Genomic DNA, 115343 nt, shown 5'->3' on the forward strand with positions numbered 1-115343 from the left:
AACATCGCCTTCGATGCCTTTAAAGAATAATTCCAGACCAGCGAATATTCCGCATCCAGGACATGCGCCGTGACCTGAGGCAATTCGTTTCGGTTTCCCTGTAAGCGCACGGAGTGGCGGTATTTTCACCTTTAATTTATTCGTTTCTTCATCCATTTTCACATCAATTAAGCCAGTTTTGAATGCATCCCCATGTTGTGGTAAAATGACCGGCTTCAGAATTTTCTCCGGATCACCCGGAACATGGCCATAGTAATCAAACGGCTTTTCAGCTCTTCCTTTATCCATAGCGTCAATGACCATATCAAAGAAAGCTTGCGCATCAGTTGCATAAAAATCCTTACCGCCGAGACCAAAGACACGGCTTAAGACAATGGTTTGATTTTCTTTATCATCTTGAAGAGCCGACTTCACTTCATGGGTTAAGTTAGGACCATTTGCACCGTATGAATCAGCACGTTCCCCCACCAACAATGCTTTCACATTTTTTAGGGCCTCGCGGATTTCCTTTGCCGGAAATGGACGGATGATATTCGGACTGATTACGCCTGCTTTAATCCCTTTTGCACGAAGCTGGTCAACAACATCTTTAGCCGATTCGGCGGCAGAGTTTAATAAGAATAAAGCCACATCAGCATCTTCCATTTTATATAAATCAAGAACAGGATATTCTCGGCCGGAAAGCTTGGCGTATTCGGCAGCAACTTCTCTAAATACCTCACCGGCATTGTAGATTGCTTCTGACTGTTGGAAATGATTGTTGATGAAATCATCGCCGCTCATATGGGCACCAATCGTTACTGGTTTTTGCGGATCTCTGATAAAATTGTAATCAGTTGGGCACTCGCCAACAAATTGCTGTACCACTCTTCGGTCTTTAAAGTATTCCACCCGCCTTTTTTGGTGAGAGGTAAAGAAGCCATCGTAGGCCACAATAACTGGCAGTCTTACTTTAGAATGCTCGGCAATTTTCAATGCCATGATGTTCAGATCGTAAACGGCTTGCGGCGTCTTAGCTGTTAAAATAACCCATCCTGTATTCAAGGCATAATAAAGGTCGGAGTGATCTCCCCTAATATCAAGCGGTCCGCTGACAGAACGAGTTACAAGGTTCATGACCATTGGAAAACGAGTTCCCGATTGTACTGGCATCTGTTCTATCATATATAAGAACCCATTTGCACTTGTGGCATTAATCACCCGTGCCCCTGTCGCGGCGGCACCATAACAAATGCCTGCTGAACCATGTTCGCCGTCTGCCGGTATCAATTTAATATCGTGTTCCCCACGGGTTTTCATTTGATCTAAAAATTGGGCTACTTCTGTAGATGGAGTAATTGGGAAATAGCCCATAATATGATAATTGATTTGCGCAGCTGCCATTGCAGCCATTTCATTTCCTGACTCAAAGGTAGAAACTTGTTCAGCGATCCCTTGAGTTGTTAATTTATCTTCTAACATTGCCATTAGTAACTGCCTCCTGACACATAAGGAAAGTTTTGCTTCACGCGATTTTCGTCTGCATAACCGATCAGTTCACGAAGATTGCCAAGTGCATCGGCAGGACATGCTTCTATACATTTGAGGCAGCCTTTGCAAAATTGGTAATCAATTCCTTTAAGAAACATTTGTTTGCGTCCGCGCTTATCTTCTCTCTCTTCCCAAACAAAACAAAAATCCGGACAAACATTATCGCATGCTGCACAATGAATACATTTATCTTGTTGAAACTCTGGCAGGAATCCTTGGCGTGAACCACCTAAATCTTTAAAAATACTATTTGCCTGGGAAACAATAACCCCGCCAATTTCTTGCGTCATATAGCCAAGCTGTGGAAGTGCCCTAGTGAATTTTTTCCCTTCAGCACCTTCTGGCACGTCATATGTTTTAAATTGAACCTCATTATAACCGCGGTTAAAGGTCCGAATATTCGGTTCAACCAAGTGTGGATATTTCTTTGTAAAGGTCTTTCGAATCACATCTCTCATTGATTCCGGATCTAAGAAATCACAGATACGATATAAAGCGCCAAGCATGGCGGTATTTACTTTTGTTTTTTCTTCTACAGCAATGGTTAAGGCATCGACAATCGCAAGAGTGCCATATTCTAACTGTAAATCATGTCTAACATCATCAAAATCTCTTGCTGTATTTACCAAGACAATCCCATCAGCATTTAGGCCGCTGACAACATTAACTGTCTTATATAGTGCTTCATGGAAAACACCAACAATATGCGGCTGTTCAATTGGGCTATGATCCCTAATTTCCACATCTGGGTCACAAAAGCGGATGAAGCTTTTTACAGGAGATCCTTTTTTCTCGGATCCATAGGATGAAAAGTTAGACCCCTTTAAACCAAGACTGAAAACACCTGCTTCAGCCAACATTTTTCCAGCTAGGTTTGCTCCCAGTCCTCCGATTGATTCTAAGCGGATTTCAAAGAATCCCAATTCATTTTTTTTCGGTAAAATAGACATAGTGTCCCTCCCACTTTTTCGTTCAAGAGTTCATGCGAAAACAAAAAAAATTAACTTCCCCATAGCAATTGTAGGACTATAAATCTGTTTACGCTGTGACAAATGTTAAACAATACAAAAAAAATTCTATAACACATTATTTCCAGGCAGAAAAAACCCCAATTTAGATGGATTTTTAGCATTTATTCAATTATATAACAGCATTTAAGTTGTGGTATAACAGAATAAAAAGACCCGCCACAAGCGAAGCGCAGTGGCAGGTCTTTGTTTTTTTATTGAATTAAAGATCGTTTATGACAATATAGGCAGCTTTAACGGGACCGTGGACACCGACAACAAGATTTAATTCAATGTCAGCTGAATTACTTGGTCCGGTGATAAAATTGATGCAGGAGGCAACATGTCCTGTTTTCTGATGAATTTCCCGCATTTTCTGTGCTGCCTGGGTAATCCGAGGAACCAGGGTGCTTTTCGGGACAAGTGCAATAAAGGCTGCCGGTAAAAAACTAACCGTCCTTCCCTTGTGTTGATCGCTGAATAACACCACCGTACCCGATTCAGCAAGTGTTATTTCACTGATTGTTATGGCCACATTCGCCTTTTCAGCCTTAGCGATGTTTTCTGCTCCCTTGTTCGAATCCCATTCAAATAGGTCAATCCTTTGATCTGGCCAGTCTTGTTTGAACAGGGAATCAAGTCCCCATTGGGAGAACCGCTCATCCTTCCAGGTAACCACCGGTCCGCCGCCAAAGTTAGCAACTACTTCATTAATTGCAGCGCTTAAGTATTCCCTGTCTGTTACCGTTATGCTCGTATGAATGACTTTGCATTGCTCGATCAAAACTGCTAACAAATCATCTTGTGTTGCCCCCTTCAATACCTCTAATTGAGGCTGAAATTTCCAGCTTGGTCTTTCAACCGTTGTCGAATTTCGGGGACGGTCAAGGCGGTTAGCTAGTTGATTTAGAAACTTATCGCGATTTTGTATGGTTCCTGTCATCATTTTTGGTCTCCTTTTTCGCGGTTTTTAAACCAATCTCTAAATCTCTCTTTATTTGGTGCCGGAAACTCGCGAATATCCGTCCAGGCTTTTAATGGTCCCGGCCCCTTAGAAATTTTATCTCCCACCGTAAAGGGATTCATTGCCGCTGGTGCAATTTTAGAACCAATCTTATATAAGGTTGGAGAAGCTGCTCCTAATCCAAATGCCTTCATAGCTAATTTTTCAGAAATAGGTGCTTTCCCTTCTTTTTCAACAATGATTTCACGATGTTTATGCAGGAGATTGTGTAACGGGATTTTTACCGGACATACTTCAGTACAAGCTCCGCAGAGAGTGGAAGCATATGGAAGTTCTTTATACTCATCATACCCGCCAAGTAATGGAGAGAGAACAGCTCCAATTGGGCCGGAATAAATCGATCCATAGGAATGCCCGCCAACATGGCGGTAAACTGGGCAGACATTGATACATGCTGCACAGCGGATACACTGAAGGACTGATTGGAATTCTCCTCCTAGGATGTTCGAGCGGCCATTATCTATAATAACTAGATGAAATTCCTCGGGGCCGTCAACATCTAGTTCTTCTCTCGGACCTGTTAGAACCGTAATATAGCTTGTTAATTTTTGCCCAACGGCACTTCTTGTCAGCAGGCTTACCAGTACTTCCATTTCTTCAAATGTAGGTACTAGACGCTCCATTCCCATGACGGTAATTTGTGTTTTTGGCAGAGCCGTTACTAAGTCTGCGTTCCCTTCATTTGTTACCAAACAGAAGGATCCTGTTTCAGCAACAGCAAAATTGCAGCCAGTAATGCCGATGTCCGCCGACAGGTATTCCTTACGGAGCGTCTCACGTGCATGCCAGGCCAATTCTTCAGGCTTGGATGTCTTTTCATAGCCAAGCTTTTCAGCAAAGACGTCACGTATTTGCTCTTTATTTTTATGTAACGCAGGCACAACGATATGTGATGGCGGGTCATGATCATCAATTTGAAGAATATATTCGCCAAGGTCTGTTTCAATGACTTCACAGCCTTCCTGTTCTAAGACAGCATTTAGGCTGATTTCCTCCGTAACCATTGATTTTGATTTTACAATTTTCTTAGCATTTTTCTTTTGAACAATACCTCTGATATACTCGTTTGCCTCTTCCTTGGTTTGGGCGAAAAAGACATGCCCGCCCCGTTTTGCGACATTATCACTTAATTGTTCCAAATAGTAATCCAAGTTTTCTAGGACATGCTGGCGGATTTCTTCACCATTTGAACGCCAATCCTCCCAGTTGCCAAGCTCTTCTGTGGCAACACGTCTTTTTGTGCTCATACCATCCTGCGCCCCAGCCACAGCGCCGCGCATAAAGGAATCATGAATTCCTTTGTCAACACGTTCTTTAAAATGATCCGCACCAATCTTCATAGCCATAGGTCTCTCCGCCACCCTTAACTTAATAAAATATCTTTCCTGAAATAAAATTCCGTTAAAGCAAGAAATTGATTACAAGCTATTTAAAACTTCGGCAATATGCAAGACTTTAACCGGCTTACCCTTTCTCTCTATCCGTCCGCCGATATTCATTAGGCAGGCTGCATCTGCACCAATAAGGAATTCTGCTCCTGTTTCTTCCACGTGGCGAACTTTTTCGTCGACCATTTGCTCTGAAATTTGGGCCATCTTCACAGAAAAGGTCCCTCCAAAACCACAGCATTGTTCCTTTCCAGGTAATTCGGTGAGCGTAAGACCTTTTACATTATTCAACAGAATCATTGGGGCCTCTTTAACCCCTAGTAATCTTGTCATGTGGCAGGATGTATGATAGGTGACACTGCCTTCAAATCTTGCACCCACATCCTCCACTTTTAAAACATCCACAATAAATTGTGTAAGTTCAAACGTTTTCGCCGCCAATTGTTTAGCTTTCGGCTCCCAAATCGGATCTCCCTTAAAAATATGTGGATATTCGTGAAACATGTAAGCACATGACCCCGATGGTGAAACAACATATTCTGCATCACTAAAGGTATTAATCATTCGTTTCATGGCTTCTTTTGAATCTTTAACATAACCGCTATTGTATGCGGGCTGACAGCAGCATACTTGGGATTCAGGAACATCAATCTCACAACCGAGCCTCTCAAGGAGTTCAACTGTTGCCTTTCCAACATTACTTTGAAACATATCTACTAAACAAGTGGCAAAAAGTGCAACCTTCATCTTTCTTCCCCCCAAACCCTACTTAAAGTTCATATCTACATTATACACTGTTTGGCTTCTATCTTTTTAGACTAAAATAAGTTATAATTATTCATTGTTTATTTTTAAAAAGGAGTTTTTTTATGAATGTTATCTGTTCTACCTTGAACGCCAAATATATCCATACAAACCTTGCAATTCGTTATTTAAAGGCTTACGCCGCTCCGGATTTTGACATACAAATAAAAGAATACACCATTAAGGATCCAATCATGAACATCGTTTCCGACCTATATCAAGCGAAACCAACCGTGATTGGATTTAGCTGCTATATCTGGAATATCGAAGAAACTCTTAAAGTCGTAAATATGCTCAAAAAAATCGATCCTTCTATCTTGATTGTCTTAGGTGGCCCTGAAGTAACTTATGATACGGCTGAGTGGATGGAAAATCACCCATATATTGATTTTATTGTTATCGGCGAGGGTGAACAAACGTTTAAACAACTGCTCACCGAAATAGAAACGGGCAAAAATTATCAGAAGGTTCCTGGGATTGCTTATCGGGAAAAAGATCAAATCAAGAAAACATTACAAATGAATAAGCTCGATCTTAAAGAACTTCCGTCACCATACCGATTTCCTGAGGACAAAGGGAGTCTTGGGAAACGTGTAACTTATATCGAAACAAGCCGAGGCTGTCCGTTTAGCTGTCAATTTTGCCTCTCTTCGATAGAAGTCGGAGTTCGTTATTTTGATCGAGAAAATATTAAGGAAGATATTCGCTATTTGATGGCTAATGGAGCCAAGACAATTAAGTTTGTGGACAGGACATTTAATATCAGCCGAAGCTATGCAATGGAAATGTTCCGCTTTCTTATTGATGAACATCTTCCAGGCACCGTATTTCAATTTGAAATTACCGCTGATATCATGCGTCCAGAGGTAATTGAATTTCTTAATCAAGAGGCTCCAATAGGGCTCTTCCGCTTTGAAATAGGCGTTCAGTCAACCAATGATTATACAAATGAGCTCGTAATGCGCAAGCAAAATTTTTCAAAGTTGACTAGAACTGTCACAATGGTAAAAGAAGGAAGGAAAATTGATCAGCATCTTGATTTGATTGCTGGTCTTCCTGAAGAAGATTATTCATCATTTCGTAAAACTTTCAATGATGTGTTTGAAATGCGGCCTGAAGAATTGCAATTGGGGTTTTTGAAAATGCTCCGAGGAACAGGTCTACGCCTCCGAGCTGAGCAGCATCAATATGTCTTTATGGATCATTCCCCATATGAAATCTTGTCTAATAATGTTCTATCTTTCGATGATATTGTTAGAATTAAACAAGTGGAAGACGTGTTAGAAAAATATTGGAATGATCATAGAATGGATACTGCTGTTGAATACTTGGTAACGAGTATTTTTCCTTCCCCATTTGATTTTTTTCAGGAATTCGGTTCTTATTGGGACGTGCGAGGCTGGTCAAGAATTGGGCATCAGCTTGAAGACTTATTCCAGCGCTTAAATTCTTTCCTTGAACAGAAATCGGCAGGAAATCTGGAAGTCATTAACGGACTCATGAAGTATGATTATTTAAAAAATCATAAATACAAACCGAGGAAGCCTTGGTGGGGTCCAACACTCGATAAAGGTCAGCGCTCACAGCTTTATAAACAAATCCTTGAGAATCGACAACTTCTCGGGCAAGAATTCATCGAGCTTAAACTCGATGAAAAGGAATTATATAAGCATACAATGCTTGAAGAACTTTCCTTTGATTTAACAAAGTATTTAGCAACTGGAGAAATTGATCAGCAGCCTGCCTATTTATTAGCCTATTTTGACCCGGCAAACGATCGGACACTTATTTTTCCATTTAATGAATTGAAATAAGCCGGAAATTCCGGCTTTTTTTTTGGCTGTGTTAAAAGTGAATGTTGATTTCCGTTCCAGGCGCGAGCGGTTCGCGGGGCGGGCGGTGAGCCTCCTCGGCGAATTCCGCGCCTGCGGGGTCTCACCTGTCCCGCTGCTCCCGCAGGAGTCTCGCGCCTTCCACTCCAATCAACATTGTGCTCAAAATCAACAATGTTCTTTAACACAGCCACTTTTTAACTTCTTCCTTTTTTCCCTAATTTTGAATTGCGGTTTGCAAACCTAATGGCATTGTTATTATCGGTAAATTCTGCTGAGAATTCACTTTCCTGAATATTTTTGTGAGGTGTTTTCGTATATTTTTCCACTGCATCAAATTCAGCTTTCCTCTTCGCCATAAAGTAATCCTCCTAAAATGTAATCGTACATAGATAGTTTTAATCATATCGCCAACAATCATTCCTTTCCTTATTTTTCATAAATAAAATTACCCTTGACGTAGAAAATAAAGAAAAAAGAGGTGTGAGCAGCATGACTAAAATATCAAAGCAAGAGTCTTTCGAGCAGGTAACCATTGAGGAAACAATGCCACATCAAATGAATGCTCCAAGCTTTAAGGGTACCGAAATCAAAATGAAGGACCCGTTTGTCAATAAATATGGAGTAACTATCGGAGACAGTTTATATGCCTCTGACAATTCCCCCTTAGAAAACTGGACTGTGGATACCGACCCTGAGATTATGGCCGGCGATGATTGGGTTCATCCTACTAATGATATTGGCTGGAACACATCGGAAAACCGAGAGCTGCTTGAAAGCAAGCGGAAACCACAAGCATCCCCCTTTATGCACCCAACAAAAGATGCAGGTAAAGGGACAGATTGATATGAAGTATCCAATTCCGAAAAACATTACCACTTATAAAAAAAGGTCTGCAACTAAATAATATTAATACAGCAGTTTAAAACCGCTGTAATGATTATAAGGAGTGGAACATAATGGCTAATAGCAGCAACAAATTACTAGTACCAGGAATTGAACAATATTTAGATCAAGTAAAATACGAAATTGCCCAAGAATTTGGTGTTCATTTAGGTTCAGATACAGTCTCTAGAGCGAACGGATCTGTAGGCGGCGAAATTACCAAAAGACTCGTACAGCAAGCTCAAGCCCAAATGTCTGGACAATTTAACAAACAATAATTTAATATACATGGAAAAAAGTCCGGTGTTTGGCCGGACTTTTACTTATTTTTATGTTTTTCGTTATGTTTTTCTTTATTTTTTTCGTTGTTCCTGCCGTTATCTTTTTCTTTATTTTTTCCGTTGTGCTTGCCGTTATCTTTTTCTTTATTTTTTCCGTAGTGATTCCCGTTATCTTTTCCATAATTTTTGGATTCTTGATTCTCGTTGGATTTTTCCTTTTGGTAATATTGTTTTTTTTGCTGACCATTGTTTTGTTTTAATTGCTCTTCTTCCATTTTCTTTAGCTGCCCTGGGGCCATTGACTTTCCACCCGAACGATTCGTTTCTCCGTGCGATTTATTTTTTTCGTTTTGATGGACGCCGTTATCAGGTTCTACCTGTTTTTTTAATTGCCCTGGCGGAACTGTTTTACTAGGCTCGGATGAAAGAGCATTATTTTCCTGCCTTGTTTCAATGGATTTCTTTATCTCTTTCTTTTTGTTTTTCCCGTTATTAGCTGACTCAATTAATTTGCTTTCTTGATATCTTCCTGCAGTAATCCCTAGTTCATGTGCTTTATCTAAGTCTTTTTCTGTAGCTGTTACTACTGTCAGTTCTAAATGCTGATTGTTTACCGTCTCTTTAATCTTATCCATATTTTTTTGCAACTCTTTTTCTACATTTTCGTCTGGTTGTTTGGTCCTGACAGTAGAAATAATCACTTGTTTGTTATCGTTAATAAATCCTGCATTTTTCATTTCTGTTAAAATAGTCGCGGTTAATTCGGATACATCCTTATTTTTCCAATCAATTAATTGTGAAATGATCTTCTTACCGGATTGATTATACCCATTTAACTCGACCACCTGCATTTTTTTATTTACACCTAGCTCTATACTTGGGTTTACATCAATCGACATATAGGCATAGGCTTTATTACTTTGAGACATCGGAATATAAGAGCCAAGAAAAATCATAAGTGCAGCCATAACAGCCCAAACGGTTTTACGCTTAAAAATAGTTAAAAAACGGTTTGGTCGATAAGGATTTACGCTTTCAATCGGAAAAAAGTGAATTTCTTCACCGATTGCATAGAGGTGGTCTTGTTTGTTTGCACGCAAAAATTCACCTTCGGGGGTTAAAAGCGTTAGAAAAGCATCATCAATTTCCATTATTATTCCCTTTTTCACGTGTCTAGCACCCCCTTTATATAATCCTTCATATATACATAATCACTCGATAAAATAAGCGCAATTGCAATAATATATTTTCGGTTCCGTTCAATTGTCTTTCGACTGACACTTACCATTTTTTCTAATTGCTTAATGGGAAGTCGTTTTTTCTCAAATAATAATCTTTTCAACTCATCGTCTTCAACTAACATTTTTGCAGCTATAATGGCATTTTTCCGTGCATCAGCATGCTTAGGCGAATTCTCAATCAAGTCGCTAAAAGACAAATCAAAGGTTGTTAATAATGCTTGAAAGTGATAAATTTCATCTTTTCTTAATTGTTCGTCCCTTTTTTTCTGATAGTCATCAAGGGATAGTTCATTTACGATGACCGTACCAGCAGATTCTTCCTCAGGCGATGTATTGGTCAAATCAATACTAATATGTTGATTTTTAGTCTGTTTACGGATATAGTCGATTACTCTTCGTTTGATAATGACTTCAGCAAAGCTCAACAACGAACTTCCCCGCTCTGGAGAATATTTTTCAATCGCTTCATTAAATGCGATGAGACCAATGCTAAATTCATCATCAGTTTCATAAATGTACCGTTTGCATACGGATGACACAGTTTTTGCGATAAAAGGTTTATATGCCTCGATTATTTCATCAAGTAAATTGCGATCCCCTTCTTGAATTAACAGGACCGTTTCTTCCAATGTTCTTTTTTTTCGCTTAGCCATAAACAATAAACTCAGCATTTGCTCACCTCTATTCGACCAATTATACCATATGAATGATATTTTGGACTTTAAGAGGTTGTTACTTTTTCACTACATAGTTACGTTTACACTAAAACAATTTGTGGGGGTTAAGAAAAAATATTTTCCCAATAAGAATAGCTTCAAACCGGAATAACCAGAATTGAAGCTTTTTGGAGAATTATTCATTGTGAATTTTTCGTGACAATGTATATTTAATTAAAAAACCAATTAGTAACCCTGGAATTAAAAATAACATTGGCAAAAATACTGGACCAGGGTGAATCTGGAATATAGTAACTTTCGGAGATAGCATTAAACCGACTGTGACAAAATATGCACCAAAAACAAACGGCAAAAAGGAGTATTTTTCTTCTTTTGGCATCGCCATTCGATAACCATCCCACAAGGAAAAAAGATAAACACATGGATAAAACATGAGCCACTGATAGTTTAAAACCGCTTCAGCCTTTGCTATTTCGCCTAGGAAACTATACATGATTGCTTGGTTAAAATGGCTATTAACATTCATAAGGAACTCTAAGGCTACTAACAATACACCTTTGAGATAATGCCCTGTTAACAACTGACTGAAACCAGGAAAGGCAATATTCCATAGTACCGCTTCCAATCTGCTCATCTTTTTCATAATACTGTCCCGTTTCTATTTGGCAATTTTTTAACTATAGCTAAAGTCCTTCGCTATAGTTTATCCAGTTTTTTACCAAATTAACGAACTCTTCATCAATTATTTTCCCAACCTAATTTGCATAAAAAAACAGCGGGATTCATTCCCGCTGCTTTATTATTCATGCTGATCCATTGGATTATACAGTTTAACGTTTGGATTTTTTTCTTGGAACCATCTAAGGGCAAATTCGTTCTCAAACAAAAACACATAATGACCATAACGATCCTTTACGAGCAGGCTCCGGGAACTAGAAAGATTCTCGTCAATTGTATCTCCTTCAATCCAACGTGCGATCTTGGAACCCATCCGCTCCATTAATACCTCTGAATTATACTCATTTCTCATTCGATGCTCAAATACTTCAAATTGCAGCTGCCCAACGGCACCCAATAAATAATCCTCAGTTTTTATCGTTTTGTAAAGCTGAATTGCTCCTTCTTGAACAAGCTGCTGAATTCCTTTATAAAAAGATTTTTGTTTCATAACGTTTTTCGCGGAGACCCTGACATATAATTCCGGAGTAAACTGCGGCAATTTTTCAAATTGGAAATTATCTTTTCCTGTTGTCAGTGTATCACCTATTTGATAGGTGCCCGTATCATAAAGTCCAATTATGTCTCCACTGACGGCCTCATCCACCGTATTCCGCTCTTCAGCCATAAATGAGGTCGATTGTGAAAGCTTTATTTGTTTGGCCAGCCGTGGAACATTAACCGTCATTCCTCGTTCAAATTTCCCCGAACATATCCGTACAAAGGCAATCCTGTCACGGTGAGCCGGGTTCATATTTGCCTGAATTTTAAATACAAAACCTGAAAATTGATCACCTAATGGATCAATTTCTCCAATCGAAGAATTGCGTGCTATTGGTGCCGGTGCAAATTTCAGATAAGACTCAAGAAATGTCTGAACTCCAAAGTTTGTTAATGCACTTCCAAAGAAAACAGGAGTCAAGGAACCCGCTGCCACTTTTTCCACAGAAAACTCGTTCCCCGCTTCATTTAGGAGCAAAATTTCATCCAACGTTTGCTCATAAAGCCCAGAGGATGTTAACGGATGGTCATCTGGGATTTCGCCCTCATCTGATAGTGGTATAAAGCGATTTTCTTCGCTTACACGGAATTGTTCAACACGCTTATTAAAACGATCATAGATGCCAAGAAATTCTTTCCCCATCCCAATCGGCCAGTTCATTGGATACGATTCGATCCCCAAAACTTCTTCTAATTCAGCTAAAAGCTCAAGCGGTGATTTTCCTTGTCGGTCCAGCTTATTAATAAACGTAAAAATCGGTATACCGCGCATCCGGCACACTTTAAAAAGTTTGAGTGTTTGTTCCTCAATCCCTTTAGCCGAATCAATTATCATTACCGCACTATCTACAGCCATTAAGGTTCTGTACGTATCTTCACTGAAATCCTGATGTCCAGGAGTATCCAAAATATTAACCCGGAATCCATCATAATCAAACTGCATCACACTGGAAGTTACAGAGATTCCCCGTTGCTTTTCAATTTCCATCCAGTCACTCGTAGCAAATTTTCCTGTTTTTTTCGCTTTTACCGTACCAGCATCGCGAATTGCTCCGCCAAATAATAATAATTTTTCCGTTAGCGTGGTTTTCCCTGCATCCGGATGGGAAATTATTGCAAATGTACGACGTGATAATACTTCTTCTTTAAAATTCTTACCCATCATGTCTTCCTCTCTTTTTGACAACGATTAAATTTTTACCATACCTTCAATCTTATCAGAGCAAACAATAACATTGCAATATTTCAATTGATTAACAACAATTTATTCTTTTATCCCCTATGTTAAAATAATATAATGAAGGTATACAATACGCATCCCCTAGGAGGATATATGGAAATTAAGAATTTTGATCAACCCACACTTGCATTATTGCATAAAGCGTTCGAAATTGTCCTTAAACAAAATAACGTTACTTTTAATAAAATTGGGATTGCCGAAGAAGGAGAACAGCTATTATTTTTGTATGAAGATCGTGACGAAAAAATTCATGTTTTCAAATGGAGTAAAGCATCAAGTGTCGGAGTAAGTTTTGGTGTTCTGGCGCAAAGTGTCTTAATGCCAATCATCCCGCACCTTCGATTATTATCATAAATTTCCAACGGCACACCTGCCAGTGGAAAGGCTGGTGTGTCCTTTTGCCTACATCTTCGGTTTTCTTTCTTCCACCGATTCCCACATCCATTTTTCTGGAAATGTAAGTATAATAGATTATGACCTTATTTAAGGAGATGAACAGAATGAATCAAAGTAAAAAAATAGTTTCTAAGTTTATTCCGCTTTTTACAGCGATACTATTAGTTATTGCCGGTATCATTTGGATGATCCAAACTATGAATAATCAGATCGTTATCCCTTTTTCTTCTGTCGAAAAAACCATTCAAGAGCAAAATGGGAACCCAGTCAAACTTACGGAAGAAGCTGATGGCAGTATTTATCTAAAAGCAGGAAAATCAGAATTCATTTCTCATGTTCCACCAAACAGTCAAATGGTTGACAAACTTGTAGAAAAATATAATATCAACTATTCCTATTCCACCAGCAGCCGTTACGGTAAATGGATTATGGGAGGGGTGGTTCTGTTGCTCCTAGCTGCTGGATTTGTCCTCCAAAAAAAGAAAGGCGGATTCGGGCTTCCTAATTCGATGAAAAACAGCATTGCCAAGCCGCGCCCGCTGCCTTCCATCAGCTTAAAGGATGTGGGCGGACTCGGGGAAGAAATGAAAGAAGAAATCCTGCAGACACTCTCTACCTTAAAAGAACCGGAACGTGCGGCAAAATTAGGTATTAAACCGCCAAAAGGAATTCTGTTATTCGGACCTCCTGGAACAGGTAAAACTTTGTTAGCACAGGCAATCGCACGGGAATTAAATGCCACCTTTTTCTCTGCGAGCGGATCCGCATTTAATGAATTATTTGTGGGTGTTGGTGCAAGTCGTGTCCGTTCATTATTTCAAACAGCAAGAAAACAAGGTCCAGCGGTTATTTTCATCGATGAAGTCGACGCCTTAGCTGGAAAACGAAAGGCACATGGCGGCGAGGAAGCAGAAAAAACCCTGACTGAACTACTTGTCCAGCTTGATGGCGGTCATTCCAATGATGGAATTTTATTTATCGCTGCAACAAATAGAAAAGACATGCTTGATGAAGCCTTCCTCCGGCCAGGAAGAATCGACTTCTCCTTCCTTGTACCACTGCCTGATACGAAAGGAAGAAGAGAAATCATTGAGATTCATTCAAAAGGAAAGTCACTCGCCAAAGAAGTTTATGCTTCATTAGATGCGCTCGCTGAAAGCACATCAGGATTCTCAGGTGCCGAGCTTCATTCCTTGTTTGAAACAGCAAGCAGGCGTGCCGTTCAAAGCGGTCAGGACATGATCCAAAAGCATGACCTTGATTATGCCCTTGATCGAACAATCCTTGGAAGCACTTCCCGTTCCTTGCAGGATTATGACACAAAGCACAGGGTGGCTATTCATGAAGCCGGTCATGCGATTGTCGCATCACTAACCAAACCTGGTTCAGTTCGAAAGGCCACCATTATCCCACGGGGAGAAGCACTCGGCTATGTAGCTCCAATCCCAAAAGAACTCCATTTGTCGACTACCAGTGACCTATTAGACCGGGTCGCTATGGTGCTTGCCGGTGGTGTAGCGGAAAGAATGTTTCTCGGTGAACACAGTATTGGTGTTAGCGGCGACGTACAGCAGGCAAAGCACATTATTGAGCAAATGGTGGATACCGGAATGCTTCAAGATGGTTTTACGCTAACATTTAATAAACAAGATCAAGAAACGAAAATGCAGGAACTCTTTGCAAAAGGGATTGAGAAAGCAGAAGTTCTAATAAAAAGCCATCAATCTCAGTATCAACAATTAGTCAAGGCTTTATTAAAGAAAGAAACATTAGAAGGATCTGAAATCGAAGAAATTGTCTCGGAAAAATCCAATCTGACTGTCGATGATCTTGTCCTTGTGTAAATTGAAATCCAGGTGCCGCAATTGGCATCTGGATTTTTCGTATAAATTATTCAAAAATCTAATGGATTTTCGCCTTCGTGGCAAACTAATAAAAAGGAAGTGAGCAATTTGTTTAGGAAAAATATTATCTTTGAAAAAGAGCAGCGTAAATATGATGATGAAGCGATGGATTATCTTGGCAATCAGCAAAAAACGCAACAGCTGCTAAATAAAGCTGGGAAAAAAGCACAGCGAAAAAAGGGAAACTTAGGGGAAGCTTGGAATAAACTGCAATTATTTATTGATTTAGTAAAAGCATATTCAAAAGGTGAATATCGAAATGTCTCCACCAAGACCATTATTACCGTCACCTGTGCCCTTCTGTATTTCGTTTCACCACTCGATTTAATCCCTGACTTTATCGTCGGCATTGGTTTCATTGATGATGCAGCCGTGATTGGCTATGCTCTAAAAAAGATATCATCGGAACTTGACGCATTTAGTGATTGGAAAAAAGCCGGGAAAGTTTAACACAGAAAACCCGCTTGATGGAACAAGCGGGTTCATGGATTAAAATCTAAAGCAGACTGCACCTACAATAATTAGAAGAATAAACAACACTACGATTAAAGCAAATCCGCCGCCAAAGCCACAGCCGTACCCACAGCCTCCATAACCGTAGCCACCGCCTCCATAACCGCAGCCGCCAAAGCCACCATATCCATACATATTTATTTCCTCCTTATATCTATATTGGACTCACCAAACCCAAGCTGCCCCTATAATGATTAATAAAATAAACAAAACGACTAGTAGGGCAAATCCGCCGCCGTAGCCAGCTGCTACACCAGACATTTACATTACCTCCTTTTTCGGTTTCTTTATATCCTATTCACCTAGATAAAAATGTGCGATAAACACATATCCATATTGGGAAGTTTACAAAAAAAGAATAAGCCCATTCTTAACCCCCCAAAAAAAAATGCGGCCTAATAAATCAGCCGCATTATAACTTAAGCTTACACGTTACCAACGCTGAATTTAGTGAACATTATTTACCCTCTGCTGGCAATATCGGTCTTAAAAATGATAAACTATTGGCCCACCAAGTAACAGCTGATAACTTAAGTCTCCCTCAATTCAATTTAAGTCTTAATGAGGGCGGCAAGGTCGAAATGGAACCGAAAAGTGAGGAAGAATTACTTTATATGAAAGTAGTCCCAGAAAAGTTAATTAATAGCAATCTTCAACAATAAAAAGAAGCGATGTCAATGAAGTATCGCTTCTTTCAATCTTACTATAGTCGTACCTAACCAGGTCGTTTCCACTTTTCCTGGGTCGATAGGAAAGTATAACTTTCCTATCAGGCAGTGCAACTACGCCTCATGAACCGCCCTAACTGGCTCGCCAGTCGGCTAGTTTTCTTTATCGTTAATAATTCTCATAACACGTCCGTTAAAATGTTCTGCGTAGTACCGTGACGTCATATCTGCAATGGCAATTCCAGTTGAACTTTGTGACCCGATGAATTTTCCGCCCCCGAGATAAATTCCCACATGACCGTCAATTTTATAAGTATCAAAGAATACTAGGTCACCTGGGCGTGCTTCGCTCATTGGTACCCTCGTACCCGTATTTTTCAAGATATCCGTATGGGCACCGACTTTAATTCCTGCCTGCGCGAAGGCCCAGGCAACAAATCCAGAGCAGTCAAACCTTCCATTGGCAATATCGTAATCATTTCTGCCTCCGCCAAATACATAAACGGAGTTCCCAATATACCTTTCTCCTGCATGGATTACAATGTTTATCGCTTCATTTGCTGCGGTTGGTATCGAAACATTCAGATCTGCTGTAGTCGAGACAATAGAAGTTTGAGCCGCTGTCTTAAGCTCCGCTTCCGTTAATGCGAGTGTACTTTCTTGCTGTTGTAATTCAGCCTTATTAGAAAGTTTTTCTTGTTCTTTTAACCTAAGTTCTTCTTTTAATGCATCATTTTGCTCTTTTTGTTCTAAAATCTGAGCCTGCATACCTTCAAGCTCCGTCTTGATTTCTTTCAAATTATCCAGCTTTTTTTCAACTGTAGTTTGTTTCTTTTCGACTGTTTTCAGATCTTCTTGATGCTGCTTCACTAAATCTTGATCCGCTTCTACCATTGTTGCTACCGCACCGATTCTTTCTACAAAATCACTAAAGCTCGAAGCTCCGAGGAGAACATCGATATAGCTTACCTTTCCGCCACTTTCTTGGATCGACAATACACGTTTTTTTAGTATTTCATTCCGTTTATCAATTCTTTCTTTAATCTTAGTCACTTCTTGCTGGAGACCTGCCACTTCTTCCTGAGAAGCTTTCACTTTTTCTTCAGTCTGAACAATCATGTTATTATTATCATTAATTGCCTGTTCAACTCTATTAATCTGTTCTGTTAATTTAGCTAATTCATCCTGAACCTGAGAAATTTCCTGATTCGCTATTGACATCTCTGATTGAATATCTAATCGCTGCTCCTGAACGCTTTTGATGCTTGTAGCCTCTGCCTTTATAGAAGGAAATGAAAATGCACTGCTAATTCCTAGGATAATAGTCGAACTAAGTGCGGTAAGCTTCCTCTTCATTCTAGTTCCCCTGCTTTCATCAATATCTAAATTACCTATTGTTATTGAAAACACGCATTGAAGACTAGTAAAAAATGGCTGTAATTTCTAAAAATGACAATATTCTATGCATCCTAGCCCTTTAGTATAGCTGGTCATTTATCTTATGTAAGACGAATTTCACAAATAATATCCAATATCAACCTATTTTATCTCCATTAGAAGTATAACATCTAAATTTGTCAAACAAATTATTATTAGATTACAGTTACATTTCAAAAGGTTTTTTTAGTTGACCTTTAACAAAAAATTCACTAATAATAGAAAAACCACAATCTCTTTAATTTAAAAGAAAATTGTGGTTCTAACTTTTTTCAAGGATTCTTTTGTCAATCAATGCTGTTTCTTCTCCTTTTTATACAAATAAAAGTTATTGTGTTTTTACTAGTTCTTTAAAACTATTTCGACCGCGATTAACAAGATTTAAATGAGTGTTTCTCGCTAATTTAACATATTCCTTTCTAACCTGAAACCATGCGTTTCTTCGTTCACGCGCATAGGCTGCACTAGATTCAGCATTTCTTTCAAAATTATCCTCTAGCTGGTCAACAATATGGAAAATAGATCTTATTGGTGTAAGGGCTAACTTTTCCAATTGACTAGAAACCTCTTTCAACTGTTGTTTAAGTTCCTCTCGGTCATTAACGGGAACGCCTTCTTCTTGCAAATCTTCTTTGCCGCCATTAAATTGATGCATCAGTTCTGCAACCATATTCTTATTTGTTTTTTTGGCCTGTTCATACAATTTGCCAATCGACTTTCGGTATTGCTTATTGAACTTGATGACCTCCCTTAATGCATTAATATAGGCATCTTCTCGATGTTCCCGAAGCTTGAGCGCACGTTCACGCGATTGCTCAAACTGATCCCAAAATGTGTTTACGAATGAACCAGCAGCAATCGGTTCCTCCGCTGTCGGAATCATTTTTTCATCAGCGGCTGGAGTCGTTTCCATTTTCTTCTGTGCCATCGTCTTTCCTCCTCCTACTATTTTTTACTTTCTCTATTGGATCCTTCTTCTGAAATGAAGGAATATAGAGCTCAAAGAAACTGGTATACATCTTGAAGAATTGATCTAATAGTGATTGATAGGTTTCTAGTTGATTGGCATAGCCTTTTAAGTATGTAATACCAGCTTTTGTAATGGAATATCTTCTTTTTGCAGGACCGCTTCCCGTTGTATCCCATTCTGATGATAGCAGTTCGTCCTTTTCCAACTGTCTTAACAATCTGTACAAATTCCCCTGATCAAGTGTCTTAAACCCGAATGCCTCTAATCTTTGGCTAAGTTCATACCCATGAAGAGAAACTTTGCTAAGAAGCAATAAAATAAATGGCAGCACAAAATTTTTGGATGGATTGATTGATTGATTGTCTTTGTTTACCATATCTTTATCACCTCACCTATATGTATTTTACACCTATAAGTAATATTTTGTCAATATATTCAATAAATATCATTTAAAGCAGTACTTTAGAGTTTACAATTTAGAAAACATAGTAATAAACTAAATAAAATAAGAAGGTGGTGTAAAATGGAAAAGACAAAAATAAGTAAAGCAGGCATCCCATATTTGCATTTCGGTTCCGGGGAACCAGTGGTATTGATTCATGGTTTAGGCGAGGTAAAAGAAGGATGGCAATATCAATATGAATTAGCTGATCAATATGAGTTGATTATTCCTGATTTACGAGGTCACGGCGCGTGTACGAAAACGGATGGAATTTCTATTCAAAATTTTGCTGCTGATGTGATTAGCTTGTTGAAAGAGTTAAAATTTGAAAACGCTCACATCCTTGGTCTTTCAATGGGTGGAGCCGTAGCACAGGAAATTTACCGACAGGCTCCCGATCGATGCCGTTCTCTTATTTTGATTAGCTCTTTTCACTATTTGCCAAATATAATCAAGGCTTTATTATTAAAAAAACATAAGGCAAAGTTTGAAGCTCTTTCTGCAAAAGGCAAACAAATTGATTATCTTTCACGGATGGCACTATATTCTTGGAAAAAAGACACTGTTGAAAAGTTTGCTGACATTTTTATACCTAAACAGCAAATATTTATTAAATCCTTTGAAGCATGTCTCGAGGTCAATAATTTATCATTATTACCAATGGTAAATATACCAACCCTTATTATTAGTTCACAGTATGACTCCGTATTACCTGTTTGGATTCAAGCTCGTATGCACAAGCTAATTCCTCAATCAGAATTTATAATATTGAGGAATACCGGTCATATTGCTAAACTAGAAGCAAAAGACCGGTTTAATCAGCTGCTGCGGAAATTCCTAAATCAGCATACAATTGCTTCATAAGGTATTATTAACGGGAAGGATGGCGGTCCTTCCCGCTAATAATTTTATCTTTAACACACCATTTATGAGTGTACTTGATGAATTTCTTCTGAATGAGCGGAAAGCCATGGGTCCATAATTCCAGCAAAAGCTCCGGTCAATGCCAACGATACATGGCCCCCTTCAAAAACCTTATATGTCTTATCTTCACTCGAAACCAGATCCATGACAGGAAGACTTTGCTCCTCCAAAATAAGATTGTCGCGCGAACATGAGATGACCAAAAGCGGGCACTTGATATTTTTCAATTCTACATTCCTGGTGCCAATCATTAATTCTCCCTTTAGAAGTTTGTTATCTTTATAAAGGTCATTAAACAGTTGCTTAAAGGCAGCTCCAGCAAACGAGGCCGTATCCTTTGTCCACTTGTCCATCCGGCGCCACTTTTCTACATATTTTTCATCATGTGCTCGGGTAATAAGGTTGATTTTCGGGCTTCCATAAACGGGTGAAAGCATCCTGAACATCAAATACAAAAATTCTGATGGAATCGTTTCATGTGCACTAGCAAACCGGTCAAAACTAAGCTGGCCTTCTTGAATTCCTTCCAGCCACTTATCAGGCACGATACCGATACTGAAATCAATTGGAACGGCCGCAAGAACTAAATTCTTAATCGGCAGTTTGGTAATTGAAGTTAAAATGGCCGCAGTCGTACCTCCTAAACAATATCCGGCCATTGTTATATCATTTGCCTGGGAATGCCTTAATGCCCGTTTAACGGCATTTTCTAAATAATCAACAATATAATTATCTAGTGTAAGGTCCTTATCTTCAAGTCCAGGGGAACCCCAATCTAAAAGATAGACATCGTAGCCAAGCTCTGAAAGACCCCCAACCACACTGCTCCCTTTACCGACGTCTAGAATGTAGACTTTATTCAAGAGCGAATAGACTAAGAATATTGGGGTTTTATATTTTTTCTTTTTCGCAGGGTGAAACCATAAAGTTGTTTTATTCCTTTTCCAAACACACTCCCTTGTTGTCGGCACGATATCAGGTTTGGGCTCGGTCATAATTTTATATAGCTGATTCCACCGTTTAGCTTCTCTTTTTAATGGAGAAATTAAGTTGGTTCCTAAAGCATTAGTGCTCATTACTTTTGCTCCTTTCATTTGTTATTAAATGGGTCAGCTCGGGTGAGCACTAGTTCTTTATTCTGCTTTTTTCCCTGTTCTTTTTTCTGCTTTGGCTTCTCTTTTTCGATTACCGTCTTACTAGTAGCGGCAGGCTCTTTCTGACTCTCTGCCTTAATGCTTTTAAGTCCGTTTATTTCCTTACGTAATTCCTGTAGGTTTACTTGAATAATTTTCATATCGACAAGGCCTTGGCGTAATTCCTGAAGGTCCGCTTTCATTTTTTTTGTTTCCGAAACCTCTTGAGCGATAGTTTGAAATTCAGTCTGCAGCTGCTTGACAATACGCACCATTTCTTGAAACATTTCTAAATTTCCTTTATTCGCCAAGTTAAGACCCTCTTGTAAACTCCAAATTTTCTCTTCTAGATTGTCGATTTTTTCTTCGGCCTGTATCGTCAGTTTTGCTGCATTTGCAATATCTTTTTTGGTAGGAATATTCATTAAAGCTGCAATAAGCTCTTGATTTTTCCTAAATCTCTCCAGGTAACGAGAATAGACATCAAGTCCGATATTGGCGGTTTGAACAAATTCCTTATTGTCAGTTAACTTGTATAATAGACCATTTAATTGTTTCTCCCACATTTCACTCACAAGCTTATAGCCCGCGAATGGATCATATGTTTTTCCTGTAGACATGATGTAAGCCCCCCTTGGTTTTATGATTTTGTAAATTCTTCAGCTTTTTCTAAATATTTATTAAGCGGGAACATCAAGGTTTTGATTTGTCTTGCGAATATATTAACGAATCCTTTTTGATTTTCATAGACTAGATTGCCAGCCTGCTTAACCGTTTTAATATATTGCGACCTGCTTTTTTTCCGGAGAGTAATAAATTGATCGATAATTGCAAGATACTTATCCATTGTCAGGTTTTTTGTTATTGTTTGACATGGTGCAGTAAGAATCGACATCGTTTTCTTTTGGATTTGATCAATCTGGGCATTTATTTCCTCATAGGATTTAATCGGGAAAAAATGCTGCAGGCTGGTGGTTGACATTAAAAATTCCTCTCTGGCTGTTCTTTCCCATTCAGCAAATTCCTTGTTAAATTGCTCAGTGATTTCTTTAATATTTCCCTGATTTCTCTTTACACTTTCAGCAAAGTACTTTGCTTCTTTCAGAAAAATCTCATCGCGGTAATCAGCGTGTTTTGCCCATTGATCTAACTCGCCAAAAGCATGCCCCCAAAGGATATCTAAGCTGGTATGCAGGTCTTCCCCTTCATTTTCAACAATTTCATTTACTTTTTTGTCTTCCATAATATTTCCATCCCTTCAAAGGTTTTAGAATTCAATCATTGTCTCATTGTGTGCTTGGATGGTATCTTGGTGTTTTTATGAAGTTTTTTCTGTTGAGGATGTAAACAACTTCTCGAGCTGCTTCTAATGGTGCAGTTGGTAAAGATTCTTTATTTAAGCTTTAATTTTTTCTTCCTCTTTCCTGAGCATTCTCCTTAACAATTTACCAACTGAGGATTTAGGAAGATCATCCAGAATTTCGATTTCTCTAGGTACTTTATATGGAGCGAGGTTAATTTTCGCAAAAGCGATTAGTTTGTCTGGTGTAATTGAGATTCCTGCCTTAATCTTTACAAATGCTTTTACTGTTTCCCCGCGATATGTGTCAGGAATACCAACAACAATAGCCTCCTCGACCCCTTCATGCTGGTACAATACTTCTTCAATCTCGCGAGGGTAAACGTTATAGCCGCTGGCAATGATAATATCTTTCTTGCGATCCAAAATATAGAAATATCCATCTTCATCCATTTTGGCAATATCACCGGTAAAGAGCCAGCCGTCTTTTAACACCATCTCGGTATCCCCTGGGCGTTTCCAATACCCTTTCATAACCTGCGGACCGCGTAAAATTAACTCGCCTGCTTCCCCAACAGGGGCATCGACAAAGCCTTCAGCCGTTTCTGTTACAATTCTCGCTTCTGTTCCAGGTAAAGGAATCCCTACACTTCCTAATTTGCGCGGTAGAAATGGAGGTGTGGAGATTGCAGATGGAGCAGTCTCCGAAAGCCCATAGCCGTCGGCTAATTGTTTGCCTACTCTCTTTTCAAAGGATTTAATCTGTTCAACAGGAAGTGGTGCACCACCGCTGCTCAAATAATAAATATCGGCAATATTGCTCTCTTCTAAATCAGGGTGGCTATTCAAGGCAAATATCATCGTTGGAACAGCCGTCATTTGGAATGGCTTTTCCCGTTTGATCAGTTCTAGTATTTCATTCACATCAAAGCGAGGCAAGATGAGCTGGTTACCGCCAATTCTTATTCCCGATAAAGCATTACATGAGAGCCCGTACACATGAAACATCGGCAGAACACTGACAATTTTAAAGTTTTCTGGTTTATCATCGACAGCATTATAGGTGAAATCACACACCTGAATAATATTGGCCAAAAGGTTATGATGTGTCAGCATTACTCCTTTTGAAACCCCCGTTGTGCCGCCAGTGTATTGTAAAATGGCAACATCATCATTTATATCTATCGGGATTTCAGGTATTACATTGTCATGTGTAAGAAAGTCTTCAAAATACAGGTCTCCGTCGGAAAGCTCAACTCTTTTACCGCCAAAGCCCACAACAATTACCTTTTTCAATGAAGTCCTTGGCTGAACTTGCCTTACCCTAGGATAAAGAGCTTCAAATACAACCATGTATTCTGCCTCGGAATCATTTAGGACATATTCAATTTCTCGTTCCACAGACATCGGATTTACTTGAACGGCAATTCCACCTAATCGGAATGAGGCAAATAAACTAAAAATATAATGCGGGCAGTTCGGCAGCATGACCGCCATTCTGTCACCCTTAATAAATCCTACTCGATATAATGAAGCAGCGAGCCATTCAGATATCATTCTCGTTTCTTTATAGCTCCATGATCTCCCGAAAAAGGTCAGTGCAGGCTTTTCATTATGGATATTTGCCGCCTGTTTCAAAAGATCGAATAAAGAATCATACTCAATTGAAACATCTGTACTAATTCTCGGATCATAAAATTTTAACCATGGTTTTTTCTGATAATCCATATTTTTCCCCTCCTTATTTTCCCTTCAAATCCCAAACAATGAAAGCGGCACCATTTTTAACTTAGAAGATTTAAAAGGATTTTTGTTTTTTTACTAAACCCCTTGATAAGCTTGGCGGTAAATTTCCACAAGTTCGGCTACTAGCGGCATTTTCGGATTGGCAATCGTATCTTGGTCGTCAAAGGCATGTTCCGCAAGGACGTCGACCTTACTTTCGAATTCTATCTCATCGACACCATTCGCTTTGATGCTCATTGAAATATTCATTTCCTTTGCAAGTTCCACAATCTTATCGATTAGGCTATTTATTCCTTCCTCCGTCGTACTGGCAGGAAAACCTAGCATTTTAGCAATTTCTGCATAGCGTTTGTCAGCAATGAAATGCTCATATTTAGGGAAGGTCATAAATTTATTTGGTTTTATTGAGTTAAAGTGAATGACATGCGGCAGCAGGATTGCATTTGCTCGTCCGTGCGGAATATTAAACTCAGCACCTAGAACATGGGCAAGGCTATGGTTAATCCCTAAGAAGGAATTCGCAAATGCCATTCCTGCAATCGTCGATGCGTTGTGCATTTTTTCACGTGCCAGCTCATCGCTGCCATCCCGATAAGCTCTTGGCAAAAATTCAAATACAAGCTGAATCGCTTTTAAAGCCAGTCCATCGGTATAATCATTTGCCAACACGGAAACGTACGCCTCAATCGCATGGGTTAAAACATCGATCCCAGTGTCAGCAGTTACAGATTTGGGAACTGTCATCACAAACTGCGGATCGATGATTGCTACATCTGGTGTCAGTTGAAAGTCAGCAAGCGGATACTTTCTATTAGCCTTTTTATCCGAAATAACAGAGAAGGCCGTAACCTCTGATCCTGTTCCTGAAGTCGTTGGAATGGCAATGAAATTTGCCTTATTACGCAGGGCGGGAAACTTTACTACTCTTTTACTCGGATCAAAGAATTTTTGCGTTAAGCTTTTAAAGTCGGTATCAGGGTGTTCGTAAAACAGCCACATCGCTTTTGCGGCATCCAGGACCGAACCGCCGCCAAGGGCAATGATAAAGTCAGGCTGAAACTTTCTCATCCGTTCCGCCCCATTCATAACGGTTTCGATGCTAGGTTCAGGCTCAATGTCAAAGAATACCTCAGATTGGATGCGGTTTGGATTCTTTTTTAGATAATACTGCACTTTATCGACGTAGCCGTTTTTCATCGAGCTTCCGCTTGTAACAATAAACGCCCGCGAAATTCCAGGAATAGCAGCAAGCATCTGAATCGAGTTTTTCTCAAAAAATACTTGTGAAGGGACTTTAAACCATTGAGTTATCGTCCTTCGTTTTGCTACTTTCTTGATATTAATTAAATTTGCTGCTCCAACATTCTGTGACACAGAGTTCCCTCCATAAGTCCCGCACCCAATTGTTAAGGACGGTAAAGATGTGTTATATATATCCCCGATTGCTCCATGCGTGGATGGCGTATTGACAATAATTCGGCCCGCTTTCATCCGTGCAGCGAAACTATTAATCACATCCTGATCTGCCGTATGGATGGCGGCAGAGTGACCAAGACCTCCATATTCCAACGTTTCTTCAGCAATAAGGAGACCTTCAGCAAAACAATTAACCTTATAACACGCTAAAATTGGGCTTAACTTTTCACACGATAACGGGTATTTCGGTCCTACTCCTTCTATTTCTGCGATTAAAATCTTCGTATTTACAGGCACATTTATCCCAGCCATTTTTGCAATCATAAACGCCGGTAATCCGACAATCATTGGGTTAAGGGAAGACGTTTTTGGGTCAATGGCAATTCGCTCTAGCATTTTCCGCTCTTCTTCATTAAGGAAATAACAGTAGTTCATTACTAATTCATCTCTTACTTCCTGATAAATTTCGTTATCAATAATTAGAGCTTGTTCCGAAGCACAGATCATGCCGTTGTCAAAGGTTTTCGATAATATAAGGTCATTGACCGCGCGTTTAATATTGGCCGTTTTTTCAAAATAACAAGGCACGTTTCCGGCTCCAACGCCAAGTGCAGGTTTCCCGGAACTGTAAGCGGCCGTTACGAGATTCGGCCCTCCAGTTGCAAGTATGAGCGAAATCTTCGAATGTTTCATCAAGGTTTGGAAAGCTTCATGGGATGGAATTTCAATCCACTGGATGCAGTTTTCAGGAGCACCAGCCTTTACTGCAGCTTCTCTAAGCAGCTTGGCTGTAATCACGCAGCATTTTTGAGCATATTTAGGAAAGGCAAAAATGATTGGATTTCTTGTTTTAAGTGAAATCAAAGATTTAAAGATGACGGTGGAAGTTGGATTGGTAATTGGAATAACTCCTGCAATGACACCTACTGGCTCGGCCATCTCAACCATACCCTCGTTCTCATTTTCACTTATTACGCCCACCGTTTTCATATCCCTAATATTGTTGTAAATACATTCTGTAGCAAACATATTTTTGAAAACTTTATCCTCATAAACGCCTCTTTTTGTTTCTTCTACTGCAAGCTTGGCTAACTCCCGATGGTTTTCAAGAGCGGTTAGAGCCGTCTGCTTAACAATTTCGTCAACCATTTCCTGGTTGTAGCAACGGAATTCCCTCAAAGCCATTGCTCCGTTTTTCGCCAAAACATCAATCATCGCAGCGATATTAAGGTTCTCTTGTAAGACTTTTTCCTTTACTGCCATCGAACATCCCTCCAGGATTATCAATCTTCTAAAAAATATCATTATGTTGGCATTTGAACGCCTGTTAAACTATTTTCCTTCACTCCTTTTCCATTCTGGATAAAATATATCATGTTAACTATTCCGAAAATTGTCGAAACTTGAACATAAATGAATGAATAACCATTCATTTTCCAAAAGTTCATTAAATGTTCATACTTTCCAATAACAAAAAACCCACAAACTCTTAATATTTAAGAGTTTGTGGGTTTTAAACGCTTTATCAACCAGTGTTGCGTAACCCCGCGGATATACCGCTAATTGTTAGCAATACTTCGGTAAGAAGTTCATCATTTGGCTCATCTTGTTTGCGCAATTCTTTAATTAGCTCCACCTGTAAAAAGTTTAACGGGTCAACATACGGATTTCGACGATACACTGATTCTTGGATATTTGGGGTATGATCAAGTAATTCATTATCGCCTGTAATCTGAAGTAAAATATCTTTTGTTCTTTCAAACTCTTCGAGAATATTATTAAATATCCTTTCAGCAATTGCGGGATCTTCAACAAGTGTTAAATATTCTTTAGCAGTTGTTATATCTGCCTTCATTAATGCCATTTGAAGATTATCAATCGTCGATTGAAAGAATGGCCACTTCACATACATTTCCTGCAGTTGCTGCAAATTTTGATTCCCTTTCGAAGCAAAACTGGCCAGTCCTGTACCAGCAGCATACCAAGCTGGAAGCAACTGACGACTTTGTGTCCAAGCAAACACCCATGGAATCGCTCTTAAGTCTTCGAATCGGCCGCGATTTTTCCGGCTCATCGGTCGTGAGCCAATATTTAAATCACCTAATTCCCTTAATGGGGTAGCTTCCGTAAAGTAGGTAAGGAAATCTGGGTCGCCAAACACAAGCGATTGATATTTAGCCAGCGCAGCACTAGAAATTTCCTCAATTGCCGCTTCCCAATCTGGTTCACGCAGCTGCCCCTGTGCTGGTTCTTTAGAGACATGTGCTGCTGCCAGAAGCAAGGTAGATGTCGCTTGCTCCAAGCTGCGATAAGCGATATCCTCAAGCAGGTACCTTGAAGATAAGACCTCACCTTGTTCGGTAATTTTGACTCCATCCCCAATTGTTTCTGCTGGTTGGGATAAGATACTTTTATTTAATGGACCGCCGCCGCGTCCTAACGAACCGCCCCGGCCATGGAAGAACTTTAGTGCAATTTGATATCTTTTCGCCATTTCGTGAATTTCAATTTGCGCTTTATACAGTTTCCAGTTGGCGGTTAACGTCCCGCCGTCTTTACTTCCGTCCGAATAACCAAGCATAATCTCCTGCTGGTCGCCCAGTATTTGTAAATGGCTGCGATAAACCGGCATCTCGAATAGAGTTTCCATGATTTTTGGACCTGCGCTTAAATCGTCAATTGTTTCTAGTAATGGTGCAACATGTAAATGGCTTTCCAATATTCCATCAGCATGGAGCCGATAGAGGCCTGCTTCTTTTGCTAAAACAAGCACCTCTAACAGGTCGCTTGGTGATTTTGTCATACTGACAAGGTATACGGAAATTGACCGTTTTCCGAATTCATCATGAGCCTTCTTTATCATTTGGAACACTTTAATCATTTCCTGTGTTTCCGCTGAGTAATCCTCATTCAATAATAGGAGCGGGCGCGGATCCAAGAGGACTTTTTGCAAAATCTCTACTTTTTCATCTTCAGAAAGTAGTGCATAATTTTCAGAAATACGGACTTTACGCAGTATTTCTGTAATTGCTGCCTCATGCTCACCGCTATGGTTGCGAATATCCAGTGTCGCTAAGTGAAATCCAAATAGCTGAACTTGACGAATCAGCTTTTGAATCGTTTTTAGTTCATGGGCAGCTGGGTGATGTTGATTTAAGCTTCTATTAATGATCGATAAATCCTCTAATAATTCTTCTGCAGATTGATAGCCTAAGTCTGATTTTCCTGCTTGCTTTACCCGCTCAATCATTACGGCAAAGGCACGGCGATAAACTTCTGTTTTTACTGGCCATTTTTTCTCTTCGCTTAAAAATAAATCCTCTTGGCTCTCAAGGTATGAAAGAAGCTCCTCACTAACCTCAACCCTTGTTGTCGAATGGCTATATCGTTTCATTAAATCAATTAAAACATTTTTATATTTTTTTAGAACGAGTCTTCTTTGCCGTTCTAATGTTTCCCATGTCACATCATGGGTAACGTTGGGATTTCCATCACGATCGCCGCCAATCCATGAACCAAAACGAAGGAAATTAGGAACCTCCCACGAAGAGTGCGAATAATTTTTTTCAAGACAATTTGCTACTTCCTGATGAATTTCCGGCAGTACATCAAAAAGGGTTTGGTCAAAATAATACAGTCCGTTACGGACCTCGTCCAAAACGGTTGGCTTATGGTGCCGTAATTCATCCGTCTGCCAAAGAATAGTCACTTCATTAAACAAGCTCTCTTCCAGCTTTTTTTGTTCTCTGTTCGTAAGTAACGGATGGTCCAGATTTTTTAAAATAACAGCAATTCGCTGCTGTATTTCAAGAATGGAGCGCTTTGTTGCCTCAGTGGGGTGAGCTGTAATAACTAATTCAAGAGACAATGTATCGAGGATATTTTGAATCCTATCTTCTTTAATATTGTTTTCTTTAAGTGCAACTACCGCGCTCTCAATTGAGGCTGGCTGCACAACAGAATCGTCTTGAAGATGGTAATGTCTCCTCCTCCGGATTCGGTGATTCTGCTCTGCCGCGTTAATTAAATGGAAATACATTGAAAACGCTCGAATCACTTGTTTCCTCATAGGTGGACTTATGCCAGAAATTTCTTCTTTTAAGGCATCATAAATTTCTTGGTCAAAATCAGTCCTTAGTGTTTTACACATCAGTCGTATTTTCTCGACCTTGTCAAATAGTTCTGAACCGCCATGATTGACAAGGATTTCGCCGAGTATTTTTCCAAGTAATTTTACATCGCGACGCAATGGAAGACTGCTGTCATTCAATTTCAAATCTGCTGCCATATCTTTCACCTTCTCTTTATCAAAAGATTCGCTTAATTTTTAACTATTAATATAACATATCTTATGAAACATGTTCAATAGTTAACTTACTTTATCATTTTAGACCAAAAAAGAAAAACCTGCGCGTCCAGCAGGTTTTTTATCTTACTTTTACTATCTGTCCCTTCATGTTCTTCTTTTAAATTCTTCTAACTTTGAAGAGATCGCTACAGCCACTTCTTCTGTAGTTTTAGGAATTGCTGTTTTAAAAAGTGAGTTCGCTAATGTCCCCAGGGTCCCACTGGCATTAATGTCGATGAAGCCTGTTATCCGTGTTTTATTTTTGTTAATTGCTTTTGCTTCAAAATACCCCTCACCAATATACTTTTCATTCGATCTTTTTAAATCAAAGCTTACCCTTGTTGGTTCATTCCACTCTTTAATATCAATCAATAAATTAACCTTTTTTTTCATAATGCCGAGGCTGCTCTTAAATTCCCAAGTGATTTGGCGGTCATTAATTTTTTCATGATAAATATAACCAGGTACAAGTGGTGCCCAATTATCTTCATCCCTAATAAAGTCCCAAATCACCTCAATTGGGATATCTAATTCTACTTGTTGTAAATCACTTGGCATTTGTATCCCTCTTTCAGTTTCGAAATAAAAGACCTTCATTAGCCGAAGGTCTTTTAATAAGATATATGATAAATAATGTGATTATAGAAATTAATTTTTACGGAAGGCAAGTACCAATGCTGCAAGTGAGAGTAATGCTGCTGCACCTGATAATATAAGCGGAAGAGAATCGGACGTTTCATCCTCTTTCTCAGCCTCAGATGTTTGTGCCTTATCTGTTTTTTCAGCATGCTCTGTTGTCGCCGTATCATGATGGTCGCTTGATGTCGAAGTCACAATATCCGTAACCGAATGTGGAGAATCAGAACCTTCTTCGCCTGTCCACTCTACGATACTGCCATCTTTGTAATATTGAAATGCATCCCAGGCAGCTTTTGCAGCTTTATCAGGATTTTTTGCCACAAACACAAATTGTTGGAATTGCCCAGGTAGAATCCCTTCTCCTGTTGCTTCAAATGTGAAGGCTTTTACTTTACCACTGGCATCCTTTTCAGCCGTATAAGTCCAACCAGGAACCGGTTGATAAGACATAACCTCTACTCCCGCTGGAGCTTTTATTGTTACCTTTGTTGTAGCAATATCTTTTTCAACTGGAACCTTTAACGTGTATGTTTCCCACGCACCGGTTGCTGAAGTTTTCGGAAGCACCGTCACATGCGCGCTGGCAATACTTGAAAAGAAAAATAAACTAATTACTACAGGAATAAATACCTTTGAAACGTTAACCATCATTTTTTTCATTTGAAATACTCCTCGAAAGTTTTTTATTGACTTCCCACCAAACAGCGGAAATCGGTATCAATGGTCTCCAATGACTTTGTCAGAACATGAACATGAATGTTCCAATGACCAGCCATGCTGAAATGCAAACCTTGTACTTCGTACTTGCCATCAGCTACTTTTTTTAAGTCAACTGTTTCTTCCCCCATGTCCATATCAAGCATGTTAAAGGTTAAGTGAATTTGCTCGACGTCCTTGATTGCCCGTCCTTGACGGTCTTTTAAGGAAACTTCAAATAAATTTTCACCAACAATATTAGGGGTCGCTCTTAATGTCACCTGATTACCATGATTCAGCGTTCTTGTTTCTTTAAATGGTCCGGGGGATTGCATCGCTGTTGGTAAATTGGTTAAAACCACGGAAAGAACAAGGATAACAACTCCAATTGAAAGTTCTCCCCATAATGATCCTATCAGTCCTTTATTCGTTTCCCGTTTTCCTTTAATAAAATTCACTGCTGCAAGGATAAGCATCAATAGAAACAGAATAACTTTACTAGATAAAACCTTTCCATAGTCCGTTTGAATAAGGGTCGAAGCGTTGGGAACATGGAGCAAGCTGCTAAAAACCCCCGTCAAGGTTAACAAAAGTACTAGGATAATCCCCCAATTGGAGAATCTTTTTATCATTAGGAAAAAATATTCCTTTGTTTCAATGTTCTTTCGTAATGGCAATAAAACTACAAACCCGATCAAACTTCCTATCCAAATAGATGCAGCAAGTAAATGGAAAAAGTCCATCGATATCGCCAGCAGCGGATTGGCTTCTGTGGCAGCATGACTGGTTAACGCCTTTGTTAACAGTAATCCTGTCCCTAAACAGATGCAGGCCCACAAAATAATTCGTTTAGTAGCTTCTTCCATCACGATAAATGACGTCATAAAGCCCAACGTTAGGAGGATTATTACTTGAAAAATCCAGGTTTGACCAAACGTCGTGTTTCCGATGATATTTCCTAAGAATTGAAAGCTAAGCACTTCATTCCAAGGTAAACCAGCTTCAATTGTTGCTTCCAATGGAAGACTTAACAAAATACTTAGAAAAAGTGCGACGAAGCTCGTAATGATGCCTCTTTGGAAATTTTTATCAACTAATCTGTTATCCTGAATCACTTTTGGTACAATTAACATGTAAAAAAACAAGAGCCCGACATAGCAAGCGTTACTTATGTATTGCAGCCAGCGGATAATAATAAGGTCTCCCTTGGGTGTGTAGCCTTGCGTTTCATTATGACCAACAGTTGAATCATTACCTTCAGCACCAACTTGAAAGCCAATTACTCCCTGAACAGGGTGGCCGTCGCTTGAAACAGCCTTCCACTTGATTCGATATGTACCATCTGGAAGATTCGGCTTTAATCCGCTCTTTAGGATTGCAGGCTGACTTGGATCAACCCCACCATTTTCTTTATCTACTCGATTTCCTTGCGAATCAAACACCTTGATTGAATTAAAAGTTGGCTGAATTGTTTCGTTGAATTGGATCATTACCTCGCTAGGTGCTTTTTCAAGAATCTCATCTTCTAATGGTGTCGATTTTTTAATATAAGCGTGTGCAGAAAAGAGAGTCGGAAATAAAAATAGAAAAAGAGAAATGATCAAAATGAATGTACTGACTTTTATTTTTAAATTCAATCTATCAATCCCCTTTAATTTAGGCGTTCATGACTACAAGAACAACCTATGCTGCCATTCATACGTTTTTCAATTTCTTCTATTGCCTCATCAAAACGTAAAATAATGCCGCCAAATCCCCTTTGAAATTGTTCCGTATGTTTCAGAGATTCAAATGTTAATACTTGTGGCTGGCAGCAATTCAAGTTAAAATCAGTGTCCATTAAGTAATAGGCCATTTTTGCACTAATCGTTGAATTCTGAAGGAAATCGCGGCAAATAATTTGCGAAACATCCTTTTCGATATTCTTGTATCTTAGTAACCCGCAATGAGGGCAGCATAGCTGCTCGACTTTTGAATCATTGGTAATAATTTGAATAGGGTGACGGTTATGTAATTCCTTCAAACAATAACTGCAGACATTCGAAGGAGGATTCACGACATGTGCTATAGAAATTCCGCCGGAAGTTTTGCTAATCACATTTTCTTCTAATAAAGGCTTTATATCTCGATACACCGTCATTTCAGATACTTGCAGCCGAATGCTAATTTCCGAAATTGCCAATGACCCTTCTTTATCCAACCATTTAATAATTTGCTGCCTTCGCTCAATCGGTAACATTTTTATCCCCATTCTTTCTACATTTCTCTCTCCTTGTTTTTTAGTTTAATCAACATTATTAACATATACAATATATTAATAGGGGTAATTTGTGAATAATTGATGAACATTCACATTTTCAAACATAAAATAACATTTTGTTATTATCTTTTACCTTTTTGAAACTTTTTAAACAAGTAACAAAGAAAAAGACGGTGCCAAGATGGACCGTCTTCATCTGTTTATTTTTTAACCTTATCTAAAGCGCGCTGAGCTTCTTTTTGTGCTTCCTTCAATGCCTTTTCAGCGGAAATCCCTTCAATTTCTACTTTGTCCGCAGCCTTTACAAGGGCATCGTATATTTTTCCGCCTGTAGGGTCAACAAACGGCGGAGTTGCAATCTGTGCCTGCTGGAGCGGTACTTTTATTTGCGGATTCTTTTCAGCAAACTCTTTGTAGGCTGGGACTTCCTCCGCTGACTTTCTCACTGGAATATAGCCGGAATTAATGGACCAATCGGCCATGTTTTCGGCATTAGTGAAAAACTTCAACCATTTAAATGCTGCTTTCTTTTCTTTTTCTGACGCTAGTGCCGGAATCGCTCCCAAATGCGCCGCTGCGTGCGGGGCTGCCTGTTTCCCTTCCCAACCTGGCTGTGGTGTTGCAGCAAGGATGGAGAAGTCTAAATCTCCCTGGTCGCCACTTGAGCCAGTATAACCGGCTGCGCGGCCTTGGATGACGTCATCAATCGTTTTGTACCAGTATTCCCAGCCCTGGCCATCGTGGTGAATCGCCATTGTTTTATCAACATGAATTCCTTTTCTGAAGAATTCCCAAGAATCAATCCATTCTGGAGAATCTATTAACACTTTCTTGCCATCTTCGCTTAAATATTTCGCTCCATTACTTAGCGCGGCATCAATCAGATTGTCTGGTCCCCACATTGGCTCCCATCCATAAACTTCTGTTTTGCTTCCATTGTTCTTTGTTAACTGTTTTGCTGCTTCCGCAAGCGATTCCCATGTTTTCAGCTTATCCTGGGAAATGCCTGCTTGTTCAAGCATATCCTTTCGGTAATAAAGAACTTGTGTGGTTCCGTAAAGTGGCAATGCGTACTGTTCACCGTTAATCGTACCCTGCTGATAAAATGCATCAATAAAATCTTCTGGTTTGAAGTCGGCATCGTCTTTGATGTATTTTGTCATAGACGCTAACGTTCCTTTTTTCGCAAAGGCATTCATCGGGTCGTTTTTAATCAGGACAGCTGCCGGGACTTTTTTGGCAGCAATGGCCGCCTGCAGCTTCTGCAATGTTTCATCATATGACCCTTGCGCGACACCGATTACTTTCACTTCATTCTGGCTTTTGTTAAATTCTTTTATTCTTTTTTCAACACTTTCGCCAAGCTTTCCGCCGAGGCCATACCAAAACTCGATTTCAACGGGTCCATCCGCAGACGATTTCGCAGAGGAGCAGCCGGAAATCATGGACACTAGTAATATAATAATCGCAGTAAATGAGATAAGCTTTTTTGTTAACATATCATTTTTCCCCCTTTATCCTTTTAGCCCCTGGTCACTAATGCCAGAGATAATCCATTTTTGAACAAATACAAACAAAATTAACAGCGGCAGCACTGTAAAAGCGCTTGCAGCCATAATGAGCGGCCATTGCATTCCATAAGCACCTTCTTGAATGAAAAACTGTCTCAGCCCAGTGGTGATCAAATACTTACTTTCACTCCTGGTAATCAATGTTGGCCAAAGGTAATTATTATAGTTTTGCACAAAGCTAATTAACGAAAAAGTTATAAATGTTGCTTTTGTAGTTGGAAAAATAATTTTCCAAATGATGGTCCAGTGCCTTGCACCGTCAACCCGTGCTGCCTCGATCAATTCTTTCGGAACTTGCAGGAACGCCTGCCTAAACAGGAAGATTCCGAATACACTGGCGGCATTGGATAAGATCAAGCCTTTATATGTATCTAGTAAATTGAAGTCAGCTAAAATAACATAACTTGGTACGTATGTTGCCGCAACTGGCAGCATATAGGTAATCAGAATAATCGAAAATAGCAGGTTTCTCCCTTTAAATCTTAATTGCGTGAAGGCATATGCAATTAGGGCCGAATTAACCACTTGGATCAACACAATCGCACTTGCTGTAAAAATGCTATTAAAAATATACTGATCAAATGGTGCCATTGCCCACGAATCGGCAAAATGGTGCCACATTGGTTTATTTGGCCATAACGTTGGCGGAAATTGCCAAATTTCATCCTTCGTTTTCAGGGCACTTATTACCATCCACAAAAAAGGAAAGACCATCGACAAGCTGAAGAAAATTAACACTACGTGCTTTACCCATAGAATAGGTGCCTTTTTCAATTCCTAGCCCCCCTTTTTCGCTATTGGTAGTGAACCCACCGTTTTGAAAATATAAACTGTAAAAATGAAAATGCTGCTGTAATCAAAACTAACAAGATGGCGGTCGCAGTGGCTTTCCCCATATTAAATTCCTCAAATGCAGTTTGATAGTAGAAATAAAGCATCGTTCTTGTACTTCCTGCTGGACCTCCCTGTGTTAATACCTGAATCTGGTCATAGGCCTGAAGCGCATCAATGGATGTAATCACAATCAAAAACAGTGTTGTTGGTGAAATAAATGGGATTGTAATATGTAAAAATTGGCGCCATTTGCTTGCCCCATCCAACGAAGCTGCTTCATAAAGGCTGACAGGAACTTTTTTCAAGGCATTCAAATAAAAAATCATTGCCCAGCCGACGCCTTTCCAGATGCTCACGATAATGACCGCTGGCATTGCCCAAGTCGAGCTTGATGTCCATCCAAGGGCGGGAAGTTGAAGAAGGTTCAGGATCCAATTCGCTAAGCCCACATTCGGCTCATAAATCCAAGACCAAACAATCGAAACCGCAACAGTCGGAGTAACCCAAGGAGAAAAGATTAATGTCCGGTATATCCCCATTCCCTTTCCATTTCCGCTGACTAATAAAGCAAGCATTAGGCCACCCGCAACACAGGGAATGACCACTCCCATCGAAAAAACCACTGTATTTACTAGTACTGAATAAAACCCCGGGTCGGTTAGCAAGTCAGTGTAATTACTGAATCCAACAAAATCATATTCCGGGCTGACGTAGTCCCAATCAGTAAAGCTAATATACAGGGATTTACCCATTGGATAAATCCAAAAAATGATGAGCGGAATGATTGCAGGCAGAATAAACAATAAAACTGTGAGGGATAATTTTCTTCTCGGTCTTTTTATCGCTAATAACTGCTTATTTGACTTTAGTTTTGCAGCAGGAACACCCATTGCCGACCACTCCTTTCAATTTATGAATATTAAATAGGAATATATATTCATTTATTGAATGTATTTTCATCTTAACAGCGGTTCCCTTTTATGTAAACAAAAAATTTAAAAAAATTGTCATATTTTCTGTATTGCTTGTCCAATGGGAAAAAATAAAAAACCGCCTGGGCATCCAAGCGGTTTTAACTCTATGTTTATGCCCACACTTCTTCGAGGATGTCTCTGAATAATTCATCCAGCAGCGGGGTGATATCTTCTTTGGAAATCTTTATCGTTTTGGTGTATTCCTCTAGACGGATGATTTCCTTTTCTAAAAAGTCATTAATCACCGTCACCTTTGGTTCGAGATTTAGCTCGTCTCCGCTAATTTTCCTTTCTAATAAGGTTAGGATTTCCTGCTTTAGTTGTCCTTCTTCAAGCAGGTCCTTGACCAACTCCTGAAATTCAATTGGCGGAACAGTGTTGTATTTTTCAATCCATTGGCAGGCTAAAATGGGACGGAGGACATAGAAGTATTTCTTGATTTTCACTTGATCTCGGTGGAGATACTCGCGAAAGTTACCTTTCGCCATGTTTAAATAATGATAGAGTGCTGATTGCGGCAAAAACACCTTGTTTTGAATTGCTTTCATTTTGTCTACTAAAGAAAAAGCTTGATAATAAACAATTTCCGAGTAAAGCCATTCCATTAGCGGCGGGTTTGACTTTTTGAAAAGCCTAAGGGCTTTCCGTAACTCCCAGCCGTTAATATCTAAGAGATTATTAATTGGAAGCTCAATGACATCCCGTTTTTGATCGATCGACAAATACCAGTCTTTTTTATGTACATAAATAAACCTGACATCATAATCACTGTCTTTAGAGGGAAAACCCCACGCCCTGCTTCCCGACTCCACTGCCAAACAGACCTTCACATCAAATAGCTCTTCAATCCTCTTAATTTCTGCAACAATTTTTTCTTTCAATACTAATCGCTCCCTTCACTCTAACCATCCAAGGGTGTCAGGCACCCTTTAATGAATTCCTTTAAGATTTTAAGATTCTCCGTGCTTCCAATAGTCGTTGTATTCCCGTTGTTATTTCGACGCCGATAAAAATAGTTGTCCAGAGAACTAAATGGGATTGGAATAAGATCAATAAAGAAAATAAAATGAAGCCTTCTGTTCTTTCGGCAAGTCCAGGCTGATAATAAAAGGATTTGTAGCTCTCCTTTTCGGATAACGCCCCTACTGTTAGGAAAATGGTCATTGTAAATATAATCGAAATTGCTAATAGTAGAAACAGCAGCAATATCGTTGGTTCGGGATGGCGAAGTGCCAAAGCAACTATGATACTTGCTTCAACCACTCGGTCAAAGGTGACATCTAGGACCGTTCCCCAAGATGAAGATGTTTTGCTTTTCCTCGCCATACTTCCATCCACAGCATCCAAAAAGCCCGATAGCCAAAGAACAACGACTCCAGCTATTGGCTGACCAAAATATACAAGAACACTTGCGATGATGCCGATAAAAAAAGCAATATAGGTTACTTGATTGGCACTTAAGCCAAGCCTTAAAAAATGATCTGCTGTTTTTGAAATGATTGGCTGCACTGCAGCACGTCCGTGAGTATCAAGCACAATGCTACTTCCTCTCAAATTATTCAGAATACCAATGTATTTGTGCGAACGGTACCCTGATTCGTATCTTTTCTTTGACTAAAGGGACCGTTTTCCATCCCGTGGTATTTACATCCAGGGATTGGTTATCCGCTATTACTGTAATTGAGTATCCCTCTCTACTCGGCCTTACCTTTTTGACAGTAGCGGGAATCATACAGGCAGATTCTTCTCGAACTTCATCGTCTTGTTTGTATTCCCCATCAAATAACTGCAAATGGTTGGGATCAATCCATCCCCTATTTTGGGTTGGCAGCACCTTTAATTCACCATGAAACCATTTGCTCCATTGCTCTTTGGAGAATCGATTTGGCAATGATAAGAACTGGGCAATTTTTTCAGAGTCAGGATTTTGAAAAATCTCGGAGGGTGTACCTATCTGCTGTAATCTCCCCTCCAAAATAATCCCGATTCGATCGGCAACAGACAGGGCTTCATCCAGATAATGGGTTACCCATAAAATTGAAAAACCAAGTTTTCTTTGGAGCACGTATAACCACTCAATCAAATCCTGTCTTAGCGTGGTATCTAAGGAAGCAAACGGTTCATCTAACAAAAGTAAATCCGGGTTTAAAATGAGTGCCCTCCCCAATGAAACTCGCTGCTGTTGGCCGCCTGAAAGCTGATGAGGATAACGTTTTTCCAACCCATCAAGCTGCAGATGTTTTAAAAAGTCACGCGCCGCTTTCTTTCTCTCCTTGGCGGGGATTCCTTTCACTCTCAATCCAAACGAAATATTCTCCAAAACAGTCAAGTGGGGAAAGAGTCTTGGCTCTTGGAAGACTAGTCCAGTAGTTCCTGTCCCATTTTCCCATGTCTGCTTTCCCGAGGCAAATGGCAGCAGCCCGGCAATCCCCTTTAACAATGTCGTTTTTCCGCTGCCGGACGGACCCATTAATACAAAAATCTCGCCTGAATTTACTTTTAAATCTACTAAATTAATAATGCTTTCATTATTGATTTGAATGTTTATTTGTTCTAACTGCAATATCCTCACCTCGATTGATAAACTGTTTCCTTGAATTTATTCGCATAAGGAGAAAATACACCAACAAAAGAGCCAGAATGGGGATAAAGAATAACAGACTATAGGCAGAAACAATTGATGAGTTTCCACTACTGGCAAACGGAAAAATAACTAAAGGAATCGTCATCAAGGTCCCGCCGCTCATAATCCAAGTCGGTAAATACTGGCTGAAAGAAATAATCACCACCAAAAAACTGCCTAATAACATGGCCGGAAGCAACAAAGGCCATTCAATCCAGAAAAAGATTTTCCAAACGCCAGCCCCTAAACTGGCTGCCGCTTCCTGGTATTTCTCTCCAATTAAGCGGTACTGAAACCAAATCGTCGCAACATAATAAGGCAGGGTGATGATTAAATGAGCAAAAGCTACACTTATATAGTCATTAATAAAATCCAATCGAATCGCAAAATCGTACATACCCATGATAGAAACTGTATAGGGAATAAAAATAGGGGCGAGTAGAGTAGAAAACACAATCATTTTCCCTCGAAATTTATTTTGAGCTAATGCCCTCGCTGCCGGTAACCCTAATACTATGTTCCCCACAAGAGTTAGAACTGCAACAATCAAACTATTAATTAATCCTTCTCCAGCCCTTCCAGAGGCGGAGAAAAGGTATTTCCAAGAGTCCATGCTCCATTTTTCAGGCAGGATTAATGGCCACGGCCATTGCTTGGTAAAACTCCAAATGATTAGGGGGATAAAGGGCAAAAGGAGAAAAAGACTAAACAATATGACAAAAAACACAGTTAGAATTCTTTGAGTCTTAATCCGCTTCACCATATTCTTCTCCCTTTTTTAAACCAATCCATTTGTAAATAAATTAATAAACAACCTATGAGGAACGAGATAACAGCTAAGACAAGATTCATTGCAATCGCAATCGGCTGACGTTCTAATCCGAATTGGGAATACTCTTGGAAAGCCAGCACTGGGATGGAGCCAAAAGAAGTCTTTGCCAACAAGGCAGGAATTTCATAAGCCCCAAGAGTAAAGGCAAAGACCACCCACATACCACCCACCCACATTGGCAATAAAATCGGAACAATGACCCAGCGCACCGTCTGGGAAAATGAGCCTCCGAGCACCTCTGCCGTTTCCTTCCAATCTCCAATAAGTTTTACAATAAAAGGATAAATCAGTAAAACTATGAAAGGGACTTCCTTCCACATATAAGCTAATATAACCCCAATGCCCCAGTCATCATGGATGAGGATGGGGAATGCCTCCATTGAATCTACCAATCCAAAGTGATAAGCAAGCCGCGAATACCAGCCGCTTTGCATGAATACCTGCATTAACAGATAAGCTGAAAATAAATGAGGGATACCAATTGGTAATTGCAAAATAATATGGAGCCACTTCCATTTCCGAGAGCGTTCTGCCAAAAATAAAGCAGCGCATAGTCCCGAAACACCTGATAAAATAGCAACGGCGACCGCAATTCCAACCGTTACCATAATGGATTGAAAAAAGGATTGGTTCATTAATTCCTTATAGGCCCAAAAGCGATTTTCTTGGTCAACCAGCGGCTGTTTTTCTAGGCTAAGTATCAACGAATGGAATAATCCTCCAAGAAAAAAGATAAGCATAAACAAAAGGGCTGGCAGGATTCCCAACAGCCCCTTATAGTTATTTATTTGATGATCTTTTTTATTTATTCGGCACATTTTCCATCCATCCTCGTTCTAACCATTGGACATATTCAGCGTCTATCTCAGGAACCCGATGACTGGACAACTCTTCCTGTGATAAGGTTGCGGAGCCCCTGTCGATGGATTCCACGATGGCTCGGTCCTTATCAGATAAACGTTCCACGGAAAGGGACATATTTTCCCCCCAATACTCAAGCTCCATTTTTTTCATTTGCGCACTAGGTGACAGCAGGAAGTTAATCAGTGTCAGAGCACCATCCGGGTTCGGCGCATTATAAGGAATAGCAAGGAAGTGCGTATTGGATAACGTCCCCTTATCAAGGACAAACGTTTTTGTCGAGGCGGGGAATTCACCCGTTTTTATTAAGTTAGAAGCATTCGCTTCATCATACCCCATTGTCATCCATACTTCACCATTCTTATATAATTGCTCTAACTGGGAAAGCGATTGTGGATAAGATTTCCCTTCCCGCCATAAGTATGGTTTCATTTCGTTTAATACGTTCCATACCTGGTCCGCTTCCCCTTTTACCAATGCTTCATCATACTGGGATAAATAGGCATTGTAATCCTTGCTCTTTTCATGGAGGACATGACGAATAAAGGCACTCCCAGTGAAATCAGGCGGCGCAGGGTATGTAAATTTTCCCGGGTTTTGCTTTACCCAAGCTTTTAATTCATCAATTGATTTTGGCGGATTAGAGATTTTGTTTGAATCATAAGCAAACACAAACTGTACCTTCCCCCAAGGGGCTTCGTACCCTTCAGTTGGAAATCCAAAGTCATATTTTATTTCATCACTTTCGGTATCAACGTATTGCTGAAAGTTTGGCAGCTTCGATGTAAATGGCCCTAATAATAACTTCTCCTGCTTGGCAGTTTTGAAATTTTCTCCATTAACCCAGATAACATCCATTTCTCCAGATTTTTTCTTTGCCCGTTTTTCCGTTTTCAATTTATTGATAAATTCCACTGCATCCATTGGATAGCGTTTCAATTCAATATTATATTGATCCTTTAATTGAGGAGCAACCCATTCATCAATATAGAGATTGATTCCTTCATCCCCGCCCCACATAAAGAAATTTACCTTAGATCCTTTTGCCGTTGCGGTAATTTCCTTCCAATCATTTTTTAAGCTATTTTCTCCTGCTGGTTGGGATTTTTTCTCCGTTCCCGAGCTGCACCCTGATAAAATTAACAATATAATCACAAAACAAAAGCTTAATTTTTTCATTTCTATTCCTTTCTACAGCATACATTTTGATTTACAGTCAAAATAGTCTTCCCACATTCCAATGAATAAGGATATGGCAAAAATAAAGCCATTAACAGGAAGAAATGATGACAAGTTAAAAGAAATGATCAAACTATAAAGATTGTAGACTATTAGACCAGCTAACAATAGCCAGCGCAAATGCCAGAGAAGTCTTTGAACTGTTTTTGCCGTTTCAGTTTTCATTCCTTGGTTTTCCTTTCCATTTATAAGGCAGCCTAATCATTGTCTCCGGAATATCAATCTCTTTTAAAAAATGGATTGCATCAAGAAGGATTTGCGTTTGCATGTGCTGTTCACCTGCTCTGCCAAAGCTCCTCCCTAATGGGAACCTTAAATGCAATGACCTCGGAACCCTTACTTTCTCAGTTAATTCCGCTAAATGCGTAATCGAGATGGTTGGTATCCCCGCTTTTTCAAGAGCAAATTGAATCAATCCCACGGATTGATGGCATATATATCAGCCGGGATTTAAGATAACCGCATCTACCTTATCTTCTCGCAACTGTTTAAGAATTTCCGGAATGGTTTCTTCTAACAGAGGTTTTGTATTAGGGATATAACCCATTAAGCCATAATGTGTTCGGGCCGCACCGCCGATGTTTCCATTCGAAGCCAATTCTCTTAAGCGGAATAATGGAAAGACACAATTCACATCCCGATCAGCATCCGTTCGGTCAAAATGGGTATGGCTGATCATCAAATCTTCTTCTGCCGCCGTTGAAGGTATGAACCGGACGGTAGGATCGCCGGCCTCGACATCAAAAACTGGCTGTGTTTTCAAATGGACACCTGCCGTCGTGATTAGGGCAAACACAGCCTGATTGGCTGGTTTGGTAAACCTCGTAATCGGGATATCTCCTTTAATAGGCTGAATCATCTGTTTAGCCTTTTTACTGACAATTGATTCAATCAACCGATTGCCGGATAATTTCACCTTTTTTCCCCCTTTCTGCTATCCACATGGTGATGACCGAAATAAGCCAATATAATAGAAACGCCCCAATTTTAATAATGAGGCGTCTTGCTTTTGATTATGATTAACCCTTTTTATCCAATTTAGCAGCCATTACCCATTTGCTCCTTGTTTGCCTTTACCGCTTGTCTGCAATTTGGGACGAAGAATCATACCGATGACGGCAAGGGCAATCACAATGGTAAAGATGAAAAACAATATTTCCACTGTACTCGTAGCATTTTGACCAAGATAGGAATAGAGAATCGTAGCTGGCAATTGTCCAATTCCCGTTGCCCAGAAAAATTGCCAAAATGGTATCGAGGTCACACCAGCAGCATAGCTGACAAGGTCAAACGATACAATTGGGACAAGTCGGGCAATAAAGACTGCGTGTTTTCCATACTTTTCAAAAAATTGGTCCCACCAATTTAAGGCTTTCTTCGTTACCATTTTTTCAACAACAGGTCGCCCTACAATTTTTGCTAAATAAAAACAAAGGACTGCCCCTGCCATAGCACTGCTCCAGGAGAGGACTGCTCCCCATACCCAGCCGAATAATAACCCGTTCGTAAATGTGATGACAAATGCCGGAAGTGGTGCAATAATCGCTTGAAACACCATTAATAACCCTGAGACGAAGGCGGCAAGCGGCCCAAATGAAAGAAGATAATCTCGAAATCCCTCTACATCCGCATCTTTTAAATATCCAGAGGCATGATTTATTAAATTCCGGATTTCACCTTGTCCTAAATATACTAACAAGAAGACGGCAATTAAGCCAAACAAAAACATCATGCTGAACTTTTGGAATCGCGTTAATTGATTCCATCCTGTGTTAGGATCCGTATTTGTTTTCGTATTATTACTAGTCCATACGGCCATTGCCATGAAGGCAATTCCGATTGGAATGAGAATGATGAAAAAGCTGTTCATCCCATCAAGCGTTACCATTTCTTCCAAAAACAGTGATTTTCTAACAACATACGAAGGGAGAATGGATAAACTCCCCCCTGTAATCGTAATAATAGCGGTAACAGCAATACTTAAAATACCAACCACTGCTGAGAAACGCGCCGACTCCCAAATAGCAAATTTTTTCGCGTTCATAAACGTTGTTAAAAAATAAAACCATAAGCCAGTAAGCATTGAAATGGTAACCATGTATTCACTGTCAAAACGCATGTCGAGCCAAGAATTTTGAATCAACAGTATAGCAACCGCCAATCCAATTAAAAAGAATAAAAATACCGCTGCAACCAATTGAATGAAGGTGCGAATAATGTTTGTCATCTTCTTCCCCTATTACTTTCTATTGAATAAGTTAATATTGGTCATCGTAGTTGCCGCCAAACAATCGATTTAAATTATATCGAAATGTGCGCTATTTATAAATTCAATTTATCTATTATTCCAATAGAGATCAATCGATTTTCCGAATGAAAGGTAATTCAACATTCTTAATCAAACCGGAAAGAAGCCCATCATTCATGATGGACTTCTTTAAGGGGCGAGAGTATTCATAATTCCGTCCGGATATCCCATAATTCCGAGAAGAACCGATGTTCAAGTACCTTTTTCAAATAATTTACTCCGGATGATCCGCCAGTTCCCGGCTTGAATCCGATAATGCGCTCAACCGTCTTCATATGGCGAAAACGCCATTGCTGTAAACAGTCTTCAATGTCCACGAGCTTTTCAGCTAATTGATACAAATCCCAATATTGATCTACATTCTTGTAAACTTCAAGCCACGCCTTTTTAACAGATGCATCGTTCTTGTAGGGAATAGAGTAGTCTCGATTAAGGACCTCTGGATTAATATCGAATCCTGCTTTTGCGAGCGCTTTAATGGATACATCATAAATACTTGGAGCATGAAAGGCTTTTTCTAATTGACTGTGAAGACCAGGATCCTTTTTATATATCTTTAAAATATGGCTTGTTTTATAGCCAAGGGCAAATTCAATCATTCGATATTGATAGGATTGAAAACCAGAAGCCTGACCCAAGGAATCCCTAAATTCCATATATTCCGCTGGTGTCAGCGTGGAAAGGACATCCCAGGCAGATATGATTTGGGATTGAATTTTGGATACTCGTGCTAATTGCTTAAAAGCAGTTGATAATTCATCCCGTTGAATACACTCGATTGCTGAATGTACCTCATGGAGAATCAGCTTCATCCAGAGTTCACTTACCTGGTGAATAATAATAAAAAGCAGTTCATCATGATGATCCGATAATCTTACCTGACTAGACAAAATTTTATCTAAGGATAAATATTCACCGTAGGTCATCTTGTTTAAAAAATCGGTATGAATATTTTTTTCAGCGTCAGCTGCAAATTCCTTATTACCCTTCTTTTCATCCAAGTCTTTTCACCCCTTAAATGATATTGCTCTTAAAACGCACCATATAGAACAGGTAAGTTTATATGACTTTGGTACCTTTCATTATGGAAAATAGATTGCTTAACGATCATTGTTTCAGAATCTTCATATGGATTCTTTCCTGTATTGGTATTCGGAAAAGCCACAAACTTACTAGAAGAGGTAATTGAAAACCGAATTCTACGACCTTTTTTAAAAGTATGAGCAATGTTTTGCAGAAAAATGTTGTATTTCTCAATCTTCCCTGGAGTTAGCAGTTCAGGAGCATCGTAGCCATTCCGGTATTTTGCCCTGACAATATAATCTGAAAGGCGAATCGAATTTCCGGCTTCATCAACCTCACTCAAGGTCACAACCCAATCCGTATCCATCCCCGTACTTGAAGCATAAATTTCAGCAGATAGTTCCCCGGCAACCGCCACGTCTCCCTCAAAAACCTCGCTTGTATAAACAAGAATATCATTTCTAAGTTCAAATTTATTGAGAATTTCCGGCTCTCTTTCTCCGCTAAATTCAAACGGGTTATTGGGATTATAAATAAATGAATCTTCTGGTGAAGCGGCTGGCGGCGAAGTACGTAACACACCATCGCCATAACTGGAATTCGCATGTCCATTACTAGCTAAATAAAATTTGGTTACAACTGCCTCTTCAGGTGTCCAATTGTTGGACGTCTTCCATTCATTATCGCCAACAACATAGTAGGTTGCTCTAGGTTCGTTATCAATCCCATTTTCAATCCCTTTTAAAAAGCGATCAAACCATCTAAGCACCATGACATCATAATCATAAACAACGGCATCATTGCTAAAACTAGCACCTTGATAATCCCTCGCCCTGTTTGGATTATGCTCCCAAGGTCCGAGCCAGATTTTTCGATTTGCTACATCGTGTTCGGTTAACATTCTCCATGTTTCAGATACGCCCGGGCTATCGCCATCATACCAGCCAGAAATAACAAACATAGGAACTTTTACTTGGTCACCTCGTTTGGAAAACGTACAATTCTCCCAAAACTCGTCATACTCAGGGTGTTCACTCCAAATATCCCACGGACCAGAATTTTTCCCGATGATTTTTTGTGGAATTTCCTTTATCGGCCTAGCATCGACAGCTTCATCAACACTTACTGTTTGCCCCGCAAATATTTCAAAGTCCGTTCTCGTGCCAACGGATTGCGCCAACGTCCAACTTAACAATGGCCAGGAGCAAACGGTTCCACCTCGTCTTACTGTATCAATGAAGGGTGAACCAACATTTACTTCATTAACAACCGCTTTTAAATTTGGATGACCGCTTGTTGCCGCTGACACAACAACATAGCCCAAATAAGACGCTCCCCACATTCCGACATTTCCATCCGACCACTCTTGTTCGATGATCCAATCGATTGTGTCGCTGCCGTCATCTCGTTCGTGATAAAATGGCACCAATTCCCCCTCCGAATCAGCACGGCCCCTCACATCCTGATTCACTACAGCATAACCATTGTTAACCCATCTCATTAAAGATTCCTTTTTCCCATTCCGGTCATAACACGATCTAATTAGAATGGTTGGTATCTTTTGACCCTTTTCAATCCCCTCGGGCAGATAGACATCTGTCGCTAATTTAATCCCATCTCTCATTGGGATTAAATAGGTCCCGCAATCATTAATTCCATAATCAGCTTTTGATAACAACGGGTCATCGTAGACAACTAGAGGTGTCAGTTTTTCAAACCCTTCTTTTACGATGATTTCCATCCCATTTCGATTTGGACAGACAAAGGCAATGATTTCTCCTTCCACCGTGACGATATCTAACGCTGTACCATTTCTAAATGCCCAAACCTGTGATGTAAGCTGTTTCCCTCCGATAGCGGCTTGATAGGTAAGATGTTTTTTATATAAATCGCCATTTTCAAGGACAACTTCATCTTCTGTCCATTGCTCCTTTATATAATAATTAATATTTTCATTGATTTTTTGAAAAGGAATATTTGCTTTAAGGTTTGCAGCAATAACATCATCCTGCATTTGTGTCCTTTGACGCCGGTCCACTTTCGCATGCATGATGTTTTTTTCAGTGAAGTGAATTTTCCCCTCATACACACCTGCACAATAATAATTAAAAATTATTGTATTTAAATAACTGCTCATGCTTCCAATTCCTCCTGTTTTCCTCGTCTCATCCACAGACTTCTTCAAATACTCTTAACCAATTCCTGCCGATTATTTTTTGGATTTCTGCATCTGAATAGCCTCTAGCAAGTAACCCTCTAGTAAAATTGATAAAGTAGCTGTATTTTTCAAATCCGATAATGCTTTCAGTTGACGGTCCATTCCCCTTTGCAAACCCTAATTTTGGAGCAATGTTTTCCTTGAAGTAGATCAATGACCATGTCACATCACTCATCGGCCAATCTGTGCCAATCCCAACATGATCAACGCCAACCAAGTTAATGATGTAATCAATATGATCTAAAACATGGTTGATTGTCGTTTGATTAGGATCGTCGTGTACAAACCACGGCATCGCGAAGACGCCAATTACCCCACCCGTATTTGCAATCGCCATTATCTCCTCATCGCTTTTACAGCGCATATGATTAAAAATATTTTCAACCCCAGTATGCGAGGCAATCACAGGTTTCTTGGAATACCGGCAAGCGTCAAGAGTCGTTTGTTTTCCACAATGACCCGTGTCAACGATAATCCCGAGCTCGTTAAGCCGTTCGATAAAAGTAATTCCGAAGTTGGTAATCCCGGCATTTGATTTTTCTGCACAACCAGCCCCTATGTAATTTTGTGTATTATATGTTAATTGGAGGACCCTCAACCCAAAGTCATAGAGTGCCTCTAGTAATTCTAAGTTTGTTCCTAACCCATGTGTTTCTTGGGCGGTAATAATACCTGCTTTTAGATTTTGCTGTTTAGCGGCTCTAATGTCAGCAGCGGTTACCGCTTTGCTTAACCAAGCAAATGAATCAAACTGTTGTTGTACTTCGGCCATACTCATAATGATACTTTCAGGACTTGATAAATTTAATTGTCTATTTCCGGCGGTAATTCCTGATTTGTACCATTCATCTTTAAATTCGGGAATCTCATCATTCACAGACATTCTTGAAATCAATTTACTTGACATACCACTATATGTCATCATGTCGTCTTTAAATGGTTCGCAGCGATCCTTTAGGTTGTTTGAAATTTCTTCTCGAATTGCACTTGGTGATAACGGACCTTGAAATAGCATATCGATAATAATCGCGTTTTCATGAAGCAGCCTTGCACGTTCTTCTTCCTCATTTGTTAAGTCAAATTTGAACAATCCTTGTTTACAATCAATCATCATTCATACCGCCTTATATCGAGATTCTCGTTCCTTTATTTAACCTTACAGCCTCTTGGTAAATGAAATTAGCTGCTGCTAAGTCTTCGATTGCCAGCCCGAGCGATTCAAAAATGGTAATACAGTTCTCGGATTTTCGCCCTTCAATCTGTTTGGTTAACAGCTCTCCAATTTCTCCAATCATATGGGTTTGATCAATAACTCCCTCATTTAATGGGATAAGAAAATCTCCTGATTCATTGATGGCTGATTCTAGCCGATCTACATAGAACTTTGATTTTTCCACTAAATCAGTATCTAGTTCTCTATCTTTTGGCTGACAAGCCCCAACCGCATTCACATGTGAACCTTCCTTCACCCAATCTCCCATCAGGATTGGTACTTTTGAGGCGGTTACCGTACAGATGATATCGGCATCATAAACCGCTTCCTTTACTGAATCACAAACTTGAATTGTGACCTTGAATTTTTGAAACATTTCTTTTTGAAACACTATCGCTTTTTCTTTCGTAGGACCCCAAACTTTTACTAGTTTGATAGGCCGAACTAACAACATTGCTTCGAGATGGCTCCTAGCCTGCTCGCCTGTTCCCAAAATACTTAATACCTCAGAATTCTCCCTTGCTAAATAACTGGTGGCAATGGCACTAACCGCTGCCGTTCTTATTGACGTTATTTTCTCCCCATCTACAATCGCTTTTAACTTGCCGTTAGATGAGTTAAAAATTAATACAGCTCCCTGATGTGAAGGCAGCCCATTTTTATTATTTTCCGCATAAACCGTAATAATTTTTGTGCCAACTACTTTTTCTCTCTTCCAATATCCCGGCATTTGCCCTAAAACATTTCCTTGCTCAATCGGGAAAACAGACCGTAATTCTTGTATCGCTTCGTTCATTGTTAAATCTGCCAAAACGGTTTTCAATACATTCATACAGGATTTTATTGTCAATAACTCTTGTACTTCTCTCTTACTAATTACTAACATAAAACTCACTCCTAGCTCGCAGCCAACAAATTATTTATTAGTTCCAGCATTTTTTCTTTTGCATTCATTATATACTTAGTTTTCCGAAAATTGCATTCATTTCAATGATATTGAATCCTGCTATAAATCTTATGAATGCAGAAGTCATAAGAAAACCCGAAAAATAGACATGATTTTCATCGTGTCCATCTTTCGGGTTAATGTTCTTTTCAATACTAGCTTCATTATTAGTAGGTGCAATCGTAACTAATTTAGGAAATTTTCTTTAATTCCTCTGTTAGTTTGAGGAATAGCTCCTTATTTCCGTCTTGTAATGTTTGGTCGATTTCCTTGCGGATTTTTTCCTTTTTGAATTCAAGGAGGGCATTGTTAAGGAACATTTCTGCAACTACAGAATCTTCGTTCTCATCCGAATGTTGTGGTGAATTTAATAATTTCTTTTCCATGGAAATCAACTCCTTAAGCTTTTTTCCATTATACAAGGAGTTTTCTAAAAATTCAAATATTTTATTTTGGAAATTCAAAAAAAATTTGGTAATAGGAACATCATTTTTTCTTTTTCTCTTTTAATATACCAACATTTAAAGTGTAAGGACCTAAAATTAGGGAATATTAAATTCAACTATTTTTGATCCTAGAAGGAGGAAAAAACTGATGGAACAAACTGAATCAATCGGTTATCTGCCGATAAATAACATTAATGTTTATTATGAATTTTATCCTAATCAAACATCTGATAAGACGTTTGTTTTATTGCATGGGTTTCTGTCTTCCACCTTCACATTTCGCCACTTAATTTCACTTTTGAAAAAGGAGTATCAAGTGTTATCTGTTGATCTTCCCCCCTTCGGAAAAAGTGCGAAATGCAATCAATATGTTTACTCTTATAAAAACCTTGCCCAAACTGTCATCAAACTAACTGAATCTTTCGGGTTAAAGAAAATGACCTTTATCGGTCACTCAATGGGTGGTCAAATTGTTTTAAATATTCTTCACATGATGCCTGAGCTCGCTGACAAAGCAATTTTACTTTGCAGCTCCGCATACCTAAAACGGTCAAAATTGCCTTTAATCCTTACCAGTTATATTCCGTATTTCCACCTTTTTGTGAAATACTGGTTTGCTCGAACAGGCGTGAAGAAAAATCTCCAGGACGCCCTCTATAACCACTCCATTATTAATGATGAAATGATTAATGGCTACTTGCAGCCCTTTTTGGAGGATGACATTTTCGTAGCCCTAACTAGAATGATTCGACATCGCGAGGGGGATCTTCCTGCTGAGGTCCTTCAGCAAATCAAAACTCCATGCTTACTATTATGGGGTGATCATGATAATTCGATGCCGCTAAAAGTTGGCGAAAAGCTGAACAAGGACTTGGTTAATTCTGAGCTGATTGTTTTAAAAGAGACTGGCCATGCCCTCCCTGAAGAACGTCCTAACGAGGTGTACGAATATATAAAAAATTTTTTAGGGAATTTTCAAATGGCGGCTGATTAGCATTTGTTCTTTCTGTTTTAAAAAACACTAAGCTTGTCAATCAAATTAACAAGCTTAGTGACTAACCTTTATTTAATAACCTTATTTAAACCAACCCTTTTCTTTCGATTGGGTGATTGCCTCGATGCGATTTTTTACTTCTAGTTTGTCTAAGATGATGGAAATGTAGTTCCGGACGGTTCCAGTTTTGATGCTGAGCTCTTCAGCGATTTCTTTCGTGTTCTTTCCATCAGCGACGAGTTCAAGCACTTCTTTTTCCCTGTCAGTCAACGGATTTTCTTCGCCGTAGACATCATCCATTAGTTCGGGAGCATAAATTCGTCTGCCTGCCATCACACTACGGATGGACCCCGCCAGTTCTTCACTTGGACTATCCTTCAGCAAATAGCCACTTACACCCGCCTTTAGCGCACGTTGAAAATAACCGGTCCGAGCGAAAGTCGTTAAAATAATCACCTTACAGCCAAGACCTTTAAGCTCTTCTGCTGCTTCAAGACCGCTCTTTCCAGGCATTTCAATATCCATGATACAAACATCAGGTTTGAACTTTTTGACAAGTGCTACCGCCTCTTCCCCGTTTGAAGCCTTGCCGACTACATCCATATCCTCTTCCAAATTTAGCAGCGACCCAAAGGCTCCTAAAAGCATTTGCTGATCTTCGGCTATAACGATTTTAATCACTTTCACTCCTCCTCCAAACTCAGCTTAGCGTCATTCGGTACCCTAATAATTAAAGTTGTTCCTTCTTTTGTCAATAGCTCCAGACTGCCATTAATAAATTCCAGCCGTTCTTTCATGCCAATTAACCCGTGACCTTCAGCCAACATTTCCTTTTCTCCTTTAAAGAAACCGTCATCGCATATCGTCAGCACCGTTTCCTTCCATGATTGCTCAATAGAAATAAAACAGGAAGTTGCCCCGCTATGTTTTACCACATTGTTTACGGCCTCTTTCAAACACATACTTAAAATATTTTCGGTTAACAGCGAAACATTTGTCAGCGTGAATTCGCCGTCACTTACAAACTTAATTTGTGCCGCATCAAGCATTTGATTAACACGAAGTATCTCATCCTTCAAGCGAATTCCCCGCATCGAGGACACCATTTTTCGGACTTCGCTTAATGCTGTTCGTGCTGTTTGCTGAACATCCTTCAATTCAATTCGTGCCTGCTCGGGATCTTTCGAAATAAGCCTTCGTGCCAAATCCGACTTCAAGCCAATTAAGGAAAGCTTTTGTCCAAGGGTATCATGAAGGTCTCGGGCAATCCGCTGCCGCTCTTCTGCCTTGACAAGTTCAGAAATTCGTTTATTTGCATCCTCGAGTTTTTCTTCAAGCTGTCCTCTTTCCTTCCGATTGTGAATGCTGAACGGAAGGAGGATGACACTAATCCAAATGATGATAACAAAAGGTAATTGCTGGAGAAATAATTTCTCATGCATGACAATATTATAGTTAATCGAAGCGGATGTACTTATCAAATGAATAAAATATAAGGTAAGAAAGGCAATCCGGTCCTTAATATTTCCAATAAAATAAGCTAGAAAAAAAGCAAAGTAAACATAGCTGAAAAGGCCGGAGGCAGTAATTGAAATCCCAATCAAGATCAGCGTCCATAAATAAACTGGCCAGCCTTTTGAAATAAATGCAATCCGGTAAAGGATAAAGAATACAAGTGTAAGTAAAATCCCAACAATGATTTGAATCGTCGAGGGGGATTGGAAAATAAAGTAAAACGGCAAGATGCAAAGAATCGTCCAAATATATGGAGCAATCCCATTGTTTTTTTGGAAGGCCAGATACCTTTTGATCATCAACGAAACCTCTTTTTCAGATAAAATGATGCAGTTTGCGGGAGCACCGCCCCTATTCCATAGAAACCTTTATTTTTCTATCATACATTAAATTACTATAGTTTTTCGCCAATACGCTTTTTTTACTATTAACTTTCTTACTTTAATAACAAATTTACTCTTTCCAACTTCCTATACTATATGTAATTTACATTTAATTATTTTTTAGCTGATTTGACCTGCTTGAAACCCATTGATCGATAATTTTATCCGACATCTGCCTTCACCTCATTATGATTTTTTTACTTCTGTTACACTTTTCATGTATTTTTGAAATGGCAGCATCGCTGTTTTCACTTGCTTTGAAAATAAATTCAAAAACAATTTTTGATTTTCGTAAAGTACATTCGTCGTTTTCTTGACACTGTTTACATAATTCTCTCTGCCCTTTTTTCTTAAAGAAATATATTGGTCGACTGCTGCCAAATACTTATCCAGGGCTTCAATTTGACCAATGGTTACCTTACTAATAGGAGTTACTAATAGAGATGCAGTGTTATTTTGGATATCTTCCACTACTTGATTGATTTCTTCATACGATTTAATAGGAAAAAAATGCTGCAGTGTCGTGGTTGTCGCTAATAATTCCTCCCGGGCAGCTTGTTCCCAATTCTTTAGTTCCATCGTAAATTGCCCAGCAATCGTAAGGATACTTTCTTGATTTTGTTTAATTCTATCGACATAGCTCTTTGCTGCTTCTAGGAAAATTTCATCCCGCTTGTTATAACGCGCTGCCCATGCATCTAATTCATCAAATCCCAGTTTCCAAATAAGGTCAAGACTTGAAAGCTGTTTTTCTTCAATTATCTCAGATTCTTGCTTTTCACCTTCTACTTCTAGTACCTTTTTTTCAGTCATTGTAAATCTCCTCCATCATTAGATTCTTAATGAAATAATTGCTTTAATGTGAATCCTAACTCGTTTCAAATGCAGCTCAAGTGCCTTCCCAAAAGCCAACAAAAAGCTTCGACAGTTTGTAGGGGCATGGATTCTTTTATTGATTTCCGTTTCAAGTTCTTTATAGTAGGTTACTGAATCATCGCGCATGAAATCCATACAACCTCCTCTTAACTGACTGGTTGGTACGTTCATCAAAACACAATAACTGGAAGCCATCAAGACCATTACATCGAAATTCAGAAAAGTTTCAAAAATGGTAATAATGAGTGGGTGTCAGGCACCACAAAAAGACATTTGTCCGCGTGGGGTGGACACTAGAGGTATTTCATTACATTTGATTTCGCAACTTTTTGAGAAAGCATACAAAGGTCTGTTAGGGGTTAGGCGCAATCCCCTTCCCTTCTTTGTTCTTTGTGCATGCACACCATCATATAATCTACTATTATCAGATGAAAAGGAGTGTCTTACATGCCATCTACCAATGCAAATGGTATTGATCTTTATTATGAGGTTCACGGGGAGGGGGAACCGCTATTATTAATTATGGGTTTGTCGCTCAATTCAAATTCATGGTTCAGAACTCTGCCTGCTCTCAGTGAACAATACAAAGTAATTATTTTTGATAACCGGGGAGTAGGCTTAAGCGGTAAACCAAATACCCCATACTCGATTGAGCTTATGACGGAAGATGCCCGGGCCGTCTTAGATGCTGCTGGGGTTGAATCAGCCCATGTATATGGTATTTCCATGGGCGGCATGATTGCCCAAAGGTTGGCACTTAAATATCCTGAAAGGGTCCGTACCCTAATCCTGGGCTGTACAACCTCCGGCGGTGAGAATCATGTCCAACCAGCTGCTGATGTCTCAATGCTCATGCTCTCAAGAGCCTCTTCTATCGCAACACCGGAAGAAATGGCCTGGGCGACTGCACCAATCCTTTATAGCCAAGCTTTTATAGAAAATCAACGTGAATTAGTGGCCGAGGATATTCAAAAACGAATTGAGATGCCAATTCTTCCATACGCCTACATGCTCCAGCTTCAAGCATGCTTAGCCCATGATACCTATAATGAGATTGAACAGATTAAGGTTTCGACTCTTGTCATTCATGGTGATGAAGATAAACTTGTACCTTATGAAAATGGGGTGATCTTAGCAGAGAAAATTCCAAATGCTGAATTTATGACCATCCAAGGTGCTGGTCACATTTATGTAACGGAAGCAAATGATATAGTGAATATTAGAGTGCTGGAATTTTTAAAAAATCAATAACTTTTGAAAAAATACCCATCTAGACCGAGACTCAAGTTTTGAAAAGGAAAAAAGAACCTTGGATACCGTGTTATCCAAGGTTCTTTGCATACAATCACAAATGCGACTGAATGGAAAAATCAATCGTTTTATATGCTACTATAAAAGTTGCCAATGAGTAGACGGCCTCATTTAAACCAAATATGAAAATCGAGCTTCCAAAAATAAAGATATTAAATAATAGTACATATTGTCCAATGGAAAAAGGAGAACGTTTACTAAACAGGATTGCTAAAACCTCAGTCCCATCTAAACAGCCCCCAAATCGAATCGTTATTCCTACCCCTAAACCTAAAGCAATGCCGCCGAGGATTATCACTAAAATTGGATTATTTGTTAAAACAGGAAAGGGTTCTAATAGATACGTTTCCAGCGATAAGACAAGAATGGCGAAAACGCTTAGGATTAGGAACCTTCTCCCTAAGAAAGAATAGGCGATTAAAAAAAACGGAGTATTCAAGAGTAAAAGAAACAGGCCCACTTCCTGACTAGTAACATGAGAAAGAATTATGCTGATCCCGATAATTCCCCCATCGATGACAAAGTTTTTCACCAAAAATAGCTGCAGGGACAAAGCGACAAGCGAGGAGCCGCAAAAAACAAAACAACCTCGCTTATAAAAAGACATATCACTTGTTCTACTATAATCAATATAGTATTTTATTTTTCTCCTATACATTCCTGTCCCCTTTAGCGCCACTTTACAATTTATGGGTTTTAGTGCCTGACACCCATAGTTTTAAAACGCCATGGTCTACTTCTCCTTTAACATATGAAACACTTGCTCGACGTCTTTATCGCCGCGGCCTGATAGGTTTACAATTAGCACATCATCCGCTGCTAGTTCTTTTGCCAGCTTCATTGCGTAGGCAACGGCGTGGGAGCTCTCTAACGCAGGGATGATGCCCTCTGTTTTACTTAATAGTTGAAACGCCTCCAATGCTTCTTGTCCGGTAATTGTCACATACTCCGCTCTTCCGCTTGTTTTCAAGTAGCTGTGCTCCGGTCCTACACCAGGATAATCCAACCCGGCAGCAATCGAATAAGTTGGTTTAGGTTCACCAGCCTCATCCAACAATGTTAAACATTTAAACCCATGGATAACTGCGGGAACACCTTCTGTCAATGTGGGTGCTTCTGCCGGTTCCACCCCAATTAAGCGAACATTTTTTTCATCAATATAGTGAGCAAACGCACCGATAGCATTACTGCCGCCGCCCGCACAGGCGATTACTGCAGTGGGCAGCTTTCCTTCTTTTTCAAGCACTTGGCGTTTGGATTCTTTACTAATGATTGCTTGAAAATGCTTAACCATTGTTGGATATGGATGCGGACCAACCGCCGATCCCAGCAGGTAAAACGTATTTTTATAGTTTTGAACCAGATCACCTAATGCTTCATCGACAGCATCCTTTAAGCGGCCCTGCCCTTTTGTGACAGGAACAACCTTGGCCCCTAATAACTCCATTCGAAAGACATTCAGCGCTTGGCGTTCGGTATCCAGTTTGCCCATATAAATAATACATTCCATGCCAAACATCGCACAGGCAGTTGCCGTTGCTACACCGTGCTGACCGGCACCCGTTTCGGCAATGATCCGCTTCACACCCATCCGTTTCGCTAATAATATTTGACCAATTGCATTATTAATTTTATGCGCACCTGTATGGTTTAAATCTTCACGTTTCAAATAAATTTTCGCTCCGCCCATCTGCTTCGCTAAATTTTCAGCAAACGTCAACGGGTTTTCACGGCCAATATATTCTTTCAAATAATATGCAAATTCTTCATTGAACTCCGGGTCGTCTTTATACTTTAAAAACTGACTCTCCAACTCGTCCATTACTTGCTGCAGGTCTGGAGGGATAAAACTGCCGCCAAACTCTCCAAAATAACCTTTACTCTCTACGCTCACTCTTTCCATACTCATCTCGACTCCTTCTAAGCTATCATATTAATTCAGTCAAATCCTAACACAAAATGACTGAATATTAAAATTTATTTTACCACTCTATTCAATTTCTGCAAACTTTTTAGACGAAAATTAAAAGTGTGGCATACTTGCATATGCCACACTCCTTGCTCTTGGATTTTGTTTACGTTATTCGTATCTTAGTGATTCTATCGGATCCAGCTTAGCTGCCTTATTGGCTGGAAGGAGCCCAAATAAGACTCCAATGACCATAGAAAACAAAACGCCTCCTACAATAACCTGCCATGATACCAAGGATGGCCAGCCAGCAAAATAGCTGACAATCGTTGATGTTCCCCAGCCGAGAAAAATTCCGAGAATACCGCCAATTAAGGTTAAGGTCATCGATTCAATTAAAAATTGTGTTAACACCTGCCCGCGAGTTGCCCCAAGTGCCATGCGGATCCCGATTTCCCTTGTCCGCTCCGTCACGGAAACAAGCATAATATTCATGACACCAATCCCGCCAACAAATAAGGAGATCCCGGCAATACTTCCGATTATCAAGGTCATTATTTTGGTAACCTGACCGACTCCTTGGGCGATTTCTTCCATATTAATAACTTGATAAGATTTTTCTGTATTATGCAGATGGTTTAAAAGCTTGGCAGCCTTTTTCCCCGCAACTTGGAGCTGCTCAGCGGAAGCTGCTTGAAGAGTTACTTGAGTAAAGTCACTACTTCCATAAATATTTCTCCATGTTTGGAAAGGAAGATAAACTTCCATCGAGCCAAACGCCAGCAGACCTGTCGGCTTTTCTAACACGCCGATAATTTCAATCGGCTGGTTGGAAACCATGATGACTTTTCCAACAGGATTTTCCTCTTTAAATAACTTCTCCTGCAATTTATTGCTAATAACCCCCGCACGCCGGCCGCCGAGAAAATCAGCAGAAGAAAAGCTTCTTCCCTTTTCCACTTTCAACTGATTCAATTGCAGGTAGGCCTGATTAATTCCCGTTGTCGATACATCGGCGGAATCCGTTTGAAATCGAGCAGCCGATAATTTTGTACTGGAGGCGACAACCCGCTTAATTTCCGGTACTTGTTCAAGGGCTCGGATGTCCTCTTGTTTAAATGGAGCCTGCTGGAAGACATTAGGATTTGACCGTATTTCTTCGTCCGACGGCTGATAAAACATTTCAATTGTATTCCCTGGGCCGGTAATTTGTGACTTTAGCATTGCCTCACCACCCTGCCCGATTGCCACAACGATAATAACGGCACCAACACCAATAATGATCCCCAGCATTGTCAAAATACTGCGCATCTTATGGGCTTTAAGAGAACTTAATGCCATGCCAAGATTTTCGATAAAACTCATCGCAGCCGCCCCCTATCCATCGCTGCAGGGGGCTGGAGCAATCCATCCCTCACCATAATCGTCCGGTTTGCATATTCCGCCACTTCAGACTCATGGGTAACGACGATAATCGTAACGCCTTCGCCATTTAGCTCGCGAAATTGTTCCATGATATCCATACTTGTTTTCGTATCAAGTGCCCCTGTCGGTTCATCTGCTAAAATAAGTTTCGGCTTATTCACAATCGAGCGGGCGATGGCCACCCGCTGCTTCTGTCCGCCAGATAGAGCATTGGGGAGGTGATCCATCCTGTCTCCAAGCCCCACTTTCAATAATGCCTCTTCTGCCCTGGCCTGCCGCTCTTTTTTGGAAATACCAGCATAAATCATCGGCAGTTCAACATTCTTCAACGCTGTAAGTCTTGGCAATAAATGAAACTGTTGAAAAACAAAGCCGATCGATTGATTTCGAACCCGGGCCAATTCCTTATCATGATAATGCGATACATTTTCGCCGCCCAAATAGTACTCTCCCTCAGTTGGTTTGTCCAAACAGCCAATAATATTCATCAGGGTTGATTTCCCGGAGCCTGAAGGACCCATGATGGCAACAAATTCACCTGGCTCAATATCAAGGCTTATACCGTTTAACACGTGCACACTTTCTTTTCCAAGTAGAAATGATTTTGTAATCGAATCTAGCTTAATCATTTAACTGTCACTTCCAGCCCATTCTTAAGGTTGTCTGGCCCATTAACAATCACTTTTTCACCTTTTGCAACCCCCTCCAGGATTTCAATCTTTTCTCCGGAGGTAATACCCGTTTTTACCTTTTGCTTCTGGGCTTTTCCATCCTTTATGATAAATACATAAGGCTTGTCACCATCATCATGCACTGCATCGATTGGCAGCACCAAAGCTGACTTTTTATCTGTTTCAATCTCCATAATTACCTGGAAGCCTGGTTTTAAGGTCTTCGTGTCACCAGATACTTTCACGGTAACAGGGTACTGAACCGCCTGAGTGCCGCTTTGCAAGCCCGCTTGGCTCTGCTCCGGGAGAATCGCAATCTTTGTGATTTCGCCCTGCCATTCCTGCCCCGGTACTGCATCTGATTTTAAAATAACCTTCTGCCCGCTATTCACTTTTAATGTGTCGTATTCAGATAACAGTCCCGATGCTATCATGCCTTCAAGCTTACCAATATGTATAATCGGATCAGCCATTACTCCTGTACTAGAAGCTGAGTCTGGCTTTTTGGCAGCCAAAATGACACCGTCTATCGTACTCTTAATCTCTAATTCAGCTTGGCGCTTGGCTATCAAATCCTTTTGGAGTCCAGTTTGCTTCAAATCCAAATTGGCTAATTTCTTTTCCATTTCCAGTTGTTCGAGTTCCGGGGCAAGCTGTTTCTTCGCTTCGTCTTTTCCAACCTGGTCAGCCAGCGTCTTTTCTTTGTCCTTTAGCTGCTTTATTTTCTTATAGATTTGATTAATCTTCAAATTAGCTGATTCAATCGCGATTTTATTTTGCTCGATTTCTAATTCCAGCTGAGGATTTTGCAGCTTAGCCAAAACGGTCCCTTTCTTCACTGTCTGCCCCTCTTCGACCAGCAGTTCCTTCAGCTCCCCTTTGTCCGGTGCGGCATAAACGATTTGTTCCTCTTGCAGTTTTACTGTACCTGGTACCATCAACAATGAGGATATTTCCTCCTGCTGTATTTCTGTTGTTTTAACCGAAGGTCCTTTGGCCAAAACCTGCCGGTATACACTGACAGAAATCATGATGATGACCAAGCTGATAACACCAACCGCAATCCATGTTTTCTTTTTCATTATAATTTTGCCGCTCCTTGAAATAGAGTTCCAACCAAGCCAAAGCCAATCCCAATTAAGAAGAAGGCAATCGCAATTGTCCAGGCCAGCCCTTTAGAAAATTGGGCTGTTTTATGAAGCCCAAGTGCTGTCAAGATAACACCCCATATTCCAAACACCTCAATGAAACTTAAGACGCTTACTTTATCTTGATTCAGTAACCCTGCTAAGCTAGTAATATTTATTTGAGGGTCACCGCCGATTACAAACCTAACCGACATATTGATAATCAGTCCCACTGCGGCAATAATCGTAATATAGGTATTCATGGAAAATAACTGTTTAAAGGAAACAGCGGAATTGGCAATTTTCGCAATGATTAAATGAATAGCACTGCTGATTACAATAGTGATAATTGGGGCGAAGATACCTGTAATCGCGAAAATCACCTTAGTAACAACTAAAAATATTTCTTCCTGTTCTTCCGGCAATCCAGAACCACCCAAAGTTTCCGCGTCCATTGATAATGCCATTAACGTCATTCCGACAGCATAGATGATACTAATAATAATTAGCGACACCCAGATTTTTGGATTTTGCTTGATTCTCTCAAACTGTAAACCCGGACTTGTAAACATGCCCAATAACTTCGGACTCTCTTTCTTCGTGGTCAACTCTGTCTCGATTTCCATCAAAAAACACCCCTATCCATTTATGTAAAAGATTCCTATTAATTATACGGTAATAGTTTCAGAAAGTTTCATTTTTTTCAACGGTGCCTGACACCACTAAAAAAATGATTGACTACCTGGTCACTCAATAATAAAATGATTCAGCGGGAATTAGGGTAAAATAATCCTATTACACATCTCAGAGCTTAAAGAGGAGTCGTGTGTAAAAGGATAAAAACCGAGATAGGAGGATAGAAATATGAGAATACAAGAACAAAGGATAAATACAAAACTAGTCTTAACGGGTCTAATTATTGGGATGTTCTTTAGTGCGCTTGAACAAACCATCGTCGGTACAGCGATGCCGACGATTATTTCGGAATTAAACGGCTTTACCATTTTCGCCTGGGTTACAACTGCATATATGATTACCTCAACCACGGTTGTACCGATTGTTGGGAAATTATCAGATCTATACGGCAGACGTTTTCTCTACTTATTAGGAACGATTATCTTTATTATTGCTTCGGGTTTGTGTGCGACTGCATCTTCCATGGAACAGTTGGTCATTTACAGGGGCATTCAAGGAATCGGCGGTGGGATGATTATGCCGCTATCGCAAACAATCATTGGGGACATCTTTACGGCTGAACAACGAGCTAAGTGGCAGGGGATTTTTGGTGCACTGTTTGGCTTAAGTTCTGTTATCGGACCTTTTTTGGGCGGCCTGATTGTCGACCATATCAGCTGGCACTGGGTTTTCCTGATTAATGTACCATTTGGACTACTTTCCGCTCTATTAATCTTTACCGGACTTAAGCATGAAACAGTTACGAAAAAAGACAAAGTTAATATCGATTATTTAGGCATTATTACATTAATTCCCTCCATCGTGTTACTATTACTTGGCCTTACCTTTGGCGGCGATAAATTTGCATGGGCATCCATCACATCTTTCTTGATTTTCGGCGGGGCATTGCTGCTATTCATTGTATTTGGATTTATTGAAAAGAAAGCTGCTGAGCCCATTTTGGATTTATCCTTATTTAAAAATCGCATTTTTGCGACGATGAATGGATTAGGATTCTTATTGGGTCTTGGAATGTTTGGAGCGATTATGTTCGTACCAATGTTTATGCAGGGTATTCTCGGTGTTTCACCAACCAAAGCCGGATCTACCATGACACCGATGATGATTGCCATGATTGTCGCTAGTGTTGTAGGTGGGCAGCTGTTACTTCGGTTCAAGTTCCGCACTGTTTTAACAACAGGAATGGTCCTAGCATCACTTGGCTTTTACCTTATGAGTACAATGGGATTGGAATCAAGTGTGTCAAACGCTTATGCCTATATGGTGGTTTTAGGGCTGGGAATGGGATTAGTAATGCCGACATTAATGATTGCCATTCAAAATGAATATCCAAAGTCACAACTCGGGACCGTTACCGCTGCATCGACCTTTTTCCGTTCAATCGGCGGTACCATTGGGATTACTGTTTTAAATTCTGTCATGAATCATTCGCTTGGAACAAAAATGATTCAATCGGCGAAAGAGACCGAAAATCCAATCGCACAAGCAGCACTAAAGACTCTTTCTGAAAAAACAGATTCACTATTTAGTCTGCTGCTTCATCCAAGTCTATTAAAACTGCCTGAGGAAATTCAAAAAATCGTCATTCATGGCATTCAAACTGCTTGGACTGAATCCTTTTCAACCGTCTTTTTAACCGGTCTTATTTTTATTTCAATTGGCATCCTTGTTGCTTTATCTGTAGGCAAGGGACGGATTAAACGCGACAGTCAACCCGCTGGTTCAGGTGCAACTGAATCCTAACCTAAAACAACCCCGCCTTATTCAAAAATTTGCGGGGTGTTTTAATTATTAACATGTTAAGCCTGCGATGTAAACGGGTGTTTAAACTCCCACGGCAGTGTAACACCTGTCATATTTTTCACAAATAAATTAGATTGGTAAGGCTGTTTGCCAAACTTAACTTCATTATCGTCAGGATGATAGTGAAAGACAATTTTAGTAATACTTTCATCAGCGATCTTATGTAAAATATTGTTCAATCCAACTTTCTCCTTACTAATCAAATCATAAAGATGTAAAACAGTATTTTCACGTTGGAAGATGACCAAACACTTTTCCTCTTCAAGGAAGTAGAGATCCTGATTGAAAACCATAAGACAGTAAAACATCAGTAATTCCTCACTCCCCTTTGTTCCAAAATGCTTTGAACCTGAAATACGTTCTGCTGCTAATGTATAGACAAACGCTAAATCGTCTGGCTTACTCCCATCTAATTTTTTCACCCCTGATTGCTTAGATGGAATGTGGCTATAGTCGATGGAAAACTGTACTTCTTTCACTGGAGCAAACCCAAATTTCGGATAAAAGTCTAATACCGTTTGATTAGCAAACAAATAGATGAGATCTACCTGACTGAATTCCGCTAAGACCTTATCCATTAGCTTTCTTGCTAGCCCTTGATTTCGATAATCGGGGTGTGTCATAACCGTACCAATCTGCACAGCTTGTTTTTCCACATTATTAATTACCAGGGTTAATAGATTAACCGATACATTCGCAATCACTTGGCCATTATCAACATATGAATACGGCTGATATTTTTCAGTCCAGAAACCATGTTGATACCAAGTTTCAAACTGAATGCCAAAGGTTTCCGCTGCCAACCGGTTTAAACTGGTCCTTAAAGAAAAGTTTTCTTTATAATTTTTCTCAAAAGATAATTCCCGCAAAATAATTCAACTCCCAATGTTTCCTTTGTTTAGCTATGAGGAATTCGCCTTCAACATCGAGATATCCTTTCTTTTTTTAAAAGTTTTCTTAAAATTAAGTCCGTGATTTCCGCGTTTCTCTCTATCTGCCTTATAATATATTTGAATATTTTGTTAACTAAACATAGATTAGAGCTAATTATGAATAAAGGAGACTGTGCTATGAATTTTAAAAATATGACTTTAGACGAGCTGAGGACCGACCTGATTGTTGTTGCGGAAAAAGGATATCCATTCTTCATTTCCGGAACAATCTATTGGTTCGTTATGGGGGGACTAAGTTTTTTTATCGAAAACGAGAAGCTGTTGGCACTCTGCTTCCTGCTTGCTACCGGTAGCATCTTTCCACTGGCAATTGCCATCAGCCGATTGCTGAAAATTAATATCTTGAGTAATAATCCGTTAGGTGTATTGGGCGGAATTATTGGCGGCATTCAAGCCTTTTATATTCCGGTTTGGGTAGTCATCTACCTTGAGAAACCAGAATTAATCCCCATGGCGATAGGAATTTTGGCTTCTTCTCACTTCCTGCCATATGCGTGGATTTACCAAAGTAAAATTTATCTATTTCTCACCATTTTAATGGCGTTGACCGCTTTTATTTTCGGTTATGTCTTTATTGAGCAGGGCTTTTCACTTTTGCCATTTTTGCTGGCTGCTCTTTACCTCTTAACGGCACTTGCCCTAAAGCTTGAGACTATAACATACATAAAAATGCGAGAGCATAAAGGGCTAAGCAATTAATTCACCAATGCGCTCATTAAAAAAGGATAGACCTAGTAGAAAATTGACTGCTTGGATCTATCCTTTTTCATATATTATTTTGTTGCATATAGGAAAAATATTAATACTCCAAGCTAAAGTGTTACAATTAAGGAACCATATTCCCGGCAGCCTTATAAATTTGATACCATTCTTCTCTTGTCAATGTGAGTTCAGCACCCTTACATGCCTCTATCATCCGCTCGGCCTTGGTAGTTCCAAGCACCACCTGAATGTTAGCAGGATGGCGTGTAATCCACGCTGTAGCTATACCAGTATTCGAAACGCCATATTTTTTAGCAATATTGTCTACTACCTCGTTCAACTTTGGAAAACGCTCCAAATCTCCTAAAAATGACCCTTCAAAGAAACCGTGCTGGTAAGGTGACCAGGCTTGCATCGTGATATCATGCAGACGGCAATATTCCAAAATGCTGCTATCTCGATTAATGGCTTGATCAACCTTCATATTCAAAGTAATTCCCGAGTCAATCATTGGTGTGTGCGCAATGCTAAATTGCAGTTGGTTTACCACCAATTTATGTGGTATGTATTTCTGTAACAATTCAATCTGAGCCGGGTTATGGTTCGATACCCCAAAATATTTTACCTTACCACTATTATGTAGTACTTCAAAGGCCTCTGCCACTTCAGAAGGTTCCATTAATGGATCGGGACGATGAAGCAGCAAAATATCAAGATATTCGGTATTTAGTCGCTTTAAAATACCATTAACCGACTCAAGGATATGCTCCTTAGAAAAATCAAAATAGCCTTCAGCAGAGCGAATGCCGCATTTACTTTGCAAAATCATTTTTTCACGGATGCTTGGATTCATTTGAATTGCTTCAGAAAAAATCTCCTCACACTTCCCTTTTCCATAGATATCCGCATGATCAAAGAAATTAATGCCCTCATCCATTGCCGTCCGGATTAAATTTTCCGCTTCAGGCAAAGACAACTGTGTTAAACGCATATTACCCATAATCATGTTAGAAACCTGTAAATCAGTATTTGCAATGTTAATAAACTTCATTTTTTTACCTCCCTTTTTTTTAATTCTTCAACTTCATTATACTTTAATCTAAGTGATTCGCCCAAGCTTTTAAACCTTGCCGTTCCAAATCAAGGAGTTGTGTCTTCATTTCTAATCCGCCGCGATAGCCGGTTAGCGAGCCATTTTTTCCGACAACACGGTGGCATGGCACCGAAATTAACACCGGATTGGCACCAATAGCCGCTCCTACTGCACGTACTGCCGCTGGCTTATTGATATGGTGTGCGATATCGGAATATACTCTAGTCTCCCCGAACGGAATCTCACAAAGTGCGTTCCATACAGCAACTTGGAACTCTGTCCCATGATAATCAAACGGGACAGTAAAAATCTTCCGTTTCCCATTAAAATATTCTATTAGTTCAGCTGCATAAGGGTTCAGCTTCTCCCTGTCCTCCACTAGAGGGTTTCCTGGAAACTGTTTTTCTGCCCATATCGAAAATTCCTCAAACGGCTTGTTCTGTGACCCGACGTAACAAAGCCCCTTCTCTGTCGCAGCAATATATAGATTCCAATCTTTAAAATTCAGCAGTGACCAATAAACAGGTGTCTTATTATTTTGTGACTTCATTTTATTCCCTCCGATTCATGTAATTGACGGAAATGGGCGGGTGTAGTGCCCGTCATCTTTTTAAATACTGTAATAAAATAAGGCGTATTAGAGATACCAACCATCTTTGCTATATCTGAAACCGCTCGATCCGATTGAAGTAAATATTTTTTAGCTGTATTTATTCTGACCTGATGGATATATTCAACAGGCGTCATGCCGGTAATTTTTTTAAATGTCCGGTGTAAATGATACGGACTTCCATGACTTATTTCAGCTAATGTTTCCAGTGAAAGCTTGTCAGGGTAATTTTTATCAATGTATTCTATTATGATTGCAACCCATTCGTTATCAGGTAAGCGCTCATTCGTGGGTTTGCATCGTTTACAAGGACGGAAATCAGCAGAAATGGCTTCTTCTGCGTTTTGAAAAATCCGTACATTTTCTTTTTTGGGAACGCGAGATTTACATGATGGCTTACAGAAGATTCCCGTTGTCTTAACAGCATAGAAAAATTGATTATTGTATGCTGCATCGTTACCGATAATGGCCTGCCATTTTTCATCTGTCATGACTTCATCACTAGAATCCGCTTGAAACTCTATTCTCATTTAGACCACCTCTCTTATTATTATAGCTCCGTCACAAACGATAGGTAAGTTCTTGGGAATAAAAAAGCAAGATATTGAATCTGATTGGGTTTGATGGAAAGTGCAAACAGTAGGTTGGTTTTGTCCTCCATCCCCCATATGAAGGACACTTCGCATGGTTTATTCACCAGTTTTGTCCTTTATCCCCCAATGAAAAACACTATGCTCAGTTTTTACACTTGTTTTGTCTTTCATTGATATAATTCCTCTATTTCGCATCATGGAAAATAATCCCTAAACCATATCGCTCTCCAGATGTAATCGTGCTGACACCGTGGCGAAGTGTATTTTTGTAATAATCCTTTTTTCCTTGGGCAGGTCGATAGTTTGTTGGAAAAATAATCGCCCCGCCTTGATCAACTGTAAGGACGTGTCCCCTGCTTTGGGCCCTTGGAATTTGCTCTACAAGGAGGAATTCCCCCCCTGTATAGTCTTGATTGTGTTGATTCAGGATAAAGACAACTTGAAATGGAAAAAATACGTCTCCGTAAAGATCCTGATGCATACAGTTGAAGCCGCCTTTTTCATATTTTAAGATTAATGGTGTTGGTCTCGTTTGCTCCTTTTCTTCACAAGTCTTTAAAAAATCTTCCAGCGTATTGGGATACTGTTCCGGTTTTTTCAAATAACCCAACCAGCGATTTGCGGTTTTGGTCAGCTCTGCATAAAACGATTCTCGTAACCCTTGAATCAGTTCAGGCAATGGGTAGGAAAAATATTTGTACTCTCCGCTACCAAAGCGGTATCTCGTCATATTAATCTTTGTTCTGTACAACTGTTCATCACTATATAACTCCATGAACGATTCACATTCTGCCTTAGTTAAAATCGGGGGCAGCTTTGCAAAACCTTGTTCATCTAATTCTTGTTGAATGGCCTCCCAGTCTAAGCTTTGTACACGGGATTTAATATCATGAACCATCGTTATCACCTCCAATTTTTGTTATTATCAATATAGCCCTATTTCTTCTGAAAATAAGGTTTTTACGAATAGAAAAGCAAGATAATGAAATAATTTTTTGTGATAATGATTATTAAGATGCGGAGGTTTGAATGTGGCTAATCAACAAAACACAATGGACTGTTGGCAGGAAATCAATGGGAATATCATCATTGAGCTGCCAATCGATTTTAATATAAAAGCAAATCTTGGCTATTTAGAACGGAACAAAAATGAATGTATGTTTGAAGTCGAAAACGAAATGATCATAAGGGTGATTGCCGTTGGAGAAACCCGAACCTTAGTAAAAATACACGTAAATAAATTTAATCAGATGATCGTGCAATTTTTAAAAGACTCTAGACCGAATAATCAGTCGGAGCGCGCTGAGGTTGCCCAGTACATTCGTGAATGGTTTGACCTTGACCGTGATTTAACGCCGTTTTACAAAATGGCAAAAGCAGACCCGCTCCTTAAGGGGCCAGTCGAGGAATTTTTCGGATTACGTGTGATCGGTGTGCCCGATTTATTTGAGGCCCTCTGCTGGGGAGTCTTAGGGCAGCAGATAAACTTAGCGTTCGCCTACACATTAAAAAGACAATTTGTTGAAAAATTTGGCGATTCAATCGAGTGGAATGGCAGGAACTATTGGGTTTTTCCAACCTACGAACAAATTGCCCAATTAACACCTGCTGATCTAGCAGATATTAAAATGACCTTGAAAAAAAGTGAATATATTATTGGCATTGCCCAACTGATGGCCAGCGGGGAATTATCGAAGGAAAAATTATTGAGGATGGATAGCCTTAAAGAAGCTGAAAAGAGTTTAATCAAGATTCGCGGGATTGGTCCATGGACAGCGAATTACGTGCTAATGCGCTGCCTACGATTTACCTCTGCTTATCCGATTGATGATGTTGGACTGCATAACGCCATCAAACATCTGACCGGTTCAGAGAAAAAGCCTGCGAAGGAAGAGCTTTTAAAGCTTTCAGTACGATGGGAGGGCTGGCAAGCATATGCCACGTTTTATTTATGGCGGGTTCTATATTAAGAAAATGGTGATACAATGAAGCACGATTATCAATTAATTTACAAAAAATTATATGAACACTACGGCCCGCAAGGCTGGTGGCCAGCGGAAACACAGTTTGAAATGATGATCGGCTCCATACTTGTTCAAAATACAAGCTGGCGCAATGTCGACAAGGCCTTAATAAATTTACGACCGTTTTTGCATCCTGAAGTGGTTGCTCAATTATCTAATGAGGAACTTGCCCAGCTTATAAAGCCAAGCGGCTTTTTCAATATTAAGGCTAGTCGGATCAAGTCCTTTATGGAATGGTTTAAAACCCATGATTACGATATCAATTTGATTAAAAAAATAGACAGGCATCAACTGCGCACTGAGCTATTAAGTATCAAGGGCATTGGCCCTGAAACGGCGGATGTCATCTTGCTTTACGCATTTGATACCCCTATTTTTGTCGTCGACGCCTATGCAAAGCGGATATTCTATCGTTTAGGATACGATATGCCAGAATCGTATGATACCTTTAGAAAGCAAGTTGAAAAGGAATTACCTGGGGCCTTGGTACTATTTAATGAATTCCACGCCCTTATCGTTGAACATGCGAAGGAGCATTGCAAAGCAACGCCTATATGTGATATCTGCCCGTTATTTGATATTTGTGGTCGAAGACTGGACTAGGATATATTTTCTCCATTTTATCTTTAAAGAACTTTTCATTGACCGCGGGGAAGCTGTTTTTCTTATTTCGGGCAATGAAAAGTTCTTTCATTTACCGTGCGGGCACTTATTTCGGCCTAATAATTTCAAAAACCTCACCGATTTTTGCATAATTATGACCTGCAAGCCGGCTTACAGCAGCTAAACTAGTTTGATTAATTTTTCCATTCTCGTATATTTCTTTATCAAAATGAAATTGAACCACTCTTCCGATGATTAGGTCACTGCTGGGCGCATCTTCATCGCCTAAAATTAAGTGATGCTCTAATATACACTCCATACGGATCTTTGCCTCTTTAATTCCCGGAACCAAGATTTTCGTACTCTCAATTGCTGAAAAATTTGTTAGTTCCATTTCACTTTGGTCAGGCGGGAGGCTTGCCGCTGTTTCATTCACTTGTGCGATAATCCCTTCATCGACAATATGAACAACAAATTCCTTAAGACCGACAATGTTGCGTGCCGTATCCTTTTGCCCCGTTTCCTTTCTTAATACAGCGATTGAAATCATCGGCGGTTTTGATGAGGCAATATTGAAGTAGCTAAACGGAGCAGCATTTAAGGTACCATCACTCGCTAACGAGGTCACAAATGCAATTGGCCTTGGAATAACACTCCCAATCATCAATTTATAATTTTCAGTCGCAGTATTCTTAGCTGGGTCAATCGAAAGCATTGATTCACTTTTCATCATGTAATTCAACTCCTCTTCTTTATGATTAATTATACAATTCTATGTAACGTTTTTAGAATATAAATCATTCAAAGTGTGTCTATCACGATGTACATTAGAAATAAAAAAATCCTAACATCGTTTAGATGTTAGGATTTGTGATGACCTGTGAGGGACTTGAACCCCCGACCCCTTCCCTGTCACTTTTGGAATCACTACAGAACTAGAATTTATCTCTTTAATTTTATGACTTATTATAGCAGGATGTGCAATATAATCTTTTGTTAATAATTCAAAACTTCCTTTTTTAAGAATTACTTTTTCAATAATTCGCCCTAGCATCTGCCTTTTTTCCATTACAGAGCACGAATAATATTTACTATTCCAATTAGGTAGCTCTATATTTAACAATTCAATAGAATTCTCTTTAGTTATAAGAGCAGAAAAAGAAGTTTCTTCATTAAAAAGGTTTTTATTTATTTCAAGAATATCTTTTTCTAATTTAGCTAATCTCTCCAATTGATTTTCATTTTTTAATTGAAAATAAGAGGAATACAACTGACTTAATTCTTCTTTTATCCTTTCTATTTCCCTTAAACAGGATTCTTTTTCCTGTTTTATTCCCTTTTCATCAATAAAAAAAGTTGCTTTTTTCATAACGTCTGCTAACAAAGATATAATTATATCTTCATGCTTGTCTGCACCAAAGTCCCTTTGCTCATGAATTTCATGTTTATTTTTTGCATGCTCACAGACATAGCGCCGATAAATTTTTGTTTCAAATGATTTTCCATTTACTTTTTTAGGTCTATTTCTATTATTCTCGGCCTTTAGCTTTTTCCCGCAGTACCCGCAATAAATTAGATTGCTAAGTAAAAAGGTATTTTTTGTTGTAGTACCCGAATGATTTTCATAGGGTTTTCTTTTGTCCATTAATTCTTGAGTTTTTAAAAATACTTCCTTATCTACAATTACTAATTCCTCTTTTTTAGGTTGGAGCTTCCATTCTGACCGCTTATGTTTACCGTGCAGATTGCTACATTTATTATAAGCTGGGTAACCAATATATATGGGGTTTCTTAATTTTAACAATCTCTGCTTCCTCAGGGAAAATAGCTAATTCTGATTTTCCATCCAATTTAATAATTTTGTACCCATAAGGAGGAGATCCTCCTGTAAAAATACCTTCCTCGTTTAGTTGTACAAATCTTCTTTTTACTCTTTGTGATGTTTTTTCAACTTCTTTTGAGCACTGAAGATAATATTCAGCTTCACGTTCAGAAAAATTGGAAACCATTCCTTCGGTTATAGACCAGATTTCAATGCCCTCACTCTGCATGGCATCGAAAAAGTATTTCATTTCATCCTCTTTCCTGCCAATCCTGTCCAACATGAATACAAGTAATACTTCAAATTCTCTTTGCTTAGCACCAAGTAAGATTCTATTGATTCCTTTTCGATCTTCTAGTTTTACACTATATCCAGAAACAGCCAGTTCCTCAATCTCACGTTTTATTTTCCAATCGTGAAAATTGGAAATGTAATTTAAACAAGCTTTCTGTTGTAGGGTAGTATCATGGTGAAGGACTTGACTTTTAGTTGAAACACGGTAATAAGCCCAGACTCTTTTCACCGGCTCTATCCTCCTTTTATTTTTATTCTTTATTTAATTATAAAACATATGTTCGTTTTAATCAATTAAAGAGCTTGTAATTCCAGCAATTAGGAAAGAGCTTTTAAATATTATTTTACTTGAAATAAGAAACTACAAATTATAGAAAAAAAATCCTAACATCGTTTAGATGTTAGGATTAGTGATGATCTGAGAGGGATTCGAACCCCCGACCCCATCCCTGTCAAGGATGTATTCTCCCGCTGAACTATCAGATCGCTTATTAGTACAAATTTAATTATATTAAATTTTTCTAGAATGTCAATATTATTTTTAGCATTCTTACGGATAACCCTCCTGACCATCCATTCCAGCCGATAAATCTTTTAACAACAAAAAGGAATGGAAGTTCTATTTTCTCGAATAAAGAACGAATGTTCGGATATAATAATACAATAATGAAGAAAGGAGTGATTCACATGGATGGGCTATTCATCCGTTCCATCGAAGAAAATATGCCTTTAGAAATGATTTATCTTGCCGATAACCATGAGTTATCTCAGCGGAAATTGATTGTGATGGAAATGAATGAGGAATATATTCGTGCCTATTGTCTGCTTCGAAAACAAGTCCGCACCTTTAAGCGGGAAAACATTTTATCCATCATGCCCGAAACCTGTTTAAAAAAGCGACACCTTCACTAACCCCCTATGTTCCGATTCCCCCAAACTCCCTTCCTATTGTGAAAAGCATTTCTAATTAAAATATGATAAAATGCAGTTGTATTAATCGAAATATTGGGGGTTTTGTTGTATGGAGTTTCCAAAAGGCACGATTAAAGAACTTACCTTTCAAAGCGTTGAGCTAGGGGAAGAAATGCAGCTCCTTATTTATCTACCAGCAAACTTTTCGCCGTTATATAAATACTCGTTGTTAATCGCACAGGATGGCCGCGATTATTTCCAGCTTGGCCGAATTGGTCGAGTAGCAGACGAGTTTCATTCTAAAAGGGAAATTGAAAATTTAATAATTGTTGGGGTGCCCTATAAAGATGTGGAGGACCGTCGCAGGAAATACCATCCCAAAGGATCAGAAAACCAAAAATACATCCGCTTCCTTGCCCATGAGTTAGTTCCTTTTCTTGACAAAGAGTTTCCTACTTATCAAATGGGTTCGACGAGGGCACTTATTGGCGACTCGCTTGCCGCTACCGTCTCATTAATGACGGCAATTCAATACCCGCACACATTTGGAAAAGTACTGTTGCAGTCGCCTTACGTTGACAATCAGGTAGTGGAATTAATAAGAAACTTTACTGAAGAGCAGCTTTTAGAAATTTATCATGTCATTGGCAATCAAGAAACGGAAGTACACATGACTAACGGAAAAGTGAGTGATTTCCTTGGCCCAAACCGCGAACTTTCAAAAGTAATTTCAGCAAAACCTTTTACATATTTTTATGAAGAATTTAACGGAAATCATACCTGGACATACTGGCAGCCAGATTTAAGACGAGCACTTAAACTGTTATTTTAGTCTTACAACTATTGTCACAAGTTTCATAAGTGTGATTTAAGTGATTTAATATATTTTGAAAATTTGCTATAATAGCAGGAAGGCTTTTTATAAGTATTGGTTTTTCAAGAAAATAATTTTATATAAACGGAGGTAAACGTATGAAATTTGGAGTTGTTATTTTCCCGTCAAAAAAGCTTCAAGACCTGGTGAATTCTTATCGCAAACGCTATGATCCGCATTATGCTCTAATTCCTCCACACCTAACGTTAAAGAATGCCTTTGAAGCAACAGAAGAGAATGCGAAGGATTTAGCAGACAAATTACGAAAAATCGCTAGAAATACCAACCCAATCGCATTAAAAACTTCCAAAATCAGCTCGTTTCAGCCTGTAAATAATGTCATCTATTTCAAAGTGGACAAAACGGAAGAACTTGTAGCCCTTCATTCCGAAGTTAATCAAGAATATAGCGAACAAAACCCGGATTATGCCTTTGTTCCGCATATTACGATTGGTCAAAAGCTTTCCGATGACGAGCACTCAGATGTCTTAGGTTCACTTAGAATGACAAAACTTGATCATGAAGAAACAATTGACCGCTTCCACCTTCTATATCAATTAGAAAATGGTTCTTGGACCGTTTATGAAACATTTCGTCTTGGAAAGGAATAGGATTACGTGAAAGTAAAGGTTGTAGAAAATCAAAAAGAACTTGAAGATGCTTTTTATATAAGAAAAATTGTTTTCGTGGAGGAGCAAAACGTCCCGCTTGAAGAGGAAATCGACCAATACGAAGATGAAGCCGCCCATTTTGTCCTATATCTTGAAGATGCGCCTATCGGGGCTGGCAGATTCCGGGTCGTGGATGGATACGGGAAAGTTGAACGCATCTGTGTTTTAAAAGAAGCAAGAAAAACTGGTGCAGGGAAGTCGATCATGAATGCTATTGAGAACCACGCTCAGTCTCTTGCGTTACAGAAATTAAAGCTACATGCCCAAACCCAAGCTATTCCTTTCTATGAAGGTCTTGGTTACGAGGTTGTCTCAGAGGAGTTTTTGGATGCAGGTATTCCTCATAAAACAATGATAAAAGAAATAATAACTTAAAAGAAGCACTTGCCGTTGACTGGCAAGTGCTTCTTTATCTTCCTGGATTAAAACACTTTCAGATACCGGCTAGTTTTGTTATGATTGAACATGTCTTATTTAGCGAAATAGAGGTTTAAATATATGAAAACAGCTATCTATCAACATCAAAATATTGTTCTTGACAACTTAGCGAGAGAACAATATCAAAAAATCTTTCTTGCTGGGAAAAATGGTGAACTCCACTGCCCTACGTGCGCCCAGAAAGTTCGATTGTTACTGGGAATTCACGAGAGCCCTTATTTTTTTCATACCCAAGAACCGGAAATACATTGCCCAGAGCCTGCTGTAACTATAGTTACCGAGGATTCAGCAAGCTTTAGCGTTCAGAACGGATTTAATCTGCCAAAAGGCAGAACGATTACAGAAACCCAAAAAAATCTAGAACTATTCAGACCATCAAAAACAATTGAATACACGATCCCATTTAAACAGGTAACAGAAGGCAGTCAGCAAAAACGACCGCCTTATCTCTTAGAACTAGCGGAAAGCGGAGTTGTCCTGGATGAAAGCCAAACAGCGGCTGTCCTGGATACAGAAGGATCGATATTAGTCCTTGCTGGTGCGGGGAGCGGTAAAACACGTGTGTTAACCGTACGAACAGCTTTTATGCTCCATGATAAACAGATTGATCCCCGTACGATTATGCTTGTTACCTTTACGTCAAAAGCTGCCGCTGAAATGAAGGATCGATTGCTCTCCTATCCACAAATGAAACGGGAAAAAATCAATCAACTTGTTACGGGTACGTTTCACAGTATTTTTTATCGGATACTTATGTTTCATGATGGAGCCAATTGGTCTGCTGACAAATTATTAAAAAAAGAATGGCAGCGGGATAAAATCCTTAAAGAAGCTGGTAAAGAGCTCGACTTATCTGAAAAGGAATTTGCCTTTGACCTGGCGCTACAGCAAATTGGGTTTTGGAAAAACTCACTCCTGATGCCAAACGAAGTGAGACCCGCATCTGAGTGGGAAGAAAAGGCAGTATTTCTATATAAAAAATATGAGGAATATAAGCGTCGAGAAGGTCTTTTTGACTTTGATGACATGCTGCTTGGTTGTTATCAGCTTTTGAATTCTTCCCCTGACCTGCTTGCACACTATCAGGACCGCTTTCACTATTTTTTAATTGATGAATTTCAGGATGTAAACAAGGTGCAGTATGAACTCATCAAGCTCCTATCAGGAATGCATAAAAACGTTTGTGCAGTCGGCGATGATGATCAAGCGATTTATTCATTCCGAGGGAGTGACCCGAGCTATTTGCTGGAATTTGAAAAAGACTTCCCTGCTGCAAAATTGGTTATTCTTGAACAAAATTACCGTTCTTCCCATGAAATTGTCGCTGCATCCACACAAATGATTGCTGCTAATAAAGTCAGAAGAATGAAGCGAATGAAGGCACAATTTTCATCAGGCTTGCTGCCGCTCTTATTTTTTCCCTTTGATGAAGAGGAAGAAGCAACAATGATTGTCACAGATATTCAGGAACGAATTTCTAACGGGGAAAATCCCTCAGACTTCGCGGTTCTTTATCGGACTAATGCTGGCTCACGTGCTATTTTTGAGCGCTTAGCAAGTTCAAATCTTCCTTTTAAACTGGAGCAAGATGCTGAAAGCTTTTATCAGCGGTATATTGTCAGAAGTGCCCTCTCCTTTCTTAAGGTTAGCTTGAATGAAGATGACCCGCATGCTTTATCCGATATCCTGCCATTCTTATTTTTAAAGCAAGCGGTACTGAAAGAATTAAAAGCACAGAGTATCCTGAAAGACTGCAGTTTTCTTGAGGCCCTATCACACTTAAAAACGGCACATGCCTTTCAAGAAAAAAAATTAAAAAAGGCTGTGACGCTTATTCGGGGATTAAAGCATATGTCCCCAATTATAGCGATTGAGAAAATCGAAAAAGATCTTGGTTTTCTTGATTTTCTCAAGAAGCGAGGGAACGAATCAAGCAAGATCGAAAAAGGCTCGGACGACCTTAAGGACCTTAAAGTGGCCGCAAAAAGCTTTGAGACCATCGAGGCATTGCTGGCACATTCCGAGCATATGTCAGCAATGAACAAAGAAATAAAGAATCTAAGTAAGCATTTTACAGATGCAATCAGCCTAAGCACTATTCACCGGGCTAAAGGGCTTGAATATAAAACCGTTTATTTAATCGGGACTGTCGATGGCAGCCTGCCACATGATTTTGCCTTAGAAGCGCAGCGAAATGGTGATTTTACTGCTCTTGAAGAGGAGCGGAGATTATTTTACGTTGCGATGACTCGCGCGCGGAATCAGCTTTTTATCTCAGTACCGCAACAAAGGAGAGGAAAAAAGGCAAATCAGTCACGATTTTTAGCCCCTTTGAATAAAAGAAAGAAGACCGATTCCTAATACAAAGGAGTTGGTCTTCTTCTTTTACTTTTTATTCATCATTTTCGAGATTGTATTGAAGTCAAGCTGTTTCCCGTCATTAATGATCGATTTTACAATTTGATTTTCCATTTCTTTACTTACCGGTTTATTAGCAATTTCGGAAACCCTTCTAATCACATTGCGGACCGTTTTTTCATCTTTAAAATTGGCATTTTGCAACGAATTTGCTAAATCAAAGATATCTTTCATATTAACGCCCGTTTTCTTTTCTATGTTTTTAAAGAATCCATTATCCATGTTCAAAAATCACTCTCCTTCATAAACTACTTTATTGTATGAAGGAAAGGGAAAATGGTGATTGCAGGAACAAGAAAGGGGCTGGCCACTTTTTTGGGCCAACCCCTTCCAGCTGAAACAAGCTTACTATTTATTAAAAGAAGCTTGCACCAACTATGATTAAAAGAATGAACAATACGACGATTAATACAAATGTTGAACCTCCGCCGTAGCCGTAGCCACCGCCGTAGCCGTAGCCACCACCATATCCACCAAAGCACATAAAATAGTCACCTCACTTAAGTAATCTCATTAATAACATATGAAATTACTTATTAGTGTGTGCAGGCATGACCACCTATTCAAAAGCCAGAGTGAAAAATGTGCATTTTACCCTTTAGGTTTAAAAATAAGGGCGCCGATAAACCCGAAAACAATCGCGGCGGAGATTCCAGAACTTGTTACTTGAAACATGCCGGTTAACACACCAATGATTCCATGTGCCTTCGCATCCTGTAGTGCCCCATGAACTAAGGAATTTCCAAAGCTGGTAATCGGGATGGTTGCTCCTGCACCAGCAAAATCAACCAGTGGCTCATACAATCCGAACCCATCCAACACTGCACCTGCAACCACAAGCAAACTTAAGGTGTGCCCTGGTGTCAGTTTGACTACATCAAATAATAGCTGCCCAATGACACAAATGAATCCGCCAACCACAAACGCCCAAAAAAACATCGCTAGCATCGACTCACCCCTTTTCCTCATTCATCTCAATGGATACTGCATGTGCAATACATGGGATTGATTCGCTTTGTTGAAAACTGAGCGGCGATAACAATGCTCCGGTCGCAACTACCAACATCCGTTTATATGTCCCCTTCTTTAGTTGGTTCAGTAGATGTCCATAAAGGACAGTCGCTGAGCACCCCGCACCGCTTCCCCCGGATTGAACTGGCTGATCATCCTTATACATTAATAACCCACAATCCTGAAACTGTTTTCGTTCCAATTTAAGACCACTTTTGTTGAGCAATTCGAAGGCCGTATCGTGACCTACTCTCCCCAGATCGCCAGTCACAATTAAATCATAATAAGAAGGGTCCAATTGCAGGTCACGAAAATGAGCCATGATTGTATCCGCTGCCGCCGGCGCCATTGCTCCACCCATATTAAACGGATCTGTTAACCCCATATCAATGACTTTTCCAATCGTTGCTGAGGTTGTTACAGGGTGCATCTTTTCAGGCTCATTCGGCTGCACAAGGGCCACTCCCGCACCGGTGATGGTCCATTGTGCTGTTGGCGGTTTTTGGCCGCCATATTCTGTTGGGTAGCGAAACTGCTTTTCGACCGCTGCATTATGGCTTGAGGCACCTGTCAGCACGTATTTCGCTCCTTGGTAATTAACAACAAATGAGGAGAGTGCTAAGCCTTCCATAGAAGTAGAGCAGGCCCCGAAAAGACCGAAATAAGGAATCTGCATGGTTCTAGCCGCAAAGCTTGTAGGGGTGATCTGATTAATTAGATCTCCGGCAAATAAAAATTGTACCTGTTCTTTTTGGACTTCTCCTTTTTTTAAGGCCATTTTTATTGCTTCTTCAAGCAATAAACGATGGGCTTTTTCGTAGGACTCTTTTCCCATCCATAAATCTTCATATAATAAATCAAAATCATTCGCCAGTTTCCCATTTGCTTCAAATGGCCCTCCTGTTACTCCCGTTGCTGAAATCATTGGCCGGTTAGCGAATACCCATGATTGATGCCCTTTTAACAATTACAAAACCCCCCAAATCACAAGAAGCGTTTTAACCAACGCCACAACAAACGCTGAGAACACACCGAAGAGAATCACCGATCCGGCAAGCTTGAACATATTCCCGCCAACACCTAGAACAAACCCTTCTGTCCGATGTTCAATAGCAGCAGAGATAACAGCGTTACCAAACCCAGTAACAGGCACAGCGCTTCCTGCTCCTGCAAATTGTCCAATCCGATCGTAGACTCCGAACCCGGTTAATAGCATGGAGAAGAAGACCATTGTCGCCACTGTCGGATTTCCGACACTTTGTTCTGTAAAATTAAAAAAATATATGTAAAAATAACTGACGGCTTGGCCAATAAGACAAATGAGGCCGCCAACAAAAAATGCTTTGATACAATTCTTCAGTACTGGTCTTTTTATTTCATGCTTCTGCTGCAGCTGTTGATAGTTCCGCTGCTGGAGCGTCGTGTTTTGCTTTTTTTGCTTGCTCTCCATTTTTAATTCGCCCTTTCCTACTTCGTAGCTTCTGTCATCTTAACGATTTCTTTAAAGCGTTTTTCAGCTTCCCGGTGAGAAAATTTAGGGGATTTCATTCGCTCATCCAACCTAATCGTTTCAAGAAAAATTTTATAATCACTTGAAACAGTAAACTTTTCTTTCGGATATTTTTCTTCAAGCATTTTGGTTAGATTCTTTTCAATTTTTTTCATGCTAAATCGGTGCAAATGTTTAACCTTATAGGCAACGAGTGTATCTTTTTTCCCTTTCACTACGGCAACATCATAAATTTGAGGAAATGAGCTTACTTCTTTTTTTATTTCTTCAATACGATTAGGATTTTTACTTTTATCCATAACAACTGGTTTAGGATTCGTCGTTTTCATCAGGGCTAATTGACTATCCTTGGCCGGTTGATTATGATTACAGGCGGCCAATAAACATATACAAGTGAATAATATCAGTCGATACCTAGCGCTCATTTTATTCCCTTTCCTTGTTCCAATTTTTTATAAGTACTATTACAAAGTAGTTTTTTCGACATTGGCAAAAATTATGACAAGATTAATAATAAAAAAACTGCCAGTTAACCAGCAGTTTCATCTGTTATCTTGATGTCTTTTTTTTGCCGCAGCCGCAGCCTTTTTTCTTTACCGATTTTGTTGTTTGATACGATTGCGTTGTTTGATACGATTGCGTTGTTTCCTTGTTCTTCTTTTTCTTATTCACCCTATTCTCTCCTTCTGAATTAAATAATTCCTAATAGTTAGAATATGAGCCAGATGCAAGTCTTGTCTCAGCAAATCCATTATATTTCCAGCAAATACTGCACGATTAATTCAAGAATTGCAGCAATTCCTGCAACCGCTAGAATGAGGATAACCGGTGTGGAAAAGTCCGGGTACAGATAAAACAGCCCTACAATAATTGCAGCAGCCCAAATACCTGTACACCAATAGCAGCTTAGAAGTTCACCAAAGAATCTTCTTATTCCTGATTTCTTCGGGAGGTAATAAACTTCCATTTCACCATCTTCATTTTCCTCAGTTAGCTCATCGAAAAAAGGGGCACGGATAAATTCGGTTATTTTGTCATAAACAAATAATCTTGTAAGCCTGAAGCTCGCCAGTGATAAAATAAACAAGTTTAAAAAGGTTATTTTCATCACCTATTAATCTCCTCTTATTTATTTTTGGATTTTCACCCGCCTAATTTTGCCAAATAAGGCAATTGTCCGTAACCCAAAAGGGCTCTGTGAAATATGTTAGTAATGTAAGATATATATCACGGATTAAGGAGGAAAAATAAATGGGTTGTGGAAATAATAATAACGATTTTCGCAGTGGTAACTGTGTCTGCGAAGTAGTTCGTGCCATTAAAGATATTCAAGACAACGCTGTTGAAGAAGAATGTGCAGAGTGTTCCAGTTGTTTTACAGAGCCGCTGGGAACATTAGTGTCACCAGCAAGGAGAGAACCTGTTGATACTCGTGTGTTTGTTTTAAGTACGGAAGATGGTTCTCCATTTCACGCGTTTTTCAGCAATGAACACAATGCATGTGTATCCATCTACTTCCGCGTAGAAGATGTATTTGACAACTGTTGTGCAACACTTCGTGTATTAGTGCCAGGACGCCGTGAAGGCGGGCACTTTGTTCCGGTAAACCTTGTTTCTAGCGGAGACAAATGTTGCATTGACCTTACAAAGGTGTGCCAGGTTGAGCGATTCCGCGCAAGCAACGACTGCATTACAGTTGACTTAAACTGCTTCTGTGCAGTTCAATGTATTGCCGATGTTAACTTGGGATTATGCAATTAAAAAAATGAGCCAGTCGGGATAAATCGGCTGGCTTTTTTATTTCTACTTTTTGATTCCAATCATTATGACATTCTTTAAATCATTTAGAGGGAATGTTTTTGACGATTGGTCATGGAATTGGATGGTTACCTGGCTGCCGTTGTACTCTTTTAAGTACCCCTGATAATTTTGTTCAGCTGTATAAAAGACACACGGGACAGGTGGAAGAACTTTTGGAAAGTTGATTAAATAGTCTAAGCGCTCAGTTAGGTCCATATCTTTGAAGGGTTTTACCCGCGTAAATGCAGTTTTGTTTCTTTCTTGATGTTGAGTAGATGAAGTAGATTGCCAATCCTCTGAATTGTTTACCTCGATTGGTATCGGGTCGATGGACTCCCTTTTCGCAAGAGAAATTTTCCTTCTGATGTCATCTACTTGCTCTTGTTCCCGTTTGTTTGTATATACTTCCTGCATGTTGCTCTTGGAAGGGGCACTAGAAAATGACTGATCAACATATAGCAGCGGGCGTTGACTCTTTTTATTAGACATGCAAAGCACCTCCTAATTACGTAATCCTACACTTTATATGTATGCGAAATGCCTATCACCGTTAACAGCAAATTCTCAATTTCTTCATATAAAAAGCCCGCATGGCTGCGGGCTTTAAGAAATTACAAAATATGATATCCTGAATCAACATGAATGTTTTCGCCGGTAATTCCTCGGGAAAGTTCACTGAAAAGAAATAGAGCTGTGTCGCCGACTTCTTCCGGAGTGGTTGTTCTACGTAAAGGTGCTCTTTCTTCAATCTCATTTAAAATAGAATTAAACTCACCAATGGCTTTAGCTGATAAGGTACGGATTGGACCAGCGGAAATCGAGTTAACGCGAATGCCCTCTTTTCCGAGATCAGCTGCTAAATAACGGACGCTTGCATCTAGAGATGCTTTCGCTACACCCATGACATTATAGTTTGGAATGGCACGCTCGCCGCCTAAATAGGTTAATGTCACAATACTGCCGCCTTCAGCCATTAAGCCTCGTGCTTCTTTTGCCACTGCCGTTAGAGAATAGGAGCTGATATTTTGTGCGAGCAGGAAACCATCTCTAGACGTGTTCACAAATTCACCTTTTAACTCATCTGTTTTTGCAAATGCAATACAATGTGCAATCCCATGAATCGTTCCAACTGCCTCTTTAATCTCAGTAAAACACGTGGCAATAGCTTCGTCACTTGTCACATCACATGGAAGTACAAGTGTTCCTTCCGCCTCTAATGAATTGGCTAATTCACGAACGCTGCTCTCTAGTCTTTCACCCGCATAGGTAAAAATCAATCTTGCTCCTGCATTGTGCAGTGAGCGGGCAATTCCCCATGCAATACTGCGTTTATTGGCGACACCCATTACAACATATGTTTTTCCATCTAAAGAAAGACCCATTAAATAATTCCTCCCACAATAAATACATGTTATTAGTACTTGGTACTAATTTTACACTAATTCATAAAAAATGAAAAGGGCGGCGCATATAATAAAAATTTATCAGCTTTCACAAAATTCCAGCTCTCTTTTAAGTTCATCCACATACTCCTTTGTACCCGTAACAATCAGGCGATCATGCAGCTGAAGCTCGGTATCCCCATGTGGTACGATGGAATCCTTGTCTCTAAATATCCGCACAAAAATAATATCGCCAGTAAAAGGAAATTTACGTAACGTCATTCCATCAAATTGCCTGTTCATCATGACAATTTCATAAAGCCCTGTCTCTTGGTTTGTGAGGATGTTTATGACGGCAGGCGATTCAATTAACGCACGGAGCAGCATCTTCGTTGACATAAAGGAAGAAAACACTTCGATTTGATGTTCTCGTAAGCGCTGCTCTATATCTGGGCTTTCAATTCGGGCAATTACCCTTGGAACCCCATTTTCTTTCGCTTTTATCGATAGTGCCGCATTCTGCTCCTCATCACCTGTTGAAATGACAACAATCTCAGATTGGTAAACCTTAGTTTTCATAATCGTATCAACTGAATAATCCGGAATTTCAACAATTTCAAAAAGCGAGTCTGCAATTTGCATCTCTGATTTATCCATTTGCAGATGGTAAAGAACCGGATCATATAGACCGGATTTCAATTCACGGGACAATGAAAGGGTAACAAGATTGGCACCTAAGAAAGCCACCGGCAGCTTTTTATTCGCAGCCATTTCTTTCGGAAACAACCTTTTAAATAAAATCGGCGTAAAAATAGAGGTGATAACGGCAACCAATATTAATGTCCCCTTCATCTGTTCCGATATAACCCCGATTCTCTCACCAATTGTTGCAGCGGCAATCACTAGTGAAAGGGTTGAAGTTAACAGGAATCCCGATGCAAAAACTGTTTTATTATCGTACCAAATTTTTAAAAGATACACAGGCACAATCTTTGATAAGAGAAGCCCAATCAATAAGAGTGGAATTAATAATAAAAGCTTTTTTTCACTAAAAAGTGACCAGACATCAAGATTCACCCCGACCATCACGAAAAATATTGGAATCAAAAAACCATAGCCAAAGGAGTCAAGCTTGTGGACAAGTTCCTGATTCGGCGATAATAACGAAACGAGGACTCCCGCTAGAAAGGCTCCGAGGATATTTTCAGCCCCGAGGGTTTCTGACAATCCAACCAAAACAATGATGAGTGTAAACACTGCTCGGGTTCCAATTTGTACTGTGCCTGTTGATAACGTCTCAATAAAAGTCCGGTTTTTGAATCTTTTTCCGACAAAATAAAGCACAATACCAGCAGCAAACAAAATTAATAGCAGCCATGTATTCCCATGCTTCGGTTCATTTAGCGAGACAAAGACCGCCATTAAGATCATCGTCACTAAGTCAGCGATAACAGCAATCAATAAAATGATTTGCCCTATGACAGTTTTCATTAGCTGGGCTTCTTTCAGGGTGGGCACAACAACACCGAGTGAAATCGTCGAGATAATAAGGGTCATTAAGAAGGCATTATCAATAAAGCCAGCGATGACAAACAGGCAGGATAAACCTAATGAAAAAATAAAAATTCCTGCAAAGATGATGGTTGCAACGGTAAATGAATTAGGCTCCATTTTTCCATTTGAAAGCTGCTGCCGCTTTTTCCCTCCCGTAAAGGCAGTGAAATCAATCTCTAGACCGCTTAAAAACATAAGGAAGATAAAGCCGAGGGTCGAGAGTGTTGAAAGCCACATATCTTGATGAACGACGTCAAAGCCGCTTTTGCCAATAATAAGGCCGATAATAATTTCGGCAACGACAACTGGTATAATATTTAATTTTAACCGATGGAGGATAATCGGGGTTAAAAATGCCATTGTGACAACAATTAATAAAGAAATAACTGATAAATGCTGTTCCATTTTCGATTCCACCTCTCTAAACTAGGGATTCTGTTTATAAAATCTGTCTTTTTCGCAAAAAATAAAGATAAAGGGGGCTTCATCCTATGAAGATTGATATTATCGGCGATGTCCATGGATGCTTCACCGAATTTAAGGAGCTCACGTTAGAACTGGGCTATAGTTGGACGCAAGGAGTTCCAACCCATCCAGGCGGCAGAATGCTCGGTTTTGTTGGCGATTTAACTGACCGCGGACCAGAATCGATTAAGGTTATCGAGTTGGTTTGGCAGCTTGTAATACAGGATAAAACTGCTTTCTATACGCCAGGCAATCACTGTAATAAGTTATACCGTTTCTTCTTAGGAAACAAGGTCCAAATTGCTCACGGGCTTGAAACAACAGTTGCAGAATATGAATCATTATATAAAAAAGAACAGCAATCCATTCGCAAAAAATTTATCGAGCTTTATGAAAAAGGGCCTCTTTATTTAGAATTAGACAAACAAAAGCTGGTTATTGCACACGCAGGAATTAAACAGGAATTTATCGGGCAAACCCATGGTAAGGTCAAGGAGTTTGTTCTTTACGGTGATATAACGGGTGAAAAGCATCCAGACGGTTCTCCGGTCAGACGGGATTGGGCCAAGGAGTATCACGGTGATGCCTGTATTGTATACGGACATACCCCCGTTAAGGAGCCCCGAATCATCAACAATACTTATAACATTGATACCGGCGCTGTTTTCGGCGGCAAGCTGACCGCATTAAGGTACCCGGAAATGGACTTGGTTTCTGTTGTGTCTACTATGCCATATACCGAGGAAAAATTTAAACAATTTGACTGAAAAAAACGTGGGAATTTGGAGTCTAATTTCAGGTTTCGGTGCCATTAAGACATAAAATGCGGTGATTACCACATATTTTTGAACGTTTACGACGATTTTGAGACTACTTACTACACATTTTTCCGAACTTACGACATTGACTGGATATTATTTAGAAATCATCATGAACTTCTGATACTTACTACATATTTTTGAGCACTCACGACGTATTTACGGTTACTTACAACACATTTTTCAAACCTTACGACATTTGTTGGATATTATTTGGAAATTTTCCAAATAAAAAAAGGCTGACCCTTTATAAAAGCGGGTCAGTCTCTAATATTTCGCTCATATCCGATGGGAGCGGTGCCGTAAAGGTTATTTCCTCTCCCGAAAATGGGTGCGAAAATTGGATTTTTTTACAATGGAGGGCTTGCCTATTCATTAATGATACATCGCCGCCATACAAATCATCACCAAGCAGCGGGTGCCCTATGTAAGACATATGTACCCTTATTTGATGGGTCCGTCCCGTTTCGAGTTTCAGCTCAGTATATGTAAATAGACGATGCCTCGCAATCACCCGATAATGGGTGCAGGCATATTGACCGTCGCTGCGAACTTCCCTCTCTATAATACTTTCCTGTTTACGTCCAATCGGCTCACGAACAGTACCGAAGTCCTGCGAAATCACCCCACCGGCAAAAGCCTCATACGTCCGCTTAACTAACCCCCCTTGCTGCATCATACTAAACAAATGATGCACATGGCGATGCTTAGCAATCAACACAACCCCAGAAGTATCCCTGTCAAGCCGGGTGACGATATGCGGCGCTGCCTGAAGACCAATGCGCTGATAATAGCCGACAAGTGCATTTGCTAAGCTGCCTTCAGGATGTTCACGTGAGGGAATCGTATTCATACCAGAAGGCTTGTTAACAACAAGCAAGTAGTCATCTTCAAACAAAATCTTTAACGGAATATCTTCACCGCCAACCCCCTCACTCGGGTACTCGACAGGAAAAACAACTGTTAATACATCTCCGACTGCGAGCTTATAACGAACATTTACGTCTTCACCATTTACTTGGATACGGCCACCCTTAAACTTAATATCCGTTAAGGCCGTTCGTGAGATTTCTTCACTTTTTAAGAATTCCTTTATCAGCTTTCCGGCATCCCCCTGTGCTATAACCCAATTCATTTGAAAACGAGAAGTCATCATAGAGCCCCCTTCTCTCAATCCGAAATAAACGAATCATGAACCCTTTTCCAGAAAGGAAACGGCCGGAACCGGGCAAAACGAATTTTTTCTTCAGGCACCCTGAATTGAATCGATTTTACATCTTTGTGCAGCAGTGTTAGGTGATCGACTGTAATCTGAAAATCGGTGCGGTTCACAGGCTTTAACATACATGTGTGATGCGCTGGCAGGATGAGCGGCGAACCCACTGTTCGAAAAACTTTGTTATTGATTGACGCCATTTCAGCTACTTGAATGGCAGAAATGGATGGATGGATAATCGCGCCGCCAAGCGCTTTGTTATAAGCTGTACTTCCAGAAGGAGTTGAAACGCAAAGGCCATCCCCACGAAATCGTTCGAAATGCTGACCGCGGATTTCTACATCCATGACGAGCGTCCCCTCGACACTTTTTACTGTAGATTCGTTTAAGGCTAAATATCTCGATTCCTTTCCGGCATGCGAGTAACGAATGATAACTTCAAGCAGCGGGTATTCCACAACCTGAAACGGAGTTTTGGCAATCGCAATTACAAGCTTCTCAATTTCATCGGGGGTCCAATCAGCATAAAACCCAAGATGCCCCGTATGAATTCCGACGAAGGCAGTTTTACTTAAACGGCTTTTGTAGCGGTGAAAGGCGTAAAGAAGTGTCCCATCACCGCCAATGGATACAACGATATCCGGCTGGTCCTCATCGTACTTCAGATCAAAATCAAGTAAATAGGTCCTCATTTTGTGCATCAAAATATTTGATTTCTGATCCCCTTTTGATGTAATCGCAAATTTCATAGGTTTATACTCCTTGTACTTTAATACTTGTTAAAGAGCGTCAAGTCATTAGTTCTTCTCTTCCTGCTTAAATTCCTTTTTTCTTGTAAAAAAAGCCTGTGCTTCTTGGATTTCACCGCGAATCAATGACATTTCCTCGTCAAGCCGAAAGGAAGCTTCAGCGGCTCTTTGCAGCCTCATTTTAATATCGTTGGGAAAGATTCCTTTGTACTTATAGTTTAGCGAATGCTCAATCGTCGCCCAAAAATTCATCGACAGCGTCCTGATTTGAATCTCGGCAAGAATCTTTTTTTCCCCGTGGATTGTTTGAACCGGATAGCAAATGACTATATGGTACGACCGGTATCCGCTTGACTTTTTATGGGAAATATAATCTCTATCCTCAACAATTTCAAAGTCATTACGATTCCTTAATAACTCAACCACCGTATGTATATCATCGACAAACTGACACATAATCCGCATTCCCGCAATATCCTGCATTTCCGCTTCCAAATTCTCGAGCGGAATTCCTTTTTGATTGGCTTTATCGAGAATGCTTGCTATAGGTTTTACCCGTCCGGTAACAAACTCTATAGGAGAATGAGTTGAATCGAGATCAAATTGCCCCCTCATCCCCTTTAATTTTATTTTCAGCTCTGCTACAGCCTGTTTATAGGGTGCTAAAAATAGGTCCCAATGCTTCATGAATCCACCTCTTTATCTCTAGAAAATAGCCTCTACTTTTGTGACCATTTCTTTTCCATAGTTACTATTCCCGCCAATATTGCTAATGACATATTCTAATTCCTCATGGAAATGTAAAAGTTCTAATTGTTGGTCCTTAAAGTTGATCCACACCGGTAACTTTTGCTCTTGAGCGGACTTTAAGAAAGACCAGATTTGTTCGGGTAAATCAATATATGTATAATCTTCTTTATCCTCCATTAAGTAAATAAATGAGTATTGCTTAGAGTCGACAAGGATTTGTTCTGCAGGAACTAACCCGCTGATGGGTTCATTTGCTTCTAACAATAGTCTATTTTCTGTTATGCTTGCCTTTAGGATTGTTATTCTTTTCTTCATTTTCATACCTCCATCTTCACCTTTTTATTTTAGCATAATTCACCCATTTCCCCCAAGGATAGGAGTATGAGTTGAAGATGAGATAATAAAATAATCATTTTCTGAAAGGAAGACATGCAATGTCGCAAAATATTGAGATTGAATTTAAGAATATGCTTACAAAAGAGGAATATGAAAGGTTTCTCTTGGAATTCAATATAGATAAAAGACAAATTTTCAGTCAAGAAAACCACTACTTTGATACTCCTGATTTCACCTTAAAAGAGCTAGGCTCTGCACTAAGAATCCGCAAAAAACTGCAGTCATATGAGATGACCCTAAAGCAGCCGGCAGCGGTTGGTATTCTTGAAACGAATCAGACGTTAAGCTATGAAGAGGCAGAACAAGCAATCCATTCTGGGAAGCTTCCTGCTGGATTAATCCAAAACCTATTAAAAAAAGAAAATGTTCTTTTTTCTACCATCGAGTATTTTGGCTCTTTATCAACAAACAGGGTGGAATTGGCATATAAGAATGGATTACTAGTACTCGATCAAAGTTTCTATCTGAATAAGGAAGACTTTGAATTAGAGTATGAGGTGGAAAACTATCAAGAAGGAAAGCATGTTTTTCTAGAGCTTCTTAATCAATTTCAGATTCCGGAGCGAAAAACAGACAACAAAATCCGCCGCTTTTATCATCAAAAATATAAACAGCAGAATCTAATGGATATTTAACAATTCAAGGAAGTGCTCTCAACTGCCAATTTCCTCCTGTTTTTACTAAGAAACGACAACTTTGTATACATTAAGACTGTATTCATGTGATTAAACCTCTATTTTAAGGCAATTAATTTGAGATATGAAAGGGTCATTGTTAAAATAAGAACAACGAAAGACATTTAAGGAGTTGTCAACATGATTGAGAAAAAGCTTACACCATTTGAGGTCATTGGTGAAGATAAATTAAACCGGCTTGTGGATACCTTTTATGGCCTTGTTGCACAACATCCTGATCTTGCTCCAATTTTTCCAAATCAATTCACAGAAATTGCCCGAAAACAAAAGCAATTTTTGACTCAATATTTAGGTGGTCCGCCCATTTATACAGAAGAGCATGGTCATCCAATGATGCGTGCGCGCCATTTGCCCTTCCCTGTTACACCAACACGTTCGAAAGCCTGGTTATCCTGCATGAAACAAGCAATGGACAAGGTTGAACTGGAAGGTCCGATACGAGAGGAATTTTTCTCACGACTGTACCTTACGGCGCAACATATGATTAATACTCCAGATGGCGGCGAGTTGTCAGGTGAAAATCGTGAATAATTTTACATTACATGGCTCTAAGTGCAGCAGCATTGATAAAAAACCCATTGAAATTTACATGTTTATTGATCCTTTATGCCCTGAATGTTGGGCACTTGAACCCATTCTAAAAAAACTAAAAATTGAATATGGACAGTATTTTTCCATTAAAAATGTTTTAAGCGGACGGCTGGCCAATTTAAATTTGAGTAAAAAGAAAAACTATGAGAATATCGCTCAAGTCTGGGAGAAAATAGCAAGCAAATCAGGAATGTCATGCGATGGGAGTCTTTGGTTAGAGAATCCGGTGGATACTCCATCTACCGTTTCAATTGCGCTTAAAGCAGCTGAATTACAGGGGAGACGTGCTGGGCTTCGTTTTCTTCGGAATATTCAAGAGATGTTATTTTTAGAAAAGCAGAACATTTCTAATCTAGAGGTGTTAAAGGATTGTGCCGGCCGTTCCGGATTGGATGTTGAAGAATTTATGATTGATATTCATTCTGAAAGTGCTGCAAAAGCATTCCAATGTGATTTGAAAATAACAGCGGAAATGGAAGTAATCGAAATTCCAACATTGGTATTTTTTAATGAAAATGCCGAGGATGAAGGCATCAAAATTACCGGGAGCTATCCCTATGAGGTCTATGTACAAATTTTAGAGGAAATGCTTCCAAAGAAACCGATAAAATCGCCGCCGCCTCCATTAGAAGCATTTATGAAGTTTTTTAAATTTGTCGCCTCAAAGGAAATTGCCGTTGTTTATAATATGCCCATTGCGCAAATTGAACGGGAAATGAAAAAACTCCTTTTAAAACAGGTCGTGGAACAGATCCCCGCTAAATACGGAACATTTTGGAGGTATATTGATGAATAGGCAAATCGCTGGAATAAAAATATTCTGGTCATTTGTCTATTTTCTTCCTGCTAGCTACCGTCAGCCTTCATTCCGTAAAAACGAAAATGCCTTGCAGCTTATAAGCTGCAAGGCATTTTTCTATTTATACGAACAAAGGGGATGGGAGAAATTTTTCACGGTCAAACAAAAGGGGTATATGTTTGTTGTGATTAACTTCACATATATAATATAGCATGCCTTTCAAGACATGACAATAGTTTGTGCTTAATTTCACATAATTGTCATAAAGTTAAACTTCCATCAGCGGAGGTATTTTCCACTGATGGTTAGTTGAACCAATCGGACTTTAACGTGCAGTAAGAACCCATATTTAAAAATGGGTTCTTACTGCACGTTAATGCGGGGAAAAATCATAATTTCATGAATGGGACAATAAACATAAAAGTAAGTAACCTTGAAAAGGTGGAGTTTTACTATGGGCAAATTACCACTTATCAGCATGATTGTCTTCATCCTGATTGCTTTTTTTCTACATATCCTAGCTTTGATGAAGATTTTCCCGTTATTATTAAGTACGCCAATTCTGTTTATTTCAATTTTACTCTTTATCTTTTATCTAAATAATCGAAAACGATTTAAAGGGTTTTAAAAAGGATGGCTTCGTAAAAGAAACCATCCTTTTTGCTGCGCTTAAGATAATAGTTGTTCTAATTCATTCAGTTTTTCTTCAAATACCTTACAAGCATTCTTAACAGGGTCTGCACTCGTCATGTCGACGCCTGCTTTCTTTAGCACTTCAATTGGATAGTCAGAGCTTCCTGCGCTTAAGAACTCCTCAATATAACGTTTTACTGCTGGCTCTCCTTCTTCTAAAATCTGCTTGCTTAACGCAGTTGCGGCACTGAAGCCGGTAGAGTACTGGTACACATAATAATTGTAATAAAAATGCGGAATTCTCGCCCACTCTAAGCCGATTTCCTCATCGATTACAATATCCTCTTCACCAAAATACTTCTTATTCAATTCATAATAGGCCTCTGTTAAAGCATCAGCGGTTAATGCCTCATTATTTTGAGCTTTTTGATGAATTAAATGCTCAAACTCCGCAAACATCGTCTGCCTGAACACCGTCCCTCTAAACCCTTCTAAATAGTGATTAAGGAGGTAGATACGTTTCTGTTCATCATCAATCGTTTTTAATAAATAATCATTTAGCAATGCCTCATTACAGGTCGAAGCCACTTCAGCAACAAAAATCGAGTAGTTTCCATACGGATATGGCTGTGATTTCCGTGTATAATAGCTATGCACAGAGTGACCGAATTCGTGGGCCAAGGTAAATAAATTATTCACGTTATCCTGCCAGTTCATTAGAATATACGGATGTGTTCCATATGCGCCAGAAGAGTATGCGCCGCTCCGCTTCCCTTTATTCTCATGAACATCGACCCAGCGATTATCAAAGCCCTCTTTTAGGATTTTTGCATATTCCTCACCTAACGGGGCCAGCCCTTTAATGACTAAATCCTTTGCTTCCTCAAATTTAATTTCCATTTTCACATCTTTTACAAGCGGCGTGTACAAATCATACATATGAAGCTCATCAAGACCCAGCACTTTCTTTCGAAGCTTCACATAGCGGTGTAATAAAGGAAGATTTTCTGTGACAGTATTGACCAGGTTATCATACACACTCTCTGGAATATTGTTGGCAGAAAGGGCTGCATGCCTTGCTGAATCATACTTTCTTACTCTTGCATTAAAATTATCCTTTTTCACATTGCCGCTTAATGTGCTTGAGAATGTATTCTTAAAAGCGCCGTATGTTTTATAGACTGCCTTAAAGGCATCCCGTCGTACTCGCTGGTCACCGCTTTCCAAGAAACGGCTATATCGACCGTGAGTAACTTCAACCTCTTCCCCGTTTTCATCTTTAATAGTTGGGAACTCCAAATCAGCATTATTTAGCATTCCGAATGTATTGCTGGAAGCATCCATTACTTCGCTTGCTTCCGCTAATAAAGATTCCTGCTCAGCTGTCAGCACATGCGGCCTTTGCAAATTAATTTCTTCGATGGCGTGTTCATATAGCTTTAATTCTTGCTTTTCATTTAAAAAGCTCGTGACCCTGCTTTCATCAATCGATAGAATTTCCGGAACAATAAAGGCCAATTGGCTGGCTGCTTGCGAATACAAATTCTTCATCCTGTCATCTAAGCCTTGGTAAAAAGAGTTCGTTGTATCCTGGTCGTAGCGCATATGAGAATATGTATAAAGCTTTCCAATTCGCTCCAACAGTTGATCCTGGAACTGAAGAGCTCTATAAAGTGTCTCCGCACTTTCTCCTAACTTCCCTTCAAACTCTTTAATGCCGGGAATCTGTTTTTTTACCTCTTGGAATTCTTTTTCCCAATCCTTATCAGTCGCAAAAATGTCCTCTAGTTTCCATGTGTCATCCACTGAAATCTCACTTCTAGCTGGCAGAGACTTTACAGCTGTTTCATTTGTCATCATTCTTCCTCCATTCAAATTCGGATTGCGGGTAGACCCCTATATAAGTATATTCTCCTAAATGTTCTAATTTCCTTTTAAAAATATGCTATCCTCCATATTATGCCCCGTTTTTATTTATTTTCCTGAGAGTATTAGCTGGTTTTTTTGATAAAAAAGGATTTTAGCCTCTTCCTTCTCTCGATTAGACCTTGGAATGATAATTTTCTGCTGCAATTGAAAATGATTTTCTCCAATCCGGCTTAAAATTCCCAATCGTACTAGGTGTTGTAAATATTCAATTAAGGCAATTAAAGGATTGATTTCTTCTAACTGAGGTAATTTTCGCAGAATAATATCTTTCCTATTCAGTCTTTTTTTTAAGTGAGCTTTAATTTCCTGAAGCGTAATCAAATCGTTGGGGTTTTTGCTGGCTAAAACATCAAGAAATAAATACGTTTGCCAAATCATCGGAGCAGTATGGATGGATATCGAGTGAGGTACTGGAAGGCCAATTTCTGGCGGCAATAAGAACAGATTAAGATTTTTGTTATATATCTCTTGAAGAAATGGTTGTTGTGCTTTCCCAGGGTGCAGGGTCAAATTCAAATTAAATTTTTCTATTTCTCTATTCCAGCTTGATAGACTATGCTGTTGTTTTCTACTTGGCTCCAATAAACCATCAAGTTTCAAATCATTGGGAAGATAGAAGGAAAAGTGTGCGAATACGTTTTTTATCGAGTAGGAAGTAATCGGTTCTACCAATTGAAATAGATGTTTTTCGGGGCAGTATGAAGGAATATAAAGATAACCGGTAGAAGTACTTCGCAAAAAGAAATAATGAAAGTTAGATAATGCAGTGATATTTCTCTTTTTTGTATGGATATGGCTGCTAGAAATAATCCATAACGGAATATAATCTTTCTCAAGATACCTTTGGGTTCTTTTGATAAAAACCTTTTCCGGTAACGTGGAGCACTGATACTCTAAGGCATATTTCTTACCCTTATGCTCGAACATAATGTCCGGTCGCTGCTGAATTTCCTTATCATAATACTCTAGAACTGATGGGGTTTTTTGCTGGATTAGCCATTGATACAGCTGTTTTTTCCCTTCCATATGGTACTGCGATTCATTTTCATAAAAATCGCGGCATTGTCCTCCCTGCTTATGGGCAAAGTGAAAAATCCGCTGGTCGCCCAATTTAAGCGATACTCCTTCTCCGCAAATTGGACAAATAAATTCTTCTTTGCTTCGCAGATTCAAAAGAGTATCCTTTTTGTAATCAAACCCAAGACAAATCCTTTTTCCAGATTTAGTTTGTGCGCTTAACATTTCATTCTCTCCACCTTTCAAGATTAATAATTCGACAAATTTCTTTGTAATCCTTTATAAAAAAAAAGAAAACTCGTCATTATTTCGACGAATTCCCTCTTTTTATAATAGTGGCGAAAGTAACCGCGCTGTTGATTCTAGTAGTCTTAGTCCCAAATGCCGTTTTTGAAAGGTTGAAAATTCTAATTGTTTGGTAAATTTAAGATCATTTAAATATTCCACGACTAGCTTCTCTGTACTTTTTGTCCGGAACAAGAACGCATTTACTTCGAAATTTAAATGAAAGCTTCTCATATCCATGTTCGAGGTTCCAATCGAGGCAAGTTCTTCATCAACAATGACAATCTTGCTATGCATAAAGCCTCGCTCATATTCGTACACCTTTACCCCTGCTTCTAAAAGTTCAGGAAAATAAGATCTCGATGCATGAAAAACAATTCGTTTATCAGGACGGTTCGGTACGAGCAGCCTGACATCAATTCCGCTTAGGGCAGCGACTTTAATCGCCGAAAAAATATCTTCATCAGGTATAAAATACGGAGAGGCAATCCAAACTGATTTTTTTGCAGAACCAATCATCGAGAAAAAAATATTTTTAATGACGCTCCATTCAGTATCAGGCCCTCCGGCAATGAGCTGCACACCACCATGACTTTTGTGATCAATTTGCGGTGATAAATATTCAGCTGTTAAAAAACTATGGTTCGTCATATAATACCAATCTTGCAAAAAAATAAGCTGCAGTGTCCGAACAGCTTCTCCTTTAAGCATTAAATGGGTATCACGCCAAAAGCCTATTGCCTTGTCTCTTCCTAAATATTCATCACCGATGTTTAATCCGCCCACAAAACCAACTGTTCCATCAATCACAATAATTTTTCGATGATTCCGGAAATTAAATTTATTATTTAAAAAGGGCAATTTTACTGGACCAAAGGGAACTGTTTCTATGCCCGCATTTTTCAACTCATGAATATACCTCTTTGAAAGCTGCCATGAACCGACGGCATCAAATAGAAAGCGGACCTTAACCCCTTGATTTGCCTTTTCTATGAGTATATCCTTGATTTCCCGACCAATATGATCATGCCGGACAATATAATATTCAAGGTGAATATGGTGCCTTGCCCTTTTTAATTGTTCAATAATATGCTGAAACGTTTCATCACCATTGGACAATACTTTTGTAGCTGTATCAAAAGAAATCGGACTGTTCCCTAGTTTTTGCGCAAGGTTAAATAATTTCCCCTGGTGTTCCCCCATTAAGCTTAGCTTTTCCTCATTCCTTGGATCATCTTCCCCTTCAACCGTTAGAAATGCCTGTTTATCTAGAAAATATTTCTTTCTAAACATCTTCTCTTTCCGGTAATTGCGTCCAAAAAGAAGATAAAAAATAAAGCCAACAAGGGGAAAACTCCCTAACACCACTAACCAAGTAATAGTTTGGGTAGGATGGCGGTTTTCAAGGAAAATGACAAATCCAATAAATATGACTGACAGTGAAATTAACACGCTTAAGAAACCAAAAATCCCACTTTCCAATCGACCCTTAAAGAAAAACAATAGTACGGATAATACCACTAAAAATATGACAACCCTTACTGTGTTTTTCAGAATACTCACCTGCCAGAACATCATTTGTATAGAAAACTCGCCGACTGGCTTGCCGTTAGGCAAAGACAGAGGCGTAGTTGCACTTAATGCCTAATAGGAAAGTTATACTTTCCTATCGGCCAAAAAATACCGATTTCAATTTGAAATCGGTACTGTTATCAGCTAAAATGCTTTCGTAACTCTGCAAAAACATTTTCTGAAATTATTTCTTTACCATATTCTTGGATTCGATGAATCGTCAGCTGTGTCTCATAGCCGTATTCGAGTAAGACGCTTAAAATATCATCAATTTCGTCTTCCTCAAATAAATCCTCGGGAAATTCAGTATATAAATAGTACTTTCCTTCAAAGTGATAGAGCATTGTCACTAAATCATCTAATCCTGTGCGATGTGATAAGCTGATGACATCTTCAAAATCCTTAAAGACAAGAAGAAATTCCAATGTTTCTTCCTCAAGCAAAATATCCTCTTCATCAGAATGATTTGGATTAAAATGCTGATCCAAGAGCTCTTCAATTTTTTCATCAACAGGAATGTCTTTTATATTATCATTTGGAATAGGGAGCTCAAACTTTTGTCCATCCTTTGAAAGCTGTGCTTTCGTCACCAGGACCTCTAACCCTTTATCAAGAGCTTGGACTTGAATCCATAGTGGACCTTCAACGACAAATTCTTCATCACCGTGAACTTCATCCATCATTTCCCAGAAAAGTTCTTCACTGCGCTCGCGATTGTACCAAATTTCTTCGCGGTCAAAGCCTCTTTCTTCTATATCACCATAGGAAATATAGAATTTAACTGTATTTTCATTAATGCGTTCGATCTCCATCATTACCTCTCCCTTCCATTTTCCATATTGAAGGGACTAAATACCCCCAGCAGATCATGCCATTAAAAAAGTAAATATTCCTGTACTTTCATTTTATGACAAAAGTACTAATAAGGGAAATAAAAAAACCAAAAATCAAAAAATCCATTATAATGCCTATTTCATATAAAATAGACGATTTCATTTATTGTAGCAAAATGTATCTGAAACCTCAAACATTGGGCTCAATAAACAAAAAAGGCCTTCGTAAGAAGGCCTTTTTATTAGTTTACCATTCGTTGTGCTTCACGCAATTGGAACGTTCTAACTCTTCTTGGTAAGAACCTTCTAATCTCATCTTCATTGTAACCGACCTGCAATCGTTTCTCATCGATAATAATTGGTCGGCGCAGCAGACCTGGGTTCTCTTTAATCAGTCCAAATAAATCTTGAAGCGGCATTGCATCTAAGTTCACATCTAACTTTTGAAATGTTTTGGATCTCGTAGAAATTATTTCATCAGTACCATCTTCGGTCATTCGAAGAATTTCTTTTATCTCATCCATTGATAATGGTTCAGAAAAAATATTTCTTTCAGTGTATGGGATTTCATGCTCTTCCAACCATGATTTAGCTTTTCTGCATGATGTACAACTTGGTGAAGTGTATAATGTTACCATCCGTATTTCACACTCCTCATTTATTTACGATTCATTTTAATAATACCCTATATAGTAAAGTTAAAACTCTTTAAAGTGGAAATATTACATATACCTAATTAAAATAATTATAAATAAGTAATTTATATTATTAATTATACACCACTGTTCCTAATAAAGGTATCCTTTTTTCAAAAATAATTAACCGGACAAAAATTAAACCCAAATAACCTGATACATTATATTAGACGAATAATTCCCTTAAAAGTTTCAAAATTATACAAAACAAATCGAATTTTTTCATACCTTTTAATATTTCTTATTAGAATGTTCGGCTCCTTTCGTGCATTTTTTGAGGGTCGTTCAAAAATGCTAGTAATAAAGCCCCTCTAATCAAATTATAATGAGCCAACCTTACTATTTTATTAAGTTTGATTCTCAATTAACATTTCAAAATGAAAACGCATTCATTTAACAACTAAATTTAATATTGATTAATTACTTTCCTCTTTCAATAACTGGCAAGTTCTTATAAACTATATAGTAGGGGATATTTAATATGGCATATGAATATTCTGATAAGCTTATAATGGAGGGGTTTTAGCATGGGTGCTTACATAACAGATTTAACCATTGTTGCTTTATTAATCGTTGGGATTACAGCCTTAATGGGTGTTATAACAAACAGTTTTGGTGAAAAAGTATTCGGTGGCAAACATCGCAGTGAATTTGTCGATGAGAGTGCTAAATACCAGACTGGTTGGAAAACTGTCGGCGGGAAACGTAAATAATAAAAAAACGATCTCAAAAATTTGAGATCGTTTTTTCTATTATTTAGATTGTGCTTGATATTGCTTAAATTCCTTTTCAGAACAAAGTACGAAATGACCAGGAGTTACTTCTCTAAATTCAACTGGTTCATTGTCCCCGTAGTTATGACTCGCTGGATCATAGGATTTACGTTTGCGTGTCCGTTCACTGATCGGATCAGGAGCTGGAATCGCCGATAAGAGTGATTGCGTATATGGGTGGAGTGGATTTCGATAAAGATCATCCGCAGATGCCAATTCAACCATTCTGCCGAAATACATTACACCAATTCGATCACTAATATATTTAACCATTGAAAGGTCATGTGCAATGAAAAGATACGTTAACCCTTTATCTTTTTGCAGCTTTTTCATTAAGTTAACAACCTGAGCTTGAATCGAAACATCCAGGGCAGAAATCGGTTCATCCGCAATGATAAATTCAGGCTCAACAGCTAATGCACGGGCAATCCCAATCCGCTGACGCTGACCGCCGCTAAATTCATGCGGGTAGCGGTTAGCATGTTCTTTGTTCAATCCAACGGTTTCCAAAAGCTCATAAACTCTTTCCATCCGTTCTTGCTTTGATTTTGCCAGGCCATGAATGTCAATGCCCTCGGCAATAACATCGGCAATTTTTAATCTTGGATTAAGAGAAGCGTATGGGTCTTGGAAAATCATTTGCATTTTCCGGTTAAAAGCTTTTAACTGCTTTTTTGATTTATTGCCATGGACGTTTATTCCATCATACAGAACCTCGCCGCCAGTAGCATCATACAAACGGATGATTGTACGGCCTGTTGTCGACTTCCCACAGCCTGACTCACCCACTAGCCCCATGACTTCACCTTGATAAATATCGAAGGAAACGTCATCGACTGCTTTAACTTCGTTAGGTCTTCCTTCATTAAAATATTGCTTTAAATTTTTTATTTCTAGTAACTTTTTTCTTTCAGCCATTTATTTCCCCTCCTTTTTTCCAGGGAATTGACTATTTCCTTTATTTAATCCAACAGCCCCAGAGTTTACACCGGTCATCTCTAAGAATTGACTTTGACGTCTCTTAACTGCATCAGGCGGATCAACTGGCGGTGCATCCGGATGTAATAACCATGTAGCTGCATAATGCGTTTCAGACACTTTAAAGAACGGTGGTTCTTGCTCTAAATCAATTTTCATGACAAATGGATTACGTGGTGCAAACGCATCGCCCTTTGGAGGGTCCAACAAATCAGGCGGTGTTCCTGGAATCGAGAATAATTCCTCTTCTTCTGTATCCATATCTGGCATAGAGCTAATTAATCCCCATGTGTATGGATGCTTTGGATTATAGAAAATTTCATCAGCCGTTCCAATTTCAACAATTCTACCGCCATACATTACGGCGACACGATCAGCTACATTGGCTACGACACCAAGGTCATGAGTGATGAAAATAATCGATGTATCAATTTTCTTTTGCAGGTCCTTCATTAATTCAAGGATTTGCGCTTGAATCGTCACGTCAAGTGCCGTTGTCGGCTCATCAGCGATTAGAATTTTCGGATTGCATGCCAAGGCAATGGCAATGACAACCCTTTGTCTCATCCCCCCGGAAAACTGATGCGGATATTGGTTGATCCGAATCTCCGGTTTTGGAATTCCCACAAGCTTTAATAAGTCAAGTGCTCTTTCCTTTGCATCATGTCTACTCATGTTTTGATGCTTAATTAATGGTTCGGTAATCTGACTGCCAATTTTCATGGTTGGATTAAGCGATGTCATCGGATCTTGAAAGATCATGGAAATATCATGACCCCTAATTTTTTGCATTTCTCTATCTTTTAATTTCGTTAAATCTTTTCCGTTAAAAAGGATTTCCCCGCTTTTTATTTCCGAATTGTGCTCTGGAAGTAAGCGCATAATTGATTTAGTTGTTACGGATTTACCGGAGCCTGATTCACCAACAATCGCTAACGTTTCCCCTTTATACAAATCAAAGTTAACGCCGCGGATCGCTTTTACTTCACCGGAAAACGTATGGAACGAAATATTTAAATCTTTTACTTGTAAAACTTTCTCCACTACCATTCACCTGCCTTTTAATCTCGCATTTTTGGATCTAATGCATCTCGTAATCCGTCAGCTACTAAGTTGAAGCATACCATAATTAGCCCTATCATAACGGAAGGAATAATCATTTGATATGGAAAAGCAATCATCGATACAAACCCATCATTAACCAATGTTCCTAACGATGCGTGCGGATCTTGAAGACCTAACCCAATAAAACTTAAAAATGCTTCGAAGAAAATGGCACTCGGAATTGAAAACATCGTATTTATGATAATAACCCCAAACATGTTTGGAATCATATGTTTGAAAATAATCGATGTATCCGATGCCCCTAATGTTTTTGCCGCCAAGACAAATTCCTGGCCTTTAAATTTTAATACTTGCCCACGGACAACACGCGCCATGCTTGTCCAACCAGTAATGGACAGGGCTATGATAATCGGCATTATCCCCGGCTTTAAGACTATGATCATTAATACAACAACAATCAAGTTCGGAATACCGACAATAACCTCGATAATCCGCTGCATGATACTATCTGTTCTACCGCCTAAATAACCAGAAATAGCTCCATATGATACCCCTATCAGCATATCAATCAAGGCCGCCATAAAAGCAATAAATAATGAAACCTGTGTACCTTTCCAAGTCCGTGCGAAAAGGTCCCGTCCTAAGTTATCGGTTCCAAACCAATAATACGCATCAATTTTGCGCACTTCATAAGCGTTATATACAGCACCATCTCTTCTGGTTAATGTACCGTCAAAAGGGAGCCAGTGAACATCCTCTAAACCTTGGATCCTTGGCGGCAGGTTATTGTGTTTCGTATTTTGGAAATCGTAAGCATACGGTGTTAGTAACGGACCGACAAATGCCATAATAATGAGAATAACGAGTATCACCATACTAATGACTGCAGCCTTATTTTTCCGCACCCTAAACCAAGAATCCTGCCAGAAATTCAAACTTGGCTTTGCAATTTTTTCACTTTTTGATGGATCAACATGGGCGGGTGCAAACATATCCTTAGAAATGGTATTTTCTTTGTTAATCATTTTGCTTTCCCCCCCGAAATACGAATACGTGGGTCGATAATTCCATAAAGAATATCAACAACTAAAATAATGACTACGAATAAAGTTGCAAATAAAAGATTAGTTCCCATAATGACTGGATAATCATTGGTTCCGATTGATTTAACAAACTGCTCTCCAAGTCCCGGAATCCCAAAAATCTTCTCAATAACTAGTGAACCTGTCATTAAGCTCACAGCCAATGGTCCCATGACCGTAACTACAGGAATTAATGCATTTCTTAATGCGTGCTTAACGCTAATTTGCCAAAAGCTTGCACCCTTTGCTTTTGCCAAAGTAATATAATCAGACCCCAAGACATCAATCATTTCTGTTCGCATAAAACGAGCCGCAATTGATATTGGGAACATTGCTAAGGCAATCGTAGGAAGGATAGTGTATTCTGGTCCTTTCCACAACATAACAGGTAACCATCCTAATTTAACAGAAATGTAATATTGCAGCAATCCTGCAAAAATAAAGGAAGGAATTGATTTACCAATTACAGCAATAAAAGTAGAGCCATAGTCTATCCAAGTATTTTGCTTAAGCGCGGCAATGGTACCCAAAAAGATACCAGCTATTGCACCCAAAACCATTGCCTGTAAACCTAAAAGTGCCGAAGGTCCAATTCGATTTCCAAGCAGTTCCGTTACAGGGGTATTATTGAATTGAAAGGAGACTCCCAAATCACCCATTACCAGATTTTTCATATAATTAAAATATTGAACAGGCAATGGGTCCTTTAATCCATACTTTTCCAATAGAAGGTTCTGTTGGACTACTGAGAGTTTTTGGAAAGTATTAAATGGACTTCCTGGAATTAGCTTCATGAGGAAAAAAGTAATCGATGCAACTATGAACAGCGTAATAATCATATAGATAAATCGTTGCAATAAGTATTTCGCCATGCCTACACCTCCTAATTGGTTTAATTTTCGACATTTTTCGACAATTCCGATACAGGTAAAAAGAGAGTATATTTTTTTTAATATACTCTCTTCCTATTTGATTAGTATAGCTACTATTTAAGGATTTTAATCCACTGGTAACTATAATCTGGACCAAATGCATGGTGAGCAAAGCCTTCAACCTTTTGATTGATTAAAAGGTTCACTGAACGTTGATACACTGGAACAATTGCTGCATCATCTTCGATTAAGATTTTTTCAGCGTCTTGAAGAGCTTTCCAGCGTTCTTGTTCTTTCGCAGATAAATCTGTTTGCGCAGCTTTAACTAGCTTGTCATATTCAGCACTGCTGTAATCCATTTTATTGTGATCCCCGCCAGTAAGCATTAAATCCATAAATGTCATTGGGTCAGCATAGTCAGGTCCCCAACCAGTGAATAATAAATCGTAATCCATTTTTTGTTCACGGTCAATACGGATTTTGAATGGTACAGGTTGAATCGTAAGCTTTAAGCCAGGAAGATTCGTTTCTAACTGATTTTTGATAAATGAATCAGAAACTTTAGACGTTTCAGTATCGCCGCCTACATAGTTAAGAGCTAGTTCTTTAACGCCTAACTCAGATAAACCTTTTTCCCAAAGTTTTTTAGCTTCTTCTTTATTCATCGTTAGGTATGGGTTTGTACCTTCGCGGAAATCTTTACCATCAAGGAAAGCAAATCCTTTTGGTACTAGGAAATCAGCAGCAATAGATCCGTTAGCTAATACATCATCAACTAAAGCTTGTTTATCAATCGATAAAGCAATTGCTTTACGGATATTAATGTTTTTCAATGCTTTATTCTTTTCGTTCATTTTAATCCAGAAAAGAGATGGTTCTTGATAACGGATTAGATCTTTTGATCCTTCAAATTGTTGAATAATCGCAGCTTGTGCAAGCTTTGGTGTAATATCAACTTCGCCCGCAGTAAATGCGTTCGCAGATGCTTGTGGATCTTTAGATACGTTAAAGTTGATTTTTGTTAAAGTTACATCTTTAGCACTGTGATAAGTTTCGTTTTTCTCTAAAACCCATTCAGTTGCTGTAGGGCCTTGCCATTTTGTCATCTTAAATGGACCATTGGAAAGTAAGTGTTCAGCATCTTTAGCATAATCAGCGCCTTGTGCTTCAACAAACTTTTGGTTTTGTGGATAGAACACTTGGAATGTAATAAAAGATTCAATGTACGGAATTGCTCTTTCTAAAGTGATTTTTAAAGTATAGTCATCTTCAGCTTTAATTCCAAGATCTTCTACTTTTGCTTTTCCTTCAGCGATTGCATCAGCGTTTTTAATTTTACCGCCCATGAAATATGGACCGTATTCAGATTTTGTTTCAGGGTTGATTGCACGCTGCCAAGCATATACATAGTCTTTAGCAGTTACAGGATCACCATTAGACCATTTTGCATCTTTTCTTAATTTAACAGTTAGTTCAGTTTTGTCAGCATTGTATTCTGGCATTGCTTCAGCGCCTGCAGGTACTACCTTTTGATCTGGGTCTAAACGGTACATACCTTCGTTTACAGCGTTCAACGTTGTGAAACTCATAACGTCAGTTCCTAATACGCTGTCCATTGTAGGAATTTCAGCAGATTCAAAAACATTAAGTTCTTGTTTATCAGCTAATTTGCTTTCCTCAGTAACAGGCTTATCTTTGCCTTCATTTTTACCAGTGTCTGTGCCTTGGTTCTTAGCTCCGCCTGAACATGCTGCTAGGAACATGCTAAGAACTAGTGATAGTACTAAAAGTAGTGAAAGTTTTGATTTCTTCACTTGTAGACCTCCCTTTTCTATTATTCTGAAAAATTACTACATTCCCTATTATACATATTTTTTAGAAATTGTACATTACTTTTTCAAATTTAATTTACAGAAAAGATACAATTCTTACGTTATCATTACATTTGCCTGTGATATAATTTAGACTTATACAGATTTTTGGGTATAATATATATAAGGTAATCCTTAATCCATCAATGTTTTGGAGGTTTTTTTGTGAAAATTGTGTTCAAGAGAAGATTATTGGTGGCAACGCTTACACAAGTTGCCATTTTAATCATATCTTTTATCTTTTATCGTAACATTTCGCTAATTAGCTATATCAATATATCTTTTTACTTTACGGCAGTTTTTCTATTATTAGCGTTATTAATCTATACCATTCAAAGTGGGTTCTATGATGTATTCTCTCGGTCCTTAAATCTTGCCTTTTCAAGAGGAAAGGATAAAAGGAGATTCGATGAAGTCCCAGGATTATCTCAACTTATAACGGTAAATCAAAAGCCGCTTTTGTTTTATGGTTTAGTCAATGGATTACTTATGATGGTTGCCCTCCTTGCTTATTATTTCTAACCGACTTGAAATTAAATATGCAATTCATATATAATGTGAATAATCCAAATAAAGTTATAAAGCAATGATAAAGAGTAGTACGTATTCTTATTCGATTCAGAGAGTTTGTGGCTGGTGAAAACAAACGCGAAAAAATACGGAATGGACTTTTGAGCTTCTTTCTGAACCTTTTATCAAAAGGATTGAAATAGTAGGAGTAGACGTTTCCTTGCGTTAAAAGGATTCCAGAATGTCTAAACAGACATTCATGGAGCTGAGTGACTCCTATGCGAGTAATTTAGGGTGGTACCGCGAACCATTCGTCCCTAGCAATTTTATGGGGACGAATGGTTTTTTTTATTTTTATTTAGGAGGAAATTTGCAATGAAAACGATTTTTTCAGGTATTCAGCCGAGTGGTACGATTACGCTTGGCAACTATATTGGGGCCTTAAAGCAGTTTGTCGATCTGCAAAACGAATATAATTGCTTTTTTTGTATAGTAGACCAGCATGCGATTACTGTTCCGCAAGACCCCGCGACGCTTCGTAAAAACATTAGAAGTTTAGCTGCCTTGTATCTTGCAGTTGGTTTAGATCCAGAAAAGGCTACCCTTTTTATTCAATCAGAAGTTCCAGCACATGCTCAGGCCGGATGGTTGATGCAATGTGTTTCCTATATCGGGGAATTAGAAAGAATGACCCAGTTTAAAGATAAATCTACAGGAAAAGATGCGGTTCAGGCTAGTCTTCTAACTTATCCGCCACTAATGGCTGCGGATATTCTATTGTATAACACTGACCTAGTACCCGTCGGTGAAGATCAGAAACAACATATGGAATTGACAAGGGACTTAGCAGAGAGATTTAACAAGAAGTATAATGACATTCTTACCGTTCCTGAAATCAGTATTCCTAAGGTTGGAGCACGGATTATGTCACTTCAGGAACCGACGAAAAAAATGAGTAAATCCGACCCGAATAAAAAGGGCTTTATTACGCTATTAGATGAGCCTAATCAAATCGTCAAAAAAATTAAGGCTGCAGTTACTGATTCAGAGGGAATTGTTAAATTTGATAAAGAAAATAAACCAGGTGTTTCTAATCTGCTGTCAATCTACTCCATATTGGCTGGAAAGTCGATTGCCGATTTAGAGGAAATGTATGCAGGTAAAGGATATGGTGATTTTAAAGGTGATTTAGCTGAAGTGGTTGTAGACTTCTTTAAGCCAATTCAAGACAAATACTATAGTTTAATGGAATCAAGTGAACTTGACGACATTTTGGACCGAGGTGCAGAAAAAGCAAACATGGTGGCAAGAAAGACCCTTAAGAAAATGGAAAATGCAATGGGACTTGGGCGCAAGAGACGTTAAGAGTATTCTAAAAAAAAAGCCTGTCCGCAAAGAGTATGTAATACATACTCTTTGCGCCAGGCTTTTAATTTACTTTTGGACCGTGCTCCATTTCCCATAGTTTTTCAAAAAATGGCTGCCCTTTAATTAAATTCTCACAGAATGACTCATGGCGGTGCGACCAGCCATATTTGATTTCCTCAAACAGCTGTTCCCTTGCATTTTCGAAATCCATTTCTTGGATTGTTGAATATTGCTCTGGACACCATTCGGTATACCAATACCGCACTTCTGCTTGATTATTTGATGAGAGCAATTGATCAAGGGCCATAAATAATAGCTGTTTTAATTGCCGTTCCTTCCTTGTTAATCCTCTCATCAGTTCCGGCTCAGGCGATAGAATATGAAAATTTTTCATTTTCGGCTGGTCGTAATAAAGGTACTGTTTAGCTTCATGCTGACTAATCATTTCGTAAACAAGCTGTTCTTGTCTTGGGATAAGTCTGCTTTTTCGAATCGGAATGGTGTAGCCAATCGTATCAATTGCTAAAATTCCAATTCCATCTGTCACAACAAAACAATAGTCAAGCTGGACTCTTTCATGGTTTTTTCTTAAATAGGCTTTCTGATAAATATCAGCAAGCAGCTGTTCCGGCAACTCAGATAAATCATTCTCAATATAGTTAAATAAAACCGGTTCAATTTTAATTAGCGGCACTTGGTCTAACAGCTCCACACCATCGTCCTTCCGCCATTCATGAAAGTGACAGACATTATAACCGTTTTCTTCCCCTTCAAACCAATTTACCCAAACATCATGAAGATACAACATTGGACAACCCCTCACTTCAAGAAACTGTTTGTCAATCAGTATGGGCAGAGGTAAGTTAAATTATTCCTTAATATATATTTTGCTCCAGTTGTAATTTATTACTGATTTTTCTTAGGAGGGTTTAGATAAAGAAAACTCGCCGATTGGCGAGCCGTTAGGCGGTTCATGAGGCGTAGTTGCACTTATGCCTATTAGGAAAGTTATGCTTTCCTTACGGCCAAAAAAAATCTACCATTTTGTCATGGTAGATTTTTATCTTCTTGATTTAGGATTAAAGGCATCCTTTAAACCTTCACCAATAAAGTTAATTGATAATATGGTGATGGTGATAAGAATAGCTGGCGGCATCCAAATCCATAATTTAAACTGCAGTACATCTGGTTCAATCGCTGAATCAAGCATATTCCCCCAACTTGGAATCTCTTGTGGTACACCAAAGCCAAGAAAGCTTAAAGCTGATTCAATTACAATCATTGATGCAAAAGTAATCGTAGCTTGGACAATAATTGTCGATAAAACATTCGGTAATAGGTGTTTGACAATTATCTTTGCCGGTGAACAGCCAATCGAGATGGCAGCGATAATATATTCATTTTCTTTCTCAGCAAGAATTTTACTGCGGACAATCCTTGCGATGCCACCCCAGCTAAGCAAGCTGATGACACCAATTAAAACCCATAGTCCATTCACTTTCCCAAAAAGGATTGCATTTAAGACAATTACAAACACTAGAAAAGGGAAGTTCAAGATAAAATCAGTAAATCTCATTAATAAACTATCAACTGTACCACCAAAATACCCAGCAACAGAGCCAATTAATGTCCCAAGAAAAATAACAAATAGCGTACAGCTCATTCCAACTAATAATGAAATTCGGCCGCCATACAATAATCTTGTAAATACATCACGACCTGCTTTATCTGTTCCAAGCCAATGCTTACTTGACGGCTCAAGCGACATTTCGCCAATATTAATTCTTGTAATGTCCGCCGTGGTAATATACGGTGCCAAGAATGAAATAATCGCAACAAATAATAAAAAAATGAGACTAGTCAAAGCAAGTTTATTCTTTAAGAATTTTTTACGGGCAATTGCCCATTGTGATGAACTTTTTTTCGGGGGTGCTGCACTAATATTTGTATCTTTCTCTGTCAAAATTTCCATTTCTATTCCCCCTAATCTAACCTAATTCTCGGATCTACAACACCGTATAAAATATCAGCTAAAAGGTTGCCGATCAGTGTTAAGAAGGAGAATAACATTGTCAACGTCATTAAAACTGGATAATCCCTTGTTCCAACGGATTGTAAGAATAGTTGTCCTAGACCGGGATAAGTAAAAATCGTTTCAGTTATGATTGCACCGCTAATAATGGCTACTAAATCAAACCCTAAAAATGTAATAAGTGGAATAATTGAATTCCTTAAAATATGAACATTGTAGATCTTTTTTTCTGCTGTCCCTTTCGCACGTGCTGTGCGGACAAAATCTTTCCGGCTATTTTCAATAATATCATTGCGTAAAAATTGCGTGTAACTTGCCGTACTTAATAATCCTAAGACGACGGCTGGTAAAAATACATGGTGAAGACGGCTTAACCAATATTCAAATGTACCCTCTGTCATGCCGATATCAATCGAGCCATTGGACGGAAACCATCCAAGCGTAAAGGAAAAAAGAAAGATGGCAAATACCCCGGCGATAAAGGATGGAATCGATAAACCTAAATAATTTAATCCTCCGATTAGGTTATCAGCAACTGTATATGGTTTTCTGCCAGCATATAATCCCATAAAGAAGGCAAGGATATATGTAATTATTAAGGAAGAAAAGCCTAGTAATAATGTATTCGGAAGGCGTTCACTAATTACCTCAGATACTTTTATTTTATAACGCGCTGACTTACCAAAATCTCCTTCAACGAAATTGCCAATCCAGCGAAAATATTGCTTTGGTAATGGGTCGTTATATCCTAATTTTTCCCGCATTTCAGCAATATATTGTGGGTTTGTGTTTCTTGGGTCGATTTCTCCTGAAAAAGAATCCCCCGGCATTAGCTTTGCCAAGGTAAAGACTACAATGGAGATTAGAAATAACATCGGAATCATGCCCAAAATTCTTCGAAATGCATACTTCAGCATGTGCATTCTCCTTGTCTATAAACTTATGTTTCACAGTGGTGTATGTAACTCAAGGCTCAGTCCAATTGGGAGAAGTATTGAAAGAATACACCTTCAAGCTCACCCCAATTGAACATCCATGAGTGTTGAATAAAATCATATTAAGCATTTAACACAAGTCTATTACATATTAGTCTGCTTCGATTATTGCTTAATCCACCATTCATTTGGACGGTTCTTACCTGACACGTCAAATGTTACACCTTGAACACGCTTGCTTACTGCCATCGTTTCTTCAAGCTCAGCAATCGGTAATGCAGGGAGCTCCTTCATGAATAGTTTCTGCCAATCTACATATAGGTTTTTACGTTTATCGGCATCTGTACCAACAACGTTCATATCAATAGCATCACTTAGGAATTTATCGCTATCAGCATTTACCCAGCGAGGATAGTTCCAAAGTGCTTTAGAGCTCCAAAGCGGTGTTGGATCTGGATCGGAACCAGTTGACCAACCGCCGAAGAATACTTCCATTGACTTATCTGCTTTTTCAAGCATGTCATAGTAAAGGTTTGCATCAGTCATAGTAAGCTTTGTTTTTAAGCCCACTTCTTCCCAATATTGAGTCAATGCTTTTGCACGAGCTTCAAATGTTGGGTTTTGGGTTGCGTAGTGAGCGAAGTTTACAACAAATTTCTTGCCGTTCGGATCTTCACGGAAGCCATCGCCGTCAACATCTTTATAGCCAGCTTCATCTAACAATTGTTTCGCTTTTTCAGGATTGTACTCGAATTGTTCTAGGTCATTATTGTCAGCTGCAATCCAGTGATTTGTTGGGACTGGACGGTTAACTGGTTTACCTACACCGAAGAAGAACGCTTTAACCCACTCTTCACGGTTAAGTGCATAGTACATTGCTTCACGTAATTTAATGTTTTGATATTTTTGTTCATTCATTACGTTTTTGCTGCCATCCCATGTACCCATTCTGAAACCAACATAGTAATAGCTTAAGCCAGGATATGTTACTGCGTCTACATTATCAAGAGCTTTTACTTGATCAATAATACTTGGGTGGAAAGAAGTCATATCAAGCGTACCATTTTTAAGTTCGCCAACAGATAGAGATGGATCGATTACTTTTATGACAACTTTATCCATATGCGGCTTTCCGCCGAAGTAGTCGTCGAAGCGTTCCATTTCTACTGATTCCCCAGGAACGATTTTTGCTACTTTAAATGGTCCTAAACCAACAGGCTTAGTACGAACTGTTTCAGAAGACATCATGTCCTTTACAGCGATACCTTTAAATACATTACGGTTCATTGGATATGTGTGAAGGTTTTCCAAGTTGTTTACACGTGCTTTATCAAATGTAATTTGGATATGGTAATCATCTTCTACTTTAATACCAGAGATTTCTGTTGCTTTACCATCGTGATAATCTTGAGCACCTTCAATATTTACAACGTTCTCAAAACGCGGGCCATCATAGTCCTTATCAGCAACTACTTTTAACGCGAATTCCCAGTCTTTAACGGATAATTCATCGCCATTATGCCATTTAACACCTTTTTTAATTTCAAACTTATAAACTTTATTGTCATCAGTTGTCCAAGATGCAATATGAGGCTGCGGCTTCAGTTTGTCATCAAATTTAATTAAGTTCTCATCAAAGAATTCAATTACTTCTGAGTCTGTAGCTGTTCCGTAGAATGAGTAGTTAAACTTCCCATCCGGTGCAGAGTCTAACGCGTACACTAATGTACCGCCATCCTTCGGTTTATCAGCTGTTTCACCACTAGCTGGTTTATCTTTGTCTTTTTCCTTATCCTTCGTACCTGCTTTTTCGCCGCCGCTGCATGCTGCCAAAAATGCTGACAGGACAAGCATTAATGCAGCAAGCATTAACATACTTCTCTTCTTCATTTGTTTCCCCCCTGTAAAATTTTGTTTGGATAAATTTGATTACTGGCTAGCGGAAGCGCCTTGGCGCCTCCGCTTTTTTAATAAAGGTGGCAAGCTACTCGATGAGATGGCTTCACCTCCTTTAATACAGGTTTTGTCTTCGAACACTCCTCCATTGCCATTGGACAGCGCGGATGGAACGGGCATCCAGAAGGCGGATTGATTGGGCTCGGCACATCACCTTTTAAAATAATTCTTTCTTTCTTTATCCTTGGGTCCGGAGATGGAATCGCCGATATTAAAGCCTGTGTATATGGGTGGAGAGGTTCTGCATAAAGGAGGTCTTTATCCGCTACCTCAACCATATTACCTAAGTACATTACTCCTATTCGATCACTCATATGTTTAACAACGCTTAAGTCATGTGCGATAAATAAAAATGTTAAATCAAATTCTTTTTGTAAATCTTTTAATAGATTTAAGACCTGTGATTGCACGGATACATCAAGTGCCGAAACAGGTTCATCGGCGATAATTAATTTCGGACGTAATGCTAGAGACCTGGCTATTCCGATTCTTTGACGCTGACCGCCGGAAAATTCATGTGCATATTTATAATAAGCATCTGGCGGCAACCCGACTTTATCTAATAAATCCATGACTTCATTCTTTAGTTCAGCCTTGCTTTTCTTAGAAAAGTTGTAAATCGGTTCGGCGATAATATCTCCTACCATTTGCATCGGGTTCAAGGAAGCATATGGATCCTGGAAGACCATTTGCATATCTTTACGAATATCCCTTAGTGATTTACCAGACACTTTGGTAATATCTTTACCATCAAAGATAATCTTTCCATCAGTTGGTCTTAATAACCGTAAAATCGTCCGGCCTGCAGTTGATTTTCCGCAGCCAGATTCACCTACTAGTCCAAGCGTTTCTCCTTTCTTTATCTCAAAAGAAACGTTATCAACCGCTTTTACATTGCCTACTGTGCGTTTGAAAAACCCGCCTTTGACAGGGTAATAGGTTTTAAGATTTTTGATTTCTAATAGATTTTCAGAATCAGTGGAAGTTTTTTCTTTCCCTTTATGTATAGAAGTTGTACTCATTATTTCACCCCTTCTCTAGGTTTACTAGTTTCATAGAGCAAACAGGCAACTTCATGGTCCTGTTCGACATCTCCTAGTACAGGGGTCACTGTAAAGCATTCTGGCATTGCTTTTGGACAACGATGGGCAAATCGGCACCCAACTTTAGGCATATTCGTAAGCGATGGAACGATCCCCTGAATCGAGCTTAATCGTTCTTCCTGTTCATCCATTTTCGGGATAGCTCCCAAGAGTAAAGTGGTATATGGATGTTTCGGGTTATGGAATAGAGTATCGACGTCTGCACGTTCGACAATCCTCCCGGCATACATCACGATGACTTCGTCACACATTTCCGCTACTACCCCTAAATCATGGGTAATTAGAATGACGGACATATCATTTACGGCTTGAATCTCTTTTAAAAGCTCTAGAATTTGTGCTTGAACTGTTACATCAAGAGCCGTTGTCGGCTCATCAGCGATTAATAATTTTGGCTGGCAGGCAATCGCAATCGCAATCATAACCCGCTGCCTCATTCCGCCAGATAATTGATGCGGATATTCATCGACAAGTTTTTCAGGCCGTGAGATTCCAACACTTTTTAATAGCGCAATTGCTTTCTGACGCGCCTCCTGTTTGGAAATCTTCATATGATTAAAAAGAACTTCCTGCAGCTGATAGCCAATTGTGAATACAGGATTTAAAGAGGTCATTGGCTCTTGGAAAATCATCGAAACGTCTTTCCCGCGGATTTTATTGATTTGCGTTTCAGACATCTTCTCGAGATTTATGCCATCAAAAATGATTTCACCTGACTTGACCTTCCCAATTCCTTTTGGGAGCAGCTTCATAATCGATAAACTCATAACAGATTTTCCGCAGCCAGACTCACCAACAATTCCGACAATTTGCCGCGGCTTTACTTGGAATGAAACATTATCTACTGCATTATAATCGGTTCCTTCAATATCAAAGGCAGTCTCTAAATTTTTCACTTCGAGCAATGGTGCCTCATTACGCAGCATTTTTTTTGTGCTCATAATACACCTTCTTACTTTTTTTGAATTATTCTGTTTATTCGTTATAATTATATAGAATTCTATTACAGAATTGTTACAATTGCAAGACTTTTTTATAGAATTGTTAACTTTCATACTATTAAAAACAAAAAAAGCCCGAAATGATAGGCTTTTCATTTTTGAGTTTCTTTCAATTATAGATAGTTCTCTGCCGGAATTTTAAAAGATAGTTTTGTAGAATAATTATGCTCTTCATAAAATTTTCCAATAATATTATACCCGACAGCATAACCAAGTAATTTGGGAATTCTCCCGCCTCCATATAAAAGTTCGTCGTGTGTTCTTTCATTCTTTTTCTTGCCTAAATGTTTTTTCAAATACTGTTCCCAATATCTTGAAATCTCCTTTTCTGAATACATATTGCACCATCTAGCTAAATATTCCTGGCCGCAGTTTTTTAATACGGCATATTCTGCCAGCCCCTCAATGACAATAGAATCGAGCAATGTGTAGTCTTGCATTTTTTTATTGAGCATCCGGAGCCTGCAAACATGGTGGTATTCATGCACCAAAAGTGCTTCGATTTCTTTCTGATCTTCATACTGCGAAAGAAAAAGGAACATTTTATCCGGGAATGATACTCCAGCTTTGCTTTTTTCTTCTCTTATAAAAAAACCTCGATTCTGGGCCAATGGAAACAGAAATACAGGTATGTCTGGGCCATTCCATTTAGTTTTATACTTTTGAAAAAGCTTTCCCACATTATCCCATGCTTTTTGTTCAACCATCCAATTTAAATTGCTTAATGCGGGCCGTGATGGCCGGTACATCCCAAAACTCACTAATTGATCATATATTCCTTTCGCTGTTTGGTCTATAAAATATGGCTGCAGCCTTTTGCATAGTTTCACTGGGCGGTCAAATTCCTCTTGCAGCCATTGATCCGTTCGAATAATGCCCATTGCTTCACCCCATTCACCGCAAGTTCTCCCTCTTGAACATTTTATGAATGTTATTTAAAGAGGTTCATTGTTTGCGGGAATGAGAAATATAAAAAGCTCGGCCAGAAATTTGTCTGGCCGAGCCTAATTTTTATTCGTATTTTTTAAATACTATCGTTGCGTTATGACCGCCGAAGCCAAGTGAATTGCTCATTGCTGCCTTAATTTCTTTTGGACGTGCTGTATTTACGACATAATCCAAGTCACATTCCGGGTCTGGTGTTTCATAATTAATGGTTGGCGGGAGTATACTATCTCTCATTGCCAGCACAGTAAAGATGGCTTCCACTCCGCCGGCTGCTCCAAGAAGATGACCGGTCATTGATTTCGTAGAACTCAATGCTACCTTGTAAGCATGTTCGCCAAATACCTCTTTCACTGCCAGCGTTTCGAATTTATCGTTATATTCGGTACTTGTACCGTGGGCATTAATATAGTCAATATCTTCAGGCT

120 protein-coding genes, 1 tRNA gene and 1 other annotated feature (2 of these 122 cut by a window edge) are annotated in these 115343 nt (G+C 39.2%); of the genes, 28 read left to right on the plus strand and 93 right to left on the minus strand.

Annotated features, from left to right (window positions below):
- The 5 genes from ACFVSW_RS03085 to ACFVSW_RS03105 all read right to left on the minus strand — a co-directional run.
- Positions 1-1467 carry the 5' portion of a thiamine pyrophosphate-dependent enzyme gene (locus tag ACFVSW_RS03085; protein WP_387312034.1) on the minus strand. Its footprint begins 828 nt before the window's first position, so 1467 of the gene's 2295 nt are visible here — the first part of the coding sequence; its start codon is at positions 1465-1467; its stop codon lies beyond the left edge, outside the window.
- Entirely contained in the window at positions 1467-2480 is a 1014-nt protein-coding gene (locus ACFVSW_RS03090) for a 2-oxoacid:acceptor oxidoreductase family protein (protein WP_387312036.1), read from the minus strand. Before ACFVSW_RS03090 ends, ACFVSW_RS03085 begins: the two co-directional genes overlap by 1 nt.
- A gap of 280 nt (positions 2481-2760) precedes the next feature.
- Entirely contained in the window at positions 2761-3480 is a 720-nt protein-coding gene (locus tag ACFVSW_RS03095) for a LutC/YkgG family protein (protein WP_387312039.1), read from the minus strand.
- A complete protein-coding gene (locus ACFVSW_RS03100) occupies positions 3480-4907 on the minus strand; it encodes a LutB/LldF family L-lactate oxidation iron-sulfur protein (protein WP_387312042.1) in 1428 nt (475 codons plus the stop codon). The genes ACFVSW_RS03095 and ACFVSW_RS03100 overlap by 1 nt, the downstream gene beginning before the upstream one ends.
- A 72-nt stretch (positions 4908-4979) precedes the next feature.
- Positions 4980-5696 carry a (Fe-S)-binding protein gene (locus tag ACFVSW_RS03105; RefSeq protein ID WP_387312044.1) on the minus strand — a complete coding sequence of 239 codons (717 nt, stop codon included), beginning with the start codon at positions 5694-5696 and terminating at the stop codon, positions 4980-4982.
- Positions 5697-5818: 122 nt separating this feature from the next.
- Here ACFVSW_RS03105 and ACFVSW_RS03110 point away from each other — a divergent pair, with 122 nt between their 5' ends.
- Positions 5819-7567 carry a B12-binding domain-containing radical SAM protein gene (locus tag ACFVSW_RS03110; protein ID WP_387312046.1) on the plus strand — a complete coding sequence of 583 codons (1749 nt, stop codon included), beginning with the start codon at positions 5819-5821 and terminating at the stop codon, positions 7565-7567.
- A gap of 215 nt (positions 7568-7782) precedes the next feature.
- On the opposite strand, the gene ACFVSW_RS03115 is transcribed toward ACFVSW_RS03110, so the two are convergent.
- The gene (locus ACFVSW_RS03115) at positions 7783-7944 is read right to left on the minus strand and encodes a hypothetical protein (RefSeq protein WP_387312048.1); all 162 of its coding nucleotides are present in this window, start codon (positions 7942-7944) and stop codon (positions 7783-7785) included.
- 133 nt (positions 7945-8077) lie between these two features.
- Here ACFVSW_RS03115 and ACFVSW_RS03120 point away from each other — a divergent pair, with 133 nt between their 5' ends.
- Together ACFVSW_RS03120 and ACFVSW_RS03125 are read left to right on the plus strand one after the other, a co-directional pair.
- Entirely contained in the window at positions 8078-8431 is a 354-nt protein-coding gene (locus ACFVSW_RS03120) for a DUF3905 domain-containing protein (RefSeq protein WP_387312051.1), read from the plus strand.
- A 113-nt stretch (positions 8432-8544) separates the two neighbouring features.
- Complete coding sequence (locus ACFVSW_RS03125; protein WP_024030518.1) at positions 8545-8748, plus strand: alpha/beta-type small acid-soluble spore protein; 204 nt, start codon at positions 8545-8547, stop codon at positions 8746-8748.
- 41 nt (positions 8749-8789) lie between these two features.
- Here the strand turns inward: ACFVSW_RS03125 and ACFVSW_RS03130 are convergent, their stop codons facing one another.
- The 4 genes from ACFVSW_RS03130 to ACFVSW_RS03145 all read right to left on the minus strand — a co-directional run bounded on the left by ACFVSW_RS03130 (position 8790) and on the right by ACFVSW_RS03145 (position 13049).
- Positions 8790-9920: an anti-sigma factor domain-containing protein gene (locus tag ACFVSW_RS03130; protein ID WP_387312054.1), complete on the minus strand. Its 1131-nt coding sequence runs from the start codon at positions 9918-9920 to the stop codon at positions 8790-8792.
- Positions 9917-10663, minus strand: a complete 747-nt coding sequence (gene sigI / locus ACFVSW_RS03135; protein WP_387312056.1) for an RNA polymerase sigma factor SigI — start codon at positions 10661-10663, stop codon at positions 9917-9919. Before sigI ends, ACFVSW_RS03130 begins: the two co-directional genes overlap by 4 nt.
- A 181-nt stretch (positions 10664-10844) precedes the next feature.
- Entirely contained in the window at positions 10845-11312 is a 468-nt protein-coding gene (locus ACFVSW_RS03140) for a hypothetical protein (protein ID WP_387312058.1), read from the minus strand.
- 156 nt (positions 11313-11468) lie between these two features.
- Positions 11469-13049 (minus strand): peptide chain release factor 3, encoded by a 1581-nt coding sequence (locus tag ACFVSW_RS03145; protein ID WP_387312061.1) that lies wholly within the window; start codon positions 13047-13049, stop codon positions 11469-11471.
- 171 nt (positions 13050-13220) lie between these two features.
- Between ACFVSW_RS03145 and ACFVSW_RS03150 the strand changes: the two genes are divergently transcribed.
- From ACFVSW_RS03150 to ACFVSW_RS03160, 3 genes are all read left to right on the plus strand, one after another.
- Positions 13221-13481, plus strand: a complete 261-nt coding sequence (locus tag ACFVSW_RS03150; RefSeq protein WP_024031108.1) for a hypothetical protein — start codon at positions 13221-13223, stop codon at positions 13479-13481.
- A gap of 146 nt (positions 13482-13627) precedes the next feature.
- Entirely contained in the window at positions 13628-15367 is a 1740-nt protein-coding gene (locus ACFVSW_RS03155) for an AAA family ATPase (protein WP_387312065.1), read from the plus strand.
- A gap of 108 nt (positions 15368-15475) precedes the next feature.
- On the plus strand, positions 15476-15877 hold the full coding sequence (locus ACFVSW_RS03160; protein ID WP_387312068.1) for a YkvA family protein: 402 nt from the start codon (positions 15476-15478) through the stop codon (positions 15875-15877).
- A 39-nt stretch (positions 15878-15916) separates the two neighbouring features.
- On the opposite strand, the gene ACFVSW_RS03165 is transcribed toward ACFVSW_RS03160, so the two are convergent.
- From ACFVSW_RS03165 to phaQ, 5 genes are all read right to left on the minus strand, one after another.
- A complete protein-coding gene (locus ACFVSW_RS03165) occupies positions 15917-16075 on the minus strand; it encodes a YjcZ family sporulation protein (RefSeq protein ID WP_387312071.1) in 159 nt (52 codons plus the stop codon).
- A 30-nt stretch (positions 16076-16105) separates the two neighbouring features.
- Entirely contained in the window at positions 16106-16201 is a 96-nt protein-coding gene (locus tag ACFVSW_RS03170; protein ID WP_034725290.1) for a YjcZ family sporulation protein, read from the minus strand.
- 560 nt (positions 16202-16761) lie between these two features.
- Positions 16762-17964, minus strand: coding sequence for a coiled-coil domain-containing protein (locus ACFVSW_RS03175; protein WP_387312075.1), 1203 nt, complete (start codon positions 17962-17964; stop codon positions 16762-16764).
- A 409-nt stretch (positions 17965-18373) separates the two neighbouring features.
- Positions 18374-18973 carry a hypothetical protein gene (locus tag ACFVSW_RS03180; RefSeq protein WP_387312078.1) on the minus strand — a complete coding sequence of 200 codons (600 nt, stop codon included), beginning with the start codon at positions 18971-18973 and terminating at the stop codon, positions 18374-18376.
- Complete coding sequence (phaQ, locus tag ACFVSW_RS03185; RefSeq protein ID WP_387312079.1) at positions 18936-19391, minus strand: poly-beta-hydroxybutyrate-responsive repressor; 456 nt, start codon at positions 19389-19391, stop codon at positions 18936-18938. Before phaQ ends, ACFVSW_RS03180 begins: the two co-directional genes overlap by 38 nt.
- Positions 19392-19538: 147 nt before the next feature.
- Here phaQ and ACFVSW_RS03190 point away from each other — a divergent pair, with 147 nt between their 5' ends.
- Entirely contained in the window at positions 19539-20321 is a 783-nt protein-coding gene (locus ACFVSW_RS03190; protein WP_387312081.1) for an alpha/beta fold hydrolase, read from the plus strand.
- Between the two features lie 62 nt (positions 20322-20383).
- On the opposite strand, the gene ACFVSW_RS03195 is transcribed toward ACFVSW_RS03190, so the two are convergent.
- The 26 genes from ACFVSW_RS03195 to ACFVSW_RS03320 form a co-directional block, all read right to left on the minus strand.
- Positions 20384-21457, minus strand: coding sequence for an alpha/beta fold hydrolase (locus tag ACFVSW_RS03195; protein ID WP_387312084.1), 1074 nt, complete (start codon positions 21455-21457; stop codon positions 20384-20386).
- 14 nt (positions 21458-21471) lie between these two features.
- Positions 21472-22134: a polyhydroxyalkanoate biosynthesis repressor PhaR gene (locus ACFVSW_RS03200; protein WP_387312087.1), complete on the minus strand. Its 663-nt coding sequence runs from the start codon at positions 22132-22134 to the stop codon at positions 21472-21474.
- Positions 22135-22154: 20 nt separating this feature from the next.
- Positions 22155-22757 carry a hypothetical protein gene (locus tag ACFVSW_RS03205; RefSeq protein WP_387312089.1) on the minus strand — a complete coding sequence of 201 codons (603 nt, stop codon included), beginning with the start codon at positions 22755-22757 and terminating at the stop codon, positions 22155-22157.
- 153 nt (positions 22758-22910) lie between these two features.
- Positions 22911-24542 carry a long-chain-fatty-acid--CoA ligase gene (locus ACFVSW_RS03210; RefSeq protein ID WP_387312091.1) on the minus strand — a complete coding sequence of 544 codons (1632 nt, stop codon included), beginning with the start codon at positions 24540-24542 and terminating at the stop codon, positions 22911-22913.
- 93 nt (positions 24543-24635) lie between these two features.
- The gene (gene adhE, locus ACFVSW_RS03215) at positions 24636-27239 is read right to left on the minus strand and encodes a bifunctional acetaldehyde-CoA/alcohol dehydrogenase (RefSeq protein ID WP_387312093.1); all 2604 of its coding nucleotides are present in this window, start codon (positions 27237-27239) and stop codon (positions 24636-24638) included.
- Between the two features lie 262 nt (positions 27240-27501).
- Positions 27502-30264, minus strand: coding sequence for a phosphoenolpyruvate carboxylase (gene ppc / locus ACFVSW_RS03220; protein ID WP_387312096.1), 2763 nt, complete (start codon positions 30262-30264; stop codon positions 27502-27504).
- 165 nt (positions 30265-30429) lie between these two features.
- On the minus strand, positions 30430-30882 hold the full coding sequence (locus ACFVSW_RS03225) for an SRPBCC family protein (RefSeq protein WP_387312099.1): 453 nt from the start codon (positions 30880-30882) through the stop codon (positions 30430-30432).
- A 90-nt stretch (positions 30883-30972) separates the two neighbouring features.
- Positions 30973-31614 carry a YcnI family copper-binding membrane protein gene (locus ACFVSW_RS03230; RefSeq protein WP_387312699.1) on the minus strand — a complete coding sequence of 214 codons (642 nt, stop codon included), beginning with the start codon at positions 31612-31614 and terminating at the stop codon, positions 30973-30975.
- A 32-nt stretch (positions 31615-31646) separates the two neighbouring features.
- Complete coding sequence (locus ACFVSW_RS03235; protein ID WP_387312102.1) at positions 31647-33296, minus strand: copper resistance CopC/CopD family protein; 1650 nt, start codon at positions 33294-33296, stop codon at positions 31647-31649.
- 14 nt (positions 33297-33310) lie between these two features.
- Positions 33311-33898: a DeoR family transcriptional regulator gene (locus tag ACFVSW_RS03240; RefSeq protein ID WP_387312104.1), complete on the minus strand. Its 588-nt coding sequence runs from the start codon at positions 33896-33898 to the stop codon at positions 33311-33313.
- A 221-nt stretch (positions 33899-34119) separates the two neighbouring features.
- On the minus strand, positions 34120-35418 hold the full coding sequence (locus tag ACFVSW_RS03245; RefSeq protein ID WP_387312107.1) for an ABC transporter substrate-binding protein: 1299 nt from the start codon (positions 35416-35418) through the stop codon (positions 34120-34122).
- A 15-nt stretch (positions 35419-35433) separates the two neighbouring features.
- Positions 35434-36264 (minus strand): carbohydrate ABC transporter permease, encoded by an 831-nt coding sequence (locus tag ACFVSW_RS03250; RefSeq protein WP_387312110.1) that lies wholly within the window; start codon positions 36262-36264, stop codon positions 35434-35436.
- Positions 36265-36284: 20 nt separating this feature from the next.
- Positions 36285-37214, minus strand: coding sequence for a carbohydrate ABC transporter permease (locus tag ACFVSW_RS03255; RefSeq protein WP_387312112.1), 930 nt, complete (start codon positions 37212-37214; stop codon positions 36285-36287).
- A gap of 194 nt (positions 37215-37408) precedes the next feature.
- Complete coding sequence (locus tag ACFVSW_RS03260; RefSeq protein ID WP_387312114.1) at positions 37409-38179, minus strand: nucleotidyltransferase domain-containing protein; 771 nt, start codon at positions 38177-38179, stop codon at positions 37409-37411.
- A gap of 61 nt (positions 38180-38240) precedes the next feature.
- Complete coding sequence (locus tag ACFVSW_RS03265; RefSeq protein ID WP_387312117.1) at positions 38241-38834, minus strand: CDP-alcohol phosphatidyltransferase family protein; 594 nt, start codon at positions 38832-38834, stop codon at positions 38241-38243.
- Positions 38835-38853: 19 nt separating this feature from the next.
- A complete protein-coding gene (locus tag ACFVSW_RS03270; protein ID WP_387312120.1) occupies positions 38854-39861 on the minus strand; it encodes an ABC transporter ATP-binding protein in 1008 nt (335 codons plus the stop codon).
- Positions 39827-40471: an ABC transporter permease gene (locus ACFVSW_RS03275; protein WP_387312123.1), complete on the minus strand. Its 645-nt coding sequence runs from the start codon at positions 40469-40471 to the stop codon at positions 39827-39829. Before ACFVSW_RS03275 ends, ACFVSW_RS03270 begins: the two co-directional genes overlap by 35 nt.
- 206 nt (positions 40472-40677) lie before the next feature.
- Positions 40678-41571, minus strand: a complete 894-nt coding sequence (locus ACFVSW_RS03280; protein ID WP_387312126.1) for an ABC transporter permease — start codon at positions 41569-41571, stop codon at positions 40678-40680.
- Positions 41555-42793 (minus strand): ABC transporter substrate-binding protein, encoded by a 1239-nt coding sequence (locus tag ACFVSW_RS03285; protein ID WP_387312129.1) that lies wholly within the window; start codon positions 42791-42793, stop codon positions 41555-41557. The genes ACFVSW_RS03280 and ACFVSW_RS03285 overlap by 17 nt, the downstream gene beginning before the upstream one ends.
- 214 nt (positions 42794-43007) lie before the next feature.
- Positions 43008-43769, minus strand: coding sequence for a glycine/sarcosine/betaine reductase selenoprotein B family protein (locus tag ACFVSW_RS03290; RefSeq protein WP_387312131.1), 762 nt, complete (start codon positions 43767-43769; stop codon positions 43008-43010).
- A 132-nt stretch (positions 43770-43901) separates the two neighbouring features.
- Complete coding sequence (locus tag ACFVSW_RS03295; RefSeq protein ID WP_387312134.1) at positions 43902-45080, minus strand: TVP38/TMEM64 family protein; 1179 nt, start codon at positions 45078-45080, stop codon at positions 43902-43904.
- A 227-nt stretch (positions 45081-45307) separates the two neighbouring features.
- Positions 45308-46162 carry a tryptophan 2,3-dioxygenase gene (gene kynA, locus ACFVSW_RS03300; protein WP_387312136.1) on the minus strand — a complete coding sequence of 285 codons (855 nt, stop codon included), beginning with the start codon at positions 46160-46162 and terminating at the stop codon, positions 45308-45310.
- A gap of 29 nt (positions 46163-46191) precedes the next feature.
- Positions 46192-48321 (minus strand): CocE/NonD family hydrolase, encoded by a 2130-nt coding sequence (locus ACFVSW_RS03305; RefSeq protein ID WP_387312139.1) that lies wholly within the window; start codon positions 48319-48321, stop codon positions 46192-46194.
- 28 nt (positions 48322-48349) lie between these two features.
- On the minus strand, positions 48350-49513 hold the full coding sequence (locus tag ACFVSW_RS03310) for a dipeptidase (RefSeq protein WP_387312141.1): 1164 nt from the start codon (positions 49511-49513) through the stop codon (positions 48350-48352).
- A 13-nt stretch (positions 49514-49526) separates the two neighbouring features.
- On the minus strand, positions 49527-50501 hold the full coding sequence (locus tag ACFVSW_RS03315; protein WP_387312144.1) for an ornithine cyclodeaminase family protein: 975 nt from the start codon (positions 50499-50501) through the stop codon (positions 49527-49529).
- A gap of 251 nt (positions 50502-50752) precedes the next feature.
- On the minus strand, positions 50753-50947 hold the full coding sequence (locus ACFVSW_RS03320) for an IDEAL domain-containing protein (RefSeq protein WP_024031079.1): 195 nt from the start codon (positions 50945-50947) through the stop codon (positions 50753-50755).
- A gap of 208 nt (positions 50948-51155) precedes the next feature.
- On the opposite strand from ACFVSW_RS03320, the gene ACFVSW_RS03325 reads away from it, so the two are divergent.
- The gene (locus ACFVSW_RS03325) at positions 51156-52001 is read left to right on the plus strand and encodes an alpha/beta fold hydrolase (protein ID WP_024031078.1); all 846 of its coding nucleotides are present in this window, start codon (positions 51156-51158) and stop codon (positions 51999-52001) included.
- 81 nt (positions 52002-52082) lie between these two features.
- Here ACFVSW_RS03325 and ACFVSW_RS03330 read toward each other — a convergent pair whose 3' ends face one another.
- The 4 genes from ACFVSW_RS03330 to ACFVSW_RS03345 form a co-directional block, all read right to left on the minus strand.
- The gene (locus ACFVSW_RS03330; protein ID WP_387312147.1) at positions 52083-52682 is read right to left on the minus strand and encodes a response regulator; all 600 of its coding nucleotides are present in this window, start codon (positions 52680-52682) and stop codon (positions 52083-52085) included.
- Between the two features lie 2 nt (positions 52683-52684).
- Complete coding sequence (locus tag ACFVSW_RS03335; protein WP_387312150.1) at positions 52685-53815, minus strand: sensor histidine kinase; 1131 nt, start codon at positions 53813-53815, stop codon at positions 52685-52687.
- A 270-nt stretch (positions 53816-54085) separates the two neighbouring features.
- Entirely contained in the window at positions 54086-54712 is a 627-nt protein-coding gene (locus ACFVSW_RS03340; RefSeq protein WP_387312153.1) for a hypothetical protein, read from the minus strand.
- 18 nt (positions 54713-54730) lie between these two features.
- Entirely contained in the window at positions 54731-54910 is a 180-nt protein-coding gene (locus tag ACFVSW_RS03345; protein ID WP_387312156.1) for a hypothetical protein, read from the minus strand.
- Positions 54911-55222: 312 nt separating this feature from the next.
- Here ACFVSW_RS03345 and ACFVSW_RS03350 point away from each other — a divergent pair, with 312 nt between their 5' ends.
- Positions 55223-56026 carry an alpha/beta fold hydrolase gene (locus ACFVSW_RS03350; RefSeq protein WP_387312158.1) on the plus strand — a complete coding sequence of 268 codons (804 nt, stop codon included), beginning with the start codon at positions 55223-55225 and terminating at the stop codon, positions 56024-56026.
- Between the two features lie 94 nt (positions 56027-56120).
- On the opposite strand, the gene ACFVSW_RS03355 is transcribed toward ACFVSW_RS03350, so the two are convergent.
- The 6 genes from ACFVSW_RS03355 to yknW all read right to left on the minus strand — a co-directional run bounded on the left by ACFVSW_RS03355 (position 56121) and on the right by yknW (position 61844).
- Positions 56121-56744 (minus strand): YitT family protein, encoded by a 624-nt coding sequence (locus tag ACFVSW_RS03355; protein WP_387312161.1) that lies wholly within the window; start codon positions 56742-56744, stop codon positions 56121-56123.
- Positions 56745-56819: 75 nt separating this feature from the next.
- Complete coding sequence (gene trpB / locus ACFVSW_RS03360) at positions 56820-57989, minus strand: tryptophan synthase subunit beta (protein WP_387312164.1); 1170 nt, start codon at positions 57987-57989, stop codon at positions 56820-56822.
- Between the two features lie 177 nt (positions 57990-58166).
- Positions 58167-59360 carry an ABC transporter permease gene (locus ACFVSW_RS03365; RefSeq protein ID WP_387312167.1) on the minus strand — a complete coding sequence of 398 codons (1194 nt, stop codon included), beginning with the start codon at positions 59358-59360 and terminating at the stop codon, positions 58167-58169.
- Positions 59357-60049, minus strand: a complete 693-nt coding sequence (locus ACFVSW_RS03370; protein ID WP_387312170.1) for an ABC transporter ATP-binding protein — start codon at positions 60047-60049, stop codon at positions 59357-59359. Before ACFVSW_RS03370 ends, ACFVSW_RS03365 begins: the two co-directional genes overlap by 4 nt.
- A complete protein-coding gene (locus ACFVSW_RS03375) occupies positions 60046-61173 on the minus strand; it encodes an efflux RND transporter periplasmic adaptor subunit (protein WP_387312173.1) in 1128 nt (375 codons plus the stop codon). Before ACFVSW_RS03375 ends, ACFVSW_RS03370 begins: the two co-directional genes overlap by 4 nt.
- A complete protein-coding gene (yknW, locus tag ACFVSW_RS03380; protein ID WP_387312176.1) occupies positions 61173-61844 on the minus strand; it encodes a YknW family membrane protein in 672 nt (223 codons plus the stop codon). Before yknW ends, ACFVSW_RS03375 begins: the two co-directional genes overlap by 1 nt.
- A 238-nt stretch (positions 61845-62082) precedes the next feature.
- Here yknW and ACFVSW_RS03385 point away from each other — a divergent pair, with 238 nt between their 5' ends.
- Positions 62083-63657: an MDR family MFS transporter gene (locus ACFVSW_RS03385; RefSeq protein WP_387312178.1), complete on the plus strand. Its 1575-nt coding sequence runs from the start codon at positions 62083-62085 to the stop codon at positions 63655-63657.
- Positions 63658-63713: 56 nt separating this feature from the next.
- Here ACFVSW_RS03385 and ACFVSW_RS03390 read toward each other — a convergent pair whose 3' ends face one another.
- Complete coding sequence (locus ACFVSW_RS03390; protein WP_387312181.1) at positions 63714-64586, minus strand: GNAT family N-acetyltransferase; 873 nt, start codon at positions 64584-64586, stop codon at positions 63714-63716.
- A gap of 201 nt (positions 64587-64787) precedes the next feature.
- On the opposite strand from ACFVSW_RS03390, the gene ACFVSW_RS03395 reads away from it, so the two are divergent.
- Entirely contained in the window at positions 64788-65369 is a 582-nt protein-coding gene (locus ACFVSW_RS03395; RefSeq protein WP_387312184.1) for a DUF7010 family protein, read from the plus strand.
- A 127-nt stretch (positions 65370-65496) separates the two neighbouring features.
- Here ACFVSW_RS03395 and ACFVSW_RS03400 read toward each other — a convergent pair whose 3' ends face one another.
- The 4 genes from ACFVSW_RS03400 to ACFVSW_RS03415 all read right to left on the minus strand — a co-directional run bounded on the left by ACFVSW_RS03400 (position 65497) and on the right by ACFVSW_RS03415 (position 68566).
- Positions 65497-66423 (minus strand): aldo/keto reductase, encoded by a 927-nt coding sequence (locus ACFVSW_RS03400; protein ID WP_387312187.1) that lies wholly within the window; start codon positions 66421-66423, stop codon positions 65497-65499.
- Positions 66424-66466: 43 nt separating this feature from the next.
- A complete protein-coding gene (locus ACFVSW_RS03405) occupies positions 66467-67015 on the minus strand; it encodes a methylated-DNA--[protein]-cysteine S-methyltransferase (protein ID WP_387312189.1) in 549 nt (182 codons plus the stop codon).
- Positions 67012-67605, minus strand: coding sequence for a bifunctional transcriptional activator/DNA repair enzyme AdaA (locus tag ACFVSW_RS03410; protein ID WP_387312191.1), 594 nt, complete (start codon positions 67603-67605; stop codon positions 67012-67014). Before ACFVSW_RS03410 ends, ACFVSW_RS03405 begins: the two co-directional genes overlap by 4 nt.
- 247 nt (positions 67606-67852) lie before the next feature.
- Positions 67853-68566: a 2OG-Fe(II) oxygenase gene (locus tag ACFVSW_RS03415; RefSeq protein WP_387312194.1), complete on the minus strand. Its 714-nt coding sequence runs from the start codon at positions 68564-68566 to the stop codon at positions 67853-67855.
- A 154-nt stretch (positions 68567-68720) separates the two neighbouring features.
- Here ACFVSW_RS03415 and ACFVSW_RS03420 point away from each other — a divergent pair, with 154 nt between their 5' ends.
- Entirely contained in the window at positions 68721-69638 is a 918-nt protein-coding gene (locus ACFVSW_RS03420; RefSeq protein ID WP_387312701.1) for a DNA-3-methyladenine glycosylase family protein, read from the plus strand.
- A 15-nt stretch (positions 69639-69653) separates the two neighbouring features.
- Entirely contained in the window at positions 69654-70295 is a 642-nt protein-coding gene (locus tag ACFVSW_RS03425; RefSeq protein ID WP_387312197.1) for an endonuclease III domain-containing protein, read from the plus strand.
- Positions 70296-70401: 106 nt separating this feature from the next.
- Here ACFVSW_RS03425 and ACFVSW_RS03430 read toward each other — a convergent pair whose 3' ends face one another.
- The 4 genes from ACFVSW_RS03430 to ACFVSW_RS03445 all read right to left on the minus strand — a co-directional run bounded on the left by ACFVSW_RS03430 (position 70402) and on the right by ACFVSW_RS03445 (position 72897).
- A complete protein-coding gene (locus ACFVSW_RS03430) occupies positions 70402-71010 on the minus strand; it encodes a flavin reductase family protein (RefSeq protein WP_387312703.1) in 609 nt (202 codons plus the stop codon).
- 129 nt (positions 71011-71139) lie between these two features.
- Positions 71140-72099, minus strand: coding sequence for a recombinase zinc beta ribbon domain-containing protein (locus tag ACFVSW_RS03435; RefSeq protein WP_387312199.1), 960 nt, complete (start codon positions 72097-72099; stop codon positions 71140-71142).
- Complete coding sequence (locus ACFVSW_RS03440) at positions 72053-72640, minus strand: recombinase family protein (RefSeq protein ID WP_387312201.1); 588 nt, start codon at positions 72638-72640, stop codon at positions 72053-72055. Before ACFVSW_RS03440 ends, ACFVSW_RS03435 begins: the two co-directional genes overlap by 47 nt.
- A gap of 185 nt (positions 72641-72825) precedes the next feature.
- Positions 72826-72897 (minus strand) — tRNA-Val (locus ACFVSW_RS03445).
- A 201-nt stretch (positions 72898-73098) separates the two neighbouring features.
- Between ACFVSW_RS03445 and ACFVSW_RS03450 the strand changes: the two genes are divergently transcribed.
- The 5 genes from ACFVSW_RS03450 to ACFVSW_RS03470 all read left to right on the plus strand — a co-directional run bounded on the left by ACFVSW_RS03450 (position 73099) and on the right by ACFVSW_RS03470 (position 77667).
- Complete coding sequence (locus tag ACFVSW_RS03450; protein ID WP_387312205.1) at positions 73099-73323, plus strand: WYL domain-containing protein; 225 nt, start codon at positions 73099-73101, stop codon at positions 73321-73323.
- 109 nt (positions 73324-73432) lie between these two features.
- A complete protein-coding gene (locus ACFVSW_RS03455; RefSeq protein WP_387312208.1) occupies positions 73433-74155 on the plus strand; it encodes an alpha/beta hydrolase in 723 nt (240 codons plus the stop codon).
- Positions 74156-74295: 140 nt separating this feature from the next.
- Positions 74296-74808, plus strand: a complete 513-nt coding sequence (locus ACFVSW_RS03460; RefSeq protein ID WP_387312211.1) for a YjcG family protein — start codon at positions 74296-74298, stop codon at positions 74806-74808.
- Positions 74809-74814: 6 nt separating this feature from the next.
- On the plus strand, positions 74815-75243 hold the full coding sequence (locus ACFVSW_RS03465; protein ID WP_387312214.1) for a GNAT family N-acetyltransferase: 429 nt from the start codon (positions 74815-74817) through the stop codon (positions 75241-75243).
- A 123-nt stretch (positions 75244-75366) separates the two neighbouring features.
- Positions 75367-77667: a UvrD-helicase domain-containing protein gene (locus tag ACFVSW_RS03470; RefSeq protein ID WP_387312217.1), complete on the plus strand. Its 2301-nt coding sequence runs from the start codon at positions 75367-75369 to the stop codon at positions 77665-77667.
- Between the two features lie 24 nt (positions 77668-77691).
- On the opposite strand, the gene spoVIF is transcribed toward ACFVSW_RS03470, so the two are convergent.
- The 8 genes from spoVIF to ACFVSW_RS03510 all read right to left on the minus strand — a co-directional run bounded on the left by spoVIF (position 77692) and on the right by ACFVSW_RS03510 (position 81353).
- Entirely contained in the window at positions 77692-77946 is a 255-nt protein-coding gene (spoVIF, locus tag ACFVSW_RS03475; RefSeq protein WP_387312706.1) for a sporulation-specific transcription regulator SpoVIF, read from the minus strand.
- A gap of 133 nt (positions 77947-78079) precedes the next feature.
- Positions 78080-78208 carry a YjcZ family sporulation protein gene (locus tag ACFVSW_RS03480; protein WP_082804840.1) on the minus strand — a complete coding sequence of 43 codons (129 nt, stop codon included), beginning with the start codon at positions 78206-78208 and terminating at the stop codon, positions 78080-78082.
- 107 nt (positions 78209-78315) lie between these two features.
- Complete coding sequence (gene spoVAE / locus ACFVSW_RS03485) at positions 78316-78672, minus strand: stage V sporulation protein AE (RefSeq protein WP_387312221.1); 357 nt, start codon at positions 78670-78672, stop codon at positions 78316-78318.
- A 4-nt stretch (positions 78673-78676) separates the two neighbouring features.
- Complete coding sequence (spoVAD, locus tag ACFVSW_RS03490) at positions 78677-79702, minus strand: stage V sporulation protein AD (RefSeq protein ID WP_387312224.1); 1026 nt, start codon at positions 79700-79702, stop codon at positions 78677-78679.
- Positions 79703-80185 carry a stage V sporulation protein AC gene (gene spoVAC, locus ACFVSW_RS03495; RefSeq protein ID WP_387312226.1) on the minus strand — a complete coding sequence of 161 codons (483 nt, stop codon included), beginning with the start codon at positions 80183-80185 and terminating at the stop codon, positions 79703-79705.
- A gap of 17 nt (positions 80186-80202) precedes the next feature.
- On the minus strand, positions 80203-80574 hold the full coding sequence (locus ACFVSW_RS03500) for a YhcN/YlaJ family sporulation lipoprotein (protein WP_387312228.1): 372 nt from the start codon (positions 80572-80574) through the stop codon (positions 80203-80205).
- A gap of 220 nt (positions 80575-80794) precedes the next feature.
- Entirely contained in the window at positions 80795-80917 is a 123-nt protein-coding gene (locus ACFVSW_RS03505) for a hypothetical protein (protein ID WP_387312229.1), read from the minus strand.
- A 79-nt stretch (positions 80918-80996) separates the two neighbouring features.
- Positions 80997-81353: a DUF1360 domain-containing protein gene (locus ACFVSW_RS03510; protein WP_387312708.1), complete on the minus strand. Its 357-nt coding sequence runs from the start codon at positions 81351-81353 to the stop codon at positions 80997-80999.
- A 143-nt stretch (positions 81354-81496) separates the two neighbouring features.
- On the opposite strand from ACFVSW_RS03510, the gene ACFVSW_RS03515 reads away from it, so the two are divergent.
- Positions 81497-82006, plus strand: coding sequence for a CotY/CotZ family spore coat protein (locus ACFVSW_RS03515; protein ID WP_387312231.1), 510 nt, complete (start codon positions 81497-81499; stop codon positions 82004-82006).
- A gap of 42 nt (positions 82007-82048) precedes the next feature.
- Here ACFVSW_RS03515 and ACFVSW_RS03520 read toward each other — a convergent pair whose 3' ends face one another.
- From ACFVSW_RS03520 to ACFVSW_RS03530, 3 genes are all read right to left on the minus strand, one after another.
- Complete coding sequence (locus ACFVSW_RS03520; RefSeq protein WP_387312233.1) at positions 82049-82534, minus strand: CotO family spore coat protein; 486 nt, start codon at positions 82532-82534, stop codon at positions 82049-82051.
- A gap of 122 nt (positions 82535-82656) precedes the next feature.
- Positions 82657-83427 carry an enoyl-ACP reductase FabI gene (gene fabI / locus ACFVSW_RS03525; RefSeq protein ID WP_387312235.1) on the minus strand — a complete coding sequence of 257 codons (771 nt, stop codon included), beginning with the start codon at positions 83425-83427 and terminating at the stop codon, positions 82657-82659.
- Between the two features lie 102 nt (positions 83428-83529).
- The gene (locus tag ACFVSW_RS03530; RefSeq protein WP_387312238.1) at positions 83530-85386 is read right to left on the minus strand and encodes a monovalent cation:proton antiporter family protein; all 1857 of its coding nucleotides are present in this window, start codon (positions 85384-85386) and stop codon (positions 83530-83532) included.
- Positions 85387-85472: 86 nt separating this feature from the next.
- On the opposite strand from ACFVSW_RS03530, the gene prpE reads away from it, so the two are divergent.
- Positions 85473-86213: a bis(5'-nucleosyl)-tetraphosphatase PrpE gene (prpE, locus tag ACFVSW_RS03535; RefSeq protein WP_387312241.1), complete on the plus strand. Its 741-nt coding sequence runs from the start codon at positions 85473-85475 to the stop codon at positions 86211-86213.
- 298 nt (positions 86214-86511) lie between these two features.
- On the opposite strand, the gene ACFVSW_RS03540 is transcribed toward prpE, so the two are convergent.
- The 4 genes from ACFVSW_RS03540 to ACFVSW_RS03555 are packed head-to-tail and all read right to left on the minus strand — an operon-like array spanning position 86512 to position 89294.
- Positions 86512-87420 carry an RluA family pseudouridine synthase gene (locus tag ACFVSW_RS03540; RefSeq protein WP_387312243.1) on the minus strand — a complete coding sequence of 303 codons (909 nt, stop codon included), beginning with the start codon at positions 87418-87420 and terminating at the stop codon, positions 86512-86514.
- A gap of 14 nt (positions 87421-87434) precedes the next feature.
- Positions 87435-88229: an NAD kinase gene (locus tag ACFVSW_RS03545; RefSeq protein WP_387312245.1), complete on the minus strand. Its 795-nt coding sequence runs from the start codon at positions 88227-88229 to the stop codon at positions 87435-87437.
- A gap of 48 nt (positions 88230-88277) precedes the next feature.
- On the minus strand, positions 88278-88916 hold the full coding sequence (yjbM, locus tag ACFVSW_RS03550) for a GTP diphosphokinase (RefSeq protein ID WP_387312249.1): 639 nt from the start codon (positions 88914-88916) through the stop codon (positions 88278-88280).
- Between the two features lie 18 nt (positions 88917-88934).
- Entirely contained in the window at positions 88935-89294 is a 360-nt protein-coding gene (locus ACFVSW_RS03555) for a UPF0738 family protein (protein ID WP_387312252.1), read from the minus strand.
- A 119-nt stretch (positions 89295-89413) separates the two neighbouring features.
- On the opposite strand from ACFVSW_RS03555, the gene ACFVSW_RS03560 reads away from it, so the two are divergent.
- The 5 genes from ACFVSW_RS03560 (at position 89414) to ACFVSW_RS03580 (ending at position 92088) form a co-directional block, all read left to right on the plus strand.
- On the plus strand, positions 89414-90010 hold the full coding sequence (locus tag ACFVSW_RS03560; protein ID WP_387312255.1) for a CYTH domain-containing protein: 597 nt from the start codon (positions 89414-89416) through the stop codon (positions 90008-90010).
- 180 nt (positions 90011-90190) lie between these two features.
- Positions 90191-90601 carry a globin domain-containing protein gene (locus ACFVSW_RS03565; protein WP_387312257.1) on the plus strand — a complete coding sequence of 137 codons (411 nt, stop codon included), beginning with the start codon at positions 90191-90193 and terminating at the stop codon, positions 90599-90601.
- Complete coding sequence (locus ACFVSW_RS03570) at positions 90585-91457, plus strand: ClpXP adapter SpxH family protein (RefSeq protein WP_387312259.1); 873 nt, start codon at positions 90585-90587, stop codon at positions 91455-91457. The genes ACFVSW_RS03565 and ACFVSW_RS03570 overlap by 17 nt, the downstream gene beginning before the upstream one ends.
- On the plus strand, positions 91450-91671 hold the full coding sequence (locus ACFVSW_RS03575; protein WP_387312262.1) for a hypothetical protein: 222 nt from the start codon (positions 91450-91452) through the stop codon (positions 91669-91671). The genes ACFVSW_RS03570 and ACFVSW_RS03575 overlap by 8 nt, the downstream gene beginning before the upstream one ends.
- Positions 91672-91914: 243 nt before the next feature.
- Positions 91915-92088 carry a hypothetical protein gene (locus tag ACFVSW_RS03580; protein ID WP_387312264.1) on the plus strand — a complete coding sequence of 58 codons (174 nt, stop codon included), beginning with the start codon at positions 91915-91917 and terminating at the stop codon, positions 92086-92088.
- Between the two features lie 41 nt (positions 92089-92129).
- On the opposite strand, the gene pepF is transcribed toward ACFVSW_RS03580, so the two are convergent.
- The 5 genes from pepF to spxA form a co-directional block, all read right to left on the minus strand.
- On the minus strand, positions 92130-93950 hold the full coding sequence (gene pepF, locus ACFVSW_RS03585) for an oligoendopeptidase F (RefSeq protein WP_387312266.1): 1821 nt from the start codon (positions 93948-93950) through the stop codon (positions 92130-92132).
- A gap of 117 nt (positions 93951-94067) precedes the next feature.
- Positions 94068-95264, minus strand: coding sequence for a competence protein CoiA (locus ACFVSW_RS03590; RefSeq protein ID WP_387312268.1), 1197 nt, complete (start codon positions 95262-95264; stop codon positions 94068-94070).
- A 102-nt stretch (positions 95265-95366) separates the two neighbouring features.
- Positions 95367-96878 carry a cardiolipin synthase gene (gene cls, locus ACFVSW_RS03595; RefSeq protein ID WP_387312711.1) on the minus strand — a complete coding sequence of 504 codons (1512 nt, stop codon included), beginning with the start codon at positions 96876-96878 and terminating at the stop codon, positions 95367-95369.
- A gap of 158 nt (positions 96879-97036) precedes the next feature.
- Complete coding sequence (gene mecA, locus ACFVSW_RS03600) at positions 97037-97708, minus strand: adaptor protein MecA (RefSeq protein WP_387312270.1); 672 nt, start codon at positions 97706-97708, stop codon at positions 97037-97039.
- A gap of 263 nt (positions 97709-97971) precedes the next feature.
- Positions 97972-98367 carry a transcriptional regulator SpxA gene (spxA, locus tag ACFVSW_RS03605; protein ID WP_387312272.1) on the minus strand — a complete coding sequence of 132 codons (396 nt, stop codon included), beginning with the start codon at positions 98365-98367 and terminating at the stop codon, positions 97972-97974.
- 584 nt (positions 98368-98951) lie between these two features.
- On the opposite strand from spxA, the gene ACFVSW_RS03610 reads away from it, so the two are divergent.
- Complete coding sequence (locus tag ACFVSW_RS03610; RefSeq protein WP_387312274.1) at positions 98952-99137, plus strand: hypothetical protein; 186 nt, start codon at positions 98952-98954, stop codon at positions 99135-99137.
- Between the two features lie 39 nt (positions 99138-99176).
- Here ACFVSW_RS03610 and ACFVSW_RS03615 read toward each other — a convergent pair whose 3' ends face one another.
- The 5 genes from ACFVSW_RS03615 to ACFVSW_RS03635 form a co-directional block, all read right to left on the minus strand.
- On the minus strand, positions 99177-100115 hold the full coding sequence (locus tag ACFVSW_RS03615; protein WP_387312277.1) for an ABC transporter ATP-binding protein: 939 nt from the start codon (positions 100113-100115) through the stop codon (positions 99177-99179).
- Entirely contained in the window at positions 100116-101219 is a 1104-nt protein-coding gene (locus ACFVSW_RS03620; RefSeq protein WP_387312279.1) for an ABC transporter ATP-binding protein, read from the minus strand.
- A gap of 17 nt (positions 101220-101236) precedes the next feature.
- The gene (gene opp3C, locus ACFVSW_RS03625) at positions 101237-102265 is read right to left on the minus strand and encodes an oligopeptide ABC transporter permease (RefSeq protein ID WP_387312281.1); all 1029 of its coding nucleotides are present in this window, start codon (positions 102263-102265) and stop codon (positions 101237-101239) included.
- Positions 102262-103194, minus strand: coding sequence for an oligopeptide ABC transporter permease (gene opp3b, locus ACFVSW_RS03630; RefSeq protein WP_387312283.1), 933 nt, complete (start codon positions 103192-103194; stop codon positions 102262-102264). The genes opp3C and opp3b overlap by 4 nt, the downstream gene beginning before the upstream one ends.
- A 113-nt stretch (positions 103195-103307) precedes the next feature.
- Entirely contained in the window at positions 103308-105008 is a 1701-nt protein-coding gene (locus tag ACFVSW_RS03635; RefSeq protein ID WP_387312285.1) for a peptide ABC transporter substrate-binding protein, read from the minus strand.
- 222 nt (positions 105009-105230) lie between these two features.
- Here ACFVSW_RS03635 and ACFVSW_RS03640 point away from each other — a divergent pair, with 222 nt between their 5' ends.
- Entirely contained in the window at positions 105231-105587 is a 357-nt protein-coding gene (locus ACFVSW_RS03640; RefSeq protein ID WP_387312288.1) for a DUF3899 domain-containing protein, read from the plus strand.
- A gap of 55 nt (positions 105588-105642) precedes the next feature.
- Positions 105643-105897: a binding site (T-box leader), on the plus strand.
- Between the two features lie 53 nt (positions 105898-105950).
- Positions 105951-106940 (plus strand): tryptophan--tRNA ligase, encoded by a 990-nt coding sequence (gene trpS / locus ACFVSW_RS03645; RefSeq protein WP_387312291.1) that lies wholly within the window; start codon positions 105951-105953, stop codon positions 106938-106940.
- A 64-nt stretch (positions 106941-107004) separates the two neighbouring features.
- Here the strand turns inward: trpS and ACFVSW_RS03650 are convergent, their stop codons facing one another.
- The 8 genes from ACFVSW_RS03650 to fabF all read right to left on the minus strand — a co-directional run.
- The gene (locus tag ACFVSW_RS03650; protein WP_387312294.1) at positions 107005-107751 is read right to left on the minus strand and encodes a YjbA family protein; all 747 of its coding nucleotides are present in this window, start codon (positions 107749-107751) and stop codon (positions 107005-107007) included.
- Positions 107752-108003: 252 nt separating this feature from the next.
- On the minus strand, positions 108004-108915 hold the full coding sequence (gene opp4C, locus ACFVSW_RS03655; RefSeq protein ID WP_387312296.1) for an oligopeptide ABC transporter permease: 912 nt from the start codon (positions 108913-108915) through the stop codon (positions 108004-108006).
- 11 nt (positions 108916-108926) lie between these two features.
- Positions 108927-109892, minus strand: coding sequence for an oligopeptide ABC transporter permease (opp4B, locus tag ACFVSW_RS03660; protein WP_387312298.1), 966 nt, complete (start codon positions 109890-109892; stop codon positions 108927-108929).
- Positions 109893-110075: 183 nt separating this feature from the next.
- The gene (opp4A, locus tag ACFVSW_RS03665; protein WP_387312301.1) at positions 110076-111800 is read right to left on the minus strand and encodes an oligopeptide ABC transporter substrate-binding protein; all 1725 of its coding nucleotides are present in this window, start codon (positions 111798-111800) and stop codon (positions 110076-110078) included.
- A gap of 77 nt (positions 111801-111877) precedes the next feature.
- On the minus strand, positions 111878-112888 hold the full coding sequence (locus ACFVSW_RS03670) for an ABC transporter ATP-binding protein (RefSeq protein WP_387312303.1): 1011 nt from the start codon (positions 112886-112888) through the stop codon (positions 111878-111880).
- A complete protein-coding gene (locus ACFVSW_RS03675; protein ID WP_387312305.1) occupies positions 112888-113910 on the minus strand; it encodes an ABC transporter ATP-binding protein in 1023 nt (340 codons plus the stop codon). The genes ACFVSW_RS03670 and ACFVSW_RS03675 overlap by 1 nt, the downstream gene beginning before the upstream one ends.
- 173 nt (positions 113911-114083) lie before the next feature.
- Positions 114084-114851, minus strand: a complete 768-nt coding sequence (locus ACFVSW_RS03680; RefSeq protein ID WP_387312308.1) for a DUF2268 domain-containing putative Zn-dependent protease — start codon at positions 114849-114851, stop codon at positions 114084-114086.
- Between the two features lie 130 nt (positions 114852-114981).
- Positions 114982-115343, minus strand: the 3' end of a protein-coding gene (gene fabF / locus ACFVSW_RS03685; RefSeq protein ID WP_387312310.1) for a beta-ketoacyl-ACP synthase II. 877 nt of this gene lie beyond the right edge of the window; 362 of the gene's 1239 nt are visible here — the last part of the coding sequence; its start codon lies off the right edge, out of view; its stop codon occupies positions 114982-114984.

The organism is Neobacillus sp. NPDC058068 (assembly GCF_042885335.1).
In the GTDB taxonomy this organism is placed as follows: Bacteria; Bacillota; Bacilli; order Bacillales; family Cytobacillaceae; genus Neobacillus.

Coding starts and splice junctions, on each gene's coding strand:
- ACFVSW_RS03385 (WP_387312178.1), top strand. CDS start 62,083: ATGAGAATACAAGAACAAAGGATAAATACAAAACTAGTCTTAACGGGT.
- ACFVSW_RS03325 (WP_024031078.1), top strand. CDS start 51,156: ATGGAACAAACTGAATCAATCGGTTATCTGCCGATAAATAACATTAAT.
- ACFVSW_RS03670 (WP_387312303.1), bottom strand. CDS start 112,888: ATGAGTACAACTTCTATACATAAAGGGAAAGAAAAAACTTCCACTGAT.
- ACFVSW_RS03310 (WP_387312141.1), bottom strand. CDS start 49,513: ATGATTGATTGTAAACAAGGATTGTTCAAATTTGACTTAACAAATGAG.
- ACFVSW_RS03100 (WP_387312042.1), bottom strand. CDS start 4,907: ATGGCTATGAAGATTGGTGCGGATCATTTTAAAGAACGTGTTGACAAA.
- ACFVSW_RS03365 (WP_387312167.1), bottom strand. CDS start 59,360: ATGAGTTTTATCGAAAATCTTGGCATGGCATTAAGTTCTCTTAAAGCC.
- ACFVSW_RS03350 (WP_387312158.1), top strand. CDS start 55,223: ATGCCATCTACCAATGCAAATGGTATTGATCTTTATTATGAGGTTCAC.
- ACFVSW_RS03590 (WP_387312268.1), bottom strand. CDS start 95,264: ATGTTAAGCGCACAAACTAAATCTGGAAAAAGGATTTGTCTTGGGTTT.
- ACFVSW_RS03450 (WP_387312205.1), top strand. CDS start 73,099: ATGGATGGGCTATTCATCCGTTCCATCGAAGAAAATATGCCTTTAGAA.
- spoVAC (WP_387312226.1), bottom strand. CDS start 80,185: ATGGAGAGCAAGCAAAAAAAGCAAAACACGACGCTCCAGCAGCGGAAC.
- ACFVSW_RS03225 (WP_387312099.1), bottom strand. CDS start 30,882: ATGCCAAGTGATTTACAACAAGTAGAATTAGATATCCCAATTGAGGTG.
- ACFVSW_RS03110 (WP_387312046.1), top strand. CDS start 5,819: ATGAATGTTATCTGTTCTACCTTGAACGCCAAATATATCCATACAAAC.
- ACFVSW_RS03335 (WP_387312150.1), bottom strand. CDS start 53,815: ATGATCAAAAGGTATCTGGCCTTCCAAAAAAACAATGGGATTGCTCCA.
- opp4A (WP_387312301.1), bottom strand. CDS start 111,800: ATGAAGAAGAGAAGTATGTTAATGCTTGCTGCATTAATGCTTGTCCTG.
- ACFVSW_RS03610 (WP_387312274.1), top strand. CDS start 98,952: ATGGGTGCTTACATAACAGATTTAACCATTGTTGCTTTATTAATCGTT.
- ACFVSW_RS03305 (WP_387312139.1), bottom strand. CDS start 48,321: ATGAGCAGTTATTTAAATACAATAATTTTTAATTATTATTGTGCAGGT.
- ACFVSW_RS03355 (WP_387312161.1), bottom strand. CDS start 56,744: ATGTATAGGAGAAAAATAAAATACTATATTGATTATAGTAGAACAAGT.
- yjbM (WP_387312249.1), bottom strand. CDS start 88,916: ATGAAGCATTGGGACCTATTTTTAGCACCCTATAAACAGGCTGTAGCA.
- ACFVSW_RS03515 (WP_387312231.1), top strand. CDS start 81,497: ATGGGTTGTGGAAATAATAATAACGATTTTCGCAGTGGTAACTGTGTC.
- ACFVSW_RS03285 (WP_387312129.1), bottom strand. CDS start 42,793: ATGAAAAAATTAAGCTTTTGTTTTGTGATTATATTGTTAATTTTATCA.
- ACFVSW_RS03245 (WP_387312107.1), bottom strand. CDS start 35,418: ATGTTAACAAAAAAGCTTATCTCATTTACTGCGATTATTATATTACTA.
- ACFVSW_RS03375 (WP_387312173.1), bottom strand. CDS start 61,173: ATGAAAAAGAAAACATGGATTGCGGTTGGTGTTATCAGCTTGGTCATC.
- ACFVSW_RS03650 (WP_387312294.1), bottom strand. CDS start 107,751: ATGTTGTATCTTCATGATGTTTGGGTAAATTGGTTTGAAGGGGAAGAA.
- ppc (WP_387312096.1), bottom strand. CDS start 30,264: ATGGCAGCAGATTTGAAATTGAATGACAGCAGTCTTCCATTGCGTCGC.
- ACFVSW_RS03575 (WP_387312262.1), top strand. CDS start 91,450: ATGAATAGGCAAATCGCTGGAATAAAAATATTCTGGTCATTTGTCTAT.
- spxA (WP_387312272.1), bottom strand. CDS start 98,367: ATGGTAACATTATACACTTCACCAAGTTGTACATCATGCAGAAAAGCT.
- ACFVSW_RS03195 (WP_387312084.1), bottom strand. CDS start 21,457: ATGAGCACTAATGCTTTAGGAACCAACTTAATTTCTCCATTAAAAAGA.
- opp4C (WP_387312296.1), bottom strand. CDS start 108,915: ATGGAAATTTTGACAGAGAAAGATACAAATATTAGTGCAGCACCCCCG.
- ACFVSW_RS03420 (WP_387312701.1), top strand. CDS start 68,721: ATGGACTGTTGGCAGGAAATCAATGGGAATATCATCATTGAGCTGCCA.
- ACFVSW_RS03400 (WP_387312187.1), bottom strand. CDS start 66,423: ATGAAGTTTATTAACATTGCAAATACTGATTTACAGGTTTCTAACATG.
- fabI (WP_387312235.1), bottom strand. CDS start 83,427: ATGGGTCTTTCTTTAGATGGAAAAACATATGTTGTAATGGGTGTCGCC.
- ACFVSW_RS03180 (WP_387312078.1), bottom strand. CDS start 18,973: ATGGCACAGAAGAAAATGGAAACGACTCCAGCCGCTGATGAAAAAATG.
- ACFVSW_RS03140 (WP_387312058.1), bottom strand. CDS start 11,312: ATGAAAAAGATGAGCAGATTGGAAGCGGTACTATGGAATATTGCCTTT.
- ACFVSW_RS03190 (WP_387312081.1), top strand. CDS start 19,539: ATGGAAAAGACAAAAATAAGTAAAGCAGGCATCCCATATTTGCATTTC.
- sigI (WP_387312056.1), bottom strand. CDS start 10,663: ATGCTGAGTTTATTGTTTATGGCTAAGCGAAAAAAAAGAACATTGGAA.
- ACFVSW_RS03200 (WP_387312087.1), bottom strand. CDS start 22,134: ATGTCTACAGGAAAAACATATGATCCATTCGCGGGCTATAAGCTTGTG.
- ACFVSW_RS03580 (WP_387312264.1), top strand. CDS start 91,915: ATGGGCAAATTACCACTTATCAGCATGATTGTCTTCATCCTGATTGCT.
- ACFVSW_RS03240 (WP_387312104.1), bottom strand. CDS start 33,898: ATGTTACCGATTGAGCGAAGGCAGCAAATTATTAAATGGTTGGATAAA.
- ACFVSW_RS03170 (WP_034725290.1), bottom strand. CDS start 16,201: ATGTCTGGTGTAGCAGCTGGCTACGGCGGCGGATTTGCCCTACTAGTC.
- ACFVSW_RS03520 (WP_387312233.1), bottom strand. CDS start 82,534: ATGTCTAATAAAAAGAGTCAACGCCCGCTGCTATATGTTGATCAGTCA.
- ACFVSW_RS03280 (WP_387312126.1), bottom strand. CDS start 41,571: ATGTGCCGAATAAATAAAAAAGATCATCAAATAAATAACTATAAGGGG.
- ACFVSW_RS03125 (WP_024030518.1), top strand. CDS start 8,545: ATGGCTAATAGCAGCAACAAATTACTAGTACCAGGAATTGAACAATAT.
- ACFVSW_RS03370 (WP_387312170.1), bottom strand. CDS start 60,049: ATGATTAAGCTAGATTCGATTACAAAATCATTTCTACTTGGAAAAGAA.
- trpS (WP_387312291.1), top strand. CDS start 105,951: ATGAAAACGATTTTTTCAGGTATTCAGCCGAGTGGTACGATTACGCTT.
- ACFVSW_RS03155 (WP_387312065.1), top strand. CDS start 13,628: ATGAATCAAAGTAAAAAAATAGTTTCTAAGTTTATTCCGCTTTTTACA.
- ACFVSW_RS03470 (WP_387312217.1), top strand. CDS start 75,367: ATGAAAACAGCTATCTATCAACATCAAAATATTGTTCTTGACAACTTA.
- ACFVSW_RS03090 (WP_387312036.1), bottom strand. CDS start 2,480: ATGTCTATTTTACCGAAAAAAAATGAATTGGGATTCTTTGAAATCCGC.
- ACFVSW_RS03320 (WP_024031079.1), bottom strand. CDS start 50,947: ATGGAAAAGAAATTATTAAATTCACCACAACATTCGGATGAGAACGAA.
- ACFVSW_RS03295 (WP_387312134.1), bottom strand. CDS start 45,080: ATGACAAACATTATTCGCACCTTCATTCAATTGGTTGCAGCGGTATTT.
- ACFVSW_RS03340 (WP_387312153.1), bottom strand. CDS start 54,712: ATGACTGAAAAAAAGGTACTAGAAGTAGAAGGTGAAAAGCAAGAATCT.
- ACFVSW_RS03230 (WP_387312699.1), bottom strand. CDS start 31,614: ATGATGGTTAACGTTTCAAAGGTATTTATTCCTGTAGTAATTAGTTTA.
- ACFVSW_RS03105 (WP_387312044.1), bottom strand. CDS start 5,696: ATGAAGGTTGCACTTTTTGCCACTTGTTTAGTAGATATGTTTCAAAGT.
- pepF (WP_387312266.1), bottom strand. CDS start 93,950: ATGACAAATGAAACAGCTGTAAAGTCTCTGCCAGCTAGAAGTGAGATT.
- ACFVSW_RS03540 (WP_387312243.1), bottom strand. CDS start 87,420: ATGATGACTTCTCGTTTTCAAATGAATTGGGTTATAGCACAGGGGGAT.
- ACFVSW_RS03555 (WP_387312252.1), bottom strand. CDS start 89,294: ATGAAGAAAAGAATAACAATCCTAAAGGCAAGCATAACAGAAAATAGA.
- ACFVSW_RS03530 (WP_387312238.1), bottom strand. CDS start 85,386: ATGGAACAGCATTTATCAGTTATTTCTTTATTAATTGTTGTCACAATG.
- ACFVSW_RS03680 (WP_387312308.1), bottom strand. CDS start 114,851: ATGGGCATTATTCGAACGGATCAATGGCTGCAAGAGGAATTTGACCGC.
- phaQ (WP_387312079.1), bottom strand. CDS start 19,391: ATGGTAAACAAAGACAATCAATCAATCAATCCATCCAAAAATTTTGTG.
- opp4B (WP_387312298.1), bottom strand. CDS start 109,892: ATGCTGAAGTATGCATTTCGAAGAATTTTGGGCATGATTCCGATGTTA.
- trpB (WP_387312164.1), bottom strand. CDS start 57,989: ATGGAAAGAGTGAGCGTAGAGAGTAAAGGTTATTTTGGAGAGTTTGGC.
- ACFVSW_RS03115 (WP_387312048.1), bottom strand. CDS start 7,944: ATGGCGAAGAGGAAAGCTGAATTTGATGCAGTGGAAAAATATACGAAA.
- ACFVSW_RS03175 (WP_387312075.1), bottom strand. CDS start 17,964: ATGAAGAGGAAGCTTACCGCACTTAGTTCGACTATTATCCTAGGAATT.
- ACFVSW_RS03165 (WP_387312071.1), bottom strand. CDS start 16,075: ATGTATGGATATGGTGGCTTTGGCGGCTGCGGTTATGGAGGCGGTGGC.
- ACFVSW_RS03410 (WP_387312191.1), bottom strand. CDS start 67,605: ATGAGAATAGAGTTTCAAGCGGATTCTAGTGATGAAGTCATGACAGAT.
- ACFVSW_RS03315 (WP_387312144.1), bottom strand. CDS start 50,501: ATGTTAGTAATTAGTAAGAGAGAAGTACAAGAGTTATTGACAATAAAA.
- ACFVSW_RS03545 (WP_387312245.1), bottom strand. CDS start 88,229: ATGAAATTTGCGATTACATCAAAAGGGGATCAGAAATCAAATATTTTG.
- opp3C (WP_387312281.1), bottom strand. CDS start 102,265: ATGATTAACAAAGAAAATACCATTTCTAAGGATATGTTTGCACCCGCC.
- ACFVSW_RS03255 (WP_387312112.1), bottom strand. CDS start 37,214: ATGGGTGTTCCTGCTGCAAAACTAAAGTCAAATAAGCAGTTATTAGCG.
- ACFVSW_RS03415 (WP_387312194.1), bottom strand. CDS start 68,566: ATGGTTCATGATATTAAATCCCGTGTACAAAGCTTAGACTGGGAGGCC.
- ACFVSW_RS03460 (WP_387312211.1), top strand. CDS start 74,296: ATGAAATTTGGAGTTGTTATTTTCCCGTCAAAAAAGCTTCAAGACCTG.
- ACFVSW_RS03425 (WP_387312197.1), top strand. CDS start 69,654: ATGAAGCACGATTATCAATTAATTTACAAAAAATTATATGAACACTAC.
- ACFVSW_RS03510 (WP_387312708.1), bottom strand. CDS start 81,353: ATGAAAATAACCTTTTTAAACTTGTTTATTTTATCACTGGCGAGCTTC.
- yknW (WP_387312176.1), bottom strand. CDS start 61,844: ATGGAAATCGAGACAGAGTTGACCACGAAGAAAGAGAGTCCGAAGTTA.
- ACFVSW_RS03395 (WP_387312184.1), top strand. CDS start 64,788: ATGAATTTTAAAAATATGACTTTAGACGAGCTGAGGACCGACCTGATT.
- ACFVSW_RS03480 (WP_082804840.1), bottom strand. CDS start 78,208: ATGTGCTTTGGTGGATATGGTGGTGGCTACGGCTACGGCGGTGGCTAC.
- ACFVSW_RS03095 (WP_387312039.1), bottom strand. CDS start 3,480: ATGACAGGAACCATACAAAATCGCGATAAGTTTCTAAATCAACTAGCT.
- mecA (WP_387312270.1), bottom strand. CDS start 97,708: ATGGAGATCGAACGCATTAATGAAAATACAGTTAAATTCTATATTTCC.
- spoVAE (WP_387312221.1), bottom strand. CDS start 78,672: ATGCTAGCGATGTTTTTTTGGGCGTTTGTGGTTGGCGGATTCATTTGT.
- ACFVSW_RS03430 (WP_387312703.1), bottom strand. CDS start 71,010: ATGCTTTCGATTGACCCAGCTAAGAATACTGCGACTGAAAATTATAAA.
- ACFVSW_RS03565 (WP_387312257.1), top strand. CDS start 90,191: ATGATTGAGAAAAAGCTTACACCATTTGAGGTCATTGGTGAAGATAAA.
- spoVIF (WP_387312706.1), bottom strand. CDS start 77,946: ATGGATAATGGATTCTTTAAAAACATAGAAAAGAAAACGGGCGTTAAT.
- ACFVSW_RS03205 (WP_387312089.1), bottom strand. CDS start 22,757: ATGGAAGACAAAAAAGTAAATGAAATTGTTGAAAATGAAGGGGAAGAC.
- ACFVSW_RS03560 (WP_387312255.1), top strand. CDS start 89,414: ATGTCGCAAAATATTGAGATTGAATTTAAGAATATGCTTACAAAAGAG.
- prpE (WP_387312241.1), top strand. CDS start 85,473: ATGAAGATTGATATTATCGGCGATGTCCATGGATGCTTCACCGAATTT.
- ACFVSW_RS03615 (WP_387312277.1), bottom strand. CDS start 100,115: ATGGCTGAAAGAAAAAAGTTACTAGAAATAAAAAATTTAAAGCAATAT.
- ACFVSW_RS03150 (WP_024031108.1), top strand. CDS start 13,221: ATGGAAATTAAGAATTTTGATCAACCCACACTTGCATTATTGCATAAA.
- ACFVSW_RS03145 (WP_387312061.1), bottom strand. CDS start 13,049: ATGGGTAAGAATTTTAAAGAAGAAGTATTATCACGTCGTACATTTGCA.
- ACFVSW_RS03455 (WP_387312208.1), top strand. CDS start 73,433: ATGGAGTTTCCAAAAGGCACGATTAAAGAACTTACCTTTCAAAGCGTT.
- ACFVSW_RS03500 (WP_387312228.1), bottom strand. CDS start 80,574: ATGAAAACGACGAATCCTAAACCAGTTGTTATGGATAAAAGTAAAAAT.
- ACFVSW_RS03120 (WP_387312051.1), top strand. CDS start 8,078: ATGACTAAAATATCAAAGCAAGAGTCTTTCGAGCAGGTAACCATTGAG.
- ACFVSW_RS03210 (WP_387312091.1), bottom strand. CDS start 24,542: ATGGATTATCAGAAAAAACCATGGTTAAAATTTTATGATCCGAGAATT.
- ACFVSW_RS03405 (WP_387312189.1), bottom strand. CDS start 67,015: ATGAAGTCACAAAATAATAAGACACCTGTTTATTGGTCACTGCTGAAT.
- ACFVSW_RS03675 (WP_387312305.1), bottom strand. CDS start 113,910: ATGAGCACAAAAAAAATGCTGCGTAATGAGGCACCATTGCTCGAAGTG.
- ACFVSW_RS03345 (WP_387312156.1), bottom strand. CDS start 54,910: ATGGATTTCATGCGCGATGATTCAGTAACCTACTATAAAGAACTTGAA.
- adhE (WP_387312093.1), bottom strand. CDS start 27,239: ATGGCAGTAAAGGAAAAAGTCTTACAAGAGAACCTTAATATCGCTGCG.
- opp3b (WP_387312283.1), bottom strand. CDS start 103,194: ATGGCGAAATACTTATTGCAACGATTTATCTATATGATTATTACGCTG.